Source organism: Streptomyces asiaticus (assembly GCF_018138715.1).
GTDB classification, from domain to species: domain Bacteria; phylum Actinomycetota; class Actinomycetes; order Streptomycetales; family Streptomycetaceae; genus Streptomyces; species Streptomyces asiaticus.
In genome coordinates, this window is sequence record NZ_JAGSHX010000006.1 from 6,171,660 (window position 1) to 6,285,251 (window position 113,592).

At 71.7% G+C, this 113,592-nt stretch carries 96 protein-coding genes, 3 tRNA genes and 5 pseudogenes (1 of these 104 cut by a window edge); 47 read left to right on the top strand and 57 right to left on the bottom strand.

Annotated elements, in window-relative coordinates; genetic code table 11:
- From pcaB to KHP12_RS33980, 6 genes are all read right to left on the bottom strand, one after another.
- Nucleotides 1–40, bottom strand: the 5' end (the start) of a protein-coding gene (gene pcaB / locus KHP12_RS33955) for a 3-carboxy-cis,cis-muconate cycloisomerase (protein WP_210610405.1). Its footprint begins 1,244 nt before the window's first position; only the first 40 of its 1,284 coding nucleotides appear in the window; its start codon is at nt 38–40; its stop codon lies beyond the left edge, outside the window.
- Between the two features lie 25 nt (nt 41–65).
- Entirely contained in the window at nt 66–725 is a 660-nt protein-coding gene (gene pcaG, locus KHP12_RS33960) for a protocatechuate 3,4-dioxygenase subunit alpha (RefSeq protein WP_086885590.1), read from the bottom strand.
- The gene (gene pcaH, locus KHP12_RS33965) at nt 725–1,492 is read right to left on the bottom strand and encodes a protocatechuate 3,4-dioxygenase subunit beta (protein WP_086885591.1); all 768 of its coding nucleotides are present in this window, start codon (nt 1,490–1,492) and stop codon (nt 725–727) included. The genes pcaG and pcaH overlap by 1 nt, the downstream gene beginning before the upstream one ends.
- A 67-nt stretch (nt 1,493–1,559) precedes the next feature.
- Nucleotides 1,560–2,774 carry a thiolase family protein gene (locus tag KHP12_RS33970; protein WP_086885592.1) on the bottom strand — a complete coding sequence of 405 codons (1,215 nt, stop codon included), beginning with the start codon at nt 2,772–2,774 and terminating at the stop codon, nt 1,560–1,562.
- The gene (locus KHP12_RS33975; RefSeq protein ID WP_086885593.1) at nt 2,771–3,571 is read right to left on the bottom strand and encodes a CoA-transferase subunit beta; all 801 of its coding nucleotides are present in this window, start codon (nt 3,569–3,571) and stop codon (nt 2,771–2,773) included. Before KHP12_RS33975 ends, KHP12_RS33970 begins: the two co-directional genes overlap by 4 nt.
- Nucleotides 3,568–4,422, bottom strand: coding sequence for a CoA transferase subunit A (locus tag KHP12_RS33980; protein WP_086885594.1), 855 nt, complete (start codon nt 4,420–4,422; stop codon nt 3,568–3,570). The genes KHP12_RS33975 and KHP12_RS33980 overlap by 4 nt, the downstream gene beginning before the upstream one ends.
- A 220-nt stretch (nt 4,423–4,642) precedes the next feature.
- Here KHP12_RS33980 and KHP12_RS33985 point away from each other — a divergent pair, with 220 nt between their 5' ends.
- Nucleotides 4,643–5,083, top strand: a complete 441-nt coding sequence (locus KHP12_RS33985; protein ID WP_037946142.1) for a MarR family winged helix-turn-helix transcriptional regulator — start codon at nt 4,643–4,645, stop codon at nt 5,081–5,083.
- A 536-nt stretch (nt 5,084–5,619) separates the two neighbouring features.
- On the opposite strand, the gene KHP12_RS33990 is transcribed toward KHP12_RS33985, so the two are convergent.
- Both KHP12_RS33990 and KHP12_RS33995 read right to left on the bottom strand, forming a co-directional pair.
- Nucleotides 5,620–6,420, bottom strand: coding sequence for a putative protein N(5)-glutamine methyltransferase (locus KHP12_RS33990; protein WP_086885680.1), 801 nt, complete (start codon nt 6,418–6,420; stop codon nt 5,620–5,622).
- 184 nt (nt 6,421–6,604) lie between these two features.
- Nucleotides 6,605–7,783 carry a GlxA family transcriptional regulator gene (locus KHP12_RS33995; protein ID WP_372455248.1) on the bottom strand — a complete coding sequence of 393 codons (1,179 nt, stop codon included), beginning with the start codon at nt 7,781–7,783 and terminating at the stop codon, nt 6,605–6,607.
- Between the two features lie 70 nt (nt 7,784–7,853).
- Between KHP12_RS33995 and KHP12_RS34000 the strand changes: the two genes are divergently transcribed.
- Nucleotides 7,854–8,879 carry an NADP-dependent oxidoreductase gene (locus tag KHP12_RS34000; RefSeq protein WP_210609254.1) on the top strand — a complete coding sequence of 342 codons (1,026 nt, stop codon included), beginning with the start codon at nt 7,854–7,856 and terminating at the stop codon, nt 8,877–8,879.
- Nucleotides 8,880–8,955: 76 nt separating this feature from the next.
- Here the strand turns inward: KHP12_RS34000 and KHP12_RS34005 are convergent, their stop codons facing one another.
- Nucleotides 8,956–9,888 (bottom strand): oxidoreductase, encoded by a 933-nt coding sequence (locus KHP12_RS34005; RefSeq protein ID WP_086884007.1) that lies wholly within the window; start codon nt 9,886–9,888, stop codon nt 8,956–8,958.
- Between the two features lie 107 nt (nt 9,889–9,995).
- Complete coding sequence (locus tag KHP12_RS34010; RefSeq protein WP_308036227.1) at nt 9,996–10,787, bottom strand: LysR family transcriptional regulator; 792 nt, start codon at nt 10,785–10,787, stop codon at nt 9,996–9,998.
- Between KHP12_RS34010 and KHP12_RS34015 the strand changes: the two are divergent.
- Nucleotides 10,784–11,341: pseudogene (locus tag KHP12_RS34015) on the top strand (SDR family oxidoreductase); the annotation flags it as partial. The gene KHP12_RS34010 and the pseudogene KHP12_RS34015 sit on opposite strands and share 4 nt — an antisense overlap.
- A gap of 351 nt (nt 11,342–11,692) precedes the next feature.
- On the opposite strand, the gene KHP12_RS34020 reads toward KHP12_RS34015, so the two are convergent.
- Nucleotides 11,693–12,553 (bottom strand): alpha/beta fold hydrolase, encoded by an 861-nt coding sequence (locus tag KHP12_RS34020; protein ID WP_211834015.1) that lies wholly within the window; start codon nt 12,551–12,553, stop codon nt 11,693–11,695.
- A 108-nt stretch (nt 12,554–12,661) separates the two neighbouring features.
- On the opposite strand from KHP12_RS34020, the gene KHP12_RS34025 reads away from it, so the two are divergent.
- Together KHP12_RS34025 and KHP12_RS34030 are read left to right on the top strand one after the other, a co-directional pair.
- Nucleotides 12,662–13,096, top strand: coding sequence for a MarR family winged helix-turn-helix transcriptional regulator (locus KHP12_RS34025; protein ID WP_308016966.1), 435 nt, complete (start codon nt 12,662–12,664; stop codon nt 13,094–13,096).
- 338 nt (nt 13,097–13,434) lie between these two features.
- On the top strand, nt 13,435–13,581 hold the full coding sequence (locus KHP12_RS34030) for a hypothetical protein (protein WP_167442652.1): 147 nt from the start codon (nt 13,435–13,437) through the stop codon (nt 13,579–13,581).
- 13 nt (nt 13,582–13,594) lie between these two features.
- On the opposite strand, the gene KHP12_RS34035 is transcribed toward KHP12_RS34030, so the two are convergent.
- The 5 genes from KHP12_RS34035 to KHP12_RS34055 form a co-directional block, all read right to left on the bottom strand.
- Entirely contained in the window at nt 13,595–15,994 is a 2,400-nt protein-coding gene (locus KHP12_RS34035; RefSeq protein WP_086884009.1) for a beta-xylosidase/alpha-l-arabinosidase, read from the bottom strand.
- Between the two features lie 65 nt (nt 15,995–16,059).
- Complete coding sequence (locus tag KHP12_RS34040; RefSeq protein ID WP_198548850.1) at nt 16,060–16,875, bottom strand: carbohydrate ABC transporter permease; 816 nt, start codon at nt 16,873–16,875, stop codon at nt 16,060–16,062.
- A 110-nt stretch (nt 16,876–16,985) separates the two neighbouring features.
- A complete protein-coding gene (locus KHP12_RS34045) occupies nt 16,986–17,927 on the bottom strand; it encodes a carbohydrate ABC transporter permease (RefSeq protein ID WP_210609253.1) in 942 nt (313 codons plus the stop codon).
- Entirely contained in the window at nt 17,927–19,264 is a 1,338-nt protein-coding gene (locus KHP12_RS34050) for an ABC transporter substrate-binding protein (RefSeq protein ID WP_210609252.1), read from the bottom strand. The genes KHP12_RS34045 and KHP12_RS34050 overlap by 1 nt, the downstream gene beginning before the upstream one ends.
- 550 nt (nt 19,265–19,814) lie before the next feature.
- On the bottom strand, nt 19,815–20,858 hold the full coding sequence (locus KHP12_RS34055; protein WP_037946177.1) for a LacI family DNA-binding transcriptional regulator: 1,044 nt from the start codon (nt 20,856–20,858) through the stop codon (nt 19,815–19,817).
- Between the two features lie 251 nt (nt 20,859–21,109).
- Here KHP12_RS34055 and KHP12_RS34060 point away from each other — a divergent pair, with 251 nt between their 5' ends.
- From KHP12_RS34060 to KHP12_RS34070, 3 genes are all read left to right on the top strand, one after another.
- A complete protein-coding gene (locus tag KHP12_RS34060) occupies nt 21,110–21,664 on the top strand; it encodes an RNA polymerase sigma factor (protein ID WP_086881820.1) in 555 nt (184 codons plus the stop codon).
- Between the two features lies 1 nt (nt 21,665).
- A complete protein-coding gene (locus KHP12_RS34065) occupies nt 21,666–22,853 on the top strand; it encodes a CU044_5270 family protein (protein WP_086881819.1) in 1,188 nt (395 codons plus the stop codon).
- A 123-nt stretch (nt 22,854–22,976) separates the two neighbouring features.
- Nucleotides 22,977–24,230 carry a hypothetical protein gene (locus tag KHP12_RS34070; protein WP_246643205.1) on the top strand — a complete coding sequence of 418 codons (1,254 nt, stop codon included), beginning with the start codon at nt 22,977–22,979 and terminating at the stop codon, nt 24,228–24,230.
- On the opposite strand, the gene nirD is transcribed toward KHP12_RS34070, so the two are convergent.
- From nirD to KHP12_RS34125, 11 genes are all read right to left on the bottom strand, one after another.
- Entirely contained in the window at nt 24,213–24,623 is a 411-nt protein-coding gene (nirD, locus tag KHP12_RS34075; protein WP_372455249.1) for a nitrite reductase small subunit NirD, read from the bottom strand. The genes KHP12_RS34070 and nirD overlap by 18 nt on opposite strands.
- Nucleotides 24,620–27,250: a nitrite reductase large subunit NirB gene (gene nirB / locus KHP12_RS34080; RefSeq protein WP_211834017.1), complete on the bottom strand. Its 2,631-nt coding sequence runs from the start codon at nt 27,248–27,250 to the stop codon at nt 24,620–24,622. Before nirB ends, nirD begins: the two co-directional genes overlap by 4 nt.
- Nucleotides 27,251–27,252: 2 nt before the next feature.
- Nucleotides 27,253–28,890 carry an NAD(P)/FAD-dependent oxidoreductase gene (locus KHP12_RS34085; RefSeq protein ID WP_211834018.1) on the bottom strand — a complete coding sequence of 546 codons (1,638 nt, stop codon included), beginning with the start codon at nt 28,888–28,890 and terminating at the stop codon, nt 27,253–27,255.
- An 81-nt stretch (nt 28,891–28,971) separates the two neighbouring features.
- Nucleotides 28,972–30,276: a cytochrome P450 family protein gene (locus tag KHP12_RS34090; protein WP_210609249.1), complete on the bottom strand. Its 1,305-nt coding sequence runs from the start codon at nt 30,274–30,276 to the stop codon at nt 28,972–28,974.
- A 37-nt stretch (nt 30,277–30,313) separates the two neighbouring features.
- The gene (locus KHP12_RS34095) at nt 30,314–31,624 is read right to left on the bottom strand and encodes a cytochrome P450 (RefSeq protein WP_244203451.1); all 1,311 of its coding nucleotides are present in this window, start codon (nt 31,622–31,624) and stop codon (nt 30,314–30,316) included.
- Nucleotides 31,621–32,364: a GTP-binding protein gene (locus KHP12_RS34100; protein WP_241787515.1), complete on the bottom strand. Its 744-nt coding sequence runs from the start codon at nt 32,362–32,364 to the stop codon at nt 31,621–31,623. The genes KHP12_RS34095 and KHP12_RS34100 overlap by 4 nt, the downstream gene beginning before the upstream one ends.
- Nucleotides 32,348–32,713 (bottom strand): DUF742 domain-containing protein, encoded by a 366-nt coding sequence (locus KHP12_RS34105; protein WP_086886137.1) that lies wholly within the window; start codon nt 32,711–32,713, stop codon nt 32,348–32,350. The genes KHP12_RS34100 and KHP12_RS34105 overlap by 17 nt, the downstream gene beginning before the upstream one ends.
- Nucleotides 32,710–33,159 carry a roadblock/LC7 domain-containing protein gene (locus tag KHP12_RS34110; protein ID WP_037946193.1) on the bottom strand — a complete coding sequence of 150 codons (450 nt, stop codon included), beginning with the start codon at nt 33,157–33,159 and terminating at the stop codon, nt 32,710–32,712. Before KHP12_RS34110 ends, KHP12_RS34105 begins: the two co-directional genes overlap by 4 nt.
- Nucleotides 33,159–34,661, bottom strand: a complete 1,503-nt coding sequence (locus KHP12_RS34115) for an ATP-binding protein (RefSeq protein WP_245010667.1) — start codon at nt 34,659–34,661, stop codon at nt 33,159–33,161. The genes KHP12_RS34110 and KHP12_RS34115 overlap by 1 nt, the downstream gene beginning before the upstream one ends.
- 112 nt (nt 34,662–34,773) lie before the next feature.
- On the bottom strand, nt 34,774–36,204 hold the full coding sequence (locus tag KHP12_RS34120) for a sensor histidine kinase (protein ID WP_244203363.1): 1,431 nt from the start codon (nt 36,202–36,204) through the stop codon (nt 34,774–34,776).
- 5 nt (nt 36,205–36,209) lie between these two features.
- Complete coding sequence (locus KHP12_RS34125; protein ID WP_020871501.1) at nt 36,210–36,887, bottom strand: response regulator transcription factor; 678 nt, start codon at nt 36,885–36,887, stop codon at nt 36,210–36,212.
- A 173-nt stretch (nt 36,888–37,060) separates the two neighbouring features.
- Between KHP12_RS34125 and KHP12_RS34130 the strand changes: the two genes are divergently transcribed.
- The 4 genes from KHP12_RS34130 to KHP12_RS34145 all read left to right on the top strand — a co-directional run bounded on the left by KHP12_RS34130 (nt 37,061) and on the right by KHP12_RS34145 (nt 42,274).
- Nucleotides 37,061–37,735 carry a hypothetical protein gene (locus KHP12_RS34130; RefSeq protein ID WP_211834019.1) on the top strand — a complete coding sequence of 225 codons (675 nt, stop codon included), beginning with the start codon at nt 37,061–37,063 and terminating at the stop codon, nt 37,733–37,735.
- Nucleotides 37,736–37,866: 131 nt separating this feature from the next.
- Nucleotides 37,867–38,538 carry a maltokinase N-terminal cap-like domain-containing protein gene (locus KHP12_RS34135; protein WP_211834020.1) on the top strand — a complete coding sequence of 224 codons (672 nt, stop codon included), beginning with the start codon at nt 37,867–37,869 and terminating at the stop codon, nt 38,536–38,538.
- A 175-nt stretch (nt 38,539–38,713) separates the two neighbouring features.
- Nucleotides 38,714–41,392, top strand: a complete 2,679-nt coding sequence (locus KHP12_RS34140) for a fibronectin type III domain-containing protein (RefSeq protein WP_211834021.1) — start codon at nt 38,714–38,716, stop codon at nt 41,390–41,392.
- 129 nt (nt 41,393–41,521) lie between these two features.
- Nucleotides 41,522–42,274, top strand: coding sequence for a DUF2207 domain-containing protein (locus KHP12_RS34145; protein ID WP_210609247.1), 753 nt, complete (start codon nt 41,522–41,524; stop codon nt 42,272–42,274).
- A 291-nt stretch (nt 42,275–42,565) separates the two neighbouring features.
- Here the strand turns inward: KHP12_RS34145 and KHP12_RS34150 are convergent, their stop codons facing one another.
- Nucleotides 42,566–42,925, bottom strand: a complete 360-nt coding sequence (locus KHP12_RS34150; RefSeq protein ID WP_037946203.1) for a cupin domain-containing protein — start codon at nt 42,923–42,925, stop codon at nt 42,566–42,568.
- Nucleotides 42,926–43,075: 150 nt separating this feature from the next.
- Between KHP12_RS34150 and cutA the strand changes: the two genes are divergently transcribed.
- Nucleotides 43,076–43,399: a divalent-cation tolerance protein CutA gene (gene cutA / locus KHP12_RS34155; RefSeq protein WP_020871507.1), complete on the top strand. Its 324-nt coding sequence runs from the start codon at nt 43,076–43,078 to the stop codon at nt 43,397–43,399.
- Nucleotides 43,400–43,710: 311 nt separating this feature from the next.
- Here cutA and KHP12_RS34160 read toward each other — a convergent pair whose 3' ends face one another.
- Both KHP12_RS34160 and KHP12_RS34165 read right to left on the bottom strand, forming a co-directional pair.
- Nucleotides 43,711–44,445 (bottom strand): SanA/YdcF family protein, encoded by a 735-nt coding sequence (locus KHP12_RS34160; protein ID WP_211834022.1) that lies wholly within the window; start codon nt 44,443–44,445, stop codon nt 43,711–43,713.
- Nucleotides 44,446–44,596: 151 nt separating this feature from the next.
- Nucleotides 44,597–44,953 (bottom strand): hypothetical protein, encoded by a 357-nt coding sequence (locus KHP12_RS34165; RefSeq protein WP_244203464.1) that lies wholly within the window; start codon nt 44,951–44,953, stop codon nt 44,597–44,599.
- 123 nt (nt 44,954–45,076) lie between these two features.
- Here KHP12_RS34165 and KHP12_RS34170 point away from each other — a divergent pair, with 123 nt between their 5' ends.
- Nucleotides 45,077–46,072: an adenosine deaminase gene (locus tag KHP12_RS34170; RefSeq protein ID WP_210609245.1), complete on the top strand. Its 996-nt coding sequence runs from the start codon at nt 45,077–45,079 to the stop codon at nt 46,070–46,072.
- Nucleotides 46,073–46,093: 21 nt separating this feature from the next.
- Here the strand turns inward: KHP12_RS34170 and KHP12_RS34175 are convergent, their stop codons facing one another.
- On the bottom strand, nt 46,094–48,379 hold the full coding sequence (locus tag KHP12_RS34175) for a molybdopterin oxidoreductase family protein (RefSeq protein ID WP_211834023.1): 2,286 nt from the start codon (nt 48,377–48,379) through the stop codon (nt 46,094–46,096).
- Nucleotides 48,380–48,539: 160 nt separating this feature from the next.
- Here KHP12_RS34175 and KHP12_RS34180 point away from each other — a divergent pair, with 160 nt between their 5' ends.
- The 5 genes from KHP12_RS34180 to KHP12_RS34200 all read left to right on the top strand — a co-directional run bounded on the left by KHP12_RS34180 (nt 48,540) and on the right by KHP12_RS34200 (nt 56,240).
- Nucleotides 48,540–49,454, top strand: coding sequence for a sirohydrochlorin chelatase (locus KHP12_RS34180; RefSeq protein ID WP_372455250.1), 915 nt, complete (start codon nt 48,540–48,542; stop codon nt 49,452–49,454).
- Complete coding sequence (locus KHP12_RS34185) at nt 49,451–50,893, top strand: deoxyguanosinetriphosphate triphosphohydrolase (RefSeq protein WP_211834024.1); 1,443 nt, start codon at nt 49,451–49,453, stop codon at nt 50,891–50,893. The genes KHP12_RS34180 and KHP12_RS34185 overlap by 4 nt, the downstream gene beginning before the upstream one ends.
- A gap of 320 nt (nt 50,894–51,213) precedes the next feature.
- Nucleotides 51,214–52,509 carry an NAD(P)/FAD-dependent oxidoreductase gene (locus KHP12_RS34190; protein WP_086885615.1) on the top strand — a complete coding sequence of 432 codons (1,296 nt, stop codon included), beginning with the start codon at nt 51,214–51,216 and terminating at the stop codon, nt 52,507–52,509.
- A gap of 74 nt (nt 52,510–52,583) precedes the next feature.
- Nucleotides 52,584–54,593, top strand: coding sequence for a DNA primase (gene dnaG / locus KHP12_RS34195; protein WP_211834025.1), 2,010 nt, complete (start codon nt 52,584–52,586; stop codon nt 54,591–54,593).
- A 381-nt stretch (nt 54,594–54,974) separates the two neighbouring features.
- A complete protein-coding gene (locus tag KHP12_RS34200) occupies nt 54,975–56,240 on the top strand; it encodes an RNA polymerase sigma factor (RefSeq protein WP_210609242.1) in 1,266 nt (421 codons plus the stop codon).
- 232 nt (nt 56,241–56,472) lie between these two features.
- Here the strand turns inward: KHP12_RS34200 and KHP12_RS34205 are convergent, their stop codons facing one another.
- Nucleotides 56,473–58,017 (bottom strand): FGGY family carbohydrate kinase, encoded by a 1,545-nt coding sequence (locus KHP12_RS34205; RefSeq protein WP_246643207.1) that lies wholly within the window; start codon nt 58,015–58,017, stop codon nt 56,473–56,475.
- Between the two features lie 25 nt (nt 58,018–58,042).
- A complete protein-coding gene (locus KHP12_RS34210) occupies nt 58,043–58,312 on the bottom strand; it encodes a hypothetical protein (protein ID WP_020871515.1) in 270 nt (89 codons plus the stop codon).
- 247 nt (nt 58,313–58,559) lie between these two features.
- On the opposite strand from KHP12_RS34210, the gene KHP12_RS34215 reads away from it, so the two are divergent.
- From KHP12_RS34215 to KHP12_RS34235, 5 genes are all read left to right on the top strand, one after another.
- Nucleotides 58,560–58,632, top strand: a tRNA-Asn gene (locus KHP12_RS34215).
- 5 nt (nt 58,633–58,637) lie between these two features.
- Nucleotides 58,638–58,710 (top strand) — tRNA-Asn (locus KHP12_RS34220).
- A 174-nt stretch (nt 58,711–58,884) separates the two neighbouring features.
- Nucleotides 58,885–58,958 (top strand) — tRNA-Ile (locus KHP12_RS34225).
- Nucleotides 58,959–59,392: 434 nt separating this feature from the next.
- Nucleotides 59,393–59,776 carry a type II toxin-antitoxin system RelE/ParE family toxin gene (locus tag KHP12_RS34230; protein ID WP_211834026.1) on the top strand — a complete coding sequence of 128 codons (384 nt, stop codon included), beginning with the start codon at nt 59,393–59,395 and terminating at the stop codon, nt 59,774–59,776.
- Nucleotides 59,769–60,107 carry a helix-turn-helix domain-containing protein gene (locus tag KHP12_RS34235; RefSeq protein WP_208652866.1) on the top strand — a complete coding sequence of 113 codons (339 nt, stop codon included), beginning with the start codon at nt 59,769–59,771 and terminating at the stop codon, nt 60,105–60,107. The genes KHP12_RS34230 and KHP12_RS34235 overlap by 8 nt, the downstream gene beginning before the upstream one ends.
- A gap of 149 nt (nt 60,108–60,256) precedes the next feature.
- Here KHP12_RS34235 and KHP12_RS34240 read toward each other — a convergent pair whose 3' ends face one another.
- From KHP12_RS34240 to KHP12_RS51515, 4 genes are all read right to left on the bottom strand, one after another.
- Complete coding sequence (locus KHP12_RS34240) at nt 60,257–64,330, bottom strand: AAA family ATPase (RefSeq protein WP_107471671.1); 4,074 nt, start codon at nt 64,328–64,330, stop codon at nt 60,257–60,259.
- Nucleotides 64,327–64,653: a CU044_2847 family protein gene (locus KHP12_RS34245; protein ID WP_086880167.1), complete on the bottom strand. Its 327-nt coding sequence runs from the start codon at nt 64,651–64,653 to the stop codon at nt 64,327–64,329. Before KHP12_RS34245 ends, KHP12_RS34240 begins: the two co-directional genes overlap by 4 nt.
- A gap of 634 nt (nt 64,654–65,287) precedes the next feature.
- Complete coding sequence (locus KHP12_RS34250) at nt 65,288–66,214, bottom strand: tyrosine-type recombinase/integrase (protein ID WP_211834027.1); 927 nt, start codon at nt 66,212–66,214, stop codon at nt 65,288–65,290.
- A 121-nt stretch (nt 66,215–66,335) separates the two neighbouring features.
- Entirely contained in the window at nt 66,336–66,686 is a 351-nt protein-coding gene (locus tag KHP12_RS51515) for a hypothetical protein (RefSeq protein WP_246648762.1), read from the bottom strand.
- A 51-nt stretch (nt 66,687–66,737) separates the two neighbouring features.
- Here KHP12_RS51515 and KHP12_RS53500 point away from each other — a divergent pair.
- Nucleotides 66,738–67,037, top strand: a pseudogene (locus KHP12_RS53500) (DUF3363 domain-containing protein); the annotation flags it as partial.
- 327 nt (nt 67,038–67,364) lie between these two features.
- On the opposite strand, the gene KHP12_RS34260 reads toward KHP12_RS53500, so the two are convergent.
- Both KHP12_RS34260 and KHP12_RS34265 read right to left on the bottom strand, forming a co-directional pair.
- Entirely contained in the window at nt 67,365–68,486 is a 1,122-nt protein-coding gene (locus tag KHP12_RS34260; protein WP_211834028.1) for an amidohydrolase family protein, read from the bottom strand.
- A complete protein-coding gene (locus tag KHP12_RS34265; protein WP_211834029.1) occupies nt 68,483–68,875 on the bottom strand; it encodes a hypothetical protein in 393 nt (130 codons plus the stop codon). The genes KHP12_RS34260 and KHP12_RS34265 overlap by 4 nt, the downstream gene beginning before the upstream one ends.
- 336 nt (nt 68,876–69,211) lie before the next feature.
- Here KHP12_RS34265 and KHP12_RS53505 point away from each other — a divergent pair.
- Nucleotides 69,212–70,423, top strand: a pseudogene (locus KHP12_RS53505) (IS5 family transposase).
- Here KHP12_RS53505 and KHP12_RS34280 read toward each other — a convergent pair.
- The 3 genes from KHP12_RS34280 to KHP12_RS34290 form a co-directional block, all read right to left on the bottom strand.
- Nucleotides 70,404–71,879: an FAD-dependent oxidoreductase gene (locus KHP12_RS34280; protein ID WP_086880172.1), complete on the bottom strand. Its 1,476-nt coding sequence runs from the start codon at nt 71,877–71,879 to the stop codon at nt 70,404–70,406. The pseudogene KHP12_RS53505 and the gene KHP12_RS34280 overlap by 20 nt on opposite strands.
- A 137-nt stretch (nt 71,880–72,016) precedes the next feature.
- On the bottom strand, nt 72,017–75,238 hold the full coding sequence (locus KHP12_RS34285) for an ATP-binding protein (RefSeq protein WP_086880173.1): 3,222 nt from the start codon (nt 75,236–75,238) through the stop codon (nt 72,017–72,019).
- A 60-nt stretch (nt 75,239–75,298) separates the two neighbouring features.
- Entirely contained in the window at nt 75,299–75,574 is a 276-nt protein-coding gene (locus KHP12_RS34290) for an SDR family oxidoreductase (protein WP_211834031.1), read from the bottom strand.
- Between the two features lie 27 nt (nt 75,575–75,601).
- On the opposite strand from KHP12_RS34290, the gene KHP12_RS34295 reads away from it, so the two are divergent.
- From KHP12_RS34295 to KHP12_RS34310, 4 genes and pseudogenes are all read left to right on the top strand, one after another.
- Complete coding sequence (locus tag KHP12_RS34295; RefSeq protein WP_211834032.1) at nt 75,602–76,129, top strand: transposase; 528 nt, start codon at nt 75,602–75,604, stop codon at nt 76,127–76,129.
- Nucleotides 76,078–76,518, top strand: a pseudogene (locus tag KHP12_RS34300) (helix-turn-helix domain-containing protein); the annotation flags it as partial. The gene KHP12_RS34295 and the pseudogene KHP12_RS34300, both read left to right, overlap by 52 nt.
- A gap of 84 nt (nt 76,519–76,602) precedes the next feature.
- A complete protein-coding gene (locus KHP12_RS34305) occupies nt 76,603–77,295 on the top strand; it encodes a response regulator transcription factor (protein WP_086880176.1) in 693 nt (230 codons plus the stop codon).
- A complete protein-coding gene (locus tag KHP12_RS34310) occupies nt 77,292–78,695 on the top strand; it encodes a HAMP domain-containing sensor histidine kinase (RefSeq protein ID WP_086880177.1) in 1,404 nt (467 codons plus the stop codon). Before KHP12_RS34305 ends, KHP12_RS34310 begins: the two co-directional genes overlap by 4 nt.
- A gap of 464 nt (nt 78,696–79,159) precedes the next feature.
- Here the strand turns inward: KHP12_RS34310 and KHP12_RS34315 are convergent, their stop codons facing one another.
- The 4 genes from KHP12_RS34315 to KHP12_RS34330 all read right to left on the bottom strand — a co-directional run bounded on the left by KHP12_RS34315 (nt 79,160) and on the right by KHP12_RS34330 (nt 84,209).
- The gene (locus KHP12_RS34315) at nt 79,160–81,310 is read right to left on the bottom strand and encodes an MMPL family transporter (RefSeq protein ID WP_211834035.1); all 2,151 of its coding nucleotides are present in this window, start codon (nt 81,308–81,310) and stop codon (nt 79,160–79,162) included.
- An 86-nt stretch (nt 81,311–81,396) separates the two neighbouring features.
- Nucleotides 81,397–81,612 carry an aromatic-ring hydroxylase C-terminal domain-containing protein gene (locus KHP12_RS53510; RefSeq protein WP_372455319.1) on the bottom strand — a complete coding sequence of 72 codons (216 nt, stop codon included), beginning with the start codon at nt 81,610–81,612 and terminating at the stop codon, nt 81,397–81,399.
- 923 nt (nt 81,613–82,535) lie between these two features.
- Nucleotides 82,536–83,039, bottom strand: coding sequence for a MarR family winged helix-turn-helix transcriptional regulator (locus KHP12_RS34325; protein WP_308289524.1), 504 nt, complete (start codon nt 83,037–83,039; stop codon nt 82,536–82,538).
- 51 nt (nt 83,040–83,090) lie between these two features.
- Nucleotides 83,091–84,209, bottom strand: a complete 1,119-nt coding sequence (locus tag KHP12_RS34330) for a hypothetical protein (protein WP_246648767.1) — start codon at nt 84,207–84,209, stop codon at nt 83,091–83,093.
- Between the two features lie 169 nt (nt 84,210–84,378).
- Here KHP12_RS34330 and KHP12_RS34335 point away from each other — a divergent pair, with 169 nt between their 5' ends.
- A complete protein-coding gene (locus KHP12_RS34335; protein ID WP_086880181.1) occupies nt 84,379–84,822 on the top strand; it encodes a protein-tyrosine phosphatase family protein in 444 nt (147 codons plus the stop codon).
- Nucleotides 84,823–84,880: 58 nt separating this feature from the next.
- Here the strand turns inward: KHP12_RS34335 and KHP12_RS34340 are convergent, their stop codons facing one another.
- From KHP12_RS34340 to KHP12_RS34355, 4 genes are all read right to left on the bottom strand, one after another.
- Nucleotides 84,881–85,702 (bottom strand): carbohydrate ABC transporter permease, encoded by an 822-nt coding sequence (locus KHP12_RS34340; RefSeq protein ID WP_086880182.1) that lies wholly within the window; start codon nt 85,700–85,702, stop codon nt 84,881–84,883.
- Entirely contained in the window at nt 85,699–86,649 is a 951-nt protein-coding gene (locus tag KHP12_RS34345; protein WP_037959409.1) for a carbohydrate ABC transporter permease, read from the bottom strand. Before KHP12_RS34345 ends, KHP12_RS34340 begins: the two co-directional genes overlap by 4 nt.
- 11 nt (nt 86,650–86,660) lie before the next feature.
- On the bottom strand, nt 86,661–88,043 hold the full coding sequence (locus KHP12_RS34350; protein ID WP_086880183.1) for an extracellular solute-binding protein: 1,383 nt from the start codon (nt 88,041–88,043) through the stop codon (nt 86,661–86,663).
- 218 nt (nt 88,044–88,261) lie between these two features.
- Nucleotides 88,262–89,251, bottom strand: a complete 990-nt coding sequence (locus tag KHP12_RS34355) for a carbohydrate kinase family protein (protein WP_086886122.1) — start codon at nt 89,249–89,251, stop codon at nt 88,262–88,264.
- Between the two features lie 100 nt (nt 89,252–89,351).
- Here KHP12_RS34355 and KHP12_RS34360 point away from each other — a divergent pair, with 100 nt between their 5' ends.
- Nucleotides 89,352–90,137 carry a DeoR/GlpR family DNA-binding transcription regulator gene (locus KHP12_RS34360; RefSeq protein WP_086886123.1) on the top strand — a complete coding sequence of 262 codons (786 nt, stop codon included), beginning with the start codon at nt 89,352–89,354 and terminating at the stop codon, nt 90,135–90,137.
- Complete coding sequence (locus KHP12_RS34365; RefSeq protein ID WP_086886124.1) at nt 90,134–91,504, top strand: 6-phospho-beta-glucosidase; 1,371 nt, start codon at nt 90,134–90,136, stop codon at nt 91,502–91,504. Before KHP12_RS34360 ends, KHP12_RS34365 begins: the two co-directional genes overlap by 4 nt.
- 56 nt (nt 91,505–91,560) lie before the next feature.
- Here KHP12_RS34365 and KHP12_RS34370 read toward each other — a convergent pair whose 3' ends face one another.
- The gene (locus KHP12_RS34370) at nt 91,561–92,367 is read right to left on the bottom strand and encodes a polysaccharide lyase family 7 protein (RefSeq protein WP_086886125.1); all 807 of its coding nucleotides are present in this window, start codon (nt 92,365–92,367) and stop codon (nt 91,561–91,563) included.
- A 476-nt stretch (nt 92,368–92,843) separates the two neighbouring features.
- Here KHP12_RS34370 and KHP12_RS34375 point away from each other — a divergent pair, with 476 nt between their 5' ends.
- Nucleotides 92,844–93,599, top strand: a complete 756-nt coding sequence (locus KHP12_RS34375; RefSeq protein WP_086886126.1) for a GNAT family N-acetyltransferase — start codon at nt 92,844–92,846, stop codon at nt 93,597–93,599.
- 245 nt (nt 93,600–93,844) lie between these two features.
- On the opposite strand, the gene KHP12_RS34380 is transcribed toward KHP12_RS34375, so the two are convergent.
- The gene (locus KHP12_RS34380) at nt 93,845–94,507 is read right to left on the bottom strand and encodes a CatB-related O-acetyltransferase (protein ID WP_086885831.1); all 663 of its coding nucleotides are present in this window, start codon (nt 94,505–94,507) and stop codon (nt 93,845–93,847) included.
- Between the two features lie 192 nt (nt 94,508–94,699).
- On the opposite strand from KHP12_RS34380, the gene KHP12_RS34385 reads away from it, so the two are divergent.
- The 4 genes from KHP12_RS34385 to KHP12_RS34400 all read left to right on the top strand — a co-directional run bounded on the left by KHP12_RS34385 (nt 94,700) and on the right by KHP12_RS34400 (nt 97,975).
- Nucleotides 94,700–96,283: an FG-GAP and VCBS repeat-containing protein gene (locus KHP12_RS34385; protein WP_211834037.1), complete on the top strand. Its 1,584-nt coding sequence runs from the start codon at nt 94,700–94,702 to the stop codon at nt 96,281–96,283.
- 129 nt (nt 96,284–96,412) lie between these two features.
- Nucleotides 96,413–96,853: a thioredoxin gene (gene trxA / locus KHP12_RS34390; RefSeq protein ID WP_086886392.1), complete on the top strand. Its 441-nt coding sequence runs from the start codon at nt 96,413–96,415 to the stop codon at nt 96,851–96,853.
- Nucleotides 96,846–97,493, top strand: coding sequence for a histidine phosphatase family protein (locus tag KHP12_RS34395; RefSeq protein ID WP_211834038.1), 648 nt, complete (start codon nt 96,846–96,848; stop codon nt 97,491–97,493). Before trxA ends, KHP12_RS34395 begins: the two co-directional genes overlap by 8 nt.
- A gap of 56 nt (nt 97,494–97,549) precedes the next feature.
- Complete coding sequence (locus KHP12_RS34400; RefSeq protein ID WP_037959433.1) at nt 97,550–97,975, top strand: OsmC family protein; 426 nt, start codon at nt 97,550–97,552, stop codon at nt 97,973–97,975.
- Here the strand turns inward: KHP12_RS34400 and KHP12_RS34405 are convergent.
- Nucleotides 97,950–98,573: a hypothetical protein gene (locus tag KHP12_RS34405; protein WP_086886394.1), complete on the bottom strand. Its 624-nt coding sequence runs from the start codon at nt 98,571–98,573 to the stop codon at nt 97,950–97,952. The genes KHP12_RS34400 and KHP12_RS34405 overlap by 26 nt on opposite strands.
- Nucleotides 98,574–98,823: 250 nt before the next feature.
- Here KHP12_RS34405 and KHP12_RS34410 point away from each other — a divergent pair, with 250 nt between their 5' ends.
- The 3 genes from KHP12_RS34410 to KHP12_RS34420 all read left to right on the top strand — a co-directional run bounded on the left by KHP12_RS34410 (nt 98,824) and on the right by KHP12_RS34420 (nt 101,415).
- Nucleotides 98,824–99,600 carry an IclR family transcriptional regulator gene (locus tag KHP12_RS34410; RefSeq protein ID WP_086886395.1) on the top strand — a complete coding sequence of 259 codons (777 nt, stop codon included), beginning with the start codon at nt 98,824–98,826 and terminating at the stop codon, nt 99,598–99,600.
- Nucleotides 99,597–100,478, top strand: coding sequence for an SMP-30/gluconolactonase/LRE family protein (locus KHP12_RS34415; protein ID WP_086886396.1), 882 nt, complete (start codon nt 99,597–99,599; stop codon nt 100,476–100,478). The genes KHP12_RS34410 and KHP12_RS34415 overlap by 4 nt, the downstream gene beginning before the upstream one ends.
- Nucleotides 100,479–100,641: 163 nt before the next feature.
- The gene (locus KHP12_RS34420) at nt 100,642–101,415 is read left to right on the top strand and encodes an SCO2400 family protein (RefSeq protein WP_211834039.1); all 774 of its coding nucleotides are present in this window, start codon (nt 100,642–100,644) and stop codon (nt 101,413–101,415) included.
- Between the two features lie 439 nt (nt 101,416–101,854).
- Here KHP12_RS34420 and KHP12_RS34425 read toward each other — a convergent pair whose 3' ends face one another.
- On the bottom strand, nt 101,855–102,283 hold the full coding sequence (locus tag KHP12_RS34425) for a MarR family winged helix-turn-helix transcriptional regulator (protein ID WP_086882196.1): 429 nt from the start codon (nt 102,281–102,283) through the stop codon (nt 101,855–101,857).
- 87 nt (nt 102,284–102,370) lie between these two features.
- Here KHP12_RS34425 and KHP12_RS34430 point away from each other — a divergent pair, with 87 nt between their 5' ends.
- Nucleotides 102,371–103,390 (top strand): NADP-dependent oxidoreductase, encoded by a 1,020-nt coding sequence (locus tag KHP12_RS34430; protein WP_086882192.1) that lies wholly within the window; start codon nt 102,371–102,373, stop codon nt 103,388–103,390.
- A 149-nt stretch (nt 103,391–103,539) separates the two neighbouring features.
- On the opposite strand, the gene KHP12_RS34435 is transcribed toward KHP12_RS34430, so the two are convergent.
- Complete coding sequence (locus tag KHP12_RS34435; RefSeq protein WP_211834040.1) at nt 103,540–104,985, bottom strand: glycoside hydrolase family 30 protein; 1,446 nt, start codon at nt 104,983–104,985, stop codon at nt 103,540–103,542.
- 190 nt (nt 104,986–105,175) lie between these two features.
- On the opposite strand from KHP12_RS34435, the gene KHP12_RS34440 reads away from it, so the two are divergent.
- The 3 genes from KHP12_RS34440 (at nt 105,176) to arfA (ending at nt 108,554) form a co-directional block, all read left to right on the top strand.
- Nucleotides 105,176–105,574 carry a hypothetical protein gene (locus tag KHP12_RS34440; protein WP_086882190.1) on the top strand — a complete coding sequence of 133 codons (399 nt, stop codon included), beginning with the start codon at nt 105,176–105,178 and terminating at the stop codon, nt 105,572–105,574.
- Nucleotides 105,575–105,691: 117 nt separating this feature from the next.
- Nucleotides 105,692–106,804, top strand: a complete 1,113-nt coding sequence (locus KHP12_RS34445; RefSeq protein WP_211834041.1) for an ABC transporter substrate-binding protein — start codon at nt 105,692–105,694, stop codon at nt 106,802–106,804.
- A gap of 241 nt (nt 106,805–107,045) precedes the next feature.
- A complete protein-coding gene (arfA, locus tag KHP12_RS34450) occupies nt 107,046–108,554 on the top strand; it encodes an arabinosylfuranosidase ArfA (RefSeq protein WP_086882188.1) in 1,509 nt (502 codons plus the stop codon).
- 78 nt (nt 108,555–108,632) lie between these two features.
- Here the strand turns inward: arfA and KHP12_RS34455 are convergent, their stop codons facing one another.
- Nucleotides 108,633–109,415, bottom strand: coding sequence for an intradiol ring-cleavage dioxygenase (locus tag KHP12_RS34455; protein ID WP_086882187.1), 783 nt, complete (start codon nt 109,413–109,415; stop codon nt 108,633–108,635).
- 321 nt (nt 109,416–109,736) lie between these two features.
- Between KHP12_RS34455 and KHP12_RS34460 the strand changes: the two genes are divergently transcribed.
- Nucleotides 109,737–110,840, top strand: coding sequence for a pectate lyase family protein (locus KHP12_RS34460; protein WP_208653021.1), 1,104 nt, complete (start codon nt 109,737–109,739; stop codon nt 110,838–110,840).
- Between the two features lie 29 nt (nt 110,841–110,869).
- On the opposite strand, the gene KHP12_RS34465 is transcribed toward KHP12_RS34460, so the two are convergent.
- Entirely contained in the window at nt 110,870–112,570 is a 1,701-nt protein-coding gene (locus KHP12_RS34465; RefSeq protein WP_086882186.1) for a PHP domain-containing protein, read from the bottom strand.
- Between the two features lie 94 nt (nt 112,571–112,664).
- On the opposite strand from KHP12_RS34465, the pseudogene KHP12_RS34470 reads away from it, so the two are divergent.
- A pseudogene (locus tag KHP12_RS34470) lies at nt 112,665–113,567 on the top strand (exonuclease/endonuclease/phosphatase family protein); the annotation flags it as partial.
- Nucleotides 113,568–113,592: the final 25 nt, after the last annotated feature.

Consider the following 113,592-nt stretch of genomic DNA (forward strand, 5'->3'; position numbering starts at 1 on the left):
CCACGGCCGACCCGGCCCGCACCGGGGACAGCAGCCCCACGTCGTCGCTGTCGGAAGTACCAGGACTACCGGAACTCAAGGAAAACCGTCTCCCCTTCGCCCTGTAGGCGGATGTCGAAGCGATAGGTCCCCGGCGGGGACGCCGCCGTCGCCACCAGCGTCTCGCGGCGCGCCGGATCCAGCGAGGCGAGCAGCGGGTCGGCGGCGTTGGCCTCGGCGTTCTCGGGGAAGTACACGCGGGTGAAGAGGTGGTGCAGCAGCCCCCGGGCGTGGACGCAGACGCTGATGTACGGCGCGGCGGTCCCGGCCGGGCTGCCGGGGGGCAGCGTCCGGGCCGTCCAGTGGCCGTCCGCGTCGGTGGCGATACGGCCGAAACCGGTGAAGTCCACGCCGTTGCGCCCGAGGAAGCCGCCGGTCACCGGGTCGCGCCGCATGGACCCGCCCGCCCCGGCGAGCGAGCCGTCCGGGCCCGCCTGCCACAGCTCCACCAGCGCGTCCGGGACGGGAGCGCCCGCGCCGTCGCGGACACAGCCGTGGAGCGTGATGGCGCCGGGGTGCCCCGCCGGGGCCATCTCGCCGCCGCCGGGGAAGGGCAGGGCGTAGCCGTAGAACGGGCCCACGGTGTGGGAGGGCGTGGGCGCGAGCGTCTTGGCGGGTGTGAGCCCTTCAGCGGGTGTGAGCCCTTCGGCGGATGCGCTCTCCACGGGTGCGAGCCTCTCGCTCATCAGCGACCCTCCTCGATCCACGTGGCCGACGGCCCGTCCAGCACGATGTCCCAGCGGTAGCCCAGCGACCACTCCGGCCGCGACAGCGCGTGGTCGTAACGGGCGACCAGCCGCTGCCGCGCCGAGTCGTCCGTCACCGACTGGAGGATCGGGTCGTAGGCGAAGAGCGGATCGCCGGGGAAGTACATCTGGGTGACCAGCCGCTGGGTGAACGCCGCGCCGAAGACGGAGAAGTGCAGATGCGCGGGGCGCCAGGCGTTCTCGTGGTTGCGCCACGGATACGCGCCCGGCTTGATGGTGGTGAAGTGGTACGAGCCGTCGTCACCGGTCAACGTCCGCCCCACACCGGTGAAGTTGGGGTCGAGCGGTGCGGGGTGCTGATCGCGCAGATGGGCGTAGCGGCCGGACGCGTTGGCCTGCCACAGCTCGATGAGCTGCCCCCGGACGGGGCGGCCCCGGCTGTCCAGGAGCCGCCCGGAGACGGTGATCCGCTCGCCGAGCGGCTCGCCCCGGTGCTGCACGGTGAGGTCGTTGTCGATCGCGGTGATGTCGGTGTGGCCGAAGACCGGGGTGTGCAGCTCCACGGTCTCCGGATCGCCGTGCACCGCGACCAGCGGCTGCTTGGGGTGGCGCAGCACACTGCTGCGGTACGGGGGGAAGTCGCGCGGCGGGTGGTCGGCGGCGGGAGCCCCCTCGGCACGCGCCTTGTCGTACGACTCCCGTATGTGCGCGAGTTCGCGGTCGATGTCGGACTGGGTGAGAGCCATGTCTGCCGTCAGCCTTACCTTTCCAGCCGTTGCCGTTGCCGTTGCCGTCGCCGTCGCCGTTCCGGGATTACCTCTCCAGGACGAGGGCGAGGCCCTGTCCGACGCCGATGCACAGGGTGGCCAGGCCCGTTCCCGAGCCGCGGGCGGCGAGCTGATGGGCGACGGCCCCGGTGAGCCGGGCTCCGGACGCGCCGAGCGGATGGCCGATGGCGATGGCGCCGCCACGCGGGTTGACGATGCCGGGGTCGAAGCCGGGGTCCTGGGCCGACCACTCGGCGAGGCAGCCCAGCACCTGCGCGGCGAACGCCTCGTTGAGTTCGAGGGTGGCCAGATCGGCGAATGAGCGGCCCGCCTTGGCGAGGGCGCGGCGTACGGCCTCGACGGGGCCGAGTCCGAAGTACTGCGGCTCGATACCGGTCACGGCCGAGGCGCCGATCCGGGCCAGGGGCTCGCGTCCGGTGGCCTTCAGCCCCTCCTCGTCGACGAGCAGCAGCGCGGCCGCGCCGTCGTTGAGGGGCGAGGAGTTGCCCGCGGTGACGGTGCCGCCGGGCTTGCGGAAGGCGGGCTTGAGCCTGGCCAGGGCCTCGGCGGATGTGTTCTCGCGGATGGTCTCGTCCCGGACGAGCTCGGTGTCCGGATACGGCAGCACCTCGGCGTCGTACGCCCCGTCCTTCCACGCCCGCGCCGCCCGCTCATGGCTGGCGAGCGCGAACGCGTCCTGTGCCTCGCGGGTGATGCCGTGCTTGTCGGCGATCAGCTCGGCGCCCTCGCCGAGGGCGACGGTCCACTCGGGCGGCATGTCCGGGTTGGTCATCCGCCAGCCCAGAGTCGTGGAGTACATCTGCTGATGCCCGGCCGGGAAGGCGCGCTCGGGCTTGGGCAGTACCCAGGGGGCGCGGCTCATCGACTCCACACCGCCCGCGAGCGCGATGTGCGCGTCGCCGACCGCGATGGCGCGGGCGGCCTGGAGCACGGCCTCCAGGCCGGAGGCGCAGAGCCGGTTGACGGTCGCGCCGGGCACGGTGACGGGCAGTCCGGCCAGCAGCACGGCCATGCGGGCGACATCGCGGTTCTCCTCGCCCGCGCCGTTGGCGTTGCCGAAGTAGACGTCGTCGATGCGCGCCGGGTCCAGGGCGGGGGTGCGGGCGAGCAGGCCGCGCACCACATGGGCGGCCAGGTCGTCGGGGCGCACCCCGGACAGGGCGCCGCCGTATTTGCCGATGGGAGTGCGGACGGCGTCGACGATATAGACGTCACGGCAGACGTCACGCGAGGTGGTCATCGGGTCTCCTTCCCGGGCTTCCCGGCGGCTTTGAGGGCGCGCAGCGCCGCCAGCTCTTGGGGGGTGGGCGGCTCGGTGGTGCCCACGGTGTCGGCGACGGTCAGCTCCCAGCCGGTGGCGGCCCGTACCCGCTCCACGGTGACGTCCGGGTGCACTTCGGTCAGCACCAGCTCGGCGGTGGCCGGGTCGGGGCGCAGGATGCCCAGGTCGGTGATGACGGCGGTGGGGCCGGCGCCCGGCATGCCGAGCTTCTTACGGTCGCCGGGGCCGCCGCCGTGGCCCAGGGTCGTCACGAAGTCCAGCCGCTCCACGAAGTTGCGGGTGGAGTGGCGCAGCACCATCAGCACCTTGCCGCAGTTGGAGGCGATCTCGGGGGCGCCGCCCGCGCCGGGGAGGCGGCCCTCGGGCTTGTCCGGGCCGCGGTCCACGACGGTGGTGTTGATGTTGGCGTAGCGGTCGACCTGGGCGGCGCCGAGGAAGCCGACGTCGATCCGGCCGCCCTGGAGCCAGTAGTTGAACATCTCCGGCACCGGGACCACCGCGTCGGCCGTCTCGGCGAGCTCGCCGTCGCCGATGGACAGCGGGAGCCGGGTGGGCTTGGAGCCGATGGTGCCCGACTCGTAGAGGAGTACGAGGCCGGGGTTGACGGTGGCGCGGGCCAGGTTGGCGGCGGTGCTGGGGAGGCCGATGCCGACGAAGCAGGTGGTGGCGTCGGTGAGCGCGCGGGCGGCGTTCACCTCCATCAGCTCGTCGGATGTGTAGTTGTAGTCCGTCGTCCCGGCGGGGGTGGCGGTCATCGGGTGAGGGCTCCCTCGCTGTTGCGCACGTTGCTGTCGCGCACGTCGCTGTTGCGCACGTTGTCCTCGATCCACGTCAAGAACGCCTCGCGGTCGCGGGCGATCGGGTCCCATGCCTGGTAGAAGTCGTTGTCGCGGGTCGAGTACCCGGTGGCGTAGGAGGGGTGGGCGCCGCCGGGGACGACGGACACCGCGTCGATCACCCACGTCGGCAGGACGATCCCGCCGGGGCGTGGCGTGAGCTCCTCGACGATCTCCTCCACGGTCACCAGCACCCGGTCCGCCGCGAGCGCCGCCTCCTTCTGCACCCCGGTCAGCCCCCACATCTGCACATTGCCGGCCCGGTCGGCCTGCTGGGCGTGGATGACGGTGACGTCCGGGTTGAGCGCCGCGACGGCGGCCAACTCCTCCCCGGTGAAGGGGCAGACGACGGTGGAGACGGTGTCCGTACGGGTCGGGATGTCGCTGCCGCGATAGCCGCGCAATACGGCGAACGGCAGCTTGGAGGCGCCCGCCACATAGCGGTTCGCCATGCCCGCGTGGCTGTGCTCGTCCAGCTCCAGCGGCCGCGGCCAGCCGTTCTCGACGGCGTCACGGAAGCGGTGCAGCGAGCCCACGCCGGGGTTGCCGCCCCAGGAGAACACCAGCTTGCGGACGAGTCCGGCGCCGATGAGCTGGTCGTAGATGACGTCCGGGGTCATCCGGGCGAGGGTGAGATCGGTGATGCCCTGACGGATGACCTCGTGCGCGGCGGCGTACGGGATCAGGTGGGTGAATCCCTCCATCGCGACGGTGTCCCCGTCGTGGACGAGGTCCGCCACGGCGTCCCTCAGGCTTCGGATGTCGGCCATCGTCACTCCGCGGGTTCGGGATGCTCAGTGTGCTGACTAATGTGGTGCCGGTTTCGCACGGTGCCATTGGGTGGTGCGCTCGTCAAGGGAGTCTAGGTCGAATGTCGGCCTCTCGACATGGGGTCTTCCACAGGGCAGAATTACTCAGTGCACGGAGTAAGTGGGAGTAAGTGAGCAGCGGGGAAGCGGAAGCCGGAAGGCACGGCATGGGAGGCACGGCATGGGTGGCGCGGTCGATCTGAACACGCACCCCGGGCATCTGGCCCGCCGCTTCCAGCAGGCGCACTCCCTGCTGTGGGGCGCGATGGTCTCCGAGGAGACCACCTCGCCGCAGTTCGCGGTGGTCAACGCGCTGATCGAGAAGCCGGAGATCGACCAGCGGACGCTGAGCGAACACGTCCATCTCGACCGCTCCACCATCGCCGACCTGGTCGCCCGGCTGGCCCGGCGCGGCCTGCTGGAGCGGGTGCGCGACCCGAACGACGGCCGCCGTAACGTCCTGCGGCTGACGGAGGAGGGCGTCCGGGTCCACCGGAAGCTGGTCACCCGGACGTCCCGGATGAACCGGGTCTTCCTGGCCCCGCTGGACGAGACGGAGCGGGAGACGCTGCTGCGGCTGATCGCGCGGGTCGCGGACGCGGCGGAGGAGTTGCGTGCGTAGGCGCGCGGGGCGCGCAAGGGGGCGGCGCGCTGGGGTGCCGCTCCGGCCGTCGGCCGTCGGCCGCCCGACGGGCCGGGGCGAACCTCGCCCGCCACGAACTGGGTGGCTCCTAGGGGTGTCCGCAGCGTCTTGACGCCTGCGGCGGGCTGCTCCCCTCCCCGCCCCTTCCCGAAACTGGGGCTCCGCCCCAGCCCCCGGGCTCCGCTCCGACCTCGAGCCCCGGGCTCTGTCCCAGCCCCCGGGCTCCGCTCCGACCTCGAGCCCCGGGCTCTGCTCCAGCCCCTGGGCTCCGCTCCGACCTCGAGCCCTGGGCTCCGCTTCAGCCCCTGGGCTCCGCTCCGACCTCGAGCCCCGGGCTCCGTCCCAGCCCCCGGGCTTCGCTCCAGCCCCTGGACCCGGGCGAAGCCCAGGCCCCGGGCCGGGGCTTCGCCCCTTCGCGTGGCATCGAGGGGGTCCGGGGGCGGAGCCCCTGGTATCGGGAAGGGGCGGGGAGGGGACAGCCCGCCGCAGGCGGCGCGGTCCGCGCCGGGCGGTCCCTACGAGGCCGATGGCCTCGTGCCGATGATGACCGTGGCGTCCAGCTCGTCGCTTTCGGCCAGCCGTGGCTCCAGCCCGCCCTCCGCCACGATGGCCATCGCCGTGGCCGCCTGCCGTCCGCTCGTCTCGAAGAGCAGCGAGCCGCCCGGGGTCAGCCAGCCGCCCGCCCCGGCGGTCACCCGGCGCAGGACGTCCAGCCCGTCCGCGCCGCCGTCCAGCGCCACCCGCGCCTCGTGGACCCGGGCCTCCGGCGGCAGCAGCCCGACCTCCTCGGTGGGCACGTACGGGACGTTGGCCAGCAGGAGGTCCACGCGGCCGCGCAGCGCGGCGGGCAGCGGCTCGTAGAGGTCGCCCGCGTACACCGTGCCGCCCGCCGCCCCGACATTGCGCCGCGCGCAGCGCACCGCGACCGGGTCGATATCGGCCGCGTACAGCTCCACCCCGCCCAGGGCCGAGGCCAGCGCGGCGCCCAGCGCGCCCGAGCCGCAGCACAGATCGACCACGACGGCCCCGGACCGGGCCAGCGGTACGGCCTGCTCGACCAGGAACTCGGTGCGCCGGCGCGGTACGAAGACCCCGGGGTCGATGGATATGCGAAGTCCCCGGAAATCCGCCCAGCCGAGGACGTGCTCCAGCGGCAGTCCGGCGGCGCGCCGGTCCACCATGGCGTCGATCTCGGCCGGAACGTGGCCCGCGGAAAGGATCAGCCGCGCCTCGTCCTCGGCGAACACGCACCCGGCGGCGCGGAGCCTGGTGACGACGGCGGAAAGGGTGACAAGTGAAGATGGAGAAGCCGACATGGAGCCCGGAAAACCTTTCGGGATGCCTGGGGCGCTCCCGCCGGTCGGCTATGCCGCGTCGTACGTCACGGCGACCGCACGGCCGTCAAGGGCGAGCACCCAGCCTGAACTGGCGTTGATGGGTCTCACCTCCTCGGTGCGTACGGGTGTGGCCACATTACCCGATGCCTCGGCGCCGTGGCGGTCACGGTGCAGCCGGGGCAGCGGGTGCAGCGGGTGCAGCCGGGGCAGCCGGGGCAGTCGGGGCACGGAAGGTGCGCCGGTACGCCGACGGGGCGACCCCCGCCTCCGCCGCCAGGTGCCGCCGCAGCGAGGTGGCGGTGGCGAAGCCGACCTCGTGGGCGACTCGTTCCACCGGCAGGTCGCTGGACTCCAGCAGGTGCCGCGCCCGCCGCAGCCGCTGCTGGGTCAGCCAGCGGCCGGGGCTCAGACCGGTCTCCTCCCGGAAGCGCCGGGCGAAGGTACGGGTGCTCATCGCCGCGTGTGCGGCCAGCTCGTCCAGCGACAGCGGCAGTTCCAGCCGTTGCAGCGCCCAGTCGCGGGTCGGCCCGGTGCCGGTGTCGCCCGCGGGCGGCAGCGGCCGCTCGATGTACTGCGCCTGCCCGCCGTCCCGGTACGGCGGCACGACGCAGCAGCGGGCGACCTGGTTGGCCACCTCGCTGCCGTGGTCCCGGCGCACCAGGTGCAGGCAGACGTCGACACCGCTCGCGGCCCCGGCGGAGGTCAGCACGTCACCGTGGTCGACGAAGAGCACACCGACGTCGAGCTCGACCCGGGGGAACAGCTCCCGGAAGTGGTCGCCGAGCGCCCAGTGGGTGGTGGCCCGCCGCCCGTCCAGGAGACCGGCGGCGGCCAGCAGGAAGGCGCCGGTGCAGATGGACACCAGACGGGTGCCGGGGCGGACGCGGGACAGGGCGGCGAGGGCCTGCGGGTCCGGGGCGGCGGCCGAGGCCCGGGAGATCGCGTACGGAGGGATGACCACGGTGTCCGCCTCGGCCAGCACCTCGGGACCGTGCCCGGGGGTGACGGTCAGGTCCGCGTCGGTGCGCACGGGACGCCCGTCCGCGCTCGCGGACAGCACCTCGTAGCGGCCGCCGGCGGACCCCATGACCCGGTGCGGGATGCCGAGTTCGAAGGGGTAGACACCGTCGAGGGCGAGGACGACGACCTTGTGGGCGTCGGGCCGGGGGTCCGGGTGCATCAGGCGGTCCAGCCCGGCGGCGCGGTCGGCGAGGTCACGGGCCCGGGAGGGCGCGGTGGGCGCGGTGGACGCGGTGGACGCGGGGCGGGTGCCGGGGGTGCCCGGAGGGCCGGGGGTGTCGAGGGCACTGGGAACGCGGCGGGCGGCAGGGACGATGCACATGGCTGGAATGTATCGAAGGTTGACCTTCTGGCCATGGTCCCGGGCCGGACCGTACAGCCAGGATCGGGGCATGACTTCGACGGACACCCCTGAGAACCTCGCCTCCCCGGACCCGGCCGCCGCCCCGGACTCCGCGCGCCCCGCCGCCCCGGACGCCGCCCCCGTGATGCTCGCCCTGCACCAGACGGCCCTCGGCGGCCCCGAGGTCCTGCGGCTGACCGAGCTTCCGCGGCCCGCGCCCGGCCTCGGGGAGATCCTCGTCGCCGTGCACGCGGCCGGGCTCAACCCCACGGACTTCAAGCACCGCGCCATGAGTAGATTCCTGCCGCCCCCGCCGCTGACCCTCGGCTGGGACGTCTCCGGCACCGTGGTGGAGACCGGCTTCGGCGTCACCCTCTTCCAGCCCGGTGACGAGGTGTTCGGCATGCTGCCCTACCCGTACGGGGTCGGCTCCCACGCCGAGTACGTGACCGGCCCCACCCGCGCCTTCGCCGCCAAGCCCGCCGGGATCGACCACGTCCAGGCGGCCGCTCTGCCACTGGCCGCGCTCACCGCCTGGCAGGCCCTCGTCGATACCGCGGACCTCCGGGCCGGGCAGCGGGTGCTGATCCACGCCGCGGCCGGCGGTGTCGGCCATCTCGCCGTACAGATCGCCAAGGAGCGCGGCGCGCACGTCACCGGGACGGCGAGCGCTCCCAAGCACGACTTCCTGCGCGAGCTCGGCGCGGATGCCTGCGTCGACTACCGCTCCGAGGACTTCACCGACACCGACGAGCGCTACGACGTCGTCCTCGACGCCCTCGGCGGGGAGACCGCCACCCGTTCCGTGGGCGTGCTCCGCCCCGGCGGCACCCTCGTCTCCGTGCTGCCGGGCGCCGAGGACACCCGGGCCGCGGCGGAGAAGGCACAGGTCCGCGCCGTCACCCTGCTCGTCGAGCACGACCAGGCCGGGATGCGCGCCATCGCCGAACTCGTCGAGCGGGGCAGGCTCCGCGCCCACGTCTCCGGCACCTTCCCCCTCGCCGAAGGCGCCCGGGCCCATGTCCAGGGGGAGACGGGCCGCACCACGGGCAAGCTGGTCATCACCGTGCGCTGAGGCGGGACGGCTCGGCTCGAAAGCGGCGGACGTGGCTCAGCTCCCGAGCCTCAGCCTCAGCCCGCGAGCCTCAGCCTCAGCTCGCGAGCGCCTCGTACCGCACCCCCGTCAGCCGCTCGGACGCGGCCCACAGCCCCCGCCCCGCCGTGTCGCTGAGCGTCCACTTGGCGCGGGCCGAGCGGACGGGGGCGCCGCGCCACAGCCCCTGGAGCGGCGGGCCGAAGAAGTCGTCCTGGCGTACGTCCGGCCCGGTCGCCGCGTACAGGACGGGAAGCGTGCCCTGCTCCGGGCTCTGGGCGAAGTAGCGGTTGCCGATCTCCATGAACCGCTCCTTCGCCCGGTGGCCCTCCATCTTCGGCGCGGCGGACATGAGGTTGGTCGCGGCGTAGCCGGGGTGCGCGGCGGCCGCCACCAAGCGGACGCCCGTGGCGCGCAGCCGGTGGGCGAGCTCGTGGGTGAAGAGGAGATTGGCGGACTTGGAGCGGGCGTAGGCGACCCAACGCCGGTACCCCCGCTCCATGTTCAGGTCGCGCGGATCCACCGTCCCCAGCATGTGCATAAAGCTGGAGACGGTGACCACCCGCGCCCCCGGGCCCGCCTCCAGCAGCTTCGGCAGCAGCAGCCCGGTCAGCGCGAAGTGGCCCAGGTGGTTGACGCCGAACTGCATCTCGAAGCCATCGGCGGTCCTGCGGTGCGGGAGGGCCATCACGCCCGCGTTGTTGATCAGCAGATCGAGCCGGTCGCCCTTGTGCTCGGCCGCGAAGGCCCGTACGGACGTCAGATCGGCGAGGTCGAGCGGCTCGACCTCCACCCGCGCACCCGGCGCCTGCGCCCGGATCCGCTCCGCGGCCTCGGCTCCACGCTGCTCGCTGCGGCACCCGAGCACCACCCGCGCACCGCGGCGCGCCAACTCCCGGGCGGTGACGAAGCCGAGCCCGCTGTTGGCGCCGGTCACGACGGCGGTGCGGCCGGTCTGATCGGGGATGTCGCTCGCGGTCCAGCCCTTCATCACGCGCTCCTTCGCGGTCTGTCGCGTCTGTCGCGTCTGCCTGCCGCGTCTGCCGTGTCTGTCGCGGCCTGCGCTACGCGCCGGTAGCCCCTGTGTCCGGCGACAGCCTAAGGGCGGGGTGATGAAGGTGCGAGTCCGCCGAGCCATGTACGGGCGACGTCTTCCAGTGACCCGAGCAGCGGGTTGGGGTCGTCAGCGCGCGTGACGAGCACGACCTCGCAGGGATCGATGTCGATGACGGGCACCAGGGCGATGTCCTCGCGCACGGCGGCGCGTCGATCGCCGGCCGGGAAGATCGCGACACAGTGGCCGGTGGCGATGAGTTCCAGCTTGTCCTCGTAGCTGTCGTCCATCGCGGGCGGGGGTGGTGCCGGGCGGTCGCCGACGGGCTTGGGCGTGCTCCAGACAACCGGAGTGCTGGCGCAGGCCACCAGTTCCTCGTCCGACAGAGCCCGCAGGCTGACGGTCTTCTCGTTCGCCAGATGATGACTCGCCGATGTGACGAGTACCCGCGACTCCTCATGGAGCTTGGTCACCCGGAAGCCGTCCGTGGGCAAGGGCAGGGGCCTGTACGCGACGAGGGCGTCGACCCGCCCTTCGGCGAGGGCGCGCGTGTCCCGCCAGTCGAGGTGCCGGGTGCGGACCTGGCCGTCGGGGTGCCGGCGGCGCAGTTCCTGCACACAGGCGGTGATGACCAGTCCTTCGGCACAGCCGACGGTGATGGTACGGGGCTGGACGGCGGCTCTGGCCGTGCGGGCGGCTTGCTCGGCCTCCTGGAGCAGTATCCGGGCCCTGGGAAGGAAGGCCTGACCGGCGTCGGTGAGGCTGCTGCCCTGCGGCGAGCGGTCGAAGAGCCGGACACCGAGCTGAGCCTCCAGCCGCTGGATCTGGCGGCTCAGCGACGGACATCAAGGCGCTGGCCGACACGGTCCAGGAGCGGTTCGGCGCGGTGGACGCGCTGTTCGTCAACGCCGGTGTCACCGCGTCCGCGCCGTTCGACTCGACGACGGAGGAGATGTACGACGCGCTGTTCGGCATCAACGCCAAGGGCCCGTACTTCACGGTGCAGGCGTTGGCGCCGCTGTTGCGCGAGGGAAGCGGCGTGGTCCTCACCACGTCGGTGGTGAACGTCCTGGGCCTCGACGCGCTCAGTGTCTACTCGGCGAGCAAGGCGGCCCTGCGGTCGATGACGCGCACCCTGGCCCGCGAGCTGCTGCCGCGCAAGGTGCGCGTCAATGCCGTGAGCCCCGGACCGATCGACTCGGGCATCCTGGACCGCTCCTTGCCCGCCGACGTCGTCGAGACGATGAAGGACACCTACCGGAGCACCAACCCGATGCAGCGGCTGGGGGCGTCCGAGGAAGTGGCCGCCGCGGTGGCGTACTTGGCGTTCGGTGCGACCTTCTCGACGGGAACGGAGTTTCCTGTCGACGGAGGGGCTTCGCAACTCTAGGCGGGCGGCCAGGCTGCTCGGCTCGGCCGGGTGCGGCGCCGTCTCGCGCCTTCGGCGCGATTGAGCAGCGGGGCAGGGGGTGGGGGCGCGGTGCCGTCGCCGTCCTCCGGCCGCTGGTGGCCGGGCGGGTGGCGGCTTCCGTACTCGGCGGCCGGGGTCCCGCCGGACTGCGGGCGGTGGGACGATATTCCGGTGGGCGCGATGTGGGGCTACGCCCGGAGGTGTTTCGGTGGTCCGACGCCGCACTCGATCCCGTCCCTCCCGGTACCCCTCCGGAAAATGCTTGATCTGACGCAACTAATGCATCAAGTGATTTCTGGTGGCGGAGCCGCGGCGGCTTGAGTGGAGCCGTCATGGCTGAGCCGCGTGGACGTGAGTCGCGAGCAGGTCACGCAGGCTCGCCGCGTAGGCGGACGGGTGGCTGGTGTTGCCGTTGTGGCCGCCGGGCAGTTCCACGACGTCGGTGCCGAGCGCGTCCGCGAGGGCGTAGGCGCAGCGGCGGTCGAAGACGCCCTTGGGGGTGGTGCGGCCGACGGCGGGGACGATGCGGGTGGGCGTGGCCGCGAGGGCGGCCGTGTCGAGGGTGTCTTCGAGCACCGCGGTGAAGTCGTGACGGATGAAGTAGTCGAAGTTGGCGCGGCGCAGGTCGTTGAGCGGCTGCGGGGTCGGACCGGGTTCGGCGTCGCGTCCGCTGGTGTCGATGCCGAGGACGCGGGCGATCTCCGGGAGGGTCGCGGCGAGGCCGGAACGTGCGTAGAGCCGCCGCAGGTCGGCGAGTTCGTGTTCATGGTGAGCCCGTTCGGCGGCGGGCAGCAGCCGGGGTGCGACGGGCTCGTGGGCGATCAGCGTGTGGATCCGGTCCGGGTGCCGCACCGCGAGGTGCAGGCCGATGACGGCGCCGAGGCTGCATCCGAGCATGGCGGCCGGTTCGGATGCCACCGTCGCGAGCAGGAGTGCCGCGTCGTCCGCGTGCTCGGCGAGCGTCGCCCCGCGTGACGGGTCGTCGAGTCGGCTCCGGGACAGGCCCCGCCGGTCGTAGGTGATCACCGTGTGCGTGTCCGCGAGGTGCGCGACGAGGTCGACAGTGCGGTCGGCGTCCCCCTCGCCGCTCTGCCCGATGACCAAGGTGGGTCCGTGCCCGCGCAGTTGGTAGTGGAGTGTGGCTCCGGGCGCGCGGACGGTGCCGGTGTGCGTGGTTTCGTCGTTCGTCATGGGCTCCCCCTCGTCTCGGTCGTTGACGGCCACGCGTCACGCTAATCCATCGGATTCGATGCATCAATATGGATGCATCGAATCCGATGGATCGACTATCATCGGGGTGTGAACGGAGTTGAACTCTTCCTTCTGGGCCGCACGCTGATGAAGATCGGTGAGGACGCCATGCCCGAGCCTCCCGGCGGCGCCGACCGCCATAAGGGCAGCGCGCGCCTGGTGTTGATCGCTGCCAGCGACGTGGCCGCACACCCCGGCACCACCGTGGGGGACATCGCGGCCCGCACTGGACTGCCGCAGAGTCAGATCTCCACCGCCGTCGCCCGCCTGAAGGAGGCGGGGGCGATCACCGTAGCCCCCGACCCCGCCGATCGCCGCCGCGTTCTCATCAGTCCCGCCGCGGAGCCCTCCGCCCGCGTCGAGCAGGTCCGCGCCACGACCGTCGACGCCGCCTTGGCCGCTGCCCTCGGCACCGACGACCCGCACCGTCTGCGCGAGGTGGCCGACGCCCTCGCGGTCCTCGCCCGCCACCTCGTCCCGTAGGGCCCACGGCGGGGCGGCGCGCGGCGGACGGCCAACCGACCTACCGGGACCGGGCCTTCGCCGATCTCGACCCCGGCGAGCTCCCGCGCCTGGCGCGGGTCGCCGACGCGCTCGGCCTCGACGAGGACGCGGCGGCGCTCTACCTCCAGCTGCTGGCCCTGCCCGCCCCGACCGACCGGAACGTCCGCACCTGGAACGGCTGGAAGACCGCCCGGCACCAGAAGGCCGCCGCCGCGCTGGTCGAGCGCGGTCGCGTCATCGAGGACAAGCGCCCCCGGGCGGGCCGTCAGGTCTTCCTGCCGGGCGAGTGGATCCACGCCAAGAAGCCGTACCAGCCCATGGAGGAGTGGAAGGCGGAGCTGCTCGGGGTGCGGCGCTCCTACAACCGGCGGCTGGAGAATCCGCTGCCGCTGCCCACCCGCACCCTGCCCGAACGGTTCGCCCACGCCTGGTCGCTGGTGGAGAAGGGCGAGAGGCCGGCCTGAACCGGCCCCGCCCCTACTTCACCCGCACCTCGCACACCATCCGCCGCCGGTGGTCCACCGTGCGCTCGGGCCCGGTCAGCGTCAGCGGCACGGTGTGCCGTACGTCGGACTCGGCGCTGGAGGAGGCCAGCCGCAGCTCCAGGGCGCCCGGTTCCACCACCCGCGTGCCATCGGCGCCCAGCGGATACGAGGCGAGGTCGGCGTGGAAGGCGAAGTGGACCTCGGCGGACTCGCCCGGCCGCAGCGGCACCCGTGCGTAACCGATCAGCCGGGACACCGGCCGGGCGATACGGGCCACCGGATCGTGCAGGTAGAGCTGTACGACCTCGGTCCCGGCCCGGTCGCCGGTGTTGCGCACGGTCAGCCGGACCGTGGTCTCCCCGTCGGTCGGCACATCGGCCGCGTCGGCCGCCGGGCGCTCCCAGGCGAACGAGGTGTAGGACAGCCCATGGCCGAAGGGGAAGAGCGGGGTCGGGTCGATCGAGCTGGCGTCGCCGCGCAGCCCGAGCGGCGGTTGTGCGTACGTCCAGGGCTGGCCGCCGGGCGCGTACGGAACGCTCACCGGCAGTCGGCCCGAGGGGTTGACGCGGCCGCTCAGCACCCCGGCGACCGCCGGGCCGCCCTCCTCACCGGGGAAGAACGCCTGCACGGCGGCGGCCAGCAGGCGCGACCAGCGGCCGAGGGCGTACGGCCGTCCGGTGAACAGCACCAGCACGACGGGGGTGCCGGTGGCCACCAGCGTGTCCAGCAACGCCCCCTGCTCACCGGGGAGTTCGAGGTCGGCGGCGTCACAGCCCTCGCCCGAGGTGCCCCGGCCGAACAGACCCGAGCGGTCACCCAGCACCGCGACGCACACATCCGCGTCCGCCGCCGTCCGGGCCGCCTGCGCCAGCCGGCTCTCGGCGGTGAGCGCCGCCGCACCGGCCGAGGCCGCGCCCCCAGCGCCCCCCGCGTCCCCGGCGGACACGGCCGGGCCGGGCGCGGCGCACCCCTCGGCATGGGTGATCCGCGCACCGGGCAGCTCGGCGCGCAGCGCGGCGAAGAGCGTCGGCACCTCGATGCCCAGGGGCAGTCCGGGGTGTTCCACCCCGACATGGCGGGGGAAGGTGTAGCAGCCGAGCATGGCGGCGGGGTCGTCGGCGAGCGGGCCGACCACCGCGATCCGGGCGTCCGGCGCGAGCGGCAGCACATCGCCGTCGTCGGCGAGCAGCACCACCGACTCCTCGGCGAGCTCCCGCGCGACGGCCCGCATCTCCGGGGGGTCGAGATCGACGGTCCCCGCGGAGTCCACAGCCCCCGCGAGCGCCGAGGGCATCGGCGACCAGTCCGTATCCAGCAGCCCCAGCTCGCACTTCTGCCGCAGCACCCGCAGCGCCGCCCGGTCCACCAGCGCCTCGTCCACCTCCCCGGCCAGCACCGCCTCCCGCAGCGGGGTGCCGAAGCAGCGCACCGCGGGCAGCTCCACATCCACACCGGCCGCCAGGGCGAGCCCGGCCGCGCCGCCCCGGGTGTCGGCCACCCGGTGGGCCAGCTCCAGGAAGGACACCCCGAAGTAGTCGGAGACGACGGTGCCGGTGAAGCCCCAGGTGTCGCGGAGCAGTTCGGTCAGCAGCCAGGGGTTGGCGGCCGAGGGCACACCGTCGAGGTCGTTGTAGGCGTGCATGACCGACCGCGCGCCCCCGTCCCGTACCGCCAGTTCGAAGGGCGGCAGGATGACATCGGCCAGTTCCCGGGGGCCGATGGAGACCGGTGCGTGGTTGCGGCCGCCCCGGGAGGCGGCGTAGCCCGCGAAGTGCTTGAGGGTGGCGACGATCCCGGCGGACTCCAGGCCGTGGACGTACGCGGTGCCGATGGTCGCGACCAGATACGGGTCCTCGCCGATGGACTCCTCCGTACGGCCCCAGCGCGGGTCCCGCACCACGTCCAGCACCGGGGCAAGACCCTGGTGGATACCGGCCGACCGCAGCGAACCGCCGATCAGCCCGGCCGCCCGCCCCACCAGCGCCGGGTCGAAGGACGCGCCCCAGGCGAGCGGGGTGGGGAAGACGGTGGCGCGCCAGGCGAAGAAGCCGGTCAGACACTCCTCATGGGCCAGCGCCGGGATCCCGAAGCGGTTCCCGGCGGCGATCCGGGCCTGGAGGCGGGCGAGCGCGGCGGCGCCCTCGGCCGGTTCGACGGGGGAGGTGCCGAAGGGGCGGGTCAGCTGGCCGATGCCGTGCGGGAGGAGGCCGTCGAGGTCCACGGCCTCGGACACCTCGTGCTGGAGCGGGGCGACGTCCTCGCCCTCCTCGGCCTCGGATCCCGGCCATACGCCGACGAGTTGGGCGAGCTTCTCCTCCAGCGTCATCGAGGAGAGCAGGGCCGCCGCGCGGTCCTCGGCGGAGAGGGAGGTGTCCTGCCAGGGCTGAGGCATGAAGCTCCTTGTCGGGGGGAGGACGGCGGGGTGGGAGAACGGCTCGCGTACCACGCGCGGGAGGCCTATTTGCCGCCCACGCCCATCAGCCCACTGATCAGCTGACGGCGGGCGAAGAGATAGACCAGGAAGATCGGGACGATGGAGAGCACCACGGCGGTGAGCAGCGCCGGGGTGTCCACCCGGAACTCGCCCACGTAGTCGTACAGCCCCAGGGTCAGCAGCCGGTTGCTCTTGGACTGGGTGAGCAGCAGTGGGAAGAGGAAGCCGTTCCAGGCGTGCAGCGCCGACATCACCCCGACCGTGGAGATCCCGGACCGCGACAGCGGCACCACGAGCTGGAGCAGCACCCGGGTCGGGCTCGCCCCGTCCAGCGCCATCGACTCGTACAGCTCCTCGTCGATGTCGCGCATCGTGCCGACCAGGATCAGCACGCTGACCGGGAGGGAGAACGCGGCGGTCGGCAGGATCACCGCGAGCAGGGTGTCGTACAGATGGAGCTTGGTGATGACCAGATAGACCGGGATCACCACCGCCTGGGAGGGGATCGCGAGACCCAGCAGGAAGATCTGGAAGATCCGGCGGGAGGCCCGGCCGCGGGTGCGGACGACGGTGTAGCCGACGGTCACCGACAGCGTGATCACGATCGCCGCGCACACGGCCGTGACCAGCGCGGTGTTGAGGAGGTAGGAGAGGAAGTCGGAGCGCAGCACCCGCCGGTAGTTGGCGAGCGTCGGATGGTCGGGCAGGGCCAGCGGGCCGTCGTCGATATAGCCGTCGCGGGTCTGGAAGGTGGCGGCCACCAGGACGTACAGGGGCAGTCCGACGATGCCGAGCCAGATCAGGGAACCGAGCCCCGCGGGGTAGTTCCAGCGGGGCAGACCCCGGCGGCGGAGGCGGGGGCGAGGTGCCGCCGGGGTCTTGTTCGGCGTACGGACGCCGTTCAGGGGGCGGTTCGGGTGAGGATTCGGGTGGTCGTGCAGGACGTCGGTCACATCCCCTCCCGGGTGCTGCGCATCGCGGCGAAGCCGGTGAGCCGCACCAGCAGCAGCGAGACGGTGGTGGCGACCACGACGAGGATGGTGGCGACCGCGCTGGCGTAGCCGAGGTCGAACGCCTGGAAGCCGTTCTTGTACATCAGATACGGCACGATCGTGGTGTCCGTGCCCGGCCCGCCCTTGGTGAGGATCAGGACGGTGTCGAAGAAGGTCAGCGCGCCCACCACCATGATCACCGAGGAGGTGACGATGGTGTTGCGCAGCTGGGGGAGGGTGATCGAGAAGAACTGCCGTACGGTCCCGGCGCCGTCGATCGCCGCCGCGTCGTAGAGCGAGCGCGGGATGGCGCGGGCGCCGCCCTGATAGATCAGCGTGTGCAGCGGGATGAACTGCCAGGCGGTGACGAAGAGGATCGCCCCGAAGGCGCCCTTGGAACTGCCGAGCAGATCGCCGTCCGCGAAGCCCAGGGCGGGCCCGATGTCGGCGATCAGACCGAAGTTGGGGTCCAGCAGCGACTTCCAGACCAGCGCGAGTGCCACGGAGGAGCCGAGCAGCGGCAGGAAGAAGATGGCCGACAGCACGGCCCGGTTGCGCTGCCGCCCGGCCGCCCATACGCCCAGCAGCAGGGCGAGCGGGGTCTGGAACACCCAGGTCAGCACGGTGAGGATCAGGCTGAGCCAGATGGCCTGATGGGTCTCCGGGTCGTCCCACAGCCGGGACCAGTTGCTCATCCCGGTCCAGCTCGGGGTGCCGATGCCGTCCCAGTCGGTGAAGGCGAGGGCGCCGACCAGGACCATCGGCGCCACCGCGAAGAAGACGAAGAACAGCGCGCCGGGGAGCGCCCAGACGACGCCGGGCCGGCCGACCCCGGCCCGGCCGACGCTTTGGCGCGCTTCGCGCGCCGGGCGCCGCCCGCTCGTCGCGGCGTCCGCCATCACATGCCCTTCAGGGCGTCGATGAACCCGGTCGGGCTGAGCTGCCCGTTGAACAGCTTCTGCACGGCGGTGTGCAGCGGCGGGGTGTACTTGGCGGGCAGTGCCTGGTCCCAGGAGAGCGTGAAGTCGGGGGCCTGCTTGACCAGGTCGTACTGGAACCGCGCGTAGTCGGGGTTCTCGTGCTCGGCGAGCAGGGAGGTGGCGTCGGAGGTGGTGGGGACGTCACCGTTGGCGATCAGGTCCTTGGAGTAGTCCTGCTTCGCCGCGAACTTCACGAACTCGATCGCCGTCTTCTGCTTGTCGCCCTTCACCTTGGCGTTGACCGACCAGTAGTTGGTCGGGTTGCCGACGACACTCTTGGGGTCACCGCTGCCGCCGGGGACCGCCGGGAAGGTGGTCCAGCCGAGCCCCGACTTGGCGAACGCGGGCTGGTTGGCCTTCTGGTTGGCGTACTCCCAGCTGCCCATCAGATGCATGGCCGCCTTGCCCTTGGCGAAGAGCGTCGAGGCCCCGTCGGCGGTGTAGTTCACCGACTTGTAGTTCTTGCCGAACGCGCCCCGGCCGACCAGGTCCCTGACGGTCTGCGCGGCCTTGAGCACCGCCGGGTCGTCCCACGCCGCCATGCCCTGGCTCTGGATCTTCTGGAACACCCCGGCCCCGCCGTAACGGTCCACCAGGTACTCCACCCACATCAGCTCGGTCCAGGCGTCGGTGCCGGCCAGCGCGAAGGGGGTGACGCCCTTGTCCTTGAACGTGTCGATGAGCGTCAGCAGATCGTCCCAGGACTTCGGGGGCTGGGCCCCTGCCTTCTCGAAGACGTCCTTGTTGTAGAAGAGGATCACCGGCTGCATCCCGCGCATGGGGATCCCGTAGTGCTTTCCGTCGATCGCGCCCGCGTCGAGGATCGTGGGGATGAACGCCTTCTTCAGCTCCGGGTCCTTGGCCATCGACGGGTCCAGGTCGAGCAGCATGTCCTTCTTGACGAAGTCGCTGATGCTGCCGCCGCCCCAGTTGAAGAAGACGTCCGGGGCGTTGGGCGTGCCCATGGAGGTGCGCATCTTGTCCGAGTAGCCCTCGCCGGGCACCTGGGTGAGCTTCACCTTGATGTCGGAGGTCTTGTTGAACCGCTTGACGACCTCGCGCTGCACCTTGGTCGAGGCGTCCTGGTAGACCCAGACGTCGAGGGAGCCGTCATCCGAACCCCCGGGCCCGCCGCTTCCGCAGCCGGTGAGTGCTGTTCCGACCAGCAGCGCGGCGGCTGTCAGGGTGGACGCGCGGAGGGTGGACTTTGACCTTGACCTGGACCTTGACCTGGACCTTGACCGAGGTATGCGCATCGTGTGCCTTCCGGAAGTAGCCCGATAATTCTCGGAAGCGGTTGCGTGGAAGGTATGGGGGTGCTGATGTGGTGTCAAGGGGTGCGGCAGCGGCCGGCTTTCGTTCCCCACCCCGCCCCTCCCCGAACCGGAGGACACCCCCGGCCCCCCACCACGGGGGCTCCGCCCCCACACCCCCACCGGGGCTCCGCCCCCACACCCCCACCGGGGCTCCGCCCCGGACCCCGGTCCTCAAGCGCCGGACGGGCTGGATTTTCCAGCCCGTCCGGCGCTTGAGGACACGCCCGAAGGGCGTCCGGGGCCGGGGGCGGAGCCCCCGATTCGGGAAGGGGCGGGGTGGGGAATCAGCCCCCGGCGGGCGTGGGGGCCTGGGGTGATCAGCCCTCGGCGGGCGTGGCTTGGGGGGCAGCCCCCGGCGGGCCGGGCCTGAGGGGTCAGCCCTCGGTGGGTGGGGCCTTGGGGGCCAACCCCTGGTGGGCGCGGTGCCTGGGGGATCGCGCTCGGCGAGCGGGGCCTAGGGGTCAGCCCCCGACGGGTGGGGTCCGGGGGGTCAGCCCCCGGTGGGTGGGGCCGTGCTGGCGCGGACGACCAACTGGGTGGCCAGCTCGACCCTCGGGGACTCGATCTCCTCCCCCCGCGCCTGCCGCAACACCGTACGGGCGGCCAACTTCCCCATATCCGCCAGCGGTTGACGCACAGTCGTCAGCGGCGGCGCCGACCAGCGGACCTCGGGAAGGTCGTCGAAGCCGACGATGCTCACGTCCTCCGGAACCCGCAGCCCCCGTCGCCGCAGCGCCTCGATCGCGCCCAGCGCCATCTGGTCGCTGGAGGCGAAGACGGCGGTCGGCGGGTCATCGGCATCCATCAGCTGGTCGCAGCCGTGGAAACCGGACTCGTGGTAGAAGTCGCCCTGCACGACCAGAGCCTGGTCGAACGGCACCCCGGCCGCCTCCAGCGCCGCGCGATGGCCGTCCAGCCGGGCCCGGCTGCACAGCAGCCGTGGCGGGCCGGCGATCAGACCGATCCGGCGGTGGCCGAGGCTCAGCAGATGTTCGGTGGCGGCCATGCCGCCCGCCCAGTTGGTGGCGCCCACGGTGGGCGCGTCCAGCGCGGGGGAACCGGCCGGGTCGACGACCACGATCGGCACGTTCAGCCGCCGCAGCTCCTCGTGGACCACCGGCTCCAGCACGGACGTCACCAGGATCACCCCGTCCGAGGCGCGGGCTCGCAGGTTCGTCAGCCACTGCCGGGCCGAGCCCGCGCGGCCGTGGATCGCCGAGACCACCGTGCCCACCCCGTCCTGGTGGGCGACGTCCTCCACGCCCCGGATGATCTCCACCGCCCAGGGGCTGTCCAGGTCGTTGAAGACCAGGTCCACCAGGGCGGCGCGGTCACCCGGCGCGCTCTGGCGGCGGCGGTAGCCGTGGAGCCGCAGCAGGTCCTCGACCCGGGCCCGGGTCTCGGGCGAGACATCCGAACGGCCGTTGACCACCCGGGAGACCGTGGGCACCGACACCCCGGCCTCCTGGGCGATGGCCGTGATCGTCACCTTGGGCCGGGTGCCGCCCTCGGTGCCCTTGCTCTCCGTAGCCATTACCGCCTCCTCCGTTGACGGGAGCCACCCCCGCCTCTTGCTTCCCGGGGACGCGCCCTCGGAACCTTGCAGAAGTCTTCCGGAAAACCGGATCAGACGTGAAGAGACGAGAGAGGGACCGTCCCCATCAAGCTCCTGAGCTTACGCAGCGCCGCCCGCAATCTCGCCGCCCGGAATTCCCTCTCCCCGGGGTGTAAGAAAGCGCGGCCCTCGACCACTGCATGGTGAGAGAGCCGAGATGAGGAGACGGCGTGACCGACGCCCAACGCTTTCGGGACCTTTACGAGGAGTGTCATCCCCGTGTGCTGGCCTACGCGACCTGCCTGGTGGGCCGGCAGGTCGGTGAGGACATCACCAGCGAGACCTTCACGGTCGCCTGGCGGCGGATGCGGGACATCCCCACGCCACCGCTGCCGTGGCTGCTCGGCGTGGCCCGCAATCTGACCCGCGAGCTGCGGCGCCGCGACGGCAGGCAGTACGCCCTGGCCGCTCAGGAGGCCCAGCGCGTCATCACCTCCGGCGCCCAGGTCGAGGACGTGGCCGCGGGGGTGACCGAGCGCGCGGTGGCGCTACAGGCGCTGGCCGGGCTGTCCGCCGCCGACCGGGAACTCCTGACGCTGGTCGCCTGGCACGGGCTCGGCCCGAGCCAGGCGGCACGCGTCCTGGGCTGCTCCACCGCCACGTTCTCGGTGCGGCTGCACCGGGCCCGACGGCGGCTGGAGCGGGCCGTGGACGCGGCCGGACCCTCTCGCGACCCTCGCGACCCTCGCGACTCCCGCCCGAAAGTGACACTGAAGGAGCACTGACATGGCACGCAAGCGGCCCGATGTCATGAAGACGCTGGCGGACGCCCGGCCCCCGGAGTTCGATCCGGCCCGCCTGGCCGGTTCGGAACGCGCCCGGCACGACCTGATCACCATCCTGGCGAGCAGGCCCGACGCACCGGAATCCCGCCGGTCCGCCCGGCCGTTCACCTGGCGGTGGGCGCTGCCCGTCGCCGCGACGGCGGCCGCGGCCGGGGTGCTCGTCGCCACCCTGCCGGAGGGCGGCTCCGGCACCCGGGACGCCCGTGGCTCCCGCGCCACCGCCGGGCCCACCACGGACGGCCCCCGGCACACCGCCGAGAGCGGCCGCCTGGCGCTGCTCAACGTGGCCGCCCGGGTGGATCGCACGGCGGACGAGGGCACGTACTGGCAGACGACCACGCGGTCGTCCTGGATCGGCGTCGCCTCCGCGGCCGAGTCGACCTTCGCGGTGGTCTCCGCCGAGACCTCGCGGTGGTCCTTCGGGGTGCGGCCCGGTACGCGGAGCCTGTGGGTCTCGGGGCTCGACGCCACCACCGAGCCCCGCACCGCGCGCGACACGGCGCGCTGGCGCGCCGCCGGATCGCCGAAGGACCTGACGCTCGCCGCCTCCGGGTCGGGCGGCAAGCTCGGTCTGCGGCTGGAGCCGGGGGCGAGGAAGCGTCCGACGGTGGACCGGATCAACAGCGGCGACAAGATCGCCGCCCTTGGCGCACGCAATGTGAGCTACGCGGAGCTGCGGAAACTCCCCGGCGACAGCGCGAAGCTGAAGAAGGTGCTGGCGGACCTGTACGAGGAGGACCGCGGAAGCGAGATCTCCGGCCGCACCGAGTGGATGTGGCGGCAGGCGGCCGGGCTGATCGGCCTCCCGGTCAGGACCGAGGTCCGGGCCGCCGCGTACCGCGTCATCGCGGATCTGCCGGGCATCCGGTCGCTCGGTGAGGTGACCGACCCGCTGGGCCGCAAGGGGGTCGGCTTCGCCCTGCCCGCGACCGCCCGGCCCGGCTACGGGACCGCGCGGTCGGAGCTGATCGTGGACCCGGCGACCGGGGCCCTGCTGTCCGACCAGGAAGTGCTGACCAAGCCGGACGCGAAGGCCGCCGAGGCGGGGCTCACGGCGGGCACGGTGGTGAACTACAACGCCACGGTGGAGTCGGAGTGGACCGACCGGCAGTTGAAGACCCCTGAGTGACCGGTCGGGGCGAGCTGTAAGAACGGGCGGGCGGCGGCCATTTCCTTCTGAGAGCCCTGAGAGCCCTGAGAGCCCTGAGAGCCCTGAGAGCCCTGAGAAACCCACCCGAGCAGAAGGAGCGTCATGGAGAGAACCGCAGGACGGCCCGGAACCCGCCGGACGCGGCTGCGCACAGCGGTCGCGGTGTGCGCGGTCGCACTCGGCACGCTCGCCACCCTCGGCACCCCCGCGAACGCCGCGCCCGGCACCACGACCAGCGCCGCGCCCAACGCCTCGTCCCACCGGGCGGCCCGCGCCGACACCCCGTGGAAGCTGCGGACGCCGCTGAGCGAGACCGCCTCGCGGGAGTTCTGGGACGTGGCCGCGACCGGCGCCAAGGACGCCTGGGCCGTGGGCCGCAGGACGGACGGCGCCGTCGGGCCCGCCCCCCTGATCCGGCACTGGAACGGCAGCGCGTGGACGGACGTACCCGCCGCATCCACCGACGGCAAGGCCGCCCAGCTGGAGAAGGTCGCCGCCGCCGCGCCCGACGACGCCTGGGCGGCCGGCACCCTGGCCGACAGCACCTCCGCGCCGATCGTGCTCCAGCACTGGGACGGCGCGAAGTGGACGAAGGTCGGCCACGCGGCCCCCGCGGAGGGGTCGCTGAGCTTCGTCGGCGACCTGGCCGCGTTCGGTAAGAAGGCGGCCTGGCTCACCAGTTTCGACTGGGACCCGAACGGCGGCACCCAGGTCTCCCGCCTGGAGCGCTGGACCGGCTCCGCGTGGCGTACGGTGTCCCTCCCCGCCGCCCCCGGCGGTGGCGAGGTACAGCCCTGGGACATCACCGGCACCGGCCCGGACGACGTATGGGTCACCGCGAGCGCCATGACCGGCGAGGTGTCCGTACCGCTGCTGTACCACTGGAACGGCGGCGGCTGGACGGTCCGCGAGGTGCCGGCCCCCGGCGAGCACCCGACCGGCTGGGTGGCCAACCACGCCGTGGCCACCGGCCGTAACTCGGTCTACGTCGTCGGGAAGACCAACGACCCGCAGTCGCCCACGGCCACCATGGCCGCCCGCTGGACCGGCGGCCGCTGGCAGTCGCTTCCCGCGCCCCCGTTCGGCGAGGCGAACGCCGCGGGCGCGGACGGCGCCGGACGGCCGTGGATCGCCGGCTGGGCCCCGGGCAACCCCCATGCCGTACTGGCGCGTTGGACCGGTACGGCGTGGGCGACCGAGGAGCTGCCCGCCGAGGTCACCGAGCACAGCGAGATGTCCACGGTGCTCGGTATCGCGGGCGTCCCCGGGACGAAGGGCGTGCTCGCGGCGGGGACGGCCGGCTGCGCGAGCGATCCCGTCCAGTGCGGGGTGCTGGTCTCACGCGACCTGGGCTGACTCCGCGCCCGTGCCCGCCCGGGTACGGGTCGCGTACGCCTGGACGACGACCCCCTCGTCGTCCAGGCAACGCCCCGTCTCCAGGTCGAAGCGCTGCTTCAGCAGCGGGGAGGCGACGAACGGCCGCCCGCCCGTCGAGCCCAGCAGCCCCCGGGAGAGGACATACGCCCCGGTGAACGGGTCGCGGTTGGCGACCGCGTACACGCGCCCCGAGCGGTCCAGGAAGACCGCCACCTGGGCGCCGTCCGGCAGCAGGGCGGCCACCCCGCGCCCGGGGGTGAGGTCGGTCAGCTCGCAGACGGTGAACCATCGCTGGTCGACGAGGAGTTCCACGCGGACCGCGGTCCGCTCGGCCGCCATGGGCGTCATGGGCGTCGTGGGTGCCATGGTCATCGGCTGGCAGTCCCTTCGAGAGTACGGACGGGGAGGGTGGGCCCTGACAGGATCGTCAGGTCCGGCTTGACCTGGTCGCGCTCGGGCACGAACTTCACCGTCGGGTCGGGCGCGCCCGGTGCGTTGACGAAGGAGACGAAGCGCCGCAGCCGCTCCGGGTCGCCCAGGGTCTCGGCCCACTCGTCGCGGTAGCCGGTCACATGGTCGGCCATCATCGCCTCGAGCTCGGCACCCAGCCCGAGCGAGTCCTCGACCACCACCTCGCGGACGTGGTCCAGACCGCCCTCGATCCGCTCCAGCCAGGCCGAGGTGCGCTCCAGACGGTCCGCGGTGCGGATGTAGAACATCAGGAACCGGTCGATGAGCCGGATCAGCTCCTTGTCGTCCAGGTCCTGGGCGAGCAGATCGGCGTGGCGCGGGTCGGCCCCGCCGTTGCCGCCCACATAGAGGTTCCAGCCGTTGGACGTGGCGATCACGCCGAAGTCCTTGCCGCGTGCCTCGGCGCATTCGCGGGCACAGCCGGAGACGGCCGACTTGAGCTTGTGCGGTGAGCGCAGCCCCCGGTAGCGCAGCTCCAGGTCGATGGCCATCCGGACCGAGTCCTGCACTCCGTAGCGGCACCAGGTCTGGCCCACGCACGACTTCACGGTGCGCAGCGCCTTGCCGTACGCGTGGCCCGACTCGAAACCGGCCTCCACCAGCCGCGTCCAGATCAGCGGGAGCTGGTCCACCCGGGCGCCGAAGAGGTCGATCCGCTGACCTCCGGTGATCTTCGTATAGAGCCCGAAGTCCCGGGCCACCTCGCCGATCACGATCAGCTTCTCCGGGGTGATCTCCCCGCCGGGGATCCGGGGGACGATCGAATACGACCCGTTGCGCTGGAGGTTGGCCAGGAAGTGGTCGTTGGTGTCCTGGAGGGCCGCCTGCTCGCCGTCCAGCACATAGCCGCTCGCGCCCAGGGTGGGGGCCAGCGAGGCGATGATCGAGGCCACGGCGGGCTTGCACACCTCACAGCCGTCGCCCTCCCGGGCCTCCGCCCGGCCGTGGCTGTCCAGCAGCTGGGCGTAGGTGGTGATGCGCAGGGTGCGGACGACCTCGTACAGCTCGGCGCGGGTGTACGCGAAGCAGCCGCACAGCCCCTTGTCCACGCTGACCCCGCTCGCCTCCAGCTCGTCGTTGACGAGCGAGGTGAGCGCCTTGACGCAGCTGCCGCAGCCGGTGCCCGCCTTGGTGCACTTCTTCACCTCCGGGACGGAGGTGCAGTGGTGGTCGGTGACGGCCGAACGGATCGCGCCCTTGGTGACGTTGTGGCAGTTGCAGATGACCGCCTCGTCCGGCAGCGCGGAGGGGCCGAGGGCGGCGGGTGCGCCGAGCCCCGCCGGGAGGACGAGCTGCTCGGGGGCGACGGGTGGCACCGAGCCGGTGAGGGGGCGCAGCATGCCGTACGACTCGGCGTCGCCGACCAGCACCCCGCCGAGGAGGGCGCCGTCGGCGCCCACCACGAGCTTCTTGTAGACGCCGGTACGGGAGTCGGAGTAGACGACGTCCAGACAGCCGTCGGCGGTGCCGTGGGCGTCGCCGAAGCTGGCCACGTCGACGCCGAGGAGCTTGAGCTTGGTGGAGGTGTCGGCGCCGGTGAAGCCCTCGCCGCCGGACGCGTCGGCGATCTCGCGGGCCGCCACCTCGGCCATCTCGTAGCCGGGCGCGACCAGCCCGTACACCCGGCCGTCGGCGGCCAGCGCGCACTCGCCGATCGCATACACCGCGGGATCGCTGGTGCGGCACGTCTCGTCCACCGCGATGCCGCCGCGCTCGCCGACGTCCAGGCCGCAGTCGCGGGCCAGTTGATCGCGGGGGCGCACGCCCGCCGAGAAGATGACGAGGTCGGTGTCGATGGACGAGCCGTCGGACAGCGTCATGGCGGTGACCGCGCCGTCGGCATCCGCCGTGATCTCCTTACCGCCGACGCCGGTGTGCACGATCAGGCCCATCTCCTCGACCGTGCGGCGCAGCGCGGCGCCGCCGCCCTCGTCCACCTGGATGGCCATCAGACGCGGGTTGAACTCCACGATGTGGGTGGTGAGCCCGAGCCCCTTGAGCGCACCGGCGGCCTCGAGGCCGAGCAGCCCGCCGCCGACGACGACGCCGGAGGAGCGGTTTGTGGCGTACTCCTCGATCGCGAGCAGATCCTCGATGGTCCGGTAGACGAAGCAGCCGTCGCTGTCCTTGCCGGGCACGGGCGGGACGAACGGGTACGAGCCGGTGGCCAGCACGAGCGTGTCGTAGGCGACGGTCAGCCCGGACTGGGCGGTCACGGTGCGGGCGTCGCGGTCGATGACCTGGGCCGGGTCGTTCAGGTGCAGCTCGATGCCGTGCCGCGCCATGAAGCCGTCCTCGACGAGGGAGAGCTCGTCCGGGGTGCGCCCGGAGAAGTACGAGGTCAGCTGGACGCGGTCATAAGCGGGGCGGGGCTCCTCGCAGAACACGACGACGCGGGCGGTCTCCGTGACCTTCCGTTCGGCCAGCGCCTCGAGAAACCGCTGGCCGACCATGCCGTGGCCGATGAGCACGATGGTGGGTGCGCCGTTTTCGGCGGTTTCGGCTTTTCGGGAGTTCGATGCGCTCATCGTCAGGACCCTCCATCGTTGGTCAGCAGGTGGAGCAAGGGGGTGGCGGGGAGCGGCTCGTCGCTCTCCCAGGTACGGGCGAGCGCGCCGACGGTGCCGAGATCGCCGAGAAGAATGCCCCCGAGCAGGCGGTCACCGCGGACCACGACTTTGCGGTAAGTGTTGCGGGTGGCGTCGGTCAGGTGAATGACGTCGTCGCCGGGGGCGGGGGTGGGGTTGCCGAAGGCAGCGAGGTCGAGGGGGCCGGGGGTTGACGCTGAGGTGAGCGTCAGCCGGGTGAGCGTACGGGTGCCGTGGTACCGGGGCAGGGTCTCGTTGCCGGGTGCGGGCCGGTGGCCGGGTTGTGCCCACGCAGCGTGGTCGGCGGGTGCGGCGTCCGTGTGCCGGGTCGGGGTTTCGTTGCCGGGTGCGGGCCGGTGGCCGGTTCGTGCCCACCCGTCCCTCTCCCAGCTACCGCTGGGAGGTGCCCCCTCCGCGGGACGATTGCCCATAAACCGGTCCGCGGGCGCGGGGTCTGGGGCGGAGCCCTGGTCGGGGACGGGGGCGGGGGCCTCGTGGGGGTCCAGGGGGCGGGGCCCCATTGGTTCGGGGAGGGGCGGGGTGGGGGAGAGGCGGTGTGCCAGCACGTCCGCCTGCTCCTGCGCCGCGCCCGCCAGGCCGTACACGACCCCCGCGTGCTCCGCGCAGTCGCCGATCGCGAACACCCGCGGATCACTCGTCCGCAGCTCGTCGTCGATCACGACCCCCCGCGCCACCTCCAGCCCCGCGGCTCGCGCCAGCCCGACCCGTGGCCGGACGCCGCACGCCAGCACGACCAGGTCCGCCTCCAGGGCGTATCCGTCGGCCAGTTCGACGGCCTTCACAAGGCGCCGGCCGTCCATCGCGCGCGTGCGCAGGCCGCGGACGCGGCACTCCGTGTGGACCTCCACGCCCAGCGCCGCCATATGCCGTCGCAGGACCCCCGACGCGCCCGGGTCCAGCTGGCGCTCCATCAGGTGCTCGCCCTGGTGCGCCAGGACCACCTGGGCGCCGCGCTGGGCCAGCGCACGCGCGGCGGAGACGCCGAGGAGTCCGCCGCCGATGACGACGGCCCGCGCCCCGGGGCGTACGGCGGCACCGAGGGCCAGGCAGTCGTCCATGGTGCGGAAGGCGTGGACGCCGTCCGGAAGCTCGTGGCCGTCCGGTTCGAAGAGGCCGCGCAGCGGCGGCAGCACCGGGTTGGAGCCGGTGGCCAGCACCAGCGCGTCGTACGGCACGCGGCGGCCGTCGTCGCACACCACCTCCGCCGCGGGGCGGTCGACGCGCACCACCCGCACCCCGCTCAGCCGCCGCACCCCGGCGGCGGGGGCGGGGAGCGCGATGACCTCGGGCGGGTACCGCCCGGCGAGCACCTCGGCGAGCAGCACCCGGTTGTACGCGGGGTGCGGCTCCTCGCCGATGATCGTGACCTCGACGGCAACCGCATCCACGGCAACCGCACCCACGGCAACCGCACCCGCGGAACCCGCACCCGCGGAACCCGCACCCACGGCAACCGCACGCGCGGTCAGCTGCTGCGCCAGCCTCGTACCCGCCATGCCGCCGCCGACGATCACCACCCGGCGGCGGTGCGGGCTCATCGGCTCCCTGGACGACTCCATGCCAGGAAGCCTGCGGGGTGCCTGTTACCCGGCCGCATCCCCGCCGTTTCTCCGAGGCAACGCTGCCCTCAGCGCGCCCCCTCAGCCGCTGTGAGCGACCCCGGGCACCCCATGCACCCCGGTCACCCCGCGCGCCCCCAGCCGGATGGGCAGCCGCCGCGGGCTGTTGCCGACGAAGCTGGGGTGGGGGACCAGCTCCTCGTCGGGGACCGCCAGGTCCAGCGCGGGGAAGCGGGTGAAGAGGGCCTCGAGGGCGATCACGGCCTCCATGCGGGCCAGCGGGGCGCCCAGGCAGAAGTGGGCGCCGTGGCCGAAGGACAGATGGCGCGCGCCCCGGGTCACGTCGAAGCGGCCGGCGTCCGGGCCGTACGCCCGCTCGTCGCGCCCGGCGGCGGTGTACGAGATGAGCACGGGCGCGCCCTTCGGGATGACCGCGTCCCCGACCGGGAGGTCCCTCGTGGTGTAGCGGAACGGGAAGAAGGACACCGGGCTGTCGTACCGCAGCGTCTCCTCGACCACATCGCCCCAGCTCGCGGCCCCGGACCGGACCAGATCCAGCTGATCGCGGTGGTTGCACAGCGCCCGTACCGCGTTGGTGATCAGATTGAGCGTGGTCTCGTGACCGGCGATGATCGTCAGCATCAGCGTGCCGATCAGCTCCTCCTCGCTGAGCCGGTCGCCGTCCTCCTCACGGACCGCGATCAGCGCGCTGGTCAGATCGTCCCCGGGGTCCTTCAGCCGGGCGGCGGCCACCTGGCCGAGGATCGCCACCATCTCGCGGTTGGCGGCCGGGACCCGGTCGGGCGCGGTCTGGGTGGAGACGATCTCGTTGGACAGCTCGTGCAGCCGGTCCTGGTAGTGGTCGTCCACGCCCAGCAGCCGGCAGATCACGCTCATCGGCAGCGGCAGCGCGAAGTGGCGGCGCAGATCGGCCACCCCGTCCGGATCGGCCGCGGCGGCGTCGCCCAGCCGCTCCAGCAGCGTGCCGGTCAGCTCGTACACCACCGGGCGCAGCGCCTCCACCCGGCGCGGGGTGAACGCCCGGGTCACCAGGGACCGCAGCCGCTTGTGGTCCTCGCCATCCGCCGTGATCATGCCGCGTACGGTGGCGAAGGTCCGCATCGGCCAGCCGGGCGGGAGCTCGTCGTTCTGGAGCGCGGCGAAGTGGCAGGCGTTCTTGGCCACGTCGGGGTGGGTGACGAACTCCTTCAGCTCCTCGTGCCGGGTGATGGCGTACGCCGGTACGTCACCGGGCAGCAGGACCGGGACCGCGGCCCCGCGGGCGCGCAGCTCTTCGTTCACCGCGTGCTGGCGCGCCCCGGTGGGGTCCAGGCGGTGCGGTGCGGCGGGGTCGGCGTGCGACACGGGGCATCGGCCGTCGGTCATTGCTGTCTCCTGCGGGGGAGTCGGGGGTCGGGGCCGGTCAGTCGGGGGTCGGGGCCGCCGAGCCCGGGGTCCGGGCCGAAGCCGGCCCCGAACCCGAACCTGAAGCCGGCCCCGAAGCCGAAGCCGCGGCATCGGCGGCCAGCTGCGGCGCGGAGAACCGCACCGGCAGCTTGGCCAGGCCCTTGGACCACGGCGAGGTGATCCACGGAAGCTGCTCCTCCGGCACCGCGATCTCCATATCGGGCAGCCGGTGGCGCAGCGTGTCCACGGCGGTCCGGGTGATCAGCCGGGCCGGATCCCGCGCCGGGCAGCCGTGCGGGCCCGCCCCGAAGGCGAGGTACGAGCGGTTGCCGACCACCGGACGTCCGTCCTCGGGCAGCACCTCCGGGTCCGCGTTGGCGCCCGCGAGGCCCAGGATGAGCATGTCCCCGGCACGGATGTCCTGGCCGCCGAAGCGCAGATCGCGGGTGGCGTAGCGGCCGGGGAAGTTCTGGGTGGGCGGCTGGCGCCACAGCACCAGGTCCAGCGCGTCGTCCACGGTGAGGTGGCCACGGGCCAGCGAGGAGCGGAACGCGGGGTCGGTGAGCAGGATCTGGAGCGTGGAGGCGATCCAGTTCACGGTGGTGTTGTTGCCCGCGACGATGATCACCACGAGGTTGTGCAGCACCTCCTCGTCGCTCAGCCCGACGGGGTGCTCCAGCAGCCAGGACGTCAGATCCGCGCCCGGCCGCCGCTTCTTCCCGGCGATCAGCTGGAGCAGGATCTGGCCCATCCGCTTGTTGGCGCCGGTGGCGGCCATGGTCGGGGCGACGATCGTGGTGAGCGTCTCGACCAGCCGGGCCCCGTTCTCCTCGTCGAGACCCAGCAGTTCGGTGACGACCTGGAGCGGCAGGAGGCGCGCGTATTGCTCGACCAGATCCGCCGCGTGCTGGTCGGCGAACCCGGCGACCAGCCGCTCCGCGGTGGCCCGCACCCTGCGGATCAGCTCATGGCCGTTGACCCGCCCCAGCGCGTCGGCCACCGCCGAGCGCATCCGGCGGTGCGCCGCGCCATCGGCGAACAGCAGCGCCGGGCGCCAGCCCACCAGCGGCATCAGCGGCGAGTCGGCCGCCACCCGGCCCTCGCGCAGCGGGGTCCAGCGGCGCGGGTCATGCGAGAAGTACTGCTCGTCACGGGTGAGGTGGAGCAGCTCACGGTGGCCGATGACCAGCCATGCCTCGACCCGGGGTGCGATCTCCACCGGGACCACCGGACCGTGGTCGCGCCGCATCCGCTCGTACAGGTCGGTGAGCGGACCGTCGAGCGCGGTCCCGTACAGCGGCACCCGGGAGGCGGCCCTGGCGGTCATGACGCCTCCGTGAGCGTCTCGATGAGATGCGAGACGAGCGAGATCAGCGCCTGCACCGAGGACTTGTGCTCCCGGGCGTCACAGATGACCAGCGGGGTGTGCGGGAGCAGATCGAGCGCGGAGCGCAGATCGTCCTCGTTGTGCGGAGTGCTGTCCGGGAAGGCGTTGACGGCGACGGAGAACGGCACATCCAGGTCCTCCAGATGCCCGATCGCGTCGAAGGACGCCTCCAGGTCGCGGGTGTCGACCAGCGCGAGCGCGCCCAGCGCACCGCGCGCCAGGTCCTTCCAGGCGGGGAGGAACCGCTGCTGGCCGGGGGTGCCGAAGAGGTACAGCACCAGCTCGCCGCCCAGGGTGATCCGCCCGAAGTCCAGCGCGACGGTGGTCGTGGTCTTCGACGGCCGCACCTTGGTGTCGAGCCGGGCCCCGGCCTGGCTCATCGTCGCCTCGGTGGAGAGCGGCTTGATCTCCGACACCGTGCCGATCAGCGTGGTCTTGCCGACGCCCATCGGGCCGACCACCAGGATCTTGGCCGCCCCGGCCACGCTGGACTCCACGTACATGACGGGGGTGTCGTCCATGTCATCCATGTCGTCCGTATCGCCCGTCTCGTCCGTCTCGCCTGTCTCGTTGGTGTGGTCTGTGCGGGTCGTGCGGTCCGCGTGGCCCGGGTGGGCCGTGTGGTCGGTCCTGGTTGTGCCGTCCGTACCGGCCATCGAGATCTCAGAGCTTGCTCTCAAGCCCATCGAGCACCTTCCTCAGCAAGTCCAAATCGGCACGTTTTCGCTTGGCCACCCGGATCGGCGGACGCGCCACGATGTGCCCCCAGTCGATGAGATCCGCGAGCAGCACCTGCACCACGGCCGGTGGCTGACCGAGATGGGCGGCGACCTCCGCCACCGACAGCAGCCCCTGGCAGAAGTCGGCGATCCGCCGGTACTCGGGCTGGAGATGTGGCGGCAGCGCGCTCCCGGACGCCACGACGAGCGTTTCCAGCGGCAGAGCATCCCGTGAGGAACCGGCACGCCCCCTTGTGATCACATAGGGGCGCACCGCGGCCGTGGTGCGTTCCTCGCCGGGTCGGCTCATGACGTCGGGCGGCCCATCGGCTCCCGCGGCTGGCTGCTCAGATGGGCACCGATCTTCGCGACCAGTAACTGCATCTGCTGAGCCACCAGGCCGACATCCGCATCCGTGTCGGTGGCCACCCCGAGCGAGGCGCCCTGACCGGCCGAGGTGAACAGCACGAACCCGCTGTCGGACTCGATCATCAGCTGCCGCACCCCGGCCTCGTCGCCGAACAGCAGCGACACCGTGGACTGGCTGGTGACCGTCAGCGCGGCACAGGCGGCGGCCAGCGACTCGGCCTCGTCCACCCCGAGCCGGGACACCTCGCCGGTCAGCCCCTCGGCGGAGTCGTGGCCCATGCGCAGACCGTCCTCCGAGACGACGACGGCATGCCGCACCCCGGGGATCCCGGTCAGCGGACGCAGCATCCATCCAACGTCGGGCAACCTGGATATGGTTCCGGCCACTACCGGCCTCCCTCTCGGTCTTCTCGGTCCGGACTCGATTCATCGTCGGGCGGTACGGCCTCCGCCTCCGCTTCCACGCGCCCGCGGCGGGTGCCGGAGACGACGCTGGTGATGGAGGCGCGGGCGGCCTCGGGGGTCCAGGGGGCGGCCGCGGGCGGCGGGGTGGGTGCGGCGCGGGCCGGGGCGGTGGTGAGGTCGACCGCGTCGGTCGCGTCGGTCGCGTCAACCGCGTCCGGTCCATCGGTCCCATCGGTCCCATCGGCCCCACCGGCCACGTCGGTGGAGGAGGCCCGGGAAGCCGGGGCGGCTCCGGAGGCCGGGCGGCGGCGGTTGCGGCGCCGGGGCAGCCCGGTGCCGGGGGACGCGGGAGCGTCGGGGACGTCGGGGAGGTCGGGGATGTCGTCCACGGACACGCCGTTCAGCAGGCGGCCCCCGGCGGGGTCCGCGGCGGCCGGGCCGAGCCCCGCGCCGCCCGCGTCCTGGTTCACCTTGCCGACGACCACGGGCTCCACGACCACCGGCCTGTGGTCCGCCGCCCGTACGGCGCTCGTCTGCTCGGTCAGCAGCCGGTGCGGTACGAAGACCACCACCCGCGTGCCGCCGTACGCCGACGCCGTGGACAGCTCGACGCCGAAGCCCAGCTCCCGCGACCAGCGCCCCACACAGGCGAGCCCCAGCCGGGGCACCGCGCCCAGCTGGGCCAGGTCGAGACCGTCCCGCAGCTGGCCCACGGCCTTCTCCAGCACGTCCGGCGGCATCCCGAGCCCCGCGTCGTCGATCTCGATGACCGCGCCCGCCGCGACCTCGCGGATGGCGACCGCGACCTGGGTGCGGGAGGGGGAGAAGACGGTGGCGTTCTCCAGGAGTTCGGCCACCGCGTGCATCAGGCCCTCCACGGCGGGGGCCACCGCGTAGAGGGTCTGCCCGCCGTGGACGTCCACCCGGCCGAACTCCACGATGCGCGACTGCGCGCCCCGCACACAGTCGAAGAGCGACACCGGCCGGGTCTCCCGCCGCGCGGGCCAGATCCCGCACATCACCAGCAGCGTCTGGGCCTTACGGGTCATCTGGGCGGCGGCGTGGTCCGCCTTCATGACCTCGCCCATCAGCCCGGCGTCCTCGACATACTGCTCCAGGCCGTCGAGAACCTGCTGCTGCACCATCGACATGGCGTGCATATTGCGGGCCACGGACTCGAACGAAGCCTGCACGGAGTCGCGCAGGATCCGCTCCCGGCGCGCCGCCTCGTCCAGATCGGTCTGTACGGCGGCCAGTCGGGCGACCTCCTCGCCGCGCTCGGCCGCCAGCGCCCGCTCCTCGGCCGCATTGGCTCGTTCCCGCTCGGAAACGGCTCGTTCTCGCTCGGTCGCCCTACGCGCGTCCGCGAGCGCGCGGCGAAGTCTGACCACCCAGGTGAGGCACAGTGATAACACCAGTACCAGCACCGCGGACGCGGCCAGCACGACGGCCCCCGTCCCCGACAGCACCTTTGACACCTCCATCTGGGACACGGCCAAGAAAGGGCAGATACTACTGACCAACTGATCAGTCTGGTCCGGTAGTTGCCAAACTCTCACGACTGGGAAGCCGTGTCCGCACCGGGGTCGGGTTCGGCTATGCCGCCCGGGGCAGGCGCAACAGCAGGCGAGCCCCGCCCCGCGGGCTGGTGAGCACCGTAAGGGTGCCGCCGTGGGCGTGAGCGATGTCATTGGCGATGGCGAGGCCGAGACCGGTGCCGCCGTCCTGGCGGGCCCGGGCGTCATCCAGCCGGGTGAACCGTTCGAATACGCGCTCGCGGTCGCTTTCGGGGATGCCGGGGCCGTCGTCGTCCACGGCCAGTTCGACCATGCCGCCGCGGGCCGCCACGGTGATCGAGACGGTGGTACGGGTGTGGCGGCGGGCGTTGTCGGCGAGGTTGGTGAGCAGCCGGGACAGCTGCACCCGGCTGCCCGTCACGACGGCGGCCTCCTGACCCCTGGCCTTCGTGAGGTGGTCCCCGGCCTCCGTGAGGTGGTTCCCGGCCGTTGTGGGGTGACCCCCGGCCGTCGTGGGCTGATCCATCGTCACCGCGTCCGGGTGGCGCCGTACCTCCTCGGCCGCCAGCGCGCCGAGGTCCACCGCCGCTTTGGGCGGCGCCTCCTGCGCGTCGAGCCGGGCGAGCAGCAGCAGATCGGAGGCGACGGCCTGGAGCCGGTCGGTGTCCCGCAGCGCCTTGTGCACGGCGGCGGGCCAGTCGGTGCGCGACGGGCGGGCCAGGACCAGCTCGAGCTGGGCGCGTACGGCCGTGATGGGGCTGCGCAGCTCGTGCGAGGCGTCGGCCACGAACTGCCGCTGCCGGGTCATGGCCCGGTGCAGCCGGTCCAGCGTGGCGTTCATGGTCCGGGCCAGCCGGTGGATCTCGTCCCGCGCCCGGGGCACCGGCACCCGGCGGTGCAGATCGCGCTCGGTGATCTCGGTGAACTCCTGCCGCATCGCGGCGACCGGGCGCAGCGCGCGGCCCACCAGCAGCCAGGTGAGCCCCGCCACGAACAGCACCAGACCGGCGGCCGCGGGTGCGGCCTGGCGCAGCAGCAGCCCGGTGGCGCTGTCGAGGGAGGTGGTCGAGGGGCTCACCGTCACGCTGTACGACTGCCCGGCCTCGACCGGCTCGGCCGGAAGCCGCACGGCCTCGACCGACTTCTGCGTCCCGGCGTCCGTCGGGGTCATGGGGGTGACCGTCCGGCCGGAGGCGTCCTTGATCGTCACCGCGCCGGGGGCGACGACCAACGCCCGCTGCGGCATGGCCCGGGTCCGCCCCAACTGGCCCTTGATCGCCGCGGCGGCCTTGTCGGCGTCCACGTCCGCGCTGGCGCGGAGGTTGTGCTGAAGGGCGAGCACCAGGGCCAGCATGCACAGCGCGATCGCGAAGGCCACGGTCCCGGCGGCCGCCAGCACGGCCTTGGCGCGCACGCTCAATCCGGAGGTCAGCCGGCGCGGGCGGCGCGGCTCCGCGTCCCCCGGTTCGTCCTCGTGTGCCATGCGCCGCAGGCCTGCGATGTGCCCCACCGTTCTCACCCTCCGTCGCGGGCCAGCAGATAGCCCGCGCCCCGTATCGTGCGGATCGACCGCCGTCCGTACGGCACATCGATCTTCCGGCGCAGACTGCGGATGTAGACCTCGACGAGATTGGCCCCGCCGTCGTACGCGGCGTCCCACACGCTCTGCACGATCTCGGACTTGGAGACCACCTGCCCGGCGCGCCGGGCGAGGTACTCCAGCACCGCGAACTCCTTGGCCGTGAGCGTGACCTCGTCCGTCCCCCGCGCGCAGGCCAGCGCCGCGGGCTCCAGCCGCAGATCACCCAGCTCCAGCACCTCGGGCCGGTCCAGCCCGCCGCGCCGCACCAGGGCGCGCACCCGGGCGATGAGGACGACGAAGGAGAACGGCTTGGTCAGATAGTCGTCCGCGCCCACATCGAGCCCATCGGCCTCGTCGTACTCGCCGTCCTTGGCGGTGAGCATCAGGATGGGCGTCCAGTCGCCCTCTTCGCGCAGCCGCGAGCACAGCTGATAGCCGGAGCACCCGGGGAGCATCACATCCAGCACGATCGCGGCGTACTCGCCGGACCGGGCGAGCGCCAGGCCGCTCAGCCCGTCCGCCGCCGTCTCGATGGTGAAACCCTCCTGCTCCAGGCCCTCGGTGAGCAGCTCGCGGAGCCGGGCGTCATCTTCCACCACCAGTATGCGCACGCGGTCAGGATGGCACGGGCAAGCTGAGGCCCCGCTGAAACCGGCACCGGTTTCAGCGGGGCCTCAGGTGCTTCAGCGAGGACTCAGCATCGGTGCGCAACGGTGAGTGCGCCGACGGATCAAGGGTTCTTCGGCAGCCAGTGCAACCCCCTGAGCGAAGGAGAGCTGTGCCCATGTCCCGTACCCTGCCCCGTTCCACGGCCGCGAAGCGGCGCGGTGTCGTGCTCGCCGTGGCGGCCGGCGCCCTGGCGCTGGGGGCCACGGCCCCCGCCTCGGCCTCGGCGTCCCCGTCCTCCTCGGCGTCGGCTGCCGCCGCCAAGGCGAAGACGAAGATAGCGGTCGGTGACACGGTCCGCTGCCGGACCGTCCACGGCGTCAAGCCCGCCAAGCCCGCCAAGCCGGTCAAACTGTCCGAGGCGGGCAAGGTGTCCGTGGCGATCAAGCTGACCGAGGCGGGCAAGGCGACCGCGGGCGAGCGGGCCGAGGCGGGCAAGACAGCCGCCATGAAGTTGCCCGCGGCGTCGAAGGGCCGCTCCCACGGGCGCGACGACATCTGCGCCATCCCCGCCTTCCCGACCCATCCCGGGAAGACCTGCAAGGTCGTGGTGATCAAGCGCGGCTCCGGGAAGACGGACTCCGTCCCCGCGCTCCCCGCGAAGCCGGGCAAGCACACCACGCCCACCACGCCCGCCAAGCCCGGTAAGCCGATGCCCACCAAGCCCGGTAAGCCGGGCAAGCCGGGCAAGATCTGCGTGATCGTCCTGGCCAAGGACGGGCACTGGGCCACCAAGTCGTCCGCGGACGCGAAGACCACGGCGGTCGAGGCGACCCGCGCGACCCGCTCCTGACCCACCGGCCGGCCACGTGGGGGGGCGGCCGTCAAAAGGCCCGGCGCGTACGGCGCGCCGGGCCCTTTCGCGCGTTGTGAGACCGTGTCAGCGCCCGGGAAGCGTACGACGAGCGAAGGCGTTCACACGGCATGTCGATCATTCACAAGACCACGATGAGCCCGACCAAGTTGGAACTCCTCACCCCGTGGCTGCCCCAGCAGCCGTGGTACGCCGCCGCGCGGCGCCCGCCGGAGCTGTCCAGGGTCGGCGGTTTCCGGCTCGACGACCCGGAGGGCGAGGTGGGGATCGAGTTCATGGTGGTCCGGGACGACGCCGGTGACCAGCCCGCCTGGTACCACGTACCGATGACGTACCGCGCGGCGCCGCTCGACGGAGCCGAGCGGGCCCTCATCGGCACGACCGAGCACGGGGTGCTGGGGCAGCGGTGGATCTACGACGGGCCGTATGACCCGGTGCTGGTGACCCAGTTGATCGCGCTCCTCCAGGGCCGTGCCGAACCGCAGGCGCAGAGCGAATCCCACACCCCGGACCCCTCCGTCACCGCCGAGGTGACCGGATCCGGGTTCGACGTCCCGGCCGGGGCCGCGGGGGCTCCGGCCGTCGCGAACGGCCCGGACGGCACCCGTCTGCTGCTGGGCGACGGGGGTCCCGCCCTCCAGGTGACGCGCGTGCTGCGTCCGGAGTCCGGTACGGAGTCCACCGGGGCCCGGGGCCATGTCAGCGCGGGCTGGCGGCTGCCGGAGGGCGGCGAGGCCCGCGGCCGGTACGTCGTGCTGTACGACGGCGACACGGCGTCCTGACACCTCGAACACCCCTCACCGGGCTGATAGGTCCAATGAATTGACGCCATGAAGGCGAAGTGAGGCGATTCCGTGCGCACTGTATTGACGTGTTCTGCTCATAGATCCTACCTTTCCCGGGGCCACCACTCCACGAGTTCCAGCAGGGTTCCAGCAAGGTTCCGCAGGGAGGGACATGTCGGAGTACGTACGCTCACGCATCCGGACCGTCCGCGAGGCCCGTAAGGCGGCCCCGAGAGCCGCCGTCGCCGCCGCCGTCTTAGCCACTCTCGCCACCCTCGGCGCCGCCTTCGGCGGCACCGCCGACGCCGTCGCGCGCGGGCCCCGCCTCACCGCCGATGTCTATGTCGCGCCCAACGGCGACGACCGCGCGCCCGGCACCCGCACCGCCCCCGTCCGCACCCCCGAGCGCGCCCGGGACCTCGTACGGAAGCGCGTCCCGCACCAAAGCGCCGACCTTACGGTGCACCTCGCGCCGGGCACGTACCGCCTCGACCGCCCGCTCGTCCTCGACTCCCGTGACTCCGGGGGCAATGGCCACCGCGTCATCTGGCAGGGCAGCAGGGGCACCGTGTTCAGCGGTGGGCGGGCGGTCCGGGGCTGGCGGCCGGTCAAGGGCGGCGCCGGGCTGTGGTCGGCGCCCGCGCCCGCCGGGCTGGACAACACCCGGCAGCTGTATGTGAACGGCGTCCGCGCCCAGCGGGCGCGCGGGCCGATCCCGGTCACCCTCACCGCCACCGCCACCGGTTACACCGCGTCCGCCGACACCCTCGCCCGCTGGCGCAACCCGTCGGACATCGAGTTCGTCTACCCCAGCGGTGAGGCGCTGTGGAACATCCGGCAGTACGGACTCGGCCCGTGGACCGAACCGCGCTGCCCCATCGGCTCGATGACCGGCACCACCGTCACCATGGCCCAGCCGTGCTGGGACAACTCCACCAGGCGCGTGGAGTTCCCCGACATCCCCGGCCGCAGCATCAACATGGTCGGCCCCGCCAAGCTCACCGGCGGCGCGCTGCCCGGCTATGTCGAGAACGCCTTCGAGGTCCTGGACCAGCCCGGGGAGTGGTACCTCGACCGGCACACCCACACCGTCTACTACCGCCCGCGCTCCGGCGAGAACCCGCGCACCGCCGACGTGGAGGCGCCGGTCCTGGAGAAGCTGGTCGACGGGCGGGGCACCGGGCGCGCGCCGCTGCACGACATCGCCCTGCGCGGGATCGAGTTCTCGTACGCCACCTGGCTCACCCCCTCCTCACCCGAGGGCTTCTCCGAGGTGCAGGCGGGCTATACGGTGACCGGCCCGGAGGGCTGGAAGACCCAGGGGCTGTGCGAGTACACCCCGGGCGGTACCTGCCCGTACGCCTCCTGGACCAAGATGCCCGGCAACGTGGCCATCAGCCACGGCCGTGACATCGAGTTCTCCGACGACTCCTTCACCCACCTCGGCGCCGCCGGGCTCGAACTCGGCACGGGGACGAAGAACGCGACCGTACGCGGCAATGTCTTCACCGACATCTCCGGCAACGGCATGGAGATCGGCGGGGTGGACGCCCCACAGCCGGGCAGCGACGCCGACCTCACCCGCGCGGTGTCGGTGACGAACAACCACCTCTACGCGCTGCCCCGCGAGTACCACGGCGGCGTCGCCATCCTCAACGGCTACACCCGCGACAACACCATCGCCCACAACCAGATCGACCACGTCGCCTACTCGGCGATCTCGATGGGCTGGGGCGGCTGGCCCGACAAGATCGGCAAACCGGCCACCGCCAATGTCTCCCGCGACAACCGGGTGGCCGACAACCTCATCTTCGACTACATGCAGGCGCTCGACGACGGCGCCGGCGTCTACACCCAGGGCCTCACCGGAAGCTCCCTCGACAACGGCGAGAAGATCACCGGCAATGTCATCCACGACGGGTGGGGGCTGGGCCGGACCGTCTACACCGACAACGGCTGCACCTACGTGACGGTCGAGGGCAACGTCCTCTACGGCGCTCAGGCCAACGTCCTCAGCGCCCACGTCGACTACCGCGACGACCTCGGCAACAACGACCCGACCCGCATCGTCGGCAACTACTGGGAGCAGGGCGACCCCGACAGGAACGACAAGGGCGTGGTGACCAGCGGCAACCACATCCTGGCCGACCCGTCCGAGGCACCGGCCGACATCGTGGCCGGAGCCGGTCTCGAACCCCGCTACCGGGGGCTGCTCGGCCGCACGTTCGCCGCCGACTCCGTGCCCGAAGCACCCACCCGGGTGGGCGACTTCGCGGCGGACGGCTCGGTGTACGTCACCTGGAACCCGTCGTACGTCGAGGGCGGCGACCCCGTCACGTCGTACACGGTGACCGCTTCGGGCGGTTCGCGGTCCGTCTCCACCACCATCCGGGCCGCCGACTTCAAGCGCACCGCCTACGCGATCGTCCGCGGGCTCGACGACGGGACCCCGTACACGGTCACCGTCACCGCCCGCAACAAGGCCGGTGTGAGCGAGGTGTCCCTCCCCGCGGCCCCCGTGACCCCCACCGCCGACGGCCCCGGCGCCCTGCCCGGCGCCCCCACCGGGGTCAAGGCCAACGCCGATGCCACGGCCGCGACGGTGTCCTGGACGCCGCCCAAGGCCACGGGGGACACCCCGGTCATCGGCTACCGGATCACCGGCTCGGACGGCCGCGTGACCACTGTGACCGGCCGCGACGTCCTGGCCTCCCAGCCCAGGGCCAAGGGGATGCTGCGGGTGATCGGCAACCTGCGCCCGGCCACCGCGTACACCTTCTCGATCGCGGCCCTGACCGCCACGGGCACCGGCCCGTCGGTGAATGTGTCCGTCACGACTGCGAATGGTTAAGGGGCGAAAGCTCAAATCCTGCTCTGAAACAGCACTCATCGGGGTTCATCACCGTTCGAAAAGACAAAACTGACGGTAGGTGAGCAGTTCGGATGGAAACGGATGGACGGGGGCATTCCGATGTGTGCCATGAGCAGACGCCTGGACCTCTATGACATCGCCTATCTGGTGGGCGGGCGGCCGTGGGTGATCCAGACCCTCCTGATAGCGCTCCAGGAGCGGGATGCGATCACCCTCCGGCGCTCCCGGATCCGCGCCACGGTGGGGGAGGGGGCCGGGCATCCGGGGGCCGAGCGCCCGGGGGCCGAGTACTCGGGGGCCGAACGTCCCGGTGCCGGGCACCCGGGGGCCGAGCGTCCGGGGGCCGAGCACCCGGTCGAGCGCGCGCTCATCGCGCTGTGCCCGCGCTCGAAGCCGGTGGACCGTGTGGTCCCCGCGCTGCTCGACGGACCTGAGCTGGCGGAGATCCGGCGCCGGCTCACCGACGAGCGCCTGCTCACCCGTCTCCGGGGCCGCCCCACTCGCATGGGCAGGCGCCGCGTGGAAGCGGCGGTCCGGGAGGGGGCGCTGCCCTCGTACGTCTTCTACGGCCCCGTCGTCGTCCCGGAACCGGCCCGACGCAGGGCCGTCAGCGACGCGATACCCATCCCGACCGGCGACCCGGCCTACTGGGACCGGGACCTCCTCATCGCCTACGACCCCGAGTACGTGGACCAGGAGTCCTTCTACACCGCGCACGGGTGGGGCGACGACCGTGGCGGAAGCCATGGCGGCGACCAGGGGGCCCATGGCGGCGACTACGGCGGGAGCCACGCCGGCGACTATGGCGGCGGCCACCACTCCTGCGGTGGCGGCGGAGGCGGTGGCGGCGGCAGCGACTAGGGGCTGTCCGCCGGAAGTGACGCCTGCGGCGAGCTGTTCCCCGCCCCTCCCCCAGCATCGATATGCGGCTCCGCCGCGTGGTGGGGCTCCGCCCCAACCCCCGCCCGGGCCGCAGGCGGCGCGGTGAGAGCCCGGGCCGGTGAGCTGATCGCGACGACGGTCGACTCGTCGGCCCCGGGGTCCAGGGGCGGAGCCCAGGCCAGCCGGCGGAGCCGCATAGCGATGCTGCGGGAAGGGACGGGGAGGCGAAAGATCGCCCCCAGCCGTCCGCAGGGGCGGCTGGGCTCGTCGTCAGGCGGTGGCCGCGTTCTCGTAGGGCGTGGGACAGCCATGCGTCGCGGTCACGGCCGTCAGCAGCACCACCGAGTCCTCCAGCGCCCGCAACCCGTGCCGTTCGTGCGGCAACTCCTGCACCTGGCCCGCGATGAGATCCAGCCGGTCACCGCCGCCGGTCAGCCGTACATGCCCGTGCAGCACCTGGAGACTGGCCGCCGGGGGAGCGTTGTGCTCGTCGAGCTCACAGCCGGAGACCATGGCGATCACGCTCTGCCGCAGCGGGCCGTCATGCAGGAACAGATGTGCGCTGCGCCCGTGCGGATCGGCCTTGGCCTGGTCCAGATGGTGGCGCGCGAGCGTGGTGAGGTCATCCATGAGTGCCCCTCGATCGGTCCGGTCTGATCGTCGGCGGGTTCCCTCAATCCTCACCGGCTAGCGTGGTGGGCGCCAGTTCACAGCCGCCCCGCGCAACCGCGCCGTGCAACCGCCCCGCGCAACCACCCCGTGGAGAGAGGTACCGCAGCAGTGGCCGACTACCTGACCGTACTGACCACCACCGACACCCCCGAGAAGGCCGAGGCGCTGGCCCGTGGGGCGATCGAGGCCCGGCTGGCGGCCTGTGCGCAGATCAGCCAGCCCGTGACATCCGTGTACCGGTGGGAGGGGGAGGTCGAGACGGCGGCCGAGTGGCAGGTGCTGTTCAAGACCACCGCCGCGCGCTACGACGAGCTGGAGGCGCATATCCGCGAGGCGCACGACTACGAGACCCCCGAGGTCATCGCGACGCCCATCGTGAACGGCAGCGAGGACTACCTGGCGTGGGTGGTGTCGGAGACGACCATCGGCTGACCGGCTGACGGCGATCTTTCCCCGCCCCGCCCCGCCCCTTCCCGCAGCACCGATATGCGGCTCCGCCGCGTGGCAGGGGCTCCGCCCCTGGACTCCCGCCTTCCAGCCTCTCCAGGGGGCACCTCCCAGCGGTAGCTGGGGGAGTGTGAGGAGCGGGGTCTTGGGGTGGAGCCTCGCCTTCCAGCCCCTCCGGCGCTTGAGGAGCGGGGTCTGGGGCGGAGCCCCAGTTGAGGGAAGGGGCGGGTAGGGGAAAGCCCGCCGCAGGCGGCACGATCCGCCCGACACCCCTGGGCGAGAGCCGGGGCACCCGCTCAACGCGCGCCCGCGCCCGAGCCCGCACCCGCACCCGCACCCGAGCCCGCGCCCCGCTCCGCCAGCGCCTCCTCGATCCCCCGCTCCCGCGGCCCCAGAAAACGCGGATCCGGCTCGAACGCCGCGTCCAGCGCCGCCTTGCCCGCCGCCACGACCTCCCGCGTGCCACCGAAGTACCAGGTCACATCGTGCGGCTCGTCGACCGCGACCCCGTACGCGTCGATCCCCGCCGCCCCGCACAGCGCCAGCGCCCGGCGGACATGGAACCCCTGGCTCACCAGCACCGCCTTGTGCACCCCGAAGACCCGCCGGGCCCGGGCGCAGGAGTCCCAGGTGTCGAACCCCGCGAAGTCGCTCACGATCCGCCGGTCCGGGACCCCGCGCTTGACGAGATACGCGCGCATCGCGTCCGGCTCGTCGTAGTCATGGCGGCTGTTGTCCCCCGTGACCAGCAGCGCATGGACCCTGCCGGCCTCGTAGAGCCGTACGGCGGCGTCCAGCCGGTGCGCCAGATACGGCGACGGCTCCCCGTTCCACAGCCCCGCCCCGAAGACCACCCCGACCGGGGCCGAGGGCACATCGGCGACCGTATGGATCCGGTCGTCCGTGCTCAGCCGCAGCCAGGTCGCGGGGAGCAGGGCCAGTACGCAGACGAGGACACCCCCCTGCACCAGCCGCCGCCACCCCCGCCGCGTCCGCGGCAACCGCAACCGCCCCCGAACCCACCTCAGCATCCGCTCCCCCTCCCGCCTCACCTATCAGCTCGCGCTGTGGGACGTCGAGGAGGGGAGCGGCGGTTGCCTCACCCGGCCCAGGTGACGCGTACCACGGCGATCAGCTGCTGGCTGGGCACCGGCAGGAAGTACAGCAGCCTCCACGCATCACTCACGGACCGATCTCCTCGCCCGCAGTCCGCAGGATGCGGCCGATCTCGCTCGCCGCCGCGCGAGCCTCTTCCGGGTCGGCCAGCGGATCCGCAGCCAGTTGCTCACAGGCGTGGAAGCGAGCGGCGCGTTGTGGCCAGCGTTCGATGTTGACGACGGTTCCCCAATGTGCGGTGAAGGCTCTCAGCGGTCCCACGCTGCTGGTGCGCTGCGCGCTGGTTGCCGCACTCGCCAGATGTTCGTTCAGCTCTGGGAGGCGACTCGGAACGATCTGGGCGACTGCCGCCCGAAGCGCGTCCGGGGTCAGCGACGGCATGGGGATCAGCGGAGCGCTCGCCTCGGTCGGCTGACTGCTCACGGTGGCCTCCTGTGCCCCTGAGTGCACTGCTGGCGACGCCGAGCCTATCGCTCGGTGCGGGGCTGCCGCCCGGATAGGGTGAGTGACCTCCCCGTCAGCGAAAACCAGCAGGTGATCCCCGTCATGCCCCCGATCCCCACCGCAGAGCTCCATCTCCATATCGAGGGCACCCTGGAGCCCGATCTGGCCTTCGCGCTCGCCGGGCGCAATGGGGTCGAGCTGCCGTTCGCCACCGAGGAGGAGCTGCGGGCCGCCTACTCCTTCGGTGACCTCCAGGACTTCCTGGACCTCTACTACGCGCTGATGACCGTGTTGCGCACCGAGGACGACTTCGCCGACCTCACCAACGCGTACCTGGCCCGCGCCCGTGCGCAGGGCGTGCGGCATGCGGAGATCTTCTTCGACCCGCAGGCGCACACCGTGCGCGGTGTGGAGATCGACACGGTCATCCGTGGCATCGGCCGCGCGCTGGACGCCGCGCCGCGCGCGTACGGCATCACCACGCGCCTGATCATGTGCTTCCTGCGCGACGAGAGCGCCGAGTCGGCCCTGGCCACCTTCGAGGCGGCCCGGCCCCATCTGGACCGGATCGCCGCCGTCGGACTGGACTCGGCGGAGGTCGGGAACCCGCCGTCGAAGTTCCGCGAGGTGTACGCGCTGGCGCGGCAGGCCGGGCTGAAGTGCGTCGCGCACGCGGGGGAGGAGGGGCCGCCCGCGTATGTGTGGGAGGCGCTGGACGTCCTCGGCGTGGACCGTGTCGACCACGGGGTGCGGAGCCTGGAGGACGAGGCGCTGGTGGCCCGGCTGGTCGCGGACCGCACCCCGCTGACCGTCTGCCCCCTGTCGAACGTCCGGCTGCGCGTCGTGGACCGCCTCGAGGACCATCCGCTGCCCGCGATGCTGGACGCCGGTCTGCTGGTGACGGTCAATTCCGACGACCCCGCCTACTTCGGCGGCTACGTGGGCGACAACTACACCGCCGTACGGGACGCGCTCGGCCTCGACGAGGCCACCCTGCGCACCCTGGCCCGCAACTCCTTCCAGGCCGCCTTCCTCGACGAGGAGACGCGGGCGGCGTATCTGAAGCAGGTCGAGAACTGGAGCCGAGGCCGAGGCTGACCGGAGGCTGATCGGAGGCGGTCAGTCCGCGGCCGGTTCCAGCCGCACCGCGCACACCTTGAACTCCGGCATCCGCGACACCGGATCCAGCGCCGGGTTCGTCACCGTGTTGGCCCGCCCCGGCCCCGCCCAGTGGAACGGCATGAACACCGTGTCCGGCCGGATGTCCCGGCTGATCCGGGCCGGGGCCAGGGCGCGGCCGCGCCGGGAGACCACCGCGATCGGCGCGCCCTCGTCCACCCCCAGCCGCTCGGCGAGCAGCGGGTGGAGCTGGACGTAGGGGCCGGGCGCGGCCTCGTTGAGCTCGCCGACGCGGCGGGTCTGGGCGCCGGACTGGTACTGGGCCAGCACCCGCCCCGTCGTCAGCAGCACCGGATACTCCGCGTCCGGCTCCTCGGCCGCGGGGCGATGGCTGACCGGGGCGAAGCGGGCCCGGCCGTCGTCCGTGGCGAAGCGGTCGAGGAAGAGGCGGGGGGTGCCGGGGTGCGGGTGGGCTCCCGCGGTCATGGAGTTTCCCGGGCTGACGGAGTCCGCCGGGCTCGCGGAGTCGGCCGGGCTCACGGAGTCGGCCGGGTTCGCGGATGCGGCCCCCTCTGCGTCGTCCCGTTCCACGCGCTCCGGGCACGGCCAGAACACCCCGTCCTCCTCCGCGATCCTCCGGTACGTGATGCCCGAGTAGTCCGCCGGGCCCCCGGCCGAGGCCCGCCGCAGCTCCTCGAAGACCTCCTCCGCGTCCGCCGGGAACCCCTTCTCCCAGCCCAGCCGGGCCGCGAGCCCGCTCAGCACCCACAGGTCGGTCCGGACGCCCGGCGGCGGGGTGAGGGCCGCCCGGCGGAGGAGGACCCTGCCCTCCAGGTTGGTCATGGTCCCGGTCTCCTCGGCCCACTGGGCCACCGGCAGCACCACATCGGCGAGCGCGGCGGTCTCCGAGAGCACGACGTCCGCGACCGCCAGGAAGTCCAGCGACCGCAGCCGGGACTCCACATGAGCCGCGCGCGGGGCGGAGACCAGCGGGTTGGAGCCCATCAGCAGCAGCGCCCGGATGTCCTGCCCGAGCGCGTCCAGGAGTTCGTACGCGCTGCGCCCCGGCCCCGGCAGGTCGTCGGGTTCGACGCCCCAGACGGCCGCCACATGGGCGCGCGCGGCCGGGTCGTCGAGCTTGCGGTAGCCGGGCAGCTGATCGGCCTTCTGGCCGTGCTCGCGGCCGCCCTGGCCGTTGCCCTGGCCGGTCAGACAGCCGTAGCCGGACAGCGGACGGCCCGCGCGGCCGGTGGCCAGGCACAGGTTGATCCACGCCCCGACGGTGTCGGTGCCCTTGGACTGCTGCTCGGGCCCCCGGGCCGTCAGCACCATGGAGCTCTCCGCGTCGCAGAACATCGTGACGGCCTTACGGAGCTCAGGAACCGGGACGCCGGTGATCCGCTCCACCAGCTCCGGCCAGTGGGCCATCGCGGCGGCCCGTGCCTCGGGCCAGCCGCTGGTGCGCCGTTCGACGAAGTCCTCGTCCACCCGGCCCTCCGCGACCACCAGGTGCAGCAGCCCCAGCGCGAGCGCGAGATCGGTGCCGGGGCGCGGCGCCAGATGCAGATCCGCCTGCTCGGCCGTGCGGGTCCGCCGGGGATCGACCACGATCAGCCGGCCACCCGCCTCCTTCAGCTCGGTCAGATAGCGCAGCGCGGGCGGCATGGTCTCGGCCAGGTTCGAGCCGACGAGCACGACGCATCCGGTGCGGGCCACGTCCGCCAGCGGGAACGGCAGCCCTCGGTCAAGACCGAAGGCACGCTGATGGGCGGCGGCGGCCGAGGACATGCAGAACCGGCCGTTGTAGTCGATCTGCGAGGTGCCGAGCACCACCCGGGCGAACTTCCCCAGCGCGTACGCCTTCTCGTTCGTCAGCCCGCCGCCGCCGAAGACCCCCACCGCGTCGCGGCCGTACGCCCGGCCGGTGGACTCCAGGCCCTCGGCGATCCGGTCGAGGGCCTCCTCCCAGGTGGCCGGTTCGAGCCGGCCGGTGTCAGGGCGGCGGACCAGCGGCTCGGTCAGACGCACCCGGGAGGAGAGCACGGCGGGCGCGGTGCGGCCCTTGCCGCACAGCGCGCCACGGTTGACGGGGAACGCGGTGCGCTCGACCACCTCGACACCGCCCGGACGGCCCTCCGGACGGCCCTCCGGCCCGTCACCGGGTCCGCCGTCCGGCGGCACCGGGCGCAGCGCCATCCCGCACTGCAACGAACAGTAAGGGCAGTGCGTATCGACGGGGTCGGAGGAGGCGGGGGAGCGGTCCCCGGTAACCGGAACGTGCGCCATGGGAAGGAGCGTGCTACGGCCGTGTTACAGCCCGCGTCACCTCGCATTACGCCTGCGGGAAGCGGACCTCAGCACGGCCCCGGGCGGCCGGTGAAGTCGACGCAATCACCTGTGACGGCCACGCAATGGCGGTGCAATCTGCCGCTGCCAGGCTCGCGCCATGACGCCGCACCCCGCTCCTCCCGGCCCACCCGGCCCACCCGGTCCGCCCGGCCCTCATGGCCCCGACGGCACGGCGGACTTCGACAGTGCCCAGCGGATCATGGCCCAGTTCACCGCCCAGCTCACCACCCAGCTCAACCGGCTCGGCCACCACGGCGTCCGCCGGGGTGGCCGCGAGCGCCCGCCGACGCTCGTCGCCGTCGCCCACGGCAGCCGGGACCCCGAGGCGCTGCGCACTGTGCACGCCCTCCTGGACCGCGTCCGCGCGCTCCGCCCCGGACTGCCCGTACGCCTCGGCCATATCGAGCTCAACCGGCCGCTGCTGACCGACACACTGGCCGCGCTGCGCGGCGAGGCCGTGCTCGTCCCGCTGCTGCTGAGCCGCGGCCACCACATCAAACAGGACATCCCGGCGGCCGTCGCCGCCGCGCCCCACCTCACCGCCCGGATCGCCGCCCCGCTCGGCCCGGACCCGCTGCTCGCCGAGGCACTGCACGCCCGGCTGGCGGAGGCGGGCCGCCGCGCCGCGGCTCCGCACCGGACGGGCGGCGTCGTCCTCGCCGCCGCGGGCTCCCGCGACCCGGACGCGGCCGTCGACACGGCCCGTACCGCCGCCCTGCTCAGCGCCCGGCTCGGCGGGGTGCCCGTGCTGCCCGGCCACGCCTCCGGCTCCGGCCCCACCGTGCCCGAGGCCGTACGCGCCCTGGCCGCGCTCGGCCACGACCGGATCGCGGTCGCCTCCTACTTCACCGCGCCCGGCCGCTTCGCGACCCAGTGCGCGAGCGCCGCCCCCGGCCTCGCGGCCGCCCCGCTCGGCGCCCATCCGGCGGTGGCGCGTCTCGTACTGCGCCGTTACGAACAGGCGCTGGCCTCTGCGCCCTTGTCACACCCGGCGGCTACCGTCGGTGTATGAGCCCCAGCGCACCACCTGAACCCGAACCGGATCCGGCCGACCCGGCCGGTGTCCCTTCGACCAGCGCCGCCTCGACGGGCGCCGCCTCGACCGGTGCCGCCTCCATCGGCGCCGCCTCCGTCGGTGCCCCCGAGGCCGACCCCCGCCGCGTCCCCGGCTATGCCGCGGCGGACCTCGAGCGCTGGGCGCCCGAGCCCGACAAGCGGCCGGGCCGGACCGCCTTCCAGCGGGACCGGGCGCGGGTGCTGCACTCCGCCGCGCTGCGCAGACTGGCCGGGAAGACCCAGGTGGTGCCCGCCGCACCGGCCGCCGACCCCGGCCCCGCCGGGCGCGCCCCGGCCTTCGACGCCACGCCCCGCACCCGGCTGACCCACTCCCTGGAGTGCGCCCAGGTGGGCCGTGAGCTGGGGGCCGCCCTCGGCTGCGACCCGGATCTGGTGGAGATGGCCTGTCTCGCCCATGACATCGGCCATCCGCCGTTCGGGCACAACGGCGAGCGGGTGCTCAACGAGATCGCCGAGCCCTGCGGCGGCTTCGAGGGAAACGCGCAGTCCCTGCGGCTGCTGGCCCGGCTGGAGCCGAAGCGGTTCGTGCCCGACCGGGTCACCGGCGAGCTGGTGAGCGTCGGGCTCAACCTCACCCGCGCCGCGCTGGACGCCGCCACCAAGTACCCCTGGCCGCGCGGCGGCCATCCGCACGGCCCCCGCTCCCCGAAGTTCGGGGTCTACGAGGACGACGTCCCGATCTTCGAGTGGTACCGGCAGGGCGCCCCCGAGGGCCGTACGACCTTCGAGGCCCAGGTCATGGACTGGTCCGACGATGTCGCCTACTCCGTCCACGACGTCGAGGACGGGCTGCACGCGGGCCATCTGAACCCCGCGAGCCTGCTCGCCGAGCCCGAGCGCCGCGAGGTCTTCGCCGTCGCCGCCGACCGCTACGCTCTGGGAGCCGAGCCCGATGAGCTGGCCGAGGCGCTGGACCGGCTGCTGGGCCAGGAGTGGTGGCCGCACGGCTACGACGGCTCGTCCGTCGCCCAGGCCCGCCTCAAGGACGCCACCAGCCAGCTCATCGGCCGCTTCTGCCTGGCCGCCGAGGGTGCCACCCGCGCGGCGTACGGCACGGGCCGCTTCACCCGCTACCACGCCGAGCTGGTCGTGCCCCGCGCCACCCGCCTGGAGTGCGCGGTCCTCAAGGCGGTCGCCGACCGGTATGTGATCCAGCGCGCCGACCAGGAGCTGGTCCGGGCCGATCAGCGGGTGGTCATCGGCGAGCTGGGCGAGGCCCTGATCGCCCGCGCCCCCGACGGCCTGGACCCCCAGTTCCGCGCGCTCTTCGACGCGGCCGGGGACGACCGGGGCCGGCTGCGGGCGATCGTCGACCAGATCGCCTCCCTGACCGACACCTCGGCCCGGGGCCTGCACGCCCGGCTCACCGGTTGAAGCCGGAAGTCGGAAGCCGGAATCCGAAGCCGGAATCCGGGGCCGCAGCCGAAGCCGGAAGCCGGGGCCGGAAGCTGAAGCCGCCCGCCGGATACGGCTTCCGCGCACACATACGGCCTACCGGCCCTTCCGGACGCACGCGCGGTGCGGGAGGCTCCCCTGTGACACAGCTTTCGGCACATCTCCCCGGCACGGCATTCCCGGTCCATCTTCCCGGCACCGCGATGAGGACGGCTTTCGGAACGCACGACCTGACACGACCGGGGTAAGGCACTCATAGAGGAACTGCTCGGCACCGCTCGGCAGCGAGGAGGACACAAGTGGTGGACGCACACCAGACATTCGTCATCGTCGGAGGGGGCTTGGCCGGGGCGAAAGCCGCGGAAACCCTTCGAGCGGAGGGTTTCACCGGGCGGGTGATCCTCATCGGTGACGAACGCGACCACCCCTATGAACGGCCCCCGCTCTCCAAGGGCTTCCTCACCGGCAGCCAGGAGCGCGACAGCGTCTTCGTCCACGAGCCCGCCTGGTACGCCCAGTCCGATATCGAGCTCCACCTCGGCCTGCCCGCCGTCCACCTGGACCGCGCCGCCAAGGCCGTGACCCTGGGCGACGGCACCCGGGTCCACTACGACCGGCTGCTGCTGGCCACCGGCGCCGAGCCGCGCCGCCTCGACATCCCCGGCACCGATCTGGCCGGGGTCCACCATCTGCGCCGGCTCGCCCACGCCGAGCGGCTCAAGGGCGTCCTGTCCACCCTCGGCCGGGACAACGGCCAGCTGGTCATCGCGGGCGCGGGCTGGATCGGTCTCGAGGTCGCGGCCGCCGCCCGTGGCTACGGCGCCGAGGTGACCATCGTCGAGCCCGAGCCCACCCCGCTCCACCCCGTCCTCGGCCCCGAGCTGGGCGCCCTCTTCGCCGACCTCCACGGCGAGCACGGCGTCCGCTTCCACTTCGGCGCCCGCCTTACCGAGATCACCGGCCAGGACGGCATGGTCCTGGCCGCCCTCACCGACGACGGTGAGGAGCACCCCGCCCACAGCGTGCTGGCCGCCATCGGAGCCGCGCCGCGCACCGCCCTCGCCGAGGCCGCGGGGCTCGAGGTGGTGGACCGCGCGGCGGGCGGCGGCATCGCGGTCGACGCCTCGCTGCGCACCAGCGACCCGGACGTCTTCGCGGCGGGCGACGTGGCCTCCGCCCCGCTCGCGTTCCTCGAGGGCACCCCCGTACGGGCCGCGCTCCCGCCCAGCGCCCGGCTGCGCGTCGAGCACTGGGCCAACGCCCTGAACGGCGGCCCGGCGGCGGCCCGCGCCATGCTCGGCCAGGACGTCGCGTACGACCGGGTGCCGTACTTCTTCTCCGACCAGTACGACGTCGGCCTGGAGTACTCCGGTTACGCCCCGCCCGGCAGTTACGACCAGGTGCTGGTGCGCGGCGATGTCGGCAAGCGGCAGTTCATCGCCTTCTGGCTGAACGACGGCCGCCTGCTCGCGGGCATGAACGTCAACGTCTGGGACGTCACCGAATCGATCCAACGGCTCATCCGCGGCGGGCAGCGGCTCGACCCGGCGGCCCTGGCCGACCCGGCCGTCCCGCTCACCTCGCTCCTCCCGTAGCCCCCGGGCAGGTATTCACCGGGGTCCGGCAGGCGGCGGATGGCCATGTCGGACCCCGGCCGTAGAATTCGGGCGTGGCAGGCAGGATCAACGATGACGACGTGAAGGCGGTACGGGCAGCGGTCCCGATCGACGCCGTCGTAGCCGAGTACCTCCAGCTGCGGAACGCGGGGGGTGGCAATCTCAAGGGCCTGTGCCCCTTCCATGACGAGAAGACCCCGTCCTTCCAGGTCAGCCCCAGCAAGGGGCTCTACTACTGCTTCGGCTGCCAGGAGGGCGGCGACACGGTCGACTTCATCATGAAGATCGACCACCTCTCCTTCGCCGAGACCATCGAGCGGCTGGCCTCCCAGTCCGGGATCACCCTGCGGTACGAGGAGGGGGGCTACACCCCCGGCCGCCAGCAGGGCGAGCGCACCCGGCTGGTCGAGGCCCACAAGGCGGCCGCGCAGTTCTACGTGGAGCAGCTGGACCGCCCCGAGGCGGAGATCGGCCGTACCTTCCTGGCCCAGCGCGGCTTCGACCAGGCCGCGGCGCAGCACTTCAGCGTCGGCTACAGCCCGGCCGGCTGGGACCACCTCGTCCGCTTCCTGCGCGGCCGCGGCTTCACCGACAAGGAGCTGATCGTCTCCGGGCTCGCCCAGGAGGGCCGCCGCGGCCCGATCGACCGCTTCCGGGGCCGGCTGATGTGGCCGATCCGGGACATCGCCGGTGAGGTCGTCGGCTTCGGCGCCCGGAAGCTCCGCGACGACGACAACGGACCGAAGTACCTCAACACCCCCGAGACCCCGCTCTACCGGAAGTCCCAGGTCCTCTATGGCATCGACCTCGCGAAGAAGGACATCGCCAAGTCCAGCCGGGCGGTGGTGGTCGAGGGCTACACGGACGTCATGGCCTGCCATCTCGCGGGCGTCACCACCGCCATCGCCACCTGCGGCACCTCCTTCGGCGGCGACCACATCAAGATCCTCCGACGGCTGCTGATGGATAACTCGGGCGCGGAGGTGATCTTCACCTTCGACGGCGACGCGGCCGGGCAGAAGGCGGCCCTGCGCGCCTTCGAGGACGATCAGCGGTTCGCCGCCGAGACCTCCATCGCGATCACGCCCGACGGGATGGACCCGTGTGAACTCCGCTTGGCCCGTGGCGACGAGGCCGTGGCGGACCTGGTCGAGAGCCGCACCCCGCTGTTCGCGTTCGCGCTGAAGTCGATCGTCTCCCGCTACAACCTGGACACCGAGGAGGGCCGTATCGCCGCGGTCGACGAGGCGGTGCCGGTCGTCGCGGCGATCAAGAACCCCGGGCTGCGGGACCGCTATGCGATCCGGCTGATCGGGATGGTCGGCATCGCCACCCAGGCCGAGGAGCAGTCGATCATCCGCCGGGTGCGCGGGCTGGCCCGCAGCAGGCAGCACGGCGGCCCGGGCGGCCCGGAGCACGGGGGCCGCGGTGATCAGCGGGGCGGCGGTCCGGGCGGGGCCCGGTACGGCGGCCGGGGCGACCAGCGCGGCGGCGGCCCGGGCGGCCCTGGCGGTCCTGGCGGGCCCGGCGGCCCGAACGGGGGCCCCGGCGCCGCGGGCGCGCCGCCGGTCCCGCGCGGCCCCGCGCTGAACCTGCGCAGCCCCGCCCATCGCGTCGAGCGCGAGCTGCTCAAGCTGGCGCTGCAACACCCCCATCTGGTCTCCCCGGCCTTCGACGCCTACGGCATCGACGAGTTCACCGCCCCGCCGTACGCGGCGGTGCGCCGCGCCATCGAGGACGCGGGCGGCGCGGCCGCCGCGGACGACGACTATCTCGCCCGGGTCCGGGAGGCGGCGCCCGACGACACGGTCCGGGCGATGGTCACCGAGCTCGCCGTCGAGCCGCCGCACACCCGCCGCGACCCGGACGAGGTGTACGCGGGGGTGCAGTTGGTGGCCGTCCGGCTGGCCGCGGTGAACCACCGCGTGACCGAGGTGCGGGGCACCCTCCAGCGCCTGGGGCAGCACGCCGACCCCGCCCACCTCGCCGCCGTGCAGAACGAGCTCTGGGTGCTTCAGCAGTACGGCCAGTCCCTCCGGGACCGGGGCGCGGCGGCGCTGTAGGAACGAGCGGGCGCTCAGGGAGAACGAGCGGGCGCTTGGGGAGACAGCGGCGGCAGGGGGTGGCGAGGGCCGGTGGATGGGGTCCGGCCAGCGCGTTCGTGGTCCGGCGGGCGGGCCGGAGGGCTCGCTGTAGTCGCCGGGTAGTCGTACGGTCACGGGCCGCTGAGCAAAAAGTGCCCGCACGCCCCTCGTGGCGGGCCTGTGTCGTACTCCACACTGGGATGCGGTGCCTGAGTCCTCGGAGCGCGGCGGTCTTGGCCGGGTAGGGCCGGAAACCCCCGCAGAGTCGCTCAAGATGTACGGGACGGACGGCGGCGCGGCCGCCGTGCCGTACCCGATCGTTCTGCCCCCTCAGCAGCGATCACCCTGGAGGTCGCCCCCGTGCAGACCCAGACCCTCACCGACGCGGCCCTCGTGGCGCACCCCCTGTCCCCCCACTCGCCCCGCGCCACAGCGGTAGCGCCGGCCATGCCCGAGGACTCGGCGGACCTCGCCCCGGAGGGCGTACCGGATACCGGCCAGGACGCCGCACCGGACCCCATGGCCGAGCTCGCCCCCGGCACCGCCCCGGCCCCCGCGCCCGACGGCGCCGCCCCCGAAGCGGAACCCGCCGAGCCTGCCGAGCCCGTGGAGCCCGCCGAGCCCGTGGAGCCCGCCGAGCCCGTCGACCCGGTCGAGGCCGTGGCCGTGGAGCCCGTCGAACCGATCGAGCCGCCCGCCCGCGCCGACACCAGCGGCCCCTCCGCCGACCTCTTCCGCCAGTACCTCCGCGAGATCGGGCGGATACCGCTGCTCTCCGCGGTCGAGGAGGTCGAGCTGGCCCGCCGGGTCGAGGCGGGCCTCTTCGCCGAGGAGAAGCTCGGCAACACCCCCGACCTCGACACCCAACTCGCCCTGGACCTGGACCGGTTGGTGGTCCTGGGCCGGATGGCCAAGCGGCGGCTGATCGAGGCCAACCTCCGCCTCGTCGTCTCCGTCGCCAAGCGCTATGTCGGCCGCGGCCTGACCATGCTCGACCTGGTCCAGGAGGGCAACCTCGGTCTGATCCGCGCGGTCGAGAAGTTCGACTACGCCCGCGGCTACAAGTTCTCGACGTACGCCACCTGGTGGATCCGCCAGGCCATGTCCCGCGCCCTGGCCGACCAGGCCCGGACGATCCGGGTCCCGGTGCATGTCGTCGAGCTGATCAACCGGGTGGTCCGGGTCCAGCGCCGGATGCTCCAGGAACGCGGCTACGAACCCACCCCCGAGGAGGTCGCCGCCCATCTCGACCTGCTCCCGGAGCGGGTGAGCGAGGTGCTGCGGCTGGCCCAGGAGCCGGTGTCGCTCCACGCGCCGGTGGGCGAGGAGGACGATGTCGCCCTCGGCGACCTCATCGAGGACGGCGACGCGGCCTCACCCGTGGAGTCCGCGGCCTTCCTGCTGCTCCGCGAGCATCTGGAGGCCGTGCTGTCGACGCTCGGCGAGCGCGAACGCAAGGTGGTGCAGCTGCGGTACGGACTGGCCGACGGCCGCCCGCGCACGCTGGAGGAGATCGGCCGGATCTTTGGGGTGACGCGGGAGCGGATCCGCCAGATCGAGTCGAAGACGCTCAACAAGCTCCGCGACCACGCCTTCGCCGATCAGCTGCGGGGCTATCTGGACTGAGCGCTCCGCTGGAGGTGTCGCGATGTGTCGTCGGCCGACTGCGGCGCCGTCGTGGCTGGTCCCGCCCGGCGGAGCCGCATATCGACACAGCCGCGGCGGAGCCGCACACCGACACAGCCCCGCGCCCCTTCGAGGCGCTGCCCGAACCGTAGCGGACTTCCGCTGACCTGCTGAGCGCCGACCCGGCCCACGCAGGCCGGACCGAGACCCGCCCGGCCCACATCCCGCGGCCTCACATGGCCCCGTACCCACCGGCCTCGTACCCACCGGCGCCGTACCCGTCGGCCGTCCCCTGGCCCGCGGTCTCCGGGGCTCCCGCCTCGACGTCCCCGGACCCAAGAGCCTCCGGCTCAAAGGCCCCGGGGTGGATCTGCTCCCGCACCGCCACGTACTGCTGCCGCACCGACTGCCCCACCGGCAGGTCCTCGCCCGGCTCGAAGACCTGGCTCGCCGCGGCCGGCCAGCGCGGCGGCTCATGCGGCGAGTGGGTGCCGTGCGAGACGCCCAGCGCCCACGCGGCCTGCCGGGCCGCGCCCAGCGCGGCGTAGTCGGCGGGCTGGACCACCACGACCTGCGCGCCCAGCACCGCGGGCGCGATCGCGCGGACGGCCTGGAGGTCGGCCGCGGGCCCGAGCAGAAAGACGCGCCGCACCTGGACGCCGCGCCCGCGCAGCACGTCCAGCGCGTCCGCGAGCCCGCACAGCATCCCCTCGAACGCGGCCCGCGCCAGGTGCTCGGGCTTCATCGACTCGCGCCGCAGCCCGGTCAGCGTCCCGGCCGTATGCGGCAGATGCGGGGTGCGCTCGCCCTCCAGATACGGCAGCAGCACCAGCCCGTACGAACCCGGGGTGGACTTCATCGCGAGCGCGGAGAGCCCCTCGAGATCCGTGCCGAGCAATTCCGCCGTACCGCGTAGCGCCCGTACCGCGTTGAGCGTATGGACCACCGGCAGATGCATGCCGGTGGCGTCTGCGTACGACAGGATCGTGCCGGTCGGATCGGCCAGCGCCTCATGGTGGACGGAGAAGACCGAGCCGGAGGCGCCCAGGGAGATCACCGCGTCGCCGACCCCGACCCCGAGCCCGAAGGCGGCGGCCATGGTCTCGCCCGTACCGGCGGAGATCAGCAGCCCCTCGGGGGTGTGCCCGGCGGCCTCGGCCGGGCCGATGACCTCCGGCAGCCGCACCTGGTGACCGAGGGCCAGCTGGACCAGGTCGGGGCGCCAGGATCCGTCCGCCGCCGACCAGTAGCCGCTGCTGGAGGCCGTACCGCGGTCGGTCGTACGCCGCACCGGCCGCCCCAGCAACTGCCACACCAGCCAGTCGTGCGGCTGCATCAGCTCGGCCACGCGGTGCGCCGCGTCCGGCTCGTTCCGCGTCAGCCAGCGCAGCTTGGCCACCGGCTGCGAGGCGGTCGGCACCGCGCCGACCGCCTGGGCCCAGGCCGTGCGGCCGCCGAGCGCCTCGGTGAGGTCGGCGGCCGCGGACTGGGCGCGCTTGTCGTTGCCCACCAGCGCGGGGCGCACCAGCACCCCGCCCGCGTCCAGCGCCAGCAGCCCGTGCTGCTGCGCCGAGACGCCGATGGCCTGGACCCCCTCGAGCAGCCCGCCCTCGGCGGCCTCGCCGAGGGACATCAGCCACGCCTGCGGGTCCACATCACCGCTGCCGCCGACCGGATGCGGGGCGTACCCCTGTTTGATCACGGCACCCGTATCGGTGTCACAGACGACGATTCGTGTGCTCTCGGACGAACTGTCCAACCCGGCGACTATCCCCATGGATCAGATCATGCCACCGCCGGGTCTAGGTGTTGCTGGTGCCCCAGTCGTCCTCGCCCACCGCGCGGGGGTCGCGCTGCCCGATCTTCTCGCGCAGCGGCCGGACCTTGTCGAGCGCCCGCACGGCGGCATGCCGGCCTCCTTGCGCGGCCGATTCGGCGGTATTGCGGACGGCCGGGTTCCGTGCGAACTTCTGCGCGCACGCGCGCAACTGCTCGTACCGCTGGCGGCCGGCTCGCGTGCCCAGTACGTAACCCACAGCCATCCCGGTGATGAACGTCAGCCGGTAGCGCATCGACCTGCCCTTCTCGCTGTCCTTCACAACTGGACCCCGGGGTCGTGTCGCACGTCTACCCGCCCGCGCCGCAGATCACCCACGATCATCCAGAAGATCATCCCTGGAACGGTGGAGCTTCGCCCGGGGGCGGACGCGACGAACCGATTGGCGGAGCACCCCCCTGCTTGCGCTAATGTATGTGTCGCAGCGAGCGCACGCCGTCCGGGCGATCCGGGCGGGGCCACGGTCGCGGCACACGGAGCAATCCCCTGTAGCTCAATTGGCAGAGCAGCCGGCTGTTAACCGGCAGGTTACTGGTTCGAGTCCAGTCGGGGGAGCTCGGTCCCCTGTAGCTCAATTGGCAGAGCATTCGGCTGTTAACCGGAGGGTTACTGGTTCGAGTCCAGTCGGGGGAGCAGTGAGGAGGACCCCTTGCGGGGTCCTTTTTCATTTCCGGCCCCCTCCGGGCGTGATCTACGTCATGATCGCAGCCAGGGGGCCTCCCAGCATCGGCCCTTCGAAGCAGCAGATCGTATGAGCGGCTATGCTGCGGCAGACGGCGCGCGCAGATGTGTACGACGCGCCGTTACGGGGCGGTAGCTCAGCCGGTTAGAGCAGCGGACTCATAATCCGTCGGCCGTGGGTTCGAGTCCCACCCGCCCCACTGTGCAGGTCTGGGACCTGCGGAAACGCCTCATCGGGGGAGCGGATTCAGGGTTGGGTCAACGGACTGAATCCGCTGCTCGCGAGTTTGACGGCAATTGCATGCACCGGGGTCGTTGCTCCGCTGACCTGCGCTGATGGTTCGGCCACGTGGCTCGCGGGGGTGTCTGCAGAACTGGTGTATGACGGGCACGTGCCGATTCGGGACGCTGGCGGGACGCAGGGAATCGGAAAGGTCTGCGAGAGGGGCCGTTGTCGTCCCTCCGGCTTCCACCGGGTCGTGCCTGCTGCGGCCCGCGGGATTGCGGTGGCAGACGTGCAGAGCTCTCGGGGGACGAGCGGGCAAGGCGCAGGCCTGGTCGACAGAGCCCCGCCGATATTACACAGTAGGTGTATGCTGTGAGTGTAATATTGTGCAGGTGGGGGGTTGGCTGGATGGCTTGGGAAATTGTCGTGGTGGAGTCGGCTCTCTCCTGGCTCCACAGCCTGCGCCGTACCGACCGCGACACCCTCATCCAGGTCAGTCAGGCCATTACCGCGTTACAAGAAGAGGGCCCTGCTCTGGGGCGGCCTCTGGTCGACACGGTCAAGGGCTCGGTGTTGCCCAACCTCAAGGAGCTCCGCCCCGGCTCGGCCGGTGCCTCGGAGGTGCGGTTGCTGTTCGTGTTCGACCCGCAACGGCAGGCTGTGATCCTCGTGGGTGGGGACAAAGCGGGTAACTGGTCCGGCTGGTACCGAGTGGCAGTGCCGCTGGCAGAGCAAGCGTACGAGGATCACCTGAAGCGAATCGAAGGAGAGAGGACCCGAAGCGATGGCTGATCACATGAGGGACCCGCAGGCCGTCTCCTGGGAGACCCTGAGCGAGGAGTTCGCCTTCACTGATGCGGAGAAGGACCGGATCACGCAGGGTGCGCAGGTAATGATCACTGCCTCCCGGGTGCACCGACTGGCTGAGCTGCGCAAGCGGCAGCACACCACCCAAGTGGAGGTCGCCAAGGCCATGGGGGTCACTCAAGCTCGGGTTTCGCGGATCGAGAAGGGGCAGTTGGACCGCAGTGAGGTCGATACCCTTGCTGCATACGTGAAGGCCCTTGGTGGCAAATTGAAGGTCGTTGCTGACTTTGGTGATGAGACCTACGTCCTCGGGTAGCTGGAGCGACGATTCTTGAGAGCCAGGACCTTGCCGCTGGGGCGGTGGGCGTCAAGGTCAGGGATCGGCGCTTGACACGTGCCTTGTCCTCCGGGCTGCGACTTCCTGGTTTCCAGAAGACTCAGCCGACCGATCGGGAGCCTCCGAGCTCAGGACGGCAGTTTGAAGATGAGGGCCTGCAGCCCTCGGTCGAGGCCTACGGCAAGTAGTCCCTCGAACCAGGCCACCCCCAGGGCCACATGGCGGACGGGGACCTCCATGACCCGCGTCGCGGTGGTCGGGTCCCATAGACACACCGTCCTGTCGCTGCTCGCAGTGACCAGGAGCGTACGACCAGCATGTTCGACGGTACAGAGGGCGTTGATCGCGCCGGTGTGGCGCAGGGCGGGCTCCTCAGAGTCGTGGACACACTGCCCAGTGGCGGCGTCCCAGAGCCATGTCTCGCCGTCAATCGTCGCGGCGGCGATGACCGATTGCTTGCCGATGCGCAAGGAGCACATGGCGAGAACCGCCGTCGAGGCGCGCCATTGATGTCCGACGCGTTCGCCAGTTGTGGGATCCCACAGGTGAACTCGGCCGTCAGGCCCACCGCTGGCTGAAGCCAGAAGTTGGACTCCGCCGACATCGACGGCGCACACCGCGTACACGCCGTAGGGATGCCATAGCGTCTGGACGGTCTCTGCCCTTTCGGGATCCCACACGCGCACGGTGCAGTCGGCGCTGGCACTGGCGAGAAGCGTGCGTCTGCCCACGGTCAGAGAGCAGATGGCGTGAACAGCAGCCTCGTGTCTCCCGTACTCGCCGAACACATCCGCTGATCCCAGGTCCCACAGGACGACGCAGCTGTCATCGTCGGCTGCGGCCACGAGGGTGCGGCCGTCGATGACCAGTGGACACAGTGCGCGCACGCAGTCGCTCGGGCCTTTCAGAGACCGTTCGGCCTGGCCTGTGACAGTGTCTCGCACCTGCACTCCGTCATCGCCACCGGTCACCAGGACCCTGCGTCCGTCCACGGACACCGTGCATACCGCGTGAACGGCATGGGCATCCTTGACCTGTGCCCTTGCCGGGTCCCAGAGGCGCACCGTGTGGTCGAGGCCACCGCTCGCGAGGAGCGTACGTTCGTGAATGGGGAGCGTGCACAGCGCCCCGATATCGTCACTGTGCCCATGTAGCGTGACGACGGCGTCGTCAGACGCGGCATCCCACAGCTGTATGGAATCGCCTGTCGTGCAGGCGAGCAGTAACTGGCCCTCCACTTCCAGCGGGCACAGCCTGAGCACAGGCTCCGCGCGGCGGCTGGTCCGCACGGCTTCCCCTGTCACGGGGTCCCATAGCCGTACGGTCGCATCCGAGCCGCCAGTGGCCAGCAGCACGTGACCGCCGATCTCGATCGCGCACATGGCGTTGATCGCGTCTTTGTGCCCGGTCAGCACGCGCAGCGGCGTCTTACTCGAGAGCGGGTTCCAGAGGTGCACGGTCGCGTCGACGCCTGCTGAGGCGAGTAGGTCACCGTGGGGCGACGGGATGCGGCACACGGCGTTGACCCAGTCGGTGTGCCCTGTGATCACCCGTACGCAATCTCCAGTGGTGGGATCCCAGAGACGTACGGTCTTGTCTGCACTGGCGGTGGCCAGATAAGTACTGTCCCCGGCCTGAAGTTGGCAGAGGTCGTACACGGTGCTGCCATGTCCCTTCAGGGCAAGGAGTTGCCCGGCATCGGCCGCTGTCGCCGGATCCCATAGGCGCACCACGTCTCCGGTGCCGAGGGCCAGGTGCGGGTGATTGTCGATCGTGCAGTTCCACAGCGCCCTGATCCCGCCGAATCGGGGCTGCAGGACTCGTGTCACCCGGGCCAGAACTGGATCCCACAGACGCAGAGTGCCGTCCTCGGCTGCGCTGGCGAGCACGGAATGTCCCCTGACGACGAGGCCGCACACGGCACGGACCTCTTCTGTGTGGCCTTCGAGGACCGCCTCCTCGGCCTGCGGAGTGACCAGCGCCCACGCGGCCCGGTAGGGACTGTCTGCCGCGTGCTCCTGATAGGTACGGCCGAGCCCCTCCTGGGTTTCGGTGACGCTGAACAGCGCCGCACGTTCCGCAGGTCCGGCATCGATGGCCAGGGGCGTCTTACGCAGAATCAGCGCAGGTCCTCGCCCCTCGGGTGTCTGCGTCAGCCCCACCACCGGGATTAGCCGGCGCAGGTCGGCGTGGAGGGGGTATGTCACGTCGGCGAGCAGGTCGTCCACGACTCGGCCACGCAGCGCGTGCCGCGGCAGCGAACGCAGGAGGTATGCAGGTGCCTTGTCCCAGCCGCAGGTCTGTCCGTGGGCGATGAAGGCGCGAGAGAGAGCCCGCTCGTCGTCCTCCGTGGCTCCGTTTTCGACGCGGGACTGCTTGAGCGCGTCGTCGAGTGCCTGGTGGAAGAGACGGAAGACCCCGGCGTTCTGGTCGTTGACACCAGTCTCGATCAGGAAGTTGGCCGCCGCGGAATGCGCGAACGCGCGCAGATGGTTCTCCTTCGGGCAGGTGCCGTGTAGCGCCGTGATGGCGACGCCCCAGAGGGAGAGCGGTAGTCCCGGGGCTTCGGCGTAGGCGAGCGCAGTGAGCACCGTTTCCGCGGCGATGCCGTCGATCGAGGGCAGTCGTGCCAGGTATTCGTGCAGCGCCGCGGCGACCGTGGGGCTGAACGAGATGTCCGCCGGGGCCACCGCGACCGTGTCACGCAATCCGCGGGTACGTGAGGTCAGCCCCGCCACCAAGAAGTTGCCATCGGCCAACCGGGCGATACGGGCGGCGACAGGGCGGGCCACACGGTCGTCGGCGTAGGGGTTGCCCGGTCTTTCATCACCGAGCAGTTGCAGTGTTGCCAGCGCGTACGCCGCAAGATCGGATTCCTCGAAGTACGCGGGGTTGTCCAGGTCGATCACGCGTGCGGCATCACCGAAGGCAGCGAGCAGATTCCCTTCATCGTCTCGGCGCCTACTGCCGACCATGACGCGTACGTGCAGGTCCGCGCATGTTTCGGCGAGGGGAATGGCGATCTGGCGGGCGATAAGTCGGGCCTGCTTGGCGCTGGTGGCCTCATCGAGCGCGTCGATGACGACGGTGAAGGGTGATCTTGAGGCATCGGTGAGCGCCGCACGCAGGCTGGGAGCGAGATCACTCACAGCTTGCGGAACCGCCGCAGACGCTGCGCGGGCAATCTCACGGGCGACTTCGAGCGCGGTCTTGCCCTTGGCATGGACGGCGCAGGACACCGAGCCCAGAGGGGCGCGTACGCTGTCGTCCGCTGGGGGCAGAGTCGCCGCGATGGCGGTGTCGGCGGACGTCACGACCCGCCCGAGCACGGCCGACTTTCCCACCCCGGGGGATCCTGTGACCACCAGGACATGCCTGGGTGCCTCATCGGCGGTGATCCACTCGACGATCTCGGTCAGGGCCGCGGTGCGACCGCGAAACCGGAAACCCCGCTCCGCGTCCGTGCTGACGCCGCGCGCCCGCGGCTTCCAGTGCCGCCCGGCCTCGGGGTCGTCCTCCAGGGTCCAGCCCCAAGCGGCGAGTGCGCTTTCACCTGCGTCTTGAGCCGACCACTCCGTCAGGGCGGACAACTTCTCCTCAGGAAGGCATTTGTCTGCCCGGAACAGCGTCAGCGCAAGGGCATCGCCGCGACTGTTCGCCTGGCCCACCATCCCGACTACCGCCTGATAGGTGGGCGACCACAAGGCGGCGCCGCTGTAGCCGGGGCGCACCAGGTACCGCGAGGCGGTGTCCAGCCGGATCCAGCCGTGAGCCAGGTTTGCTCCCACCTCCCCGGCGGAGGAACTGCCGAAGACGTCGTCGGGGAAACCGAAAGACCACCAGGGCTCGCCCACGAGGTCTCCACCGGTGGGACGGCGCAAAGGTGCCGCCGACTCGGGAACGTTGTCTGCGAGCACCAGGATCGCGACGTCCTGTCTGTGCCGCTTGTTTTCCGGGCTTGGGGCGATCACCTCGCTCACCGGCAGCCGCCGGTCCATGAGTTGGTCGGACTTGGGAAAAGCCACCCACAGAGGCGCGTCCTTGTCCCATCGGGGACAGGCGACATGGGCACAGGTCATCACGCGCCGGCTGTCGATGAGGAACCCGGACCCCAAGGGATGGTTGTCATACTCGTCGGCGTGCACCGCCGCGACCCAAGGGTCGTTGCCCGGGCGCGAACCGGTGCCAAGGGACGCGTTCACGGGCTGTCGGGGGCCGCGTTCGAAGTCTCGCCCGGTCGCCAGACCAGGGTGATCTCGAAGTTCGCCTCGGTGGCAGCCTTGGCCACCACCCACTGCGCCGTCCCGCTGGCTTTCACGCCGAACTTGACCTCCACCTCGGCAGGGCGCACCTCCCGTATTCGGTCCAGGACAGCGCGTGCGGCCTCCACTGCCGGCCGCACGGCTTCGCGGACCCTGCCCAGCACTTCCTCCGTCCCCACCGGTCGGAAGGTGTCCGCCTCCTCGATCTCGAATCGCACAATGGTCTCGTCGTCAAGCGCGTACGAGACCTGCTGCGTCGACACACTAACTCCCCCTGCCTGCCGCTCGGTTGACTGGCATTGTGCCCCTCGGGCCGACCGCTGGGCGAATCGTGGGAGTCGGTCAGTCCTCGTCGAGCTGCGGCCCCTGGTCAGGCGCACCCCAACTGCCCTGCTGGCCATGTCCCTGCATGGCGGTTCTCGGCACCCTTCTTCAGTCGGCTGCCGGGCGTTGCCTTCGTGACGCTTTGCTCTGGAAGGAATTTCCGCTGCGGCAGGGTTCGAGTCACCTGGCCGAGCTGGTGCTACGTCCCCTCAGGCCGGTGGCATCGTCCAATCAGGGCGGTGTCGGGACGCAGTCGGGACGCAAGGATAGGAACAGACCGGCAATGACGGAGGAGCGCCGACACGGCTCCTCCAGCCTGACCTGCAAAAACGCCAAAAATAAGCGTGGACAGGCAAGGGCCGCCAAGATCCTCGAAGGACTCATAATCCGTCGGCCGTGGGTTCGAGTCCCACCCGCCCCACCAGGGCACTACGCGGGCAGACCCATCCTGACCTGCGCAGACATATGAACGGGAGTCGCCGCGCCGACGCGGGGACTCCCGTTCATCCGTTCAGACGAAGATCCAGGGGACACACAGGGGACACGGGGCCCGTTCAGGGGACAGAGGGGCCTTCACGCCGTCTCCCGGTGCCCCTTCGAGGACCGGCGGGCGGTCCGGGCCGCTGTGGGTGGCAAGCCGGTCGGCAGCGCCCAGCCGTCCAGGCCCGGGGACTCGGACCGGGCGATGGTGAAGCGTGTGAGCGAGAAGCCCGCTCGCTGTTCCTCGGGGTAGCGGTCGTTGAAGTTCTCGACCCGGACCAGCTCCAGGTCGTTTGCGGTGCAGTGATCCCGTATCCACTTCACGGCCGCGTTGGCGGCGTCGTCCTGACCTCGGCCGCTGAGGGTGATCATGCCGAGGAGATCGGAGCCGGGTTGAGTCTGTGCACCAACGGCCCAGGCGTCACCTGACTGCCGTGCGCCGTGGACGAAGAAGACGGCGATGTCGCCCTGCCAGGCCCTTTCGGGGATCGTCAGTGGGGTGCGGACCTGGAAGGGGACGTCGCGGGGGACGACGGCCATGACCGACTCGGCCTCGGCTCGCATCATCTCGGGTAGCACGCTTGTGTAGGTGTCGGAGGTGATCTGGCGCGAGGAGTGCCCCAGCTTCTCCTGGACCACCTTGATGTCGGTCCCGGCGAGGAGGGACAGAGTGGCTGCGAGGTGGCGGAGGTCGTGCAGGCGGGCCGGCGGCAGCCCGGACAGTTCCACGAGACGGGTGAAGCGTCGGGAGATCCAGTCGGGGTGCAGCGCCTCGCCGCTCTCGTGCGTCCACACGCGGCCGGTCTCAACGTAGGCGTCCGCCCACTTCCGGCGCTTCTGCTCCTGCTTCACGCGGAAGCTGGCCAGGTTGTCGCCGGACTCCAAGCTCAGGGACAGGGTGCGAACGCTGTCGGCCTTCGGCGCTTCGCCGTACAGCTCGTAGGCGACCTCCACGATCTGCTGGGAGATCCGCGGCCAGAGGGCATCGATGCTGACCTCCGTCCAGGGCAGTGCGGCCATCTCGCCGCGGCGAGGGCCGAGGAAGATGAAGCTGTGCCACAGCTCGTAGAGCCAGTCGCCCTGAGGTTCCCCCGCTGTACGGGGGTGGCTGACTAGCTGGTCAGGGCGGGTTGACGTGGTGTCAGGTCGACCAACCGACGGCGACGGCAGAGACCGCAGCGATCACTGTCGGGGAGTTCGTTCCGGGGTCTGTTGGCTGGCTTGATTTCGGGTTGGTGGTGGTGCGCCGGGTAAGAGCGACGACAGCGCCGCCGAGGGCAGCGGTCGTCGCGGTGACCAGGCCGCCCCACAGCAGAATGCGTCGCTTGACGTCGTCTGGGGTGGAGTTCGGCTGGCGACGACGACGTATCGCGGCGCGCAGGCGGGCCGTCGTGGAGAACAGGCCTGCTTCGCCAGCAACCAGCAGCGGGGTCCAGGCAGCTGCGAAGACGATGTCGGCGCCGAAGTAGTAAGGGCGGGTCGTCCAGCTCACGGTGAGGAAGAAGCTCAGCGCGAGGAGAAGCCCGCCGAGTGCGGCGATACGGGTGAACAGCGAAGGCTCCTCGACACGCTTCGCCGCCGTGAGCTTGATGCGATCGGTGAAAAACTCGCCGAGGAGTTCGGCCGGCCGTTCAACAAGACGGCGACCGGCGAGTACGTCACCGGCGCCTACCGCCAGCGCTTCACCCTGACATCAGGCAGGTTCGCAATGATCGACGACGGGCTCGGCTTCCAACTCGGGCCCTGGACTGCAGCCCTCGAGGGGAAGCTGGGCCAGCATGTCTCCGGTGTCGCCCGGGCGACGGCGGTGTCGATGGGGGTTTCAGCCGGAAGTGGGGACTGAGCCGATAGCCAATGTCCGGTGTTGGCCCATCCCAGTCGTTGGCGCTTCACGCTGGCAAGGGTCTGCTACTGGGCCCCGCAGCAGACCCTTGCGAACCGCGCCGTTAATCACAAGGCGGGTCAGTGCGCTGAGGATCTCAAGAGAGTCGCTACTACGCTCGTCTTGCTTGGCTACAGCGAACTAGCGCGACACTTCGATCTCTCTGGAAGAGCATGCGATCCGCTGTTGTATGAAGACCGCGTGATGCGGAAACCGCGACATCGCATGCTTTGGCCGTACTCTCGCCTTACAGCCAAAGCATTCTCCACTTCTGCCGACGCTGGCGCGTCACTTCACGGGCACTTTCATTCCGAACAGTTTTTCCGCATTTCGGAACGCAATTTTTTCCTTGCTTTCGCGTGGCAAATCGACTCCCCGGAACCAGTCGGTTTGAGCTTTTATATCTGCAAACGGGTAGTCGGTTGCAAACATCACTCGATCCACACTTATGTACTTCAGCAGGAGATCGAGCAGTTCAGTCTGGGGGAATGCGCTGGTTGTGAACCAGCAATTGTCATGGAAATACTGCTCGAACGGCTTGTCCAGGCTTTTCTCGGTCACTTCGCTCATCTTCTCCAGGATGCGTTTGTAGAAGAACGGAAGGCCCTCTCCCATATGGCCCATGATAATCTGGAGCTTGGGATGCCTGTCGAATACTCCCGAGGTGATCATTCGGACGCACTGAGTAACGACTTCCTGGTGCCATCCATATGCAGAGATGCTGAGAACCTGGTCCTGGTTCTCCTTCTGATATTCCGGCCGCATATTGCTGTAGTAGATTTGGAAAACCTCGTCAGGCGGCAGGCCCGGATGGATGTATATCGGCACATCAAGGGCTTCGGCGCGCGCCAGCAGGGGCTCAAAGTCGGGATGGTCGAGGAATTTCTTCCCGATGATTCCATTGGTCAAAGCGCCGAGGAAGCCATCTTCCCGAACTGTGCGTTCCAGTTCGTCTGCCGAGGCCTCCGGATTCTGCAGAGGCAAGGTTGCAAATGCCTGAAACCGCCCCGGATACTTGGCCATCGGTCCATCGACGAGCAACTTGTTGAGACGATACGCAAAATCGATGCCCTCCTTACCTTTGACATTCTGCACACCTGGCGTATGTGCGGAGAGGATTTGAACGTTGAGCCCCCCCTTATCCATTGCACCGATGCGGCGCGGGCCGAGCTCGGCAAGACCAGTATCCTCGAGGAACAGCCTGTCGTTCAGCACCATCAACTCATGGGTGGAAAAGGTCTCTTCCGTGCCGATGAAGGGCAGGTCCCGGTCCCGCAGTGAAATGTCCGAAGTCTTGTCCGAAGTCTCGTTCTCGTCCGCTGCCGAGACAATGGCATGCGTGGACAAGCCGGCACCAATGCCAAGTGCCGTGGCGGCGGTTAGAATGCCGCGGCGTCCCATGGACTTCATGTCAGTCTCTCCTCAGGTGTTTGTGTGGTGCGGTATCCGTGCGGCATCCGTCTGCGAGATGCTTCAGATCGACCCCTCGTCGTTACCAGGCGCGCCCAGGTGTCCACACACGCCGCGTCCCCCTCTTCGACCTCGGCGCCGGCTACGCCGGTCCCGCCGAAACACTGCCAGCCGAGACCAGGGGTCTTCGCGTCCTGCTCGCGCACCGCGGCAGCGTCGCCCGGCGGCACCGCGTACACGACGGCGTGGTGCGCGATGGCAACGTTCTCCGGTGCGAATTGGGTCCCGGTCAGGAACGCCGTCTTGGTCAGGCCCGGATCGATCATCTGGCACCGGTACCCGTCCGAGCCGCCGCCCTCCGGCGGCGCGGGCGTGTAGGCCTCGGCCATCCTCAGGTCGAGGAACCGCTCGCCGGCGCGCAGCGGCTGTGGTGGAGCTGACGACCCGCCCGCGTGCGCGCTGTGCGGGCCGGCCGCGGCGGGCCCCGCGCTGTTGTCGGCGTGCGACCCGCAGGCGGCGACAGGGAACGCCGTCGCCAGCGCCCTGGTGGCCGCCCCGAATCTCAACCGCCCGGGCCCGGCGCTTTCCCTGACGGCGCTGCGTCGACTGCCATCACTAGCCTCCTACATACGGGTTGCATCGCTTATCTGGATGCCTACTTCCTACCGAGCGAACCTGAGACGACCGTTAAAGAGCTGCTAACGCGATCTGCTGAATCGCCGTGGATCGTTGATGATCAGTTGTGGGAGCTTCTCGAGCCGTTGCTTCCGCCGTGGCCCGGTGAAGGCGCCCGGTCCGCGGCCGGTGCCGGATCGGCAGTGCCTGCAGGGCATCTTGTACGTGCTGCATACCGGGATCGGCTGGGAAGACCTTCCGCAGGAACTCGGCTTCGGGTCGGGCATGACGTGCTGGCGGCGGATCAAGCGGTGGGCCGATGCCGGGGTGTTCGACGATCTGCATAGGATCCTGCTTGCCCAGCTGAACGCGGCAAACGAGATCGACTGGTCCCGGGCGGTGATCGACGGCAGCCACATCGACGCGAAAAAGGGGGTCCCGGAACAGGTCCGTCGCCGGTCAACCGCGCTAAACCGGGTTCCAAGCACCACCTGATCTGCGACGGTAACGGCACCCCGAACTACGTACTCTCCGCCGAGCCTGCCGTGAACGCGGCACCCAGCCAGTCATCCCTCGCCGCAAGGGCCCGGATCAAAGGCCTGGGCAAGCTGCGCTACGTCGTTGAACAGCCCATCGCGCTGCTGCACCAGTTCCGCCGCCTCGCCATCCGCGGGACCTCACGGCCCGACGCCGTCGCCGTGGTCTGCGGCGCCGGCACCAACTGCGTGGGCCGGGCGGCGGACGGCCGGACCGCCCGCTTCCCCGCCCTCGGCCCGATCTCCGGCGACTGGGGCGGCGGTCACGACCTGGCCGAGCACACGCTGCGGCTGGCCGCCCGGGGCGAGGACGGCCGGGGCACCCCGACCGCCCTGTCCGCGGCCGTGGCGGCGCACTTCCGGCGACCCACCGTGGAGGCCGTCAGCATCGCCCTGCACCTGGGCGAGCTGCCGATGACCGCGATCCACGAACTGGCCCCCGTCCTGTTCGAGGTGGCGGCCACCGGCGACCCGGTGGCCGGCGGCCTGATCCGGCGGCAGGCCGGGGAGATCCTGGCCCAGCACCGGGTCGCGGCCGGGCGGCTCGACCTGCTCGCCGCCCCGCACGCCTTGGTGCTGGGCGGCGGGGTTCTGCAGGCCCGTCACCGGCAGCTGCACGATCAGATCGTGGCCGGTGCCCGGGCCCAGGCTCCGCTGGTGGAGATCAGCGTGGTCGAGTCGCCGCCGGTGGTCGGCGCGGCGCTGCTCGCGGTCGACGCCCTCGGCACGGCCGCCGTGGCCGAGCAGCCCATCCGCGCCGCACTGACTATCGGACCCCGGCGGTGAACCACCGGTTCATCGCTTCCGTGAACGACGGCACGTCACCGCCGGCCCACGCGACGATGCCATCCGGCCGGACCAGCACGGCGTCGAAGCCCAGGTCGTTCTCGGCCGGGCCGTTCACGTACCGGACGCGGTCGTGCCAGGGTGCGGCCACGTCCCGCAGGGAACCGGCGAAATCGAGGATCACGCCCTTCCCGTCCGGCAGGAGGTCGGCCAGCGCGGTGCCGTCGGCCAGCCGGAAGGCCGGCGCGTTGCGGCCGACGAGCGGCTGGTCACTGCCGAGGTCGTAGTGCAGGGCCAGCCCGGAGAGCCGGTCGTAGATGTAGGTCGCCACGTCCGGGGTCCGGATCAGCTCCCGAATCACCCCCTGAACCGCCTGCGAGAGCGGGCCCGGCCGCATGATCGCCACCTGGGCGCGGGACCAGTCGAGCATCCGCGCGGCGATCGGGTGCCGCTCCTCGGTGTACGTGTCCAGCAGCCCGGCCGGCGCCTGCCCGTGGACCGTCGCGGCCAGCTTCCAGCCCAGGTTCACTGCGTCGCCGATGCCGAGGTTGAGCATCTGCCCGCCCAGCGGCGAGTAGATGTGCGCGGCGTCCCCGGCCAGCAACACGCGTCCGCGCCGGTACGTCGTCGCCTGCCGCGCCCGGTCGGTGAACGTGGATGCCGCACGCACACCGGTCAGCGTCACGTCGGTGCCGGACACCCGGCGCAGCACCTCCTGCAGGTGCTCGAGCGTCAACGCCTGGGAGCGGTCGAAGGCTCCGCCGTCGAAGTCGTTGATACCGACGTGTCCCTCATGGTAGGTCCGCAGGTACATGCCCTCGGGCGTCAGATTGAACCCAGGGCGCAGCTTCTCCGGGTCGTCCATGGTGACGTGCATGGCGTAGCCGGTGAAGGTCGGATCGGTGCCCTCGAAGCCGAAACCCGCCGCGCCGCGTACGGTGCTGCGCCCGCCGTCGCAGCCGACGACCCAGCGGGCCACGTGCTCGTCCGCGCCGGCCCGGACCACGACATGGTCGTCGTGCGGCTCGACGCCGGAGACCGCGACACCGCGGCGGATGGTGACGCCGAGCTTGGCGGCGCGCTCGCCCAGCACCGACTCGAGCGCCTCGAGACTGGTCACGATGCGTTCCGGGGCCGGGCTGGGCAGCCGGAAGGGCAGCCTGCCGACGTCGATGGCGTCCGGGTCGACCAGGATGCCGGCGAAGTGAAGGCTGCGCGGCAAGAACACATTCTCGCCGTAGCCCGACGCGGTCAGGATCTCGGCCAGCATCCCCCGGCGGTGGAACGCCTCGACCGAACCCGCCGTCAGCGTCCGCACCCCCAGCGGCAACGACTTCCACGCGGCGTCCGAATCCGGTTCCCGCTCCAGCACCTGGACGGTGCAGCCGGCCCGGGCCAGCTCACCGGCAAGGAACAGGCCGACCGGCCCGCCACCAACGATCAACACGTCATCCACGACACAGATCCCCTCATTCGTACGGTGGATCCAGACTCGCGTGAACGCCTGTCACGGGACGCACACGGCGCTCGCACGGGACCGCGCCCCGGCCGGGCCCGGTGAGCGGCGTGTGCGTGTCGCGTGAGAGGTGCGGGCTACGACCCCGGGTCGCCGAGCCGGACCGCGGTGTCCCGGTCCAGCGCCCGACCTTCCGCGTACGCCTCCGCGAACTCCTCCCGGCCCAGCTCGGCCCGCACCTGAGCGGCGAGTTCGCGGATCAGCGGATCGGTGTCGTCGTCGGTTCCACGCAGCCCGGCGGCCGCGCCGAGCAGAACCGCCGACTCCCCCGGCCGTCCGCGCGCGGCGGCCAGCTCCGCCGCGTGCACCGTCACCGCCGACAGGAGCGGCAGGTCCCCGCTCCGCCGGGCCGCCGCGAAGGCCCCGGTCAACGCCGTCGCCGCACCGGCACCGTCGCCCAGGCGCAGGCACAGGCCGGCCCGGGCACATCCGGCCAGCGCGCGCACCAGGTCACCGGGGGTCGCCGTCACGCCGGACAGTCCCGGCGGCACGGCGTCGAGCAGCTCCGCCGCCCGGGACAGCTCGCCGCGCCGGACCCGGATGCCGGCCTCGCGCACGTCGAGCACGGCCAGCGTCCAGCTCGACGCCACCCGCACGGCTCGGTCCCGGGCCGCCTCGATGGTCGCGATGGCCCGGTCGGTGTCGCCACTGCGCAGATGCAGCTCGATCCACCGCAGGTCGACGTCCATCCGATCGCCCAGCGTCGGCGATCCGAAGTTCGCAGCCAGTGACCGGGACTCGCGCAGGTCGGCCAGCGCGCCGTCGAGGTCGTCGTACAGACGCAGCTGCGCCCGCAACGACAACGCGCAGGCCTGGCTCCACCGGTCGCCCGCCCACCGGAAGCAGTCCAAGGCCACTTCCACATCGCTGCGCATCTGACCGATCCGGCTGACGTTCTCGAGAAACTGCGCGCGTAGCAGGTAGGCGTAGCCGGACAGCCATACGTCGTCGCCGGCGGTCAGCTCCTCGACGACCGCCGTCACCGCCTTCTCGTCGCGGAGGAAGGCCAGCGGCAGCAGAACCAGCGCGGCTTGCGGGCCCGGCACCGCGGGGCCGGCGAGCAGCCGGTCGCTCAGCTCACGGATCGCCCGGTGCTCCTCGCCGGCCGGCGCGCCCGGCACCCGTGACCAGATGCCGGCCTGGCTGAACAGGTGGACAACGAGGGCGCGGTCGCGGCCGGGGGCCGGCCCGCCCGGCGTCGCCAGCGCCTCGCCCAGCCAGTACGTGGCGTCGGAGCGCCGGCCGGACATCTGCCAGTACCAGCTCAGCGCCAGAGCCAGCCCGACCGCGCCGGTGCTGTCGCCGGTCGCGCAGAGGTGGCGCAGGGCGGCCTGCAGGTTGTCGTACTCGGCCCCGATGGCCTCCATGGCCGCCAGCTGACCAGGGCCGCGCAAGCCCGGGTCCTGGCCGGCGACCAGCTCAGCGAAATGGCCGGCGGCCCGGTCGCGGACGGCGTCGAGGTCGCCGCCGGCCGCGAGGCGCCCGGCGCCGTACTCGCGGATGGTATCCAGCATGCGATAGCGGCCCGGTGCCGGTCCCAGTTGCAGCAACGACCGGTCGACGAGGCCCGCGAGCAGGCCGGGGACGGCACCGGCCGGTATCGACGAGCCGGCGCACACCGCCGTGGCCGAGGCACGGGTGACGCCGCCGGGCAGCACCGAGATCCGCTCGGCCAGTGTGCGCTCGTCCTCGGTCAGCAGGTCCCAGCTCCACGCGATGACCGCGCTCAGCGAGTGATGCCGGGGCAGCGCGGTGCGGTTGCCGGTGGTGAGCAACCGGAACCGGTCGGTCAGCCCGTCGGCCAGCTCCGGCAGGGAGAGGGTACGCAGCCGCGCGGCGGCCAGTTCGAGCGCCAGCGGCATCCCGTCCAGGTCGCACACCACCCGCCGGATGTCCGGCCAGGTGGCCGGGTCGACGTCGAATCCCGGTCGTACCGCGGCCGCGCGCTCGGTGAACAGGCGCACCGACGGCACCGCCCGGGCCCGGCCCATGTCGAGGTCACCGGTCGGCAGCGCGAGCGGACCCAGCGGCACCAGGGCCTCCCCGTCGACCGCCAGCGGTTCGCGGCTCGTCGCCACCACCCGCAGCCCGGAGCAGCGGGTCAGCAGGGCCGTGAGCAGGTGGGAGGCGGCATCGACGAGGTGCTCGCAGTTGTCGACGACCAGCAGGATCTCCCGGCCGCCGAGCTGGTCGACGAGGACGTCGACGTCGTCGGCACCGCGATGCTCGCGGCGGTCGAGCAGGGTCCCGGACCGCGATCCGATGCCCGCGAGCACCGTCGCGCCGATCTTGGCCGGTTCGGCGATCGAGGCGAGATCGATCAGCCACGCACCGTCGCGGTAGTCCCGCTGGTGGCGGCGGGCGGCCTCGACGGCGAGGCGGGTCTTGCCGGCGCCACCGGGACCGAGCACGGTGATCAGGCGGCCGGTCCGCAGGCGCGCGGCGATCCGGGCGAGCTCGTCGTCGCGGCCGATGAAACTGGTCAGCGGCGCCGGCAGATTGCCCGGTCCGAGCCGTTCGGCCGGGGTGGCCGGCACCGGGCCGGACGGCTGCGCGCGGAGCAGTCGCAGGTGACGGTCACGCAGCATGGAACCGGGGTCGGCGCCCAACGCCTCGGCCAGGGTGCCGCGGAAGCGCTCGTACACGGCCAAGGCCTCGGCCGTGCGGCCCTGGGCGGCGAACGCGTCCATGAGCAGCGCGACCGCCCGCTCGTGGACCGGTTGCCCGGCCAGCAGGGCGGTCAGGCGGGCGGCGGCCGCGCCGGCGTGCCCGACCGCGATCTCGGCCTCGGCCAGATCGGTGACGGCGTCCACCGACGCATGGGCCAGCCCGGCCGCCACCGCCGGGGCCACCGCGGCCAGCAGCGCCGGCTCGGCACCGGGACGGAGCCCGGGCAGCGTGACCGCCGCACCCAGCACGTCCACTGCGGCCCGCGGGTCGCCGGCGTGCAGGGACTCGCGGCCAGCGGCGGCCTGCCGTTCGAACCGCAGCACGTCGACGTCGGCGTCCCGGACGGCCAGCCGGTACCCGTCGGCCACCTGCGTGACCGCGTCGGCCGAGCCGAGGACCTTCCGCAGCCGCCACACCAGCGTCTGCAGAGCGTGCACGGGCTCGGCCGGCGGCTCGGCGCCCCAGATCGCCTCGACCAGGACGCCGGCGCCGACGGTCCGGCCGCCGGCCAGCGCCAGCCGGGCGGCCAGGCACCGCAACCGCGCACCGGGAACGCTCAGGGCCTCGCCACCACGGGAGACCGCGAACCCGCTCAGAAGGTCGACGCGCAGCCGCGCAGCCTCGTCCATCCCTCGATTATCCCGCGCGACCGCCCGCGTCCCCCAACCGAGTGCCCGGGCGGCCGGGAACTACTGGTCGGCGAACAGCGGAGCGGCGGCGCGCCAGTCGGAGAGACGCCGCTCGTAGACCCCGCTGATGAACTCCACCCCGCCGGTGCCGAAGATGATCCGCGCCGGTGGCTCGGCCGCGTCGACCACCCGGAGCAGAGCCTGGGCGGCGACCTTCGGGTCTTCCGCCGGGCGGTCCGCGTGGCCGGCGGCCTGCTCGCGCAGCGGGTCGTAGGCCGACGGCCCACTGACGCTCCCTGACCGACCTGCCCGAAAGGGCTCGAGACCTGTGGACAAAGTGGAAGAGCTGGGCAGACAGTGAGGATGTCAGTGGCCTTCCTCCGCTCCTTCACCCACGGTCACGCCCTCCAACTGCACGCGGTGCACCGTAGGTTCCTCGGCGCACTGGCCACGCACACCCCGCTGCTGCCCGGCACCAGCGAGAAGGCGTTCATCGACGTCGACTCCACCGACAAACGCGTCTACGGCCGCACCAAGCAGGGCGCCGAGTACGGCCGGTTCAAGGGCATCCGCACCCTGCACCCCCTGCTCGCCACGATCTGCACCCCCACCTCCCGGCCGGTGATCGCCACCGTGCGGATGCGCCGCGGCAAAGCAGCCGACTCCCGGGGCGCCCCGAAATTCGTCAGCGAGGCCCTGGCCGCCGCCCACGAGGCCGGCTGCACCGGCCTGCGCATCCTGTGCGCCGACTCCCAGTTCTACAACGCCGGTGTCATCGCCGCCTGCCGCCGGGCCGGCGCCCACTTCTCGATCACCTGCGGCATGAACCCCTCCGTCAAACGCGCCAGGCGCCGACGAAGACATCACAACAACTCACGCCGTATTCCCTGAAGGACCCGGAGCTGACCGGCATGACCCGCCCGCAACTCAGCGACCTCATCGACACACTGACTCCCTCGATGGAACTTCAACGCGAGCACGTGCTGCGCGCGCGCCGCGGTCGCGAACGCCTGGTGGCCCCCGGCACAGGTGCCAAAGCCAAACTCACCCCAGCCGAGCGAGTCCTGGTCACCGTGCTCCACCTGCGCAAGATCGCCCCCATGGACCTCCTCGCCCAACTCTTCGGCGTCACCGCCCCAACCATCAGCCGCGCGAGCCAGGAAGTCCGCCCCCTCCTGGAAGCGCACGACCACCCCATCAGCGCCTCCACCGCTCGCTTTCGCACACCATCCGACATCGCGACGTTCCTTAACCACAGCAAGATCAAGAAAGCATGTTAAAGATCTGCACGCCCTTAAGCCTGGTCTCAGGTTGATCGGGGACGATGAGCGGCAAAAGCATCGACTGGAAGGGGGCGGGCCGGCGTGCGGATCATGATCGCGGATGATGAAGCGGCCATCCGTGAGTCGCTGGAGCGGGTGCTCCAGGTCGAGGGTTACGACACCAGCACCGTCGCCAATGGTTTCGCCGTGCTTGACGGGGTCGTGGGGGTCGGTGGCGACGGGTTGGATCTGCTGATCCTCGACGTGATGATGCCTCGTCTCGGCGGGTTGGAGACCTGTCGGCGGTTGCGGGCCGCGGGTCGGGATCTGCCGGTGTTGATGCTGACCGCCCGTGACCAGGTCTCCGACCGGGTCACCGGGCTGGACGCGGGCGCCGACGACTACCTGCCCAAGCCGTTCGCCACCGAGGAGTTGCTGGCCCGGGTGCGGGCCCTGCTGCGTCGGCGCACGCCGACCGGCGAGGAGTCGCAGATCCTGTCGTTCGCCGACGTCCGGCTCGATCCGGACAGGTTCGAGGCGTGGCGGGGCGGGCGGCCGCTGCGCCTGACCCGGACCGAGTTCTCCCTCTTACAGGTCCTCATGGGCAACGCGACCCGGGTCTTGACCCGCGACGCGCTGTTCGAGGCGATCTGGGGCTTCGACATGAGCGCCACCGCCAACAACCTCCAGGTGTACGTGAGTTACCTGCGCCGCAAGATGGAGGCCGAGGGTGAGCCGCGATTGATTCACACGTTGCGCGGTCTGGGATACGTGCTGCGGGAGACTCCTCCGTGAGCAGGCACGCGGGACGGGAACCGCGCCGGCTGACCCGATGGTGGCGTCGGCGGTCCCTGCGGGCCAGGCTGACGGTGATCGCGGCGACGGCCATCGCGCTGAGCGTGTTCGTGGCCTTCCAGGTGGCCAGCCAGCTACTGGGCTGGGAGCTGCAGGACAGTGCCGAGAATCAGCTGCGCGCCGACTCCCGCGTCCTGGCGAGGAACGCGGAGCGCGCCGGTCTGGCGCAGCTCCAGCTACCGCCGTATCCGGGATCCGGTCGGCTGGTGCGGGTCATCCTGCCCGACGGCAAGACCCGGACGCCGGCCGGCCAACCCGCGCTGCCCCCGGTCAGCGATGACGCCGAGCGCGTGGCGCAGGGCGCGTCGGCCGACCTGATGGAGTCGAGGGACAGCGACGAGGACGGCTACGTCATCTACACCCTGCGGGCGGGCGACGGCGCGGTCCAGGTGGCCCACGTCGCCGACGACAGCCCGATCAACCAGTTCGGGTTCGGCATGCTGCTGATCGGGCTGCTCTGCGTGGCCGGCGGCGCCCTTGTGGGGCGGGGCGTGGCGCGGACCGGGCTGGCGCCGATCGACCGGCTGACCGCCGCCGCGGTACGTGTCGCGCACACCCGGGATCTCGACGCGGGCATCCCGGATGAGGGCGGTGGGGAGATCCGGCGGCTGATTCAGTCGATCAACGACATGCTCGCCGCGCTCCGGGATTCCCGGCGGGCCCAGCGGCTGCTCGCCGAGGATGCCGCCCACGAGCTCAAGACCCCGCTCACCAGCCTGCGCCTCAACGTCGAGCTGCTGATCCGGCTCGATCGGCGCGGCACCCTGGACAGCGCACTGCCGGCGGAGAGCCGGACCCGGCTGCTCAACGATCTCGGCGCCCAGGTGGCCGAGTTGAGCACCCTTGCCGCCGAGCTGACCGACCTGGCGCGCGGTGACGTCAGCGACGAGAGCACCGAGCTGCTCGACCTCGCCGACGTGGTGGTGGCCGCCGCGACCCGGGCGCGTTCCCACGTGCCCGACATCGAGTTCGCGCTCGAGGTGACCTCCGTGTGGGTGAGCGGGCGTCCCGCTGCGCTCCAGCGGGCGGTGCTCAACCTCATCGACAACGCCGGCAAGTGGTCCCCCGCGGACCAGCCGGTTCAGGTCCGGCTCCGTGCCGAGGGCGCGTCGGCGGTGCTCGAGGTCGACGACGCCGGGCCGGGCATCGACGCCGCCGACGTACCGCGGGTGTTCGACCGTTTCTACCGTGCCGACAGCGCCCGGGCGTTGCCGGGATCCGGTCTGGGGCTGTCGATCGTGCAGCGGGTCGTCGACGCCCACGGCGGCCGGGCCACCGTCGCCCGCTCCGCACGCGGTGGCGCGCTGCTTCGGGTCGACCTTCCGGCCGCGGTGCGCTGACCCGCCCCGGCCGCACGGCGCAGGACCAAAGGGCGGCGGCCGTCGGGCAATGGCCCGCGCGGCTCACCGTCGGGGCAGGAGACCGCGGTGCGCCGACCCCGGCCCTGGCCGCGTGGCGCAGGACAAGGGGCGGCGGCTGTCGGGCAGTGGCCCCGCGCGGCTCACCGTCGGGGCAGGAGACCGCGGTGCGCCGACCTCAGCCCCGGCCGCACGGCGCGGGACAAGCGGTCCACCACGGGGTAGGACACGGCGGTGCGCCGGCCCCGGCGCGTGGCGCAGGACCAAAGGGCGGCGGCTGTCGGGCAGTGGCCCGCGCGGCTCACCGTCGGGGCAGGACACCGCGGTGCGCCGGCCCCGGCCCCGGGCGCGTGGCGCAGGACCATAGGGCGGCGGCCGTGGGGCCCATGAGAAAAATCCGGGACGGGCCTGGGGCCCCGTCCCGGATTTCGTCCGTGCCGCCGCGTTCACCGTTGCAGCGCGGGCTCCTCGTGGTCGCCGAGCGGCTGTTGACCGTCCGGCAGCTCCGCCGCTGGGCGGGACAGCCGGCTCGGCCACCAGATCCGCCGGCCGATCAGCAGGGTGAGGGCGGGCACCAGGACCGACCGCACCAGCAGGGCGTCGAGCAGCACGCCGAAGGCGACCAGGAACCCGACCTCGACTAGCATTACCAGCGGAAGTGTGGCGAGGACCGCGAATGTGGCCGCCAGGACCAGGCCTGCCGAGGTGATGACGCCACCGGTGGCCGAGAGGGCTTTGAGCATGCCTTCTCTGGTGCCGAGACGCGCGGTCTCCTCCCGGGCCCGGCTGGCCAGGAAGATGTTGTAGTCGACGCCGAGCGCCACCAGGAACAGGAATGCCATCACCGGCGCCGAAGAGTCGATGCCCTTGAACCCGAGGATCGTGTCGAAGACGAACACGCTGCCGCCGAAGGCTGCGGCGAATGAGACGATCACGGTGGCCATCAGGACCAGCGGGGCCACGATCGCGCGCAGCAGCAGCCCGAGGATGATCAGGACGACGGCGAGCACCAGCGGGATCACCAGCTTCTCGTCGCGGCTGGTGGTCACCTCGGTGTCGAGGTTCTCCGCACTCGGCCCGCCGACGATCGCCTCCGCCCCGCGCACCGCGTGCACGGCGGTGCGCACCCGCTTGATCGTGTCGTACTCTGCGGCGGTGTCCGGCGCGTCCGTCGGGAACACGGAGATGTTGGCCCAGCCGCGGCTGGTCTGCTCCGGGATGGCCAGGGCCACACCGCGAGTGTCCTTGACGATGTCGAGCACCCGCTCCTGGTGCGCCGGCCGCGTGAAGATCGTCATCGGCTGGCCGCCGAGCTCCGGAAAGTGCTGGCGGAGAACGGTGAAGCCGGTGACCGACTCCGGTGCGGACTGGAACTGGTCCTGCTCCCGCAGGGCGCCGGTGTTGCCCGCCAGCCCGATGGCGAGCACGCCGAGGACTCCGAGCGAGCCGAGTGCCGCCACCCACCGGCGGCGGCTGATGGCGGTGCCGAGCCGTCCCCACAGCCCCGGCTTCTCCTCCACGGCCGTGCTGAACCGCGGGATGGCCGGCCAGAAGATCCGCCTGCCGAGCACCACGAGCACCGCCGGGAACAGCGTCAGCATGGCCACCAGCGCGCACAGGATGCCGGCCGCACCGATCGGGCCCAACCCGCTGGTGCTGTTCAGGTCCGCGACGAGCAGGCAGAGCAGGCCGGCGACCACGGTGGCCGCGGACGCGATGATGGCGGGCGCCGCGCTGCGTAGCGCGTGGACCATCGCGACCCGGACGTTCTCATGGTGGTGCAGTGCCTCCCGATACCGGGCGATGAGCAACAGCGCGTAGTCCGTGCCGACGCCGAATACCAGGATCGTCAGCAGCGCCGAGTTCTGGTCGTTGACCACGATGCCGAAGCCCTTGACGAGCAGGTAGACGGTCGCCATCGAGGTCAGTGCGGCCGCGCCAACGGCCATCAGCGGGATGATCCACAACACCGGGCTGCGGTAGGTGAGGATGAGCAGGAGCGTGACGACGACGATGGTGGTGAGGAGGACCTGCACGTCGATGCCGTCGAAGACGGCGTCCATGTCGCCGTCGATCGCGCCCGGGCCGGTCACGTCGAGTTCCAGGCCGGCGGGGCGGTCCTTCGTGGCGTCACGTAACGGGCCGACGAGGGCCTCCGGTTCGCCGTAGGCCGTGCTCACCTCGAGGGAGAACATCATCGCCTTGCCGTCGGTGGAGCGTTTGGTCGGTGAGCCCTCGTCGTCCTCGCCGGCCGCCGCCGTCGCCTTCGGCGGGTACCGCTTGGCGAGGGTGTTGTAGTGGCGCTCGACCGTCGCGCGGTCGGCGTCGGTCATGCCGCCGGCGCGGTGGTACACGAAGACGAACGTGTTGCTGTCACCGTCGGGGAGACTGTCCTCCAGCGCCGCCACCTTGGTGGACTCGGCACTGGCCGGCAGGGTGTCCACGGCGCTGTCGGTGGTGACCGAGCTCAACTTTCCACTCAGCGGCACCATGCCCGCCGCCAGCACCAACCACAAGCCAATCACCAACCACGGCACCCACCGGCCTGCCAACCGACCGGCCGGCGCTTCGCCGGACGGTGCTGTGTTGACTGCCATCACTAGCCTCCTACATACGGGTTGCATCGCTTATCTGGATGCCTACTTCATACGGAGCGAACCTGAGACGACGGTTAATGCGGTGCTCAGGCCGGTTGGCCGGACCAGGTGCCCAGCGCACGCACCAGCGTGGTGGCGACGAGGTCCTGCCCGGTAGGCAAGGCCCAGGCGACACAGCCGTCGGGCCGGATCAGCAACGCGTCGACGTCCACCCTGTCCGTGCGGGCGGTGACGGTGTTGACCCGTCCGGTCCACGCGGCCGCGGCGTCGCGGACCTCCGCGCGGTCGACGAGCTCGAGCAGGAGCCCACGCCCCTTTACGCAGCAGGTCCGCCGACCGGGTCACCGCGGTGACGACGTCCGGGCCGGGCCGCTCCAGCGTCAACTTCATGTCCGGGCACAGGGTGCCGACGAGCTCAGCCTCGCCGCAGCGGCACTCAGCGCCGCGCAGCTGATCTGGAACTACCCGCAACTGTCTGCCCAGCATCGGGCAGCCGCCGTTCGCTACGCCACGGTACGACGCCAGCTCGACATCATGCTGGCTGACAGGGACCGCCTCACCGACGACAACGTGAACGCCGTCTCGGCGACATGGGAAGACATCGAGAAAGCCGCCCCGGCCCTGTCCCGCCCTGTCCGGCGCCGGGCCAGGCGCGAGATCGCCGACCGCATCGCCCGTCGCCCCACTACGCAGATCACTCCGGCTGGCCGGCCACGGACAGGCGCCTGACCCGCCCACACCCCGGCCGGGCGAAAGCAGGGCGGCAGTGAAGGCCGGTCCGCCTGGCGGCGATAGACGCTAGCGGGATGGAGCCTCTGCGCGTTGGAAGGCCAATCCGCTGCGAGTGACCTCTGCACCCGTTCGCGAGCTGGCGCGACCGGCTCCGCGTGCGCCGAGACTGTTCATCCGGGGCGGTGTCGGGACGCAGTCGGGACGCAAGGATAGGAACAGACCAACAAAGACGAAGGGGCGCCGACACTGCTCACCCCTTCTGACCTGGGAAAGCGCCAAAAATGAGCGTGGACAGGCAAGGGCCGCCAAGATCCTCGAAAGACTCATAATCCGTCGGCCGTGGGTTCGAGTCCCACCCGCCCCACCAGGGCACTACGCGGGCAGACCCATTCTGGCCCGCGACGACATAGGAACGGGAGTCGCCGCGCTCATGCGGTGACTCCCGTTCATCCGTTCAGCCCAAGAATTCGGCGCGGGGACGCTTCGGCACGCTTCAGCACTCGGCTTCTTCCGCCGTGATCAACTCTCGCTGGGCGGTCTGTGCGACGCGGGCGAGGAGGGTGCGCAACTGCTCGGCGTCCTGGTCGCCGAGGTCGGTGAGGAGGCGGGCCTCAGCGGCGGCGAGGCCGCGGCGCACCTGCTTGAGCCGGGTGCGTCCGGTGTCGGCGAGCAGGACCTGGCGTACGCGGCGGTCGCGCGGGTCGGGCCTGCGCGTGATCAGTTCGTGCGCTTCGAGGTCGTCGAGGAGGTACGTCATCACCGTGCGGTCCAGGCTGACCTCCTTCGCCAGCGCGAGCTGCGAGGGCGGCTCGCCACTCGCCAGGGCGACCAGCACGAGGTAACCGCGCGCGCCTCCGGGGAGGTCGGCGACGGAGTCGGTGGCGACTCGGCGGAACGCGGCGCCGACCAGGCGGATCGCCCATCCCAGATCGGTGTCCAGGGCCAGGTCACCGCCCTCGCGGCGGGGCTTCTTGGTCTCGTCGTCGGGTGCGCTCACCCGCGTAACCTAGCATGGACGTGCTAGGTGACAGATGTTCTTGTGGACAGATCATCTGCCGTGGCGGTGCCACTCGCGTCCACCGTCGCGGGAGATCCATAGCCCTTCGCCCTTCACCAGGCCGTACGTCGCCGTCGTCGCGTCCGCGATGCCGTAGAGCGTCGTGCCGTCGACGGTCAACGACGTGAACGCCGCCGGTGTCTTCACTTCGTGGAAGGCGTTGTCGGCACGGTCGTCGGCGAGCCAGTAGCGGCCGCCCTCCTCGCCGACGAGCAGCCGCCCGTCCGCGAGCGACTCCATGACCAGGGACTCCGGGCCGCGCTTCAGGTCCTGCCAGGGGATTCCGCCGGTGAGGACCGTCCGCCAGTGCTCGCCGCGGTCCGTCGTCAGCAACAGGCCGCGCACGCGCTCGCCCCGGGTGAGGGACAGCGCCGCGGTGCCACCCCGCGCGGCGAGGACGCCTCCCGTGTACGGCTTCGGGACGGCTCTGGAGCCGAGGGTGTGACCGTCGCGCTGCCATACGACGCGGTTGGGGGCGTCGGTCAGGGGCTGGTCCAGGCTCCAGGCCGTGCCCCGTTCGTCGACGGCGAAGCGGATGGCGTAGTCCGGCGCTCCGGCCGGTGGCGCCACGGTGCGGGTGGCGGGGCGGTAGACGAGGGTCGGCTCCAGTTCGGCGAGCAGGACGTCGCCGGGGCGGGTGCGCATCGGGGTCTCGGTGATGACGGCCTTGTGCCGCTTGCCGCGTACGTCGAGGGCGTACGCTCCCTCGGCTCCCTCGCCCGGCGGCACCCGCACGAAGCCGCCGCGCACCCCCTTGAACGCGGGCGGCGCGTCCTCCGCGTCCGCGTGTTCCGCGTGCTCGGCGACCGTATCGCCGTCGGGGCCGACGATGCGCCAGGCGGTGGCGGCCGGCCCCTCGTCGTCCTCGACGTTGCTCGCCTCGTACGCCAGGAGCAGTGAGCCGTCGTCCGCGCGGGCCACATCGGTGGGTGCCCCGGCCGCCTCGATGACATCGGCCGGGCGCGGCTGAGGGTCCTCGATGACGCGTCTGTACGTCGCCTCGCGGTCCCCGGAGTCCCCGTCACCGGAGCCGCCGGAGCCGCCCGCGCCGCCCGAGCCGCCCGGGCCGCAGGCGGTCAGCGCCAGCGCCGCACTCGCCGCGGTCGCCATGAGTCCGGCCGTCCGCCTCCCGCGTCTCCCCAGCCACATCATCGCCACATCCTCACACGGCTCAACTCCTTTGCGGAAAGCGCGAAGCGCGGCCAGAGTGAACGGATGTGCAAGGACATCGATGCCGTGCCGACAGTGGCCGGGCGCTTCGGATCGGGGGCGGGGACCGATGAGTGACGCACCGCTGGCGGGTGCCCTGCGGCTGCCGGACGGCTCATGGGTCCGGGGGCGCGGTCTGCGGCATCCGCGGCCGGAGGGGCCGCTGCCCGGGTTCGGGCTGTATCTGGGGTCCCGCCGGTTGCGCGAGCGGCATGACGGGGAGCTGGGGTGGGAGCGCGCGTGGGTCGAGTGGCCCGACTTTCTGCTGCCCCGCGACCGCGACCTGGCCGTACGGCAGATCCGCGCGCTGCACCAGCGGGCCCGTGCGGGCACGCCCGTGGAGGTCGCCTGCGGGGGTGGCGTCGGCCGGACCGGGACCGTCATCGCCTGCCTGGCCGTTCTGGCGGGGGTGGCCCCCGCCGACGCCGTGGCCTGGGTGCGCACCCACCATCACCCCCGGGCCGTCGAGACACCGTGGCAGCGGCGTTGGGTGGCTCGCTTTCCGGCCGGCTGACGTAGAGACGCCTCCGGCCGCGGTGGCCCCCGTTCTCCCGTTCGGTTCAATGGTCTGTTCAGCCCTTCACCGCGCCGGAGAGCATCCCGGAGATGAAGTGCCGCTGGAGGAAGACATACGAGGCGACGACCGGCAGGGCGACGATGATGGACGCGGCCGCCAGCACGGAGTACTGGGTGGTGTGCTCGCTCTGGAAGAAGGCCAGGCCGAGCGGCGCGGTGCGCTTGCTCTCGTCGGTGATCATGACCAGCGGGAGCAGGAACTCGTTCCAGGTCCACATGAACACCAGCATCGCCATCGTCAGCAGCGCCGGACGGCTGGTGGGCACCAGGATCCGCCACAGCAGCCGCCAGTCGGACGCCCCGTCCAGGCGCGCCGCCTCGATGACGCTGACCGGTACCGAGCGGAAGAAGTTGCGCATCCAGAAGACACCGAAGGCGAGGGACTGGGCGGTCTGCGGGAGGATCAGCGACCAGTAGGAGTCGGTGAGTCCGGTGTCGCGCAGGTTGAAGTAGAGCGGGATGACGAACGCCTCGGGCGGCACCATCAGCCCGATGAGGGTGACGTAGAAGAGGACTGACCGGCCGGGGTAGTCGAAGTGCGCGAAGGAGAAGCCCGCCAGGATCGCCAGGACGGCCGTCAGCAACACCACCGACAACGCGACCAGCAGGCTGGAGGTCAGATACGTGGCGAAGTGGCCCTGGCGCCAGGCGGTGGAGAAGTTGCCGAGGTCCAGGTGGTGAGGCCAGGTGAAGGAGGGCCCGGACTCCGCGGCGGGGGTCAGCGCGGAGGACACCACGCCGATCAGCGGCAGCAGGGCCAGCGCGGCGAAGAGGGTGAGGATGGCGTAGTTGAACGCCCGTTCGCGGCCTGAGATCACGTCTCGTCCTCCTGTGGCTGGACCTTGGTGATCAGGAAGGTGAGAAGGAGGATCACCGCGGTCAGGGTGACGGCGATGGCGCAGGCCGAGCCGACCTGGCCGGTGCCGAAGGCCCGGTTGTAGACCTCGTAGGCGGGCAGGCTGGTGGCGTTGCCCGGGCCGCCGTGGGTGGCGACGTACACCAGGTCGAAGGTGCGCAGGGCGGCGATCACGGTGAGGGTGAGCGCGACGGTGATCTGCCCGCGCAGCCCGGGCAGGGTGACGGCGAAGAACTCCCGCACCGGGCCCGCCCCGTCCAGCTTCGCCGCCTCGTACAGCTCCGCCGGGATCTGCCCGATGCCGGCGATGAACAGCACCAGACACAGGCCGATCTCCAGCCAGGTGCCGATGAGTCCGACGGCGGGCAGGGCGGTGGAGAAGTCGCCGAGCCAGGGGCGGGCCACCGTCTCGAGACCGATGGCGCGCAGCGCGGTGTTGAGCACGCCGTCGGGAGCGTAGATCGCCGTCCAGGCGGTGGCGGTCACGACCATGGCGACCACCTGGGGCAGGAAGATCATCGCGCGGAAGACGGAGACGCCGCGCAGCCGGCCGGCCCGTGTGGTGACCGCGGCGAGCACCAGGGCGAGCGCGATCGGGATGACGGAGAAGAACAGGATCAGGACGAAGGAGTGGAGGAAGCCCGCGCGCAGCTGCGGGTCGCGGGCGATCTCGGTGTAGTTGTCGAACCCGGCCCAGGTGGAGACGGAGATTCCGTCCCAGTGGAAGAGGGAGATCTGCACCAGCTGGCCGAGCGGGACCAGCAGGAAGACGGTGAGGACGGTCAGGGCGGGAAGGGCGTAGAGGTAGCCCTTCCACTGGATGACGCGGCCGCGGCGCCGGACCGGCTCCCGGGTGGGGGCGCCGGCCGGACGCTTGCGTGCCGTCGGGCGGTGTGCGGTGGCGGCCATGAGGTGGGGGTCTACCTGCTGTTCTGGAAGGAGGAGTAGTCGGACTGGAGCCGAGTGGTGAACGCCTTGGGGGTGAGGTGTCCGGCGGTCAGCTCCTGGACGGCGGCGGTGAGGGTGTCGTAGAAGGTCGGGGTGGTGTAGTCGAGGTAGGGCAGCAGTCCGTCCTTCTCGCTCACGGCCTTCCACCGCGTGAGGATGTCCTCGTCGACGGTGCCGGGCGTCGGCTTGTAGTCGGCCGGGGGAAGGGCGGGCAGGTTCCCGTGGGAGGCGGCGACCTTCATGCCGTTCTTGTTGACGAGGAAGTCGATGTACGCGCCGGCGACGTCCGGGTGCTTGGACTTGGAGGTCACGGACCATGCGAGGCCCTCGCCGCCCTGGGTGAGCGGGGGCTGCCCGGCGGCGGGGCTGAGCGCGGTGAAGCCGACGTTCTGCTTCATCTTCGGGGCGAGGACGGCCGACTGCCAGGTGCCTTCCAGGAGGAACAGGGACTTGCCCCGGCCGAAGGAGTCAACGGCCTGGTCCTTGCTCTTGCCGTTGAAGCCGGAGCCCAGATACCCCTTGTCGGCCCAGCGGCGCAGCGTGGTCGCGGCCTTGAGGGTGCCGGAGTCCGTCCACTTGGCGTCGCCCTCGTCGAAGACGAGCTTGCGGACCTCGGGCTTGCCGGCGGCGAGGGCCTGGATGACGCCGAAGATGTGGATGCCGGGGCTCTTGTCGGCGTCGCCGTAGGAAAGGGGTTGCAGGCCCGACGCCTTGGCCTTGGCCAGTGCGGTCTCGAAGCCGCCGAGCGTGGTGGGCACGGACAGGCCGAGCGACTTCAGCTTGGCCTTGTTGTAGTAGACGCCGATGATCTCACCGGTCTGCGAGACGCCGTACAGATTGCCGGTCTTCCAGGTCTTGCCGTCGGGGGAGAAGCGGTTGAGGTCGAGCAGCTGGGACGGGAAGGAGGAGTCCCAGCCGTAGGCCTTGGCGTAGCGGTCCACCGGCTGGAGCAGCTTGCCCTTCACGAAGGCGCCCATGTCGGGGTAGCCCTGGTTCGCCTGGACGACGTCGGGCGGGTTGGCGGAGGACAGCGCGAGTTTCAGGGTGGTCTTGAGGTCGGCGAAGGACCGGGAGACGCGCTTGATGGTGACGTTCGGGTACTTCGCCATGAACGCCTTGTTGAGCGCCTCGGTGGAGACGTTGGCGCCCGGGTCGGTGTTCTGGTCCCACACGGTGAGGGTGACCTTCCCGGCCTTGGCGGGGTCGGTGGAGACCGGGCCGGAGGTCTTGGCGCTGGTGGCCGATCCGCCGCTCGGGCCGGGGGAGCAGGCCGCGACACCGGTCAGGACACCGGTGGCGAGCGCCGCCGCGGCTATGAGGCGCCGACGGGGGCGTCGTGGGGTTCTCTCGGCCATGGGGTGGTCCTCCTGGTGCTGGGGGTGCTGGGGGTGCGGTGGGTGCCGGGGGTGCGGCCGTACGGGGCTGAGGGTGTGGCCGCCCGGGGCTGGGAGTGCGGCCGCCCGGGGCTGGGGCGGTGGCTGTCGGATGCGGCGGTGGCTGTCGGATGTGGCGGGGCGCGGTCGTCCGGCCTGAGCCGGGTCGTGGGAGCGAGGCCCGGGCCGGGGCGCGGGAGCTAGGGCTTGATCGCACGGATGCGGATGAGGTCCGCGTCCGGGATCCGGGGGGTGCGTTCGAGGAAGGCGTCGATCGCCTCCCACTGCGGTGCGCTGTTCGCGCCGCCCAGGCTCTGCACCGACAGGGCGGCGCACAGTCCGGCGAAGCGGAGCCGGGTGGTGAGGGGCCAGTCGTGGTTCAGGCCGGTGATCAGTCCCGCGGTGAACACATCACCGGCGCCGGTGGGATCGACGGCCGGCACCCGGGGTACGGCGACCCGGACCAGCTCACCGGTGGCGCCGTCCACCGCGACCGCGCCGTTTCCGCCATCGGTCACGACGACGTCGGGCACATGGTCGGCGAGGACCTTCACGGCCTGCTCGACCGTGCCGGTGCGGGTGTAGCTCGTCGCCTCGACGGCGTTGCAGATGAACACGTCGACCTCGGCGAGCCGGGTGAGCAGCTCCCGTGACCACTGGCCGGTGGGGTCCCAGCCGACGCCGCCCACCACCCGGGTGCCGCGGGCGCGGAACTCGGCCGCCCAGGCGGGCAGCGGCCGTCCGATCCCGAGCTGGAGGAAGCGGACGGCGGGCAGCTCGCCCTCCCACACCTCGGGGCGCAGGGCCCCCTTCTCCTCGTAGGTGAGGAAGGCGCGGTCGTGTTCCTGGGTCACCGCGACCGTGACCGGGGTGTGCACGGCGGGATCGCGGCGCAGCCAGGTCGGATCCAGGTTCTGCTCGGCCGCGAGCCGGGCGGCGAGGTGCTCGCCGAAGAGGTCGGTGCCGATCACCCCCAGGATCCCGGTCCGCAGTCCGAGGCGGGCGGTGGCGACGGCGCGGGTCGCGGTTCCCCCGGGGGAGACGGCGAACCGGTCGGCGTACACCTCGGTTCCCGGGGTGGGCAGATGGGGGATGCCGCCGAGGACGAGGTCGCAGAAGACCTCGCCGGCGAAGAGCACGTCGAGCACGGAGACCGCCTCTTTCCGGTGCGACCACGGTGAAGTGCTCAACTATGAGCACCGCCGCTACGGAATGACAAGAGTCGATCAGCAACAAGAACATCTCTTATCTTCATGACTGACTTCAGTCATGTGGTGCTAGGGTCAATGCGTGACTTCACGCAAACGACATGCGAAGATCGTCGAGTCACTCCGGTCGACCGGAGTGGCCTCGGTACGCGAGCTCGCTGAGAACCTCCAGGTCAGCGAGTCCACGATTCGCCGGGACCTGACCCTCCTCGACCGCAACGGCGAGCTGGTCCGCACCTACGGCGGAGCGGCCCTGTCACTGCGCGGCGCCGCGGAAGCCGCCGGCGCGGACACGGAGAAAGAGATTCCGTTCGACGTGGTCATCTCGCGCGACGAGGCGCTGAAGGACGCGATGGCCGAGGAGGCCGTGAAGCTGATCGAGGACGACAGCGTGATCGTCCTCGATATCGGAACCACCCCCCTGGCCATCGCTCGCCGGCTGCGGGGCCGTTCCGTCACCGTCATCACCAGCAGCCTGCCGGTGCTCGACGAACTCCGCGACGACGACGCCGTGCGGCTGGTGATGCTCGGTGGGGTGCTGCGCCGCAACTACCAGTCCCTGGTCGGCTCCCTGACCGAGCAGGCACTCCGCCAGGTCAGCGCCGACCTGCTCTTCCTGAGCTGCACCGGAGTACGGCCCAACGGTCATGTGGTGGACAACATGGCCGTCGAGGCCCCCCTGAAACAGGCCATGATCGAGACGGCCGGGAAGGTCGTCCTGGTCGCCGCCGAGACCAAGTTCCCCGGCACCGGATCGCTGCGCGTGTGCTCGCTCTCCGACCTCGACGTCCTGATCACCACCAGCGGTGCCGACCCCAACACGCTCCAGCTCTGCCGCGAGGCGGACGGAAAGGTGATACTCGCATGAAGTTGACCGTCCTCGGCGGCGGCGGGTTCCGCGTGCCCTACGTCTACCAGGCCCTGCTGCACGATCAGGGCTCCCCCCGTATCGACGATGTGTGGCTGTACGACACCGACCCGGCCCGGCTCAAGGCCATGGCCGAAGTGCTCGCCCAGTTCGCCGACGGCCATGCCGACGCGCCCAGGGTGACGGTCAGCACGTCGCTCGACGACGCCCTGGAGGGCAGCGACTTCGTGTTCGCCGCCATCCGTGTGGGCGGGCTGACGGGGCGGATGTGCGACGAGCGGGTCGCCCTCGACCTCGACGTCCTCGGCCAGGAGACCACCGGCCCGGGTGGTCTGGCCTATGGGCTGCGCACCATCCCCGTCATGCTCGACATCGCGCACCGGGTGCGGCGGCTGGCCCCGCACGCCTACGTCATCAACTTCACCAACCCGGCCGGCATGATCACCGAAGCGATGCAGAGCGTCCTCGGCGACCGCGTCCTCGGCATCTGCGACACGCCGTCAGGTCTGGGCCGCCGCATCGCCACGACCCTGGGCCTCGACCCGTCCCGGGCCCAGTTCGACTACGTCGGTCTCAACCACCTCGGCTGGATGCGCCGCGTGCTGCACGACGGCGAGGACATCCTGCCCCGGCTGCTCGCCGACGAGCGGCGCCTCGGCGACCTGGAGGAGGGCGTGGTCTTCGGGCGCGAGTGGCTGCGCGACCTCGGCGTGATCCCCAACGAGTATCTGTACTACTACTACTTCAACCGGGAGGCCGTACGGTCCATCCTCGACGCTCCGCAGACCCGCGGTGAGTTCCTCGCCCGCCAGCAGCGGGAGTTCTACCAGCGGGTGACGGAGGCCGCCGGGGGCGCGGCCGTGTCGCTGTGGCGGAAGACCATCGCCGACCGCAGCGCCAACTACATGGCCGAGGCCAAGGGCGCCGTCCAGGGAGAGGCCCAACCGGACGAGGACTTCCGGCCGGACCCCGCGCACCAGGGGTACGCCGGGGTCGCCCTCTCGGTGATGGCCGCGATCAGCCGCAATGAGCGCGCCACGATGATCCTCAACGTGCGCAACGGAACCACCGTCTCCGGGCTCCCCCGCGACGCCGTCGTCGAGGTGCCCGTGACGGTCGATGCCAACGGCGTCCACCCGCTCACCATCACCCAGCCCGATCTCCATCAGACCGGTCTGATGCAGCAGGTCAAGGCGGTCGAGCGGCTCACCATCAGCGCCGCTGTCACCGGCTCCCGGACCGATGCCGCCAAGGCGTTCTCCCTGCACCCGCTGGTCGACTCGGTGACCGTCGGCCGCAAGCTGCTCGACGGCTACATCGACCGCATCCCCGAAGTGGCCGAGGTCTTCGGCGGCAAGACGTCCTAGCGGCGATGAGCGGCGACAAGGCCCGGCGGCCCCCTTGGCCGCCGGGCCTTGCGGGCTCAGCCGTGGGAGACGGTCAGCCCGTAGAAGCCGACGCGTGCTCCGTTCGTCGTGCTGTCGGAGGACGACTGGTTGTAGGAGCCCGCCTTGAAGTACTGCTTGTACGGGAAGAAGGACGACGGGATGTCGTAGTGCGTCGTGCTGCCGTTGACCGTCAGGTCGATGGTGTCGCCGCCGGAGACGCCGATCGTGTAGTTCCAGGTCTTGCCGACCGACACATGGGCCACGTTGTGCAGGGTCTGGCCGCCGTCGGGGGAGTTCTCGGTGCCGAGGACGATGTCGCCGTTGGCGCGGTAGTACAGCTCCACCAGCGGCTTCGTGGAGGAGCCGCCCGAGCCGAGGTGGATCTGGCCGACGCAGACGTTCTTCGTCACCGACACCACGCGCAGCGTCGCCTGAAGCTTGTGCGAGCCGCCGAGCGACCAGTCCGCGGCGCCGCCGTTGCGGTTCATCTCGCGCAGTTCGGAGCGGGCGTAGTGGGAGTTCGGGGTGGTGACGCCCTTTTCGGGCGCCCAGAACGTCATCGCCCCGTCGCGCTTGTCGGTGGCGAAGTAGTCGTCCTGGAATCCGCTCGCCCCCTGGAGCCTGGACGAGGGGATGGTCGTCGGCTTGCCCGGGGAGCCGACCGGCTCCTGGAGTTGCCACACCGAGAGGTCGAAGTTGCCGCCCGGCGCCTTCGACGGGTCGGCGAAGGTGGCTGTGGGGGAGGTGGCCGTGGGGGAGGCGCCGGCGGGGCCCGCGAGGGCCAGGCCACCGATGACGGTGGTCACGGCCGCCAGCGCGGTGAGCAGCGTACGGATGCGCATGGGAATTGCCTTCCCGTGGGGGGTTGGTAGGGACCCGCTGGTATGGACCGCGGTCCATGTATATGAAGTTGGTGTTTCCTTGTGAACGCTGAGATGTGACGAGACGGTAGGGTCGTGGTGTGTCCGCGTCAATCCTCCGGGCGGGTTCGGTGGGGTGCCGGCGGCGACGGCGGGCGGCTGAGGCCCTGTCAAGCGGCGGACAGCGCGGGTGCGGTGGCGGTCTTTCGCGCCACCTCGCAAAACCAGGTGTCACTCGGTCACGCCGTGCGCTATGTTCCGCGTGGCGATTCCACCAACTGTCGTCACCAACTGTCATCAAAGGACTGAAGCCCATGAACTCGGCGTCCCCCAGCGGCCGCCGTCGGCACTGAGCGATCGGTGCCAACAACCCGTCTCCTCACGGCGGCCCCACGTATCCGTACACCGCTTCCTTCCGCGGCGCCTTCCGCCGCGTTGATCCGTGAGGTCACTTCACCATGGGCACTGACGTCCAGAGTTTCGCCGTAGCCAACCTTCGCCGCCGCCCCGTGCTTGTCGAGGTCGGCGGCTTTGTGGCGGGGTTCGACCCCGGCACCACCAGCCCGTACATCAACTACGCGACCCCGCTTCCCGGCGCCCGGCCCACCGCCCGGGACGTCATGGAGCTGATCGAGGCGTTCCGGGTACGTGAACTCAAGCCCCGGCTCGAGTTCGCGCCGGACGCCGCGCCCGGGGTGGAGCCCGCGCTGCGGGAGGCGGGGTTCGGTGTGGAGGCCACGCACGCGTATCTGGTGTGCACCCCGGAACGGCTCGCCGTTCCGCGGGGCACGGCGGCCGTTCCGGTGGCGGTTCCGGCCACGGACGAGGACTACCGGGCGATCGACGCCGCGCTGTCCGAGGCGTTCGCCAGTGAGTTCGCCGCCTCCGAGGAGGGGGCGGCCCGGCTGCGCCGCGTCCAGGAGGACGGTGGCGCGGTCCGGTTCGTCCGGGCACCCGACGGGGGCTGCGCCGGTGGGGCCACCTGCTCGGCTCCCGCCGTGGGCACCGCCGAACTGGCGGGCGTGGGCACCCGTCCCGCCTTCCGCGGCCGGGGCATCGCGGCCGCGGTCACGGCCGCGCTGACCGAGACGATGTTCGCCCGGGGCGCGCGGTCGGTCTGGCTGGAGTACTCGGGCGAGGGCTCGCGCCGGGTGTACGAACGCGTGGGGTTTGAGCCGTGGGGGACTCGTTTGTACATGAGCCTCGAGGGCTGAGGTCAGGGGGCGGCGGCTCTTTCCCCTCCCCGCCCTTCCCGTTACCAAGGGCTTCGCCCCTGGACCCCGGGGTCTGGGGCGGTGCCGCACCACGTGGCGGAGCCGGATGTCGATGCTGTCCCCTTCCCGCTGTTAGGGGTTTCGCTTCTGGACCCTGGGGTCTGGGGCGGTGCCCCCCACGTGGCGGAGCCGCATCTCGTCAGGTGTCGGGAAGGGGCGGGGAGGGGAGCAGCCCGCCGCAGGCGTCACGATCCGCCGGGCACCTCCTGGCGCGGGGCCGCCGCCTCCAGCTCGTCCACGCTGCCGGACATGATCGTGCGGATATGGCCGGTGAGGTGCTCGAGCGGCCAGTCCCACCAGGCCACAGCCAACAGTCGGGCGATGTCCTCGTCGGCGTAGCGGCGGCGAATGAGCTTGGCCGGGTTGCCGCCGACGATGCCGTAGTCGGGAACGTCGTCCACCACCACGGAACCGGAGGCGATGACCGCGCCGTGCCCGATACGCACGCCGGGCATCACCATCGACCGGTATCCGAACCAGACGTCATGGCCCACCACGGTGTCGCCCCGGCCCGGCAGGCCCGTGATCAGGTCGAAGTGGTCGGCCCACGAACCGCCCATGATGGGGAAGGGGAACGTGGACGGACCGTCCATGCGGTGGTTGGCGCCGTTCATGATGAACCGCACCCCTTCGCCCAGCGCGCAGAACTTCCCGATGACCAGCCGCTCCGGCCCGTAGTGGTACAGCACATTGCGGGTCTCGAACGCGGTGGGCTCATCCGGGTCGTCGTAGTACGAGAACTCCCCGACCTCGATCAGCGGCGAGGTGATCAGCGGCTTGAGCAGCACCACCCGTGGCTGCTCGGGCATCGGGTGCAGCACGGTCGGGTCGGCGGGTATGGCCGGCATCGCGCATCGCCCTTTCTCGTCAGGGGGGAGGGGTCGGGGGTCAGGGGTCAGAGGCCAGGCGTCATGATCGCAAGCTCGGCCCCCGGTGTCGCGTGTATTTGGCGGGGGCGGCCGCGAGGCAACCCGAGCGCGCTCCCTGGAGTCCTTGAGCGGTGAAGCCCGTCCGCTCGATCAGCCTTGCGAGGTGTCGCCGTGCGTTCGTCCGTTCCCGTCGCCGCCGTGGCCGTGTCCGTGCTGCTGCTCGCGGGGTGCAGCGAGGGCGGTCACGAGGGGCGGAAGCCGGTGGAGGGGGCCACCGAGGGGGCCACCAAGGGGGCCGCCGGGGCCTCGCTCGGGGACTTCAACGGCGACGGTTACGACGACTTCGCCACCGCCATCCGCCCCACCAGCGCCTCCCGGGGACCGCTGCCCGCCCGGCTCGCGGTGGTCTACGGCGGGGCGCACGGCCTCGACCCGCGGCACCGCCTCGTCGTGGACGGCGCCGAGGACGACTACGTGGGCCCCCTGCTGCGCACCGATCTCGACCGGGACGGATTCACCGACCTGGTGACGGCGCGCTTCCGGTACGGCGGTTCGCCGCGGGCCGAGCGGACGGGGGAGACGGTGGTGCTGCGCGGCGGGCCCCGAGGGCTGGCCGCGCCGCGCCCGCTCGGCGGCGGCGCGGCCGGATTCCTGGCGCTGACCGTGGGGGACTTCGACGGGGACGGCGCGGCCGACCTGCTGGCCTCGGCGGCGGACGGCGAGGGCGACGGCCAGGGTGACGCCCGGGGCGTCGTACGCGTGCTGTACGGGCCGTTCGGCACCAAGGCCCACCCCGCCCGTACCGCCCCGCTCCCCACCGGCCCCACCGACCGGCCCCGCCGCGGCGCACCCGCCACCGCCACGGCCGGGGACTTCAACGGCGACCACCGCACCGATGTGGTGCTGACCTACCGCTACGGCCTCGGCCAGGCGGACCAGCCGGAACTCGGCGACACCGCCCCCCTCGACACCCCCGTCGCCCACTACCGCGGTGGCCCCAAGGGCCTGGTGCGGGACAAGCGGCCCGAGGCGCGCCTGGCCCATGCGCTCGGCACGGAGGACGGCCCGCGCGAGCCCGCGGCCGGGGACGCCGACCACGACGGGATCGACGATCTGCTCGCGCCCGGCCAGGGGACCCTCGGCCCCGGCCGCCACCGCGGCTCCGGGCGGCTGACCGTCGTCCACGGCGCCAAGTCCGGTCTGGGCCGGGGGCGTGCGGATCTCACCGTCGATCAGTCCGGCCCGGGCATGCCCGGCGACGCCCGGCGCGGCGACGGCTTCGGCGGCTCCCCGGCCGTCGGCGACATCACCGGCGACGGCCGCCCCGACCTCGTCGTGGCCACCCCGGAGAAGCACAACGGCAACGGCCGGCTCACCCTGCTGCCCGGCTCACGGCACGGGCACGGCGGCGAGTACGCCCCCGACCCGGACAAGAGCCCGCGGAGCCCGCGGAGCCCGCAGAGCCCGCACCGGGAGCACGGCCGGGAGCCCGGCCGGGAGCAGTCCCTGGACCTGGACACCCCCGGGGTGCCCGGCCGGCACACCCCGTACGGCTTCGACGCCTTCGCCCCGCAGCCCCCGCTGCTCGACGTCGACGGGGACGGACACGACGATGTGATCGCCGCCGCGCCCGGCTACGGCCACGGCAGAACGGGCGGCTTCTGGATCTTCCGGGGGACCGGCCACGGGCTCTCCACCCGGGACGTACGCCGCTTCACCCCCGCCGACCTGGGCATACGTTTCCGGACGGCCTAGCCCCTCGAAGCCGTGCCGACCCACCAATGGCCCGCCACCGACCCACCACCGGCCCGGAATAACGGCGGGCGGTGGCGGGGTTACGGTGCATGTGGCATCTGCCGACGTACGGAAGCGGGTAACGCAGGCATGAGCACTAGCACCGTCGAGCTCACCAAGGACAACTTCGACGAGATCGTGTCCGGGAGCGAATTCGTACTGATTGATTTCTGGGCCTCCTGGTGCGGGCCGTGCCGGATGTTCGCGCCCGTCTACGAGAAGGCCGCCGAGCGCCACCAGGACCTGCTGTTCGCCAAGGTCGACACCGAGGCCCAGCCCGAGCTGGCCGCCGCCTTCGACATCCAGTCCATCCCCACGCTGATGATCGTGCGGGAGAACATCGCGGTCTTCGCCCAGCCCGGCGCCCTCCCCGAGCCGGCCCTGGAGGACCTCATCGGCCAGGCCCGCGACCTGGACATGGACACGGTGCGCGCCTCCATCGCCGCCGCGGCGAACGAGAAGCACGCCATCGACGAGGAGAAGGAGCAGGGCGTCGCGGGCGAGGAGAAGGCATCCGGCGACCGTGGCTGAGCTGCTGCTGGTCCGGCACGGCGAAACCGAGTGGAGCCGCTCGCACCGGCACACCAGCCGGACCGATCTGCCCCTGACCCCGCGCGGTGAGGAGCAGGCGCGCGCCCTGCGCGGGCCGCTCGCCGCGCGGAAGATCGGGCTGATCCTGGTCAGCCCGATGGACCGGGCCGTGCGGACCGCGCGGCTCGCCGGGCTCGAGGACCTGACCGTCGAGCCCGACCTGCGCGAATGGGACTACGGCGGCTACGAGGGCATCACCACCGACGAGATCCACCGCACCCGCCCCGACTGGAACCTGTGGACCGACGGCGTGCCACCGGCCGGACCCGACCACCCCGGCGAGTCGCCCGAGCGGATCGGGGCCCGGGTGGACCGGGTGCTCGCCCGGATCGCCCCCGAGCTGGCGGCGGCGGACGGCGCCGATGTGGTGCTGGTGGCGCACGCCCACGTCCTGCGGGTGCTCACCGCCCGGCGGCTGGGCCTGCCCCCGTCCGCCGGTGCGCTCTTCCGGCTCGACACCGCGACCGTCAGTCGACTGGGAAGTGAGCATGGTCGCCCGGCCATGGTCGCCTGGAACGTAGGCTCGGAGGCGATCTCCGGACAGGGCGCGACCGCGAGCGGTGGCACCCCCGCCCGGTGATCATCTCCGACCGTATACGCATACCGCACGTCCGACAGGAAGCAGGAACAGCGAGCATGGCTACGACGCGTACCGCGCACACCGTCTGGCAGGGCAATCTGGCCGAGGGCAAGGGGACCGTCACCTTCGACTCCTCCGGCATCGGCGAGCAGCCGGTCTCCTGGCCGTCCCGCGCCGAGCAGGCCAATGGCAAGACCAGCCCCGAGGAGCTGATCGCGGCGGCCCACTCCAGCTGCTTCTCGATGGCGCTCTCGCACGGCCTCACCCAGGCGGGCAACCCGCCCACCCAGCTGACCACCCAGGCCGAGGTCACCTTCCAGCCCGGCACCGGCATCACCGGTATCCACCTGACCGTCGAGGGCACGGTGGAGGGTCTGGACGAGGCCGCGTTCGTCGAGGCGGCCGAGGGCGCCAAGAAGAACTGCCCGGTGAGCCAGGCGCTCGCCGGTACGGAGATCACGCTGTCGGCGAAGCTGGCCTGACGTCCTCCATACGCTGGAGCAGTCCCCAGGTGAACTCCGCCACATAGTGGCGGAGTTCACCGTTCTCCGCCTCCGGCGCGTCGAAGGCGAGCCGCCAGCGGGTGGGTGCCGAGCCCTCCATGGGCCGTGCGGGCGCGAAGGCACGCGCCACCTCGTCCACCGTGCAGGACCAGGGCCGCAGATCGGCGGCAGTACGCAACCGGGGTCCGGGCGCGCCCGGAGCGCGCACCAGCCACTCGTTCCACACCGCCCCGTTCGGCGCGGTGAGCACCTCGAACCGCAGATCCGGCCACAGCGGTACGGACCAGCTCAGCGCCTCGCAGGTCAGATCGCCGATCCGGCGGGTGGCGGTGGACTCGGGCGGGCCCAGCACGGAGCGGTAGCGGGCCACCGCCGAGCGCCGCCGCGGCGAGCGCTGCATGGCCTGCCAGCGGCGGTTGGCCTCGCGCATCACCGCACGCCCGAAGCCCAGCTCGCGCAGCGCGTCCTCGACCAGCCCCGGCTGATGGTCGGCCATCCGGCGCAGCAGCACGAGGACGAAGGGGAAGGGGGACGGGAACGAGTCGGGCTGAGCGAATGAGCCGGGCGCGGAATCCATGGCTCCTATCGTGGCGTACGGGCTCGCCGTGCCGTGGGGTACGGGCTCGCGGTGCCCTGGCGTACGGGCTCGCCGTGCCCTGGCGTACGGGGCGTCCTCGTCCGATGGCGCAAGCGCTTCCCATCGCATCGCGCCTTGGCCGGACCATTGCCGGGGGAAGTCCCCTCCGCATAACCTGTGTTCGCGATACCGGCCACCGGCCGGAATCTCGAACGCTTGCCATCTGAACCAGAAGGGGAGGGCGAGCATTATGGGACGCCTGGTGCCCGCGGTGACACGGGCTCTGGACATACTCGAGCTCTTCCTGGACGGGGACGGCACGCTCTCCGCACCCGAGATCACCCGTCGGCTCGGGCTGCCCCGTACGACGGTCCATGAGCTGGTGACCACTCTGGCCGCCCGCTCCTATCTGGTCCAGGTCCCCGACCAGCCCGGCCGCTATCGGCTCGGGGTCCGGCCGTACCAACTGGGCAGCCGCTACGCCGAGCAGCTCGACCTGGCCGCCGAGGGCCAGCAGGTGGCCCGGAGCGTCGCGGAGACCTGCGACGAGACCGTGCATGTCGCGATCCTCGAGGGCATGGACGTCATCTACATCGCCAAGGTCGACTCCACCCACGCCGTCCGCATGGTCTCCGCCGCGGGCCGCCGGCTGCCCGCCCACTGCACCTCGGTGGGCAAGATGCTGCTCGCGTCCCTCCCGGAGGACGCCCTGGCCGCGCGGCTGTCCGGCGATCAGCCGCTGGCCGCGATGACGGACAACAGCATCACCGCCCCCGCCGAACTGCGCCGCCACCTCGCCACCGTGCGCGAGCGCGGCATCGCGGTCGAGCAGCGGGAGTCCAACCCGGATGTGAACTGCGTGGCGGCTCCCGTACGGGACACCACGGGAAAGGTGGTCGCGGCGCTGTCGATCTCGGTGCCGACGATCCGCTGGAGCGATGAGCGCCAGGCCGAGCTGGAGGAGCTGGCGGCCAAGGGCGCGGGTGAACTGTCGGTGCGGCTGGGACATCGGAGGCGGGCCATATGAGCACACGGCCATTGAGCACACGGCCATCGCTCGAGATCGCGGTGCGCGCGAGCGCCGTGCTCGGTGAGGGACCCACCTGGGACGCCGCCGCCCAGCGGCTGATCTGGGTGGACATCCTCTCCTCCCGCGTCCACACCTACGACCCCGCCACCGGCCGCCGCACCACGCTGGGCACCGAGCAGCACGTCGGCGCGGCCAAGCCCCGCGCGGGCGGCGGCCTGGTGGTCAACCTCCGCGACGGCATCGGGGTGTACGGGGCGGACGGCGGCTTCGACTGGCTGCTGCGCGAGGCGGTCCCCGGCCGCCGGGGGAACGACGCCGCCGTCGCGCCCGACGGCTCGCTCTGGGCGGGCACCATGCGCTACGACGAGGGGGCCGGCGGCGGCACGCTCTCCCGGATCGGGTCCGACGGGTCCCATACGGAGTTCCTGCCGGAGGTGACGGTCAGCAACGGCATCGGCTGGAGCCCGGACGGCCGCCTCATGTACTACATCGACACCCCCACCCGCCGTATCGACGTCTTCGACGTCGAGGACCCCGATGGTCCGGTGGTCTCGGGCCGGCGGCCGTTCGCCGAGGTCGAGGAGGGCGCGGGGTTCCCGGACGGGCTGTGCGTGGACGCCGACGGCGCGGTGTGGGTCGCCCTGTGGGACGGCGCCGCGGTCCGCCGCTACGCCCCTGACGGGACACTCGATCGGGTGGTTGAGCTGCCGTTCCCGCGCCCCACCGCGTGTGCCTTCGGCGGTGCGGACCTCACCGACCTGTATCTGACCTCGGCACGCGTCGGACTCGGCGCCGCCGCGCCGCCGCTCGCCGGGTCGCTGCTGGTCATCCAGGGTGCGGGGCAGGGATTGGCGCAGCCCGCGTTCGGCGGCTGAGCGACTGCCTTCGGCGGCTGAGTGGGGCCGGGTGGGGCCGAGTGGGCCTCGGCCGTCCCCGGGACAGGGGCCTGACGAGGGCTTTCGTACGGTTCTTTGCACAGGATCCTCACACCCTGCGTCCTGCTGACCTACGCGCTGGTCACATAACCTGCCCGGCGAAATGGATTACTGCTCTCCCTGTCGCCGCCATCTCAACGGTGCCGTCTCCTGCCCTGGATGCGGGAGGCCCGTCGAGGACCTCGGGCTGCCCTCTGCCGCGTCGGACGCGGCGGACGAGGGCGGCGGCGGGGCCGAGGCGCCCGCCACGCGGGCGGAACGGCGGGCGGACCGCCTTACGGCCCAGGCTTCCCGTGCCTCCGGCACCACTCGCGCCTCGCGCCGGAAGCCCAAGTCCCGGGGCCTCTTCGGCCGCCGCGCCCGTCGCGCCCGCCGGGGCCGGGGGCGCCGGGTGGCGATCCTGGCGTCGGTGCTCGGCCCGGTGCTGGTCGCGGTGTTCGTGGCCGAGCTGGCCACCGAGGGGCACTGGCGGGAGTCCTCCCCGGCGCCCAGGCGGCAGGAGCCGGTGGCCGACCGCGACGGCGGCGTGACGGAATCGGCCGAGACGATCGTCCAGGACACGACCGGCCCGGGCGCGGGCCCCTCGGCGGGGGACGGCGAGGACGGAAAGTCGTCCAAGGGCAAGGACGCGGGCAAGGGCAAGGACAAGGACGGCGGGAAGTCCAAGGGCGAGGACGACGACACCTCGGCCGATCCGGACGACGGCTCGTCCTCCGACCCGTCGGACGACTCGCCCTCGGCCCCGGGCGGCTCCGGGGCGACGCATCGGCCCACCACCCCGCCCAAACCGGGGCCCACCGCGCCGGTGACCGTCGCGCCGACGGCGAGCCCGACGCCTACGGAGACTTGCCAGCGCTTCCTGTGGTGGTGCGCGTAGGAGGTGCCCGGTGGACCGTGCCGCCTGCGGCCGGCTATTTCCCCTCCCCGCCCCTTCCCGCAACTGGGGCTCCGCCCCAGGCCCCGGCCCGGGGTTCTGCCCCAGGTCCCTGGTCCGGGGTTCTGCCTCAGGCCCTGGACGGGGGCTCTGTCCCAGGTCCTGGTCCGGGACTCTGCCTCAGGCCCCGGCCCGCCGCTCGGCCCCAGGCCCCCGGCCCGGGGCTCCGCCCCTCCCTCAGCATCGGTATGCGGCTCCGGTCCCAGGTCCCGGGGGCCAGACCCCGGGGTCCAGGGGCGGAGCCCCTGGTAGCGGGAAGGGGCGGGGAGGGGAAAGCATCGGTAAGCGGCTCCTCCGCGTGGCCCGCCGGGCATCCCGTACCCGGGCGTCCCGTACCCGGGCGTCCCGGCGATGGGCGTACGCGATGCCCCGCGGCCCGGCTCTACGGCGCGGTGCCCAGCATCCGTTTGAGCAGGTCCCGCAGCACCGTCCGCTCCTCGTCCGAGAGTTCCGCCAGCGGTTCGCGCGCGAAGTCGAGCGAGCCGCGGAGGCGTTCGGAGGTCTCCCGGCCCGCCTCGGTGGCGGCGGCCAGCTTGACCCGGCGGTCCCCCGGGTCCAGGCGGCGCTCGGCGAGGCCGCGCGACTCCAGGCGGTCCACGATCCCGGTGACGTTCGACGGCTCGCACTTCAGCTGCTGGGCGAGCCGGCGCATCGGTGTCGGCCCGCCGGTCAGCAGGCCCAGCACCCGGGCCTGCGCCCCGGTCAGGGAGTGCTTGGCCGCGGCCTCCTCGTATTCCTCGTGATAACGGGCCACGATGGTGCCGATGAGCTCGACGACCTCAAGGGTCAACGGGTCGATGCGGGACGTCATGCCCACCAGGGTACCCATTTACTTGACAACATGAAATATCCAGAAGCATGATTGTTTCATCTGCTGAAACGTATGAGAGGCCCTTCCATGTCCGTCATCCCCACCACCGGCCGTGAATGGCACCTGGTCGCCCGCCCCCAGGGGTGGCCGAAGCCGGAGGACTTCGCACTGCGCGAGGCCCCGGTCTCCGAGCCGGGCCCCGGACAGGCGCTGGTCCGCAATCTCTACATGTCGGTGGACCCGTATATGCGCGGCCGCATGAACGACGTGAAGTCGTACACGCCGCCGTTCAAGCTGGACCGGCCGATGGAAGGCGGCGCGGTCGGCAAGGTCGTCGCCTCCAACGCGGAGGGCATCTCCGTCGGCGACCACGTCCTGCACTTCGGCGGCTGGCGTGAGTACGCGACGGTGGACGCCAAGAGCGCCGTCAAGGTCGACCCCGAGATCGCCCCGCTCCCCGCCTACCTCGGGGTGCTCGGCATGCCGGGCCTCACCGCCTACGCGGGGCTGCTGGAGGTCGCCTCCTTCAAGGAGGGCGACGCGGTCTTCGTCTCGGGCGCGGCGGGCGCGGTCGGCAGCGAGGTCGGCCAGATCGCCAAGCTCAAGGGCGCCTCGCGGGTGATCGGCAGCGCCGGTTCGGACGAGAAGGTCCGGGTGCTGCTCGACGAGTACGGCTTCGACGCGGCGTTCAACTACAAGAACGGCCCGGTCGCCGACCAGCTGAAGGAGGCCGCGCCGGACGGGATCGACGTCTACTTCGACAACGTCGGCGGTGAGCACCTCGAGGCCGCCATCGGCCGCCTCAAGGTGCACGGCCGGGTCACCGTCTGCGGCATGATCTCGCAGTACAACGCCACCGAGCCGACCCCCGCCCCGCGCAACCTCGGGATGGTCATCGGCAAGCGGCTGCGGATCCAGGGCATGCTGGTCGGGGACCACCAGCACCTTCAGGAGCAGTTCTTCCAGGAGGTCGGCGGCTGGATCCGCGAGGGCAAGCTGCACTACCGCGAGACGGTCATCAAGGGTGTGGACAACGCGGTGGAGGCCTTCCTCGGGATGCTCCGCGGGGAGAACACCGGCAAGATGATCGTCGCCTTCGAGGACTGAGCCTTCGAGGACTGAGCCTTCGAGGACTGAGCCTTCGAGGACTGAGCCTTCGAGGACTGACGGTTCATGGACTGACGGTTCATGGGCCGATGGTTCATGGACCGATGGTTCGACCGCCCCTGCCACCCGTGTGGCAGGGGCGGTCCCGGCTATCGCAGCACCACCGTCGTCAGCGAACGCCCCGGCAGTTCGACCGCCAGCCGTCCGTCACGCACCCGTGCGGTTCCGACGCGGCTGAGCGCATGCGTCTCGTCCGTCCGGTAGACCGCGCCTCGGGCAGGTCCGCGGTCGGCCCCACGTAGCGCGTAGTCCGTGCGTACCGGCTCCGCACCGGTGTTGAGGATCTCCAGGACCCGTCGGCCGTCCCGGTTCCGGAAGGCCGTCGTCTTCACCCCGTCCGCCCCGGAGTCCGCCGCGACCCGTACCGCCCCGGGCCGGATGAAACGGCTGTACGCGGCCAGGGCCCACAGCCGCTTGGAGACGTGGTAGTCCGGGCCGTCCAGCTGGATCAGCCCCCGGGTGGCGCCCACCGACGCGCCGAACCAGTACACATACCCACTCGCCCCCGCGTCCGCGAGCGTCGTGTGGATCGCCTCCGCGACCGCCAAGCCGTCATACCCTCCCACCCGTCGCCCACCACCACCCTCAACCGAAGCGCTTCGCGCTGCTGCCTTGTTTTGGTCGTCCCACGCCTCGTTCCACGTCGTCCCGTTGGGGCTCCACTCCGACATCCAGGTGCGGCGGCTCGTCGGCAGGGGCTGGTCGGAGGGGGTGACGTACGGATGGCCCGTGTGCACCGCTACCTGGTCCGCGGCGGCGCCGTCGGCCTCGATCGCGGCGGAGAACGCCGCCTGCTCGTCCCATCCGGCCGCGTCGCAGCACACCAGGTTGATCCCGGCCCGCCGCACCGTGGGGCCGATCGCCTTGACCACCTCGACCGCCTGTTCCGGGGTGAACCGCATCGAGGCGTAGGACGTGGCGAGGTCCGGCTCATTGGTGAAGCCGAGGTCGGTGATGCGTACGCCCTCCTGGCGGTAGAACGTCGCGTACTGCACCAGATAGTCGGCGTACGCCCGTCGCCACTCCGGCTTCAGCGTGCCGCCGTTCGCGTCCGTCCCGTTCGTCTTCATATAGCCCGGCGCGCTCCAGGCGTCGGCGTAGAAGCGCTTGACGCCGTACCGCCGCGCCTCCTGGGCCAGCCACACCTGGCCCCCGTCGTCGCCGTCCCACTCATAGCGCGGGGGCGCGTCCGGGCCGCCCGGGTCGGCGGGCTGGATGGACTTCATGTGGTCGTAGACCTCGTCGGAGGACGAGCCGATGCCGAGGCGCAGAATGCTCAACCCGGCGCCCGTGGCGCGGTTCAGCAGCAGATCCAGCACCTCGCGCTGGTGTTCCGGGGTCAGGCCCTGTGCGCCGTGCATCAGATCGGCGCGCTGGAACGCCTGCGAGAAGCCGAAACCGTCGATGGGCTGGAGGCGGATTCCGAAATCCACGCTGCCGCCGCGGAGCGGTTCCGCGGCGGCGGACGGTGCGATGAGCGGGAGCAGTGCGGCGGCGAGCGCGCCGACGAGGGCTGTGCGGACCGAAGTGATCACGAAAACTCCCCTTCCCGGCTCCGAAAAGTTCCGGAACGTTTCCGTAACGTCGGCCGCACGCTAGAGGCGGCGGTGAGGCGGGTCAAGGGATCGCTCACGAGGTGATGGCTCGGGTGCGGGCGGGTACCCGGGGAGCCGAAAGAGCTCGGAACGACGGAAAACGACGGACAACGACGGGAAAGGTGGCCCCATGTCCACGACGGCCGGTCCGGAACAGCCTCGGTCCGCCGCGCAGGTGCTGGTGGCGGTGAGCGGAATCTCGCGGGACGACGCCGAGGCCGTCTTCGGCGTGCTGCGCACGGCGTACGCGTCCGACCAGGCGACGGCGGATCTTCCGCAGGAGGCGGGGGAGGGGCGGCCCACGGTGTGGACGTCCGTCTTCGAGGTGGCCGACCCGCGCGCGGAGCCGCGCCCGGCCTCCCTGACGGCCCCCGTCACCGCCGACCTCCAGGGCGGCCCCCTCCAGGTGCGGCAGATGGCGGACGTCCTGGCCCGCGCCTTCGAGGTGCGCGAGCAGGGCGCGGTGGCGGGCGACCAGGAGCGGGAGCTCCGGCTGAGGCTGTCCAACACCGGGATCCGCCCGTCGTAGGGGGCGTGGCTGAGCGGGGCGAGGTGCCCGGCAGGGCGGCGAACGCATCATCGGTTGCCCATTGGCGACAGCGGCGAACGCATAATCGGTTGCCCGTCGGCGACGGCGGCGGATGCAATGTCCGGCATGGTCACCCAGGCGCACCCGCCACGGCGAGACGGATCGCCCGTCCGGATCGGAGCTCTCGTTCCGCTGACCCGGCCCGGCTGGGCCGAGGCGGGTCACCATCTGCTCGCGGGCCTCGAACTGGCCGTACGCGATGTCAACAACGACGGCGGGATCGCCGGAAGGCCGCTCGAGCTGGTGGTCCGGGACACCGCGGCGGATCCGCGGAAGGCCGCGGCGGCCGTGGACGAACTGGCCCGCCTGGGCGTGGCCGCCGTGGCGGGGGAGTACCACAGCGTCGTCGCCCGTGCCGCCGCCGCCCGGGCCGACGCCCTCGGCCTGCCGTTCCTCTGCTCGTCGGCGGTTCTCGACGCGCTCACCGAACAGCCCACGGACTGGGTCGCGCGCCTTGCCCCGGCGCAGTCCCACGGCTGGCGGATCTACGCGGACTTCCTCCTCGGCGCGGGGCACAGCCGCGTCGCCGTGGCAGCCGAGCCGAGTGTCTACTGGGCGTCCGGGGCCGGCATTCTGCGGGACCACCTCGCGCCACGCGGTGGCACCGTCATCGAACTCGACATGCGCGCGCTCGCCCCCGCGGCCGTGTGCGACGCACTCGTCGCCCATCGCGCGACAGCCCTCCTGCTTCTGGTCGGCCACCCGGAACCGGCCGTGTCGATCGTGCGGTCCGTCCGCCGCGACCAGCGCCTCGCCGCGATCATGATGGGGGCTCCGGCCGGGCAGCCGGAGTTCGCCGAGTGGGCGGCGTCGCTGGGCGAGGACGGCGCCGGGATCCCGTTCCTGCGCTACCTGCCCGAGCGCCTCAGCCCACTCGGCGCACGGGTCGGGACGGCCCTCCGCGAGCGGCTGGCCGCGGCGCCCTCCTTCGTCGCCTTCGAGGGCTACGACACGGTGGCCGTCCTCGCCGAGGTGCTGCGCGCTCAGGGCACGGACCGGGCGCGCATCGCCGCGTCCTGGCCGCGCGTCGTGGTCGAAGGCACCCGCGGGCGGATTCGGTTCTCCCGCACGCCGGGCATCAGCGTGTGGCAATGGAGTTGGCCGCCGATCCAGGTCGTCGATCGGGATCCGGCGGAACCCGATCGCTTTCGGGTCCTTCACACCGGCTGAGCGCCACATCCGCTGAGCGCCACACCGGCTGAGCGCCACACCGACTGAACGCCACACCCGCTGAGCGCGCACGGAGATCCGACTGGCCTGGCCCAGCGCCTCCGATGGCATTGACGCACGCCGTGGCGAGATCTTACGGTCGCGTTCGAAGAAACGAGCGCTGGTCGATATGTCGAATAGTCGCGACAGCTTGCGTGCTCCCGTACACGCGCGGTCGCGACACCCGAAGAGATGGGCCGTCATGCCGCAGACCGATTCCGCCCGGTTCACCCTCGACCCCGCCTTCACCGTCGGCGACGTCAACCCCCGCCTCTTCGGCTCGTTCGTCGAACACCTCGGACGCTGCGTCTACACCGGCATCCATGAGCCGGGCCACCCGGCCGCCGACGAGGCCGGGCTGCGTACCGATGTCCTCGCGCTGATCCGGGAGTTGGGCGTCACCGTCATCCGGTATCCGGGCGGCAACTTCGTCTCCGGCTACAAGTGGGAGGACGGCGTCGGGCCGGTCGAGGAGCGGCCGCGCCGGCTCGATCTGGCCTGGCGGTCCACCGAGACCAACCGGTTCGGGCTCTCCGAGTACATCGACTTCGTCCGTAAGGTCGACGGCGAGCCCATGATGGCGCTCAACCTCGGCACCCGCGGCGTCGCCGAGGCCCTCGAGCTCCAGGAGTACGCCAACCACCCGTCCGGCACCGCCCTCGCCGACCTCCGGATCGGCCACGGCGACAAGGATCCGTACGGCATCGGTCTGTGGTGTCTGGGCAATGAGATGGACGGCCCCTGGCAGACCGGCCACAAGACGGCCGAGGAGTACGGACGGCTCGCCGCCGAGACCGCCCGCGCGATGCGGCAGATCGACCCGGACGTGGAGCTGGTGGCGTGCGGCAGCTCCAACCAGTCGATGCCGACGTTCGCCAGCTGGGAGGCGACGGTCCTCCAGGAGTGCTACGACCTGGTGGACCACATCTCCCTGCACGCCTACTACGAGGAGCGCGACGGCGACCGCGACTCCTTCCTGGCCTCCGCCGTGGACATGGAGTCCTTCATCGAGAACGTCGTCGCCACCTGCGATCACATCGGCGCCCGGCTGAAGTCGAAGAAGAAGATCAACCTCTCCTTCGACGAGTGGAACGTCTGGTACCAGACCCACTACCACAACGCCGAACCGCTCAACTGGGAGGAGGCCCCGCGCCTCCTGGAGGACAACTACTCCGTCACCGACGCCGTCGTGGTCGGCTCACTGCTGATCGCCCTGCTCCGCCACGCCGACCGCGTCACCGTCGCCTGCCTCGCCCAGCTGGTCAACGTCATCGCCCCGATCATGACCGAGCCGGGCGGCCCCGCCTGGCGGCAGACCACCTTCTACCCCTTCGCGCAGGCGTCGGCGCACGGGCGCGGGCGGGTGCTGCGGGTCGAGGTGGACAGCCCGACGTACGAGACCGCCGGCTATGGCGAGGTGCCGCTGCTGCACGCCACCGCCGTCCTCGACGAGTCCACCGGCGCGGTGACGGTCTTCGCGGTCAACCGCGACCAGCACCGGCCGCTCCCGCTGGAGATCGCCCTGCCCGCCCTCCCCGTGACCCGCGTGGTCGAGCACACCGTCCTCGCCGACGCCGACCCCGAGGCCCGTAACACCCTCGCCGACCCCGAGCGCGTCACCCCGCGTCCCGGCGAGGGCACGGAGCTCGCGGACGGCGCCCTGCGCACCACGCTGGAGCCGATGTCCTGGAACGTCATACGCCTGGCCTGAGCATCCCGGGCGTGGAAGGCCCCGCCCGGGGTGCCGGGCGGGGCGTGGACGGAACGGGGGACGGGGTGCGGCGGCCGGTCAGGCGTCCGGGTCGACGCCGACCGTGAGCGTGCCGCGGTAGCCGGCGGACGGCGCGCTGCCCAGCGCCGTCACGGCGAGCAGCCCGGCGGCGGTGCCGCCGTTGCCGTAGATGCCGTCGGCGGACAGGGGGGTGCGGGGGACGGTGTTGGTGGAGTACGGGGAGAGTCTGGCCACCGCCTCGGTGATCTTCTCGTCGAAGAAGAGCTGACCGGTGTGGATCTCGTTGCCGCCGGTGAACGAGCTGTCCGGGGTGAGCGTGACGCCCGTGTGCACCTTGAGGTGGACGTGGATGCACCGGCCCCGGTACCAGCCGGGGTAGATCCCGGTCAGCTTGGCCACCCCGTCGGTGCCGGTCAGCACGCCGCCGCGCAGGAACGTGCCGTTGTCCGGCTCCTGGTGGCCGTTGTTGCCGACGAAGCCGGAGTACTCGCCGAGCGCGTCGCAGTACCAGATCTCCACCAGCGCCTTGTTGAGGGGCGCGCAGGTGGCGGTGTCCACGACGGTGAGGACGAGCTCGAGCGGGACCCCCTTCTTGCCCTCGGCGACGTTCGCTCGTACGAGGGCGTGATCGAGGTAGTACGGGCCCTCGGTGAGCTCCTTGGTGAGCGTGCAGATGGCGGCGGTGTCGCGGGTGCCGGTGGCCGTATCGGCCGCGGCGGCCGACTCCGGGCGGGTGGCGGCCGTGCCCGCGCCGATCCCGATGGCCGCCGCGGCGGCGCTTCCGGCGAGCAGTACTCTTCGGCGCCCCAAGGGGGCGGAGGATAAGTCTGTCATGGGCATGGAAAGATAGAGGCGGTTCCTGTGGGACGCCTGTGGATTCGGCAAAGTCCCCGCCCGTCAACTCCCGATACGGCCAACTCCCTTACCTCATGCGGGTGTTGACAGCTCCGCAAGCGCTTACTAGCTTCTTCCGGGATGGCCGCTGTCCGCCGGGGCGATCCTGACCACATCGCCCGGCGCCAGGGCCCCGCACCGTCAGAGCCGCAACCTTTGGCGATCTCCACCGGCCTTTGTGATCAGCGTGCTTGCCGCTCACCCTCGCTCATCCCGCAAGCGATTACCCCTCCCGTGTGGAGATCCTCCGAATGAGAGGACTCCCCCATGCGCTCGACGCACGACCTCGGCACCACGGACGACGACGATGTCATTGACGTCACCCGCGTCACCGCCCGCGACCGGCGCCGGCTGACGGCGGTCGCCGCGGGCGTCACCGCGGCGCTCGCCCTCGGCGGCCTCTCCACGGTCTCCGCCCACGGCACGGACTCGGCCGACTCCGCACGCTCCGACTCCGCGCACACCGCCGCCGCGCGCTCCGCCACGGGGACGCGTCCCACCGCCGAGACCACCCCCATCGGCTTCGGCGCCGGCACCACGGGCGGCGGGAACGCCACCGCCACCACCGTGACCTCCCTGGACGCCTTCAAGGCCGCCGTCACCGGCGACAAGGCCAAGGTGGTCAGGGTCTCCGGGCTGATCTCCCTCACCGGCCAAGTGGACATCGGCTCCAACACCACCGTGCTGGGCGTGGGGTCGGGCTCCGGCTTCACCGGCGGCGGACTGCGGCTGAAGGAGTCGACGAACGTCATCGTCCGCAACCTCGCCATCAGCAAGCCCCGGAAGCCGTCCGACGGCATCACCGTGCAGAAGTCCACCAAGGTGTGGATCGACCACAACACCTTCTCGGCCGACCGCGACCACGACAAGGACTACTACGACGGTCTGCTGGACATCAACCACGGCTCGGACAACATCACCGTCTCCTGGAACAAGTTCGCCGACCACTTCAAGGGCAGCCTGGTCGGCCACAGCGACAACAACGCGAGCGAGGACACCGGTCACCTCAAGGTGACGTACCACCACAACTGGTTCTCGGATGTGTACTCCCGCATCCCCAGCCTGCGCTTCGGCACCGGCCACTTCTACGACAACTACGTCCAGGGCGCGGAAACCGGTGTGCACTCCCGGATGGGCGCGCAGACGCTGGTCGAGAACAACGTCTTCCGCGACACCGAGGTGGCCGTCACCACCAGCCGGGACAGCGACGTCGACGGCTATGCGGTGCTGCGCGGCAACGACCTGGGCGGGGCGGCCACCGAGATCTCCCGGACGGGCAGCTTCACCACCCCGCCGTACGCGTACACGGCGGAACCGGCGTCCTCCGTCGTGTCCACCGTCACCGCCCAGGCGGGGACGGGCAAGCTCTGAAGCGCGTCGGCACCGGCCCCCGGCGGCCGTCAGGAGGGCAGCACCCACATGGGGTTGGCGTAGAACCACAGATCGCGCCACGGGTCCGCATCGCCCGGCACATCCATGGCCGGGCCGTGCGGATCCACCGCCGCGCCCCGCGCGCCCACCGCCACCCGGTTGCCGTCCGTGCCGCGCAGCCGTACGTACAGCGGCCGGTCCACCGGGCCGAGGGCGTAGGAGAGCCGGACCGTGCCCGTCGCGCCGCCGATCTGATACGACTTCACCACCCGGGTGCGCGGCGCCGCGAAGGTGTCACGGTCGTCCGCCGCGCCCGTGACCTCGCCCTGGATGACGTCCACCCGTGCCAGCTTCGGCACGAAACCGGCCCAGTTGGGGCCGTTCGCCAGGGCGATGTCCACCTCGAGCCGTACCCGGGTGCCGCGCTCCACGTGCAGTGTGCCGCCGAGGGTGACCGCACGCCCCCGGCCGCCACTTCCGCCACCGCCGAGCCGCGCGTCCAGGCCGCTGATCAGCCCGCCGTGGTCCACCCACACCCGGCCCGCCCGGATGCCGTCCATGACGGCGGCGTACGAGAAGTCCTCGGCGCCCACATGGGTGCGGCTGTACTGGCCCGGCCAGTAGTCGTTCTCCTCCAGGTCGAGCCCGCCCCCGTACACCGGGTCGTTCTGCCGCCCGTTGGTCTCGTAGTCGCTGCCGGGGCCGCGCGCCGCGGTGTCGGCGTAGACGTTGTGGGAGTCGGAGTTGGCGGTGATCCACCACGGCTTGCCCTCGCTGAGCAGGCTGTCCCACAGCCCGCCCACCGTGGCGGTCATCCAGTCGAAGCCGCCCCAGGTGCGGTACGACTCGGCCGGGTACGCGGCGAAGGACTGCGGCCCGGGGGCGTTCTCGTACAGCCCGCGCGCACCGCCCGGGCCGTGCGCGGCGGCCGGGATCCCGGCGGCCTGGTGGCCCGGCGCGCCCTCCATGCCCACGGCGATGTGCGGCTGGGCGTCCCGCCAGCCCCGGATCTCGTGCGGGGAGTCCAGGCCCTTGCGGGCGGGGTGGTTGGCGAGCATCAGCGCGGCCCTGACGCGCCGCCGGCGCACCGCGTCGGAGAGGAAGTCAAGACCGGCGATGGCCAGCGCCTCGTTCCGCGGGGTGGAGTCCCCGGCGTTCTTCACCGACCCGTCGAAGGAGTTCTCGAACTCCTTGAGCACCGCCACCTCGTCACGGCCGGGGTGGACGAAGACCGTGCCGTGCTCGGCGCCGGGGATGTTCCACTCCAGCCCCTGGAAGACCAGCGCGTCCCGGTGGGTCTCGCGCGCCTCGCGGATATCGGGGTTGACCTTCTCGACCCCGATCCGGGCGTGGGTGACGTTCCCGTGGTCGGTGATCACCATCCAGTCCAGGCCGTGCCGGGCACCCTGCCGCACCTGGTCGATGACCCGGTACTTCCCGTCGTTGCTGTACTGGGTGTGGATGTGGTGGTCCCCGGCCAGCCAGAGATAGCCGCCGCCGTGCCGGGAGCCGGGCGTCGCCGCGCCGTTCGCCGCGACGGCTGGCGTGGTGCCGCCGTCCAGCACGGTCACGGCACCGAGCCCCGCGCCCAGCAGCCCCGCGCGGCGCAGCATCGAGCGCCGGGAGAGCTGGTCGGGGGTCAGCTCGTCGTCCCGTACGGACAGGTCGAGGGCCGGGGGAAGGCTGTGCACCGCGAGTTCATCGTGAGGGTGGTGATGTCCGGGGGCCATAGGCGCGAACGTAAGCAACGCGGTTGAACACCAGCCGAACACCGCGAGCCCAACAGCCCATCGTCAGCGGTTCATCAGCCGAGAGGACACCTCCTTGAGACTCATCGGACGCTTAGCCGTCGCCGCCGCGGCGGTGCTCACCCTCTGCGCGACCGCGATCACCACGGGCGCCACGCCCGCTGTCGCGGACACCGGGACCCACCAGACCATCACGGGCACGTTCAACATCCTGACCTACAACGTGGCGGGGCTCCCCGAGGGCCTGTCGTCCAGCCACCCCGCCAAGAACACCCCGCTGATCTCCCCCCGGCTCGGCGCGTACGACATCGTCAACGTCCAGGAGGACTTCAACTACCACGCCGCGCTCTACGCCGGGGACGACCACCCGTACCGCACCCCCACCAGCGGCCCCGCCGTCTTCGGCGACGGTCTGAACACCCTCTCCGACCTGCCGTACGACGGCTTCGAGCGGGTGAAGTGGAAGCGGTGCAACGGCACCGACTGCCTCACCCCGAAGGGCTTCACCTTCGCCCGGGTGCGGCTGGCCGAGGGCGCCTACCTCGACCTGTACAACCTGCATCCCAACGCGGGGACGACGGACGCCGACCTCGCCGCCCGCCGCGCCAACATCACCCAGCTCTCCGACTACATCGCCGCCCACTCCGCCGACAACGCGGTGCTCGTCATGGGCGACACCAACACCCGCTACACCCGCACCGCCGACAACATCCGCGACCTCGCCACCCGCAACGGCCTCACCGACGCCTGGGTGGACCTGGTGCGCGGCGGCTCGGCCCCGCCCGCCGGTTCCGACGCCCTCGTCTGCGACCCGGATCACGTCACCGACACCTGCGAGGTCGTGGACAAGGTCCTCTACCGCTCCGGCCCGGGGCTCTCCCTCGCCGCCACCCGCTACCACAACGCGCACACATCCTTCCTCGACGCCGACGGCAAACCGCTGTCCGACCACTATCCGCACACCGTCGACTTCACCTGGCAGACCGGCAAACCCGGCGTTCCTG

Coding starts and splice junctions, on each gene's coding strand:
- KHP12_RS34045 (WP_210609253.1), bottom strand. CDS start 17,927: ATGGCGGACGCCGCGACGAGCGGGCGGCGCCCGGCGCGCGAAGCGCGC.
- KHP12_RS34370 (WP_086886125.1), bottom strand. CDS start 92,367: ATGCGCATCCGTACGCTGCTCACCGCGCTGGCGGCCGTGACCACCGTC.
- KHP12_RS34230 (WP_211834026.1), top strand. CDS start 59,393: ATGGCTTGGGAAATTGTCGTGGTGGAGTCGGCTCTCTCCTGGCTCCAC.
- KHP12_RS34345 (WP_037959409.1), bottom strand. CDS start 86,649: ATGGCCGCCACCGCACACCGCCCGACGGCACGCAAGCGTCCGGCCGGC.
- KHP12_RS34260 (WP_211834028.1), bottom strand. CDS start 68,486: ATGAAGTCCATGGGACGCCGCGGCATTCTAACCGCCGCCACGGCACTT.
- KHP12_RS34090 (WP_210609249.1), bottom strand. CDS start 30,276: ATGACCGACGGCCGATGCCCCGTGTCGCACGCCGACCCCGCCGCACCG.
- KHP12_RS34055 (WP_037946177.1), bottom strand. CDS start 20,858: ATGGCTACGGAGAGCAAGGGCACCGAGGGCGGCACCCGGCCCAAGGTG.
- KHP12_RS34445 (WP_211834041.1), top strand. CDS start 105,692: ATGTCCGGCATGGTCACCCAGGCGCACCCGCCACGGCGAGACGGATCG.
- trxA (WP_086886392.1), top strand. CDS start 96,413: ATGAGCACTAGCACCGTCGAGCTCACCAAGGACAACTTCGACGAGATC.
- KHP12_RS34000 (WP_210609254.1), top strand. CDS start 7,854: ATGACTTCGACGGACACCCCTGAGAACCTCGCCTCCCCGGACCCGGCC.
- KHP12_RS34115 (WP_245010667.1), bottom strand. CDS start 34,661: ATGGAGGTGTCAAAGGTGCTGTCGGGGACGGGGGCCGTCGTGCTGGCC.
- KHP12_RS34210 (WP_020871515.1), bottom strand. CDS start 58,312: ATGCGCTACCGGCTGACGTTCATCACCGGGATGGCTGTGGGTTACGTA.
- KHP12_RS34095 (WP_244203451.1), bottom strand. CDS start 31,624: ATGACCGCCAGGGCCGCCTCCCGGGTGCCGCTGTACGGGACCGCGCTC.
- KHP12_RS34065 (WP_086881819.1), top strand. CDS start 21,666: ATGGCACGCAAGCGGCCCGATGTCATGAAGACGCTGGCGGACGCCCGG.
- KHP12_RS33990 (WP_086885680.1), bottom strand. CDS start 6,420: ATGTCGGCTTCTCCATCTTCACTTGTCACCCTTTCCGCCGTCGTCACC.
- KHP12_RS34365 (WP_086886124.1), top strand. CDS start 90,134: ATGAAGTTGACCGTCCTCGGCGGCGGCGGGTTCCGCGTGCCCTACGTC.
- KHP12_RS34375 (WP_086886126.1), top strand. CDS start 92,844: ATGGGCACTGACGTCCAGAGTTTCGCCGTAGCCAACCTTCGCCGCCGC.
- KHP12_RS34170 (WP_210609245.1), top strand. CDS start 45,077: ATGCCCCCGATCCCCACCGCAGAGCTCCATCTCCATATCGAGGGCACC.
- KHP12_RS34465 (WP_086882186.1), bottom strand. CDS start 112,570: ATGGCCCCCGGACATCACCACCCTCACGATGAACTCGCGGTGCACAGC.
- KHP12_RS34420 (WP_211834039.1), top strand. CDS start 100,642: ATGGATTACTGCTCTCCCTGTCGCCGCCATCTCAACGGTGCCGTCTCC.
- KHP12_RS34430 (WP_086882192.1), top strand. CDS start 102,371: ATGTCCGTCATCCCCACCACCGGCCGTGAATGGCACCTGGTCGCCCGC.
- KHP12_RS34295 (WP_211834032.1), top strand. CDS start 75,602: ATGTCAGTGGCCTTCCTCCGCTCCTTCACCCACGGTCACGCCCTCCAA.
- KHP12_RS34180 (WP_372455250.1), top strand. CDS start 48,540: ATGACGCCGCACCCCGCTCCTCCCGGCCCACCCGGCCCACCCGGTCCG.
- KHP12_RS34150 (WP_037946203.1), bottom strand. CDS start 42,925: ATGGATGACCTCACCACGCTCGCGCGCCACCATCTGGACCAGGCCAAG.
- KHP12_RS34350 (WP_086880183.1), bottom strand. CDS start 88,043: ATGGCCGAGAGAACCCCACGACGCCCCCGTCGGCGCCTCATAGCCGCG.
- KHP12_RS34005 (WP_086884007.1), bottom strand. CDS start 9,888: ATGAAGGGCTGGACCGCGAGCGACATCCCCGATCAGACCGGCCGCACC.
- KHP12_RS34135 (WP_211834020.1), top strand. CDS start 37,867: ATGTCGATCATTCACAAGACCACGATGAGCCCGACCAAGTTGGAACTC.
- KHP12_RS34085 (WP_211834018.1), bottom strand. CDS start 28,890: ATGGAGTCGTCCAGGGAGCCGATGAGCCCGCACCGCCGCCGGGTGGTG.
- KHP12_RS33985 (WP_037946142.1), top strand. CDS start 4,643: ATGGGTGGCGCGGTCGATCTGAACACGCACCCCGGGCATCTGGCCCGC.
- KHP12_RS34035 (WP_086884009.1), bottom strand. CDS start 15,994: ATGCCTCAGCCCTGGCAGGACACCTCCCTCTCCGCCGAGGACCGCGCG.
- KHP12_RS34160 (WP_211834022.1), bottom strand. CDS start 44,445: ATGCTGAGGTGGGTTCGGGGGCGGTTGCGGTTGCCGCGGACGCGGCGG.
- KHP12_RS34460 (WP_208653021.1), top strand. CDS start 109,737: ATGCGCTCGACGCACGACCTCGGCACCACGGACGACGACGATGTCATT.
- KHP12_RS34415 (WP_086886396.1), top strand. CDS start 99,597: ATGAGCACACGGCCATTGAGCACACGGCCATCGCTCGAGATCGCGGTG.
- KHP12_RS34020 (WP_211834015.1), bottom strand. CDS start 12,553: ATGACGAACGACGAAACCACGCACACCGGCACCGTCCGCGCGCCCGGA.
- nirB (WP_211834017.1), bottom strand. CDS start 27,250: ATGAGCGCATCGAACTCCCGAAAAGCCGAAACCGCCGAAAACGGCGCA.
- arfA (WP_086882188.1), top strand. CDS start 107,046: ATGCCGCAGACCGATTCCGCCCGGTTCACCCTCGACCCCGCCTTCACC.
- KHP12_RS34050 (WP_210609252.1), bottom strand. CDS start 19,264: ATGCGCATACCTCGGTCAAGGTCCAGGTCAAGGTCCAGGTCAAGGTCA.
- KHP12_RS33970 (WP_086885592.1), bottom strand. CDS start 2,774: ATGACCACCTCGCGTGACGTCTGCCGTGACGTCTATATCGTCGACGCC.
- KHP12_RS34030 (WP_167442652.1), top strand. CDS start 13,435: ATGGAGGAGTGGAAGGCGGAGCTGCTCGGGGTGCGGCGCTCCTACAAC.
- KHP12_RS33975 (WP_086885593.1), bottom strand. CDS start 3,571: ATGACCGCCACCCCCGCCGGGACGACGGACTACAACTACACATCCGAC.
- KHP12_RS34235 (WP_208652866.1), top strand. CDS start 59,769: ATGGCTGATCACATGAGGGACCCGCAGGCCGTCTCCTGGGAGACCCTG.
- KHP12_RS34185 (WP_211834024.1), top strand. CDS start 49,451: ATGAGCCCCAGCGCACCACCTGAACCCGAACCGGATCCGGCCGACCCG.
- KHP12_RS33980 (WP_086885594.1), bottom strand. CDS start 4,422: ATGGCCGACATCCGAAGCCTGAGGGACGCCGTGGCGGACCTCGTCCAC.
- KHP12_RS34315 (WP_211834035.1), bottom strand. CDS start 81,310: ATGGCAGTCAACACAGCACCGTCCGGCGAAGCGCCGGCCGGTCGGTTG.
- KHP12_RS34410 (WP_086886395.1), top strand. CDS start 98,824: ATGGGACGCCTGGTGCCCGCGGTGACACGGGCTCTGGACATACTCGAG.
- KHP12_RS34400 (WP_037959433.1), top strand. CDS start 97,550: ATGGCTACGACGCGTACCGCGCACACCGTCTGGCAGGGCAATCTGGCC.
- KHP12_RS34380 (WP_086885831.1), bottom strand. CDS start 94,507: ATGCCGGCCATACCCGCCGACCCGACCGTGCTGCACCCGATGCCCGAG.
- pcaG (WP_086885590.1), bottom strand. CDS start 725: ATGAGCGAGAGGCTCGCACCCGTGGAGAGCGCATCCGCCGAAGGGCTC.
- KHP12_RS34265 (WP_211834029.1), bottom strand. CDS start 68,875: ATGGCCGAGGCCTACACGCCCGCGCCGCCGGAGGGCGGCGGCTCGGAC.
- KHP12_RS34250 (WP_211834027.1), bottom strand. CDS start 66,214: ATGGCCGCACTGCCCTGGACGGAGGTCAGCATCGATGCCCTCTGGCCG.
- nirD (WP_372455249.1), bottom strand. CDS start 24,623: ATGACCATGGCACCCACGACGCCCATGACGCCCATGGCGGCCGAGCGG.
- KHP12_RS34330 (WP_246648767.1), bottom strand. CDS start 84,209: ATGGCGACCGCGGCGAGTGCGGCGCTGGCGCTGACCGCCTGCGGCCCG.
- KHP12_RS33995 (WP_372455248.1), bottom strand. CDS start 7,783: ATGTGCATCGTCCCTGCCGCCCGCCGCGTTCCCAGTGCCCTCGACACC.
- KHP12_RS34070 (WP_246643205.1), top strand. CDS start 22,977: ATGGAGAGAACCGCAGGACGGCCCGGAACCCGCCGGACGCGGCTGCGC.
- KHP12_RS34145 (WP_210609247.1), top strand. CDS start 41,522: ATGAGCAGACGCCTGGACCTCTATGACATCGCCTATCTGGTGGGCGGG.
- KHP12_RS34205 (WP_246643207.1), bottom strand. CDS start 58,017: ATGGGGATAGTCGCCGGGTTGGACAGTTCGTCCGAGAGCACACGAATC.
- KHP12_RS34425 (WP_086882196.1), bottom strand. CDS start 102,283: ATGACGTCCCGCATCGACCCGTTGACCCTTGAGGTCGTCGAGCTCATC.
- KHP12_RS34140 (WP_211834021.1), top strand. CDS start 38,714: ATGTCGGAGTACGTACGCTCACGCATCCGGACCGTCCGCGAGGCCCGT.
- KHP12_RS34455 (WP_086882187.1), bottom strand. CDS start 109,415: ATGCCCATGACAGACTTATCCTCCGCCCCCTTGGGGCGCCGAAGAGTA.
- KHP12_RS34335 (WP_086880181.1), top strand. CDS start 84,379: ATGAGTGACGCACCGCTGGCGGGTGCCCTGCGGCTGCCGGACGGCTCA.
- KHP12_RS34175 (WP_211834023.1), bottom strand. CDS start 48,379: ATGGCGCACGTTCCGGTTACCGGGGACCGCTCCCCCGCCTCCTCCGAC.
- KHP12_RS34130 (WP_211834019.1), top strand. CDS start 37,061: ATGTCCCGTACCCTGCCCCGTTCCACGGCCGCGAAGCGGCGCGGTGTC.
- KHP12_RS34405 (WP_086886394.1), bottom strand. CDS start 98,573: ATGGATTCCGCGCCCGGCTCATTCGCTCAGCCCGACTCGTTCCCGTCC.
- KHP12_RS34105 (WP_086886137.1), bottom strand. CDS start 32,713: ATGAGCCGACCCGGCGAGGAACGCACCACGGCCGCGGTGCGCCCCTAT.
- KHP12_RS34440 (WP_086882190.1), top strand. CDS start 105,176: ATGTCCACGACGGCCGGTCCGGAACAGCCTCGGTCCGCCGCGCAGGTG.
- pcaH (WP_086885591.1), bottom strand. CDS start 1,492: ATGGCTCTCACCCAGTCCGACATCGACCGCGAACTCGCGCACATACGG.
- KHP12_RS34285 (WP_086880173.1), bottom strand. CDS start 75,238: ATGGACGAGGCTGCGCGGCTGCGCGTCGACCTTCTGAGCGGGTTCGCG.